General features: G+C 67.0%; 101 protein-coding genes and 3 tRNA genes. 36 read left to right on the top strand and 68 right to left on the bottom strand.

From position 1 onward, the window contains the following. Nucleotides 1-610: 610 nt before the first annotated feature. Nucleotides 611-1,315 carry a hypothetical protein gene (locus LRP66_RS10370; protein WP_230482477.1) on the bottom strand — a complete coding sequence of 235 codons (705 nt, stop codon included), beginning with the start codon at nt 1,313-1,315 and terminating at the stop codon, nt 611-613. A 199-nt stretch (nt 1,316-1,514) separates the two neighbouring features. Next, nucleotides 1,515-1,591, bottom strand: a tRNA-Arg gene (locus LRP66_RS10375). 196 nt (nt 1,592-1,787) lie between these two features. Here LRP66_RS10375 and LRP66_RS10380 point away from each other — a divergent pair. Continuing rightward, on the top strand, nt 1,788-2,054 hold the full coding sequence (locus LRP66_RS10380) for a hypothetical protein (RefSeq protein ID WP_230482478.1): 267 nt from the start codon (nt 1,788-1,790) through the stop codon (nt 2,052-2,054). Between the two features lie 288 nt (nt 2,055-2,342). Here LRP66_RS10380 and nth read toward each other — a convergent pair whose 3' ends face one another. From nth to LRP66_RS10395, 3 genes are all read right to left on the bottom strand, one after another. Beyond that, entirely contained in the window at nt 2,343-3,014 is a 672-nt protein-coding gene (gene nth / locus LRP66_RS10385) for an endonuclease III (protein ID WP_230482480.1), read from the bottom strand. A 12-nt stretch (nt 3,015-3,026) separates the two neighbouring features. Next, on the bottom strand, nt 3,027-3,755 hold the full coding sequence (gene dapB / locus LRP66_RS10390; RefSeq protein ID WP_230482481.1) for a 4-hydroxy-tetrahydrodipicolinate reductase: 729 nt from the start codon (nt 3,753-3,755) through the stop codon (nt 3,027-3,029). 92 nt (nt 3,756-3,847) lie between these two features. Continuing rightward, nucleotides 3,848-4,255, bottom strand: coding sequence for a glyoxalase superfamily protein (locus LRP66_RS10395; RefSeq protein ID WP_230482483.1), 408 nt, complete (start codon nt 4,253-4,255; stop codon nt 3,848-3,850). 156 nt (nt 4,256-4,411) lie between these two features. Here LRP66_RS10395 and LRP66_RS10400 point away from each other — a divergent pair, with 156 nt between their 5' ends. After that, a complete protein-coding gene (locus LRP66_RS10400; protein WP_230482615.1) occupies nt 4,412-5,113 on the top strand; it encodes an NAD-dependent deacylase in 702 nt (233 codons plus the stop codon). Here LRP66_RS10400 and LRP66_RS10405 read toward each other — a convergent pair. The 4 genes from LRP66_RS10405 to LRP66_RS10420 form a co-directional block, all read right to left on the bottom strand. Next, complete coding sequence (locus LRP66_RS10405; RefSeq protein WP_443026685.1) at nt 5,103-5,912, bottom strand: 3'(2'),5'-bisphosphate nucleotidase CysQ; 810 nt, start codon at nt 5,910-5,912, stop codon at nt 5,103-5,105. The genes LRP66_RS10400 and LRP66_RS10405 overlap by 11 nt on opposite strands. Continuing rightward, nucleotides 5,899-7,245, bottom strand: a complete 1,347-nt coding sequence (locus LRP66_RS10410) for a TldD/PmbA family protein (RefSeq protein ID WP_230482485.1) — start codon at nt 7,243-7,245, stop codon at nt 5,899-5,901. Before LRP66_RS10410 ends, LRP66_RS10405 begins: the two co-directional genes overlap by 14 nt. A gap of 142 nt (nt 7,246-7,387) precedes the next feature. Beyond that, nucleotides 7,388-7,831: a hypothetical protein gene (locus LRP66_RS10415; protein WP_230482486.1), complete on the bottom strand. Its 444-nt coding sequence runs from the start codon at nt 7,829-7,831 to the stop codon at nt 7,388-7,390. Nucleotides 7,832-8,337: 506 nt separating this feature from the next. Continuing rightward, a complete protein-coding gene (locus tag LRP66_RS10420; RefSeq protein ID WP_230482487.1) occupies nt 8,338-8,967 on the bottom strand; it encodes a DNA-3-methyladenine glycosylase family protein in 630 nt (209 codons plus the stop codon). 57 nt (nt 8,968-9,024) lie between these two features. On the opposite strand from LRP66_RS10420, the gene LRP66_RS10425 reads away from it, so the two are divergent. After that, nucleotides 9,025-9,342 carry a 2Fe-2S iron-sulfur cluster-binding protein gene (locus LRP66_RS10425; protein ID WP_230482488.1) on the top strand — a complete coding sequence of 106 codons (318 nt, stop codon included), beginning with the start codon at nt 9,025-9,027 and terminating at the stop codon, nt 9,340-9,342. Between the two features lie 275 nt (nt 9,343-9,617). On the opposite strand, the gene rlmB is transcribed toward LRP66_RS10425, so the two are convergent. Continuing rightward, nucleotides 9,618-10,361, bottom strand: coding sequence for a 23S rRNA (guanosine(2251)-2'-O)-methyltransferase RlmB (gene rlmB, locus LRP66_RS10430; RefSeq protein WP_230482489.1), 744 nt, complete (start codon nt 10,359-10,361; stop codon nt 9,618-9,620). Continuing rightward, a complete protein-coding gene (locus LRP66_RS10435; RefSeq protein WP_230482490.1) occupies nt 10,361-11,971 on the bottom strand; it encodes a M20/M25/M40 family metallo-hydrolase in 1,611 nt (536 codons plus the stop codon). The genes rlmB and LRP66_RS10435 overlap by 1 nt, the downstream gene beginning before the upstream one ends. A 169-nt stretch (nt 11,972-12,140) precedes the next feature. Here LRP66_RS10435 and LRP66_RS10440 point away from each other — a divergent pair. From LRP66_RS10440 to LRP66_RS10470, 7 genes are all read left to right on the top strand, one after another. After that, nucleotides 12,141-12,226, top strand: a tRNA-Tyr gene (locus LRP66_RS10440). A 42-nt stretch (nt 12,227-12,268) separates the two neighbouring features. Continuing rightward, nucleotides 12,269-12,342 (top strand) — tRNA-Gly (locus LRP66_RS10445). A 138-nt stretch (nt 12,343-12,480) separates the two neighbouring features. Next, nucleotides 12,481-12,789, top strand: a complete 309-nt coding sequence (locus LRP66_RS10450) for a polyhydroxyalkanoic acid system family protein (protein ID WP_230482491.1) — start codon at nt 12,481-12,483, stop codon at nt 12,787-12,789. Between the two features lie 162 nt (nt 12,790-12,951). After that, nucleotides 12,952-13,404, top strand: coding sequence for a DUF2721 domain-containing protein (locus tag LRP66_RS10455; RefSeq protein ID WP_230482492.1), 453 nt, complete (start codon nt 12,952-12,954; stop codon nt 13,402-13,404). Then, on the top strand, nt 13,401-13,802 hold the full coding sequence (locus LRP66_RS10460) for a DUF4345 domain-containing protein (RefSeq protein ID WP_230482494.1): 402 nt from the start codon (nt 13,401-13,403) through the stop codon (nt 13,800-13,802). Before LRP66_RS10455 ends, LRP66_RS10460 begins: the two co-directional genes overlap by 4 nt. A 17-nt stretch (nt 13,803-13,819) precedes the next feature. After that, complete coding sequence (locus tag LRP66_RS10465; RefSeq protein WP_230482495.1) at nt 13,820-14,566, top strand: SDR family oxidoreductase; 747 nt, start codon at nt 13,820-13,822, stop codon at nt 14,564-14,566. Beyond that, on the top strand, nt 14,563-15,762 hold the full coding sequence (locus LRP66_RS10470; protein ID WP_230482497.1) for an MBL fold metallo-hydrolase: 1,200 nt from the start codon (nt 14,563-14,565) through the stop codon (nt 15,760-15,762). Before LRP66_RS10465 ends, LRP66_RS10470 begins: the two co-directional genes overlap by 4 nt. A gap of 122 nt (nt 15,763-15,884) precedes the next feature. Here LRP66_RS10470 and LRP66_RS10475 read toward each other — a convergent pair whose 3' ends face one another. Beyond that, on the bottom strand, nt 15,885-17,216 hold the full coding sequence (locus LRP66_RS10475) for an amidohydrolase (RefSeq protein ID WP_230482498.1): 1,332 nt from the start codon (nt 17,214-17,216) through the stop codon (nt 15,885-15,887). An 83-nt stretch (nt 17,217-17,299) separates the two neighbouring features. Between LRP66_RS10475 and uvrB the strand changes: the two genes are divergently transcribed. After that, nucleotides 17,300-19,492, top strand: coding sequence for an excinuclease ABC subunit UvrB (gene uvrB, locus LRP66_RS10480; RefSeq protein ID WP_230482617.1), 2,193 nt, complete (start codon nt 17,300-17,302; stop codon nt 19,490-19,492). A gap of 147 nt (nt 19,493-19,639) precedes the next feature. Here uvrB and LRP66_RS10485 read toward each other — a convergent pair whose 3' ends face one another. Further along, nucleotides 19,640-20,011 (bottom strand): PRC-barrel domain-containing protein, encoded by a 372-nt coding sequence (locus LRP66_RS10485; protein WP_230482500.1) that lies wholly within the window; start codon nt 20,009-20,011, stop codon nt 19,640-19,642. A gap of 130 nt (nt 20,012-20,141) precedes the next feature. Between LRP66_RS10485 and LRP66_RS10490 the strand changes: the two genes are divergently transcribed. After that, a complete protein-coding gene (locus LRP66_RS10490) occupies nt 20,142-20,678 on the top strand; it encodes a hypothetical protein (RefSeq protein ID WP_230482502.1) in 537 nt (178 codons plus the stop codon). 371 nt (nt 20,679-21,049) lie between these two features. On the opposite strand, the gene LRP66_RS10495 is transcribed toward LRP66_RS10490, so the two are convergent. From LRP66_RS10495 to ruvB, 4 genes are all read right to left on the bottom strand, one after another. Beyond that, nucleotides 21,050-22,345, bottom strand: coding sequence for a hypothetical protein (locus LRP66_RS10495; RefSeq protein WP_230482504.1), 1,296 nt, complete (start codon nt 22,343-22,345; stop codon nt 21,050-21,052). Then, nucleotides 22,342-23,076, bottom strand: a complete 735-nt coding sequence (locus tag LRP66_RS10500) for a hypothetical protein (protein ID WP_230482506.1) — start codon at nt 23,074-23,076, stop codon at nt 22,342-22,344. The genes LRP66_RS10495 and LRP66_RS10500 overlap by 4 nt, the downstream gene beginning before the upstream one ends. Before the next feature lie 4 nt (nt 23,077-23,080). Further along, the gene (locus LRP66_RS10505) at nt 23,081-24,289 is read right to left on the bottom strand and encodes a toxic anion resistance protein (RefSeq protein ID WP_230482508.1); all 1,209 of its coding nucleotides are present in this window, start codon (nt 24,287-24,289) and stop codon (nt 23,081-23,083) included. A gap of 106 nt (nt 24,290-24,395) precedes the next feature. Further along, nucleotides 24,396-25,421 carry a Holliday junction branch migration DNA helicase RuvB gene (gene ruvB / locus LRP66_RS10510; protein WP_230482510.1) on the bottom strand — a complete coding sequence of 342 codons (1,026 nt, stop codon included), beginning with the start codon at nt 25,419-25,421 and terminating at the stop codon, nt 24,396-24,398. A 169-nt stretch (nt 25,422-25,590) separates the two neighbouring features. On the opposite strand from ruvB, the gene LRP66_RS10515 reads away from it, so the two are divergent. Continuing rightward, entirely contained in the window at nt 25,591-26,484 is an 894-nt protein-coding gene (locus LRP66_RS10515) for a 2-hydroxyacid dehydrogenase (protein WP_230482511.1), read from the top strand. A 15-nt stretch (nt 26,485-26,499) separates the two neighbouring features. On the opposite strand, the gene ruvA is transcribed toward LRP66_RS10515, so the two are convergent. The 4 genes from ruvA to LRP66_RS10535 form a co-directional block, all read right to left on the bottom strand. After that, nucleotides 26,500-27,096: a Holliday junction branch migration protein RuvA gene (ruvA, locus tag LRP66_RS10520; RefSeq protein ID WP_230482513.1), complete on the bottom strand. Its 597-nt coding sequence runs from the start codon at nt 27,094-27,096 to the stop codon at nt 26,500-26,502. Between the two features lie 220 nt (nt 27,097-27,316). Next, on the bottom strand, nt 27,317-27,835 hold the full coding sequence (gene ruvC, locus LRP66_RS10525; RefSeq protein WP_230482514.1) for a crossover junction endodeoxyribonuclease RuvC: 519 nt from the start codon (nt 27,833-27,835) through the stop codon (nt 27,317-27,319). A 97-nt stretch (nt 27,836-27,932) separates the two neighbouring features. After that, the gene (locus LRP66_RS10530; protein ID WP_230482516.1) at nt 27,933-28,676 is read right to left on the bottom strand and encodes a YebC/PmpR family DNA-binding transcriptional regulator; all 744 of its coding nucleotides are present in this window, start codon (nt 28,674-28,676) and stop codon (nt 27,933-27,935) included. Between the two features lie 27 nt (nt 28,677-28,703). Further along, nucleotides 28,704-29,243 carry a DUF1003 domain-containing protein gene (locus LRP66_RS10535; RefSeq protein ID WP_230482518.1) on the bottom strand — a complete coding sequence of 180 codons (540 nt, stop codon included), beginning with the start codon at nt 29,241-29,243 and terminating at the stop codon, nt 28,704-28,706. 71 nt (nt 29,244-29,314) lie between these two features. Here LRP66_RS10535 and LRP66_RS10540 point away from each other — a divergent pair, with 71 nt between their 5' ends. Further along, a complete protein-coding gene (locus LRP66_RS10540) occupies nt 29,315-30,778 on the top strand; it encodes an ATP-binding protein (RefSeq protein WP_230482520.1) in 1,464 nt (487 codons plus the stop codon). Between the two features lie 65 nt (nt 30,779-30,843). Here LRP66_RS10540 and LRP66_RS10545 read toward each other — a convergent pair whose 3' ends face one another. The 3 genes from LRP66_RS10545 to LRP66_RS10555 form a co-directional block, all read right to left on the bottom strand. After that, a complete protein-coding gene (locus LRP66_RS10545) occupies nt 30,844-31,212 on the bottom strand; it encodes a hypothetical protein (protein WP_230482522.1) in 369 nt (122 codons plus the stop codon). 163 nt (nt 31,213-31,375) lie between these two features. Then, on the bottom strand, nt 31,376-31,636 hold the full coding sequence (locus LRP66_RS10550; RefSeq protein WP_230482524.1) for a DUF2312 domain-containing protein: 261 nt from the start codon (nt 31,634-31,636) through the stop codon (nt 31,376-31,378). A gap of 171 nt (nt 31,637-31,807) precedes the next feature. Further along, nucleotides 31,808-32,110 (bottom strand): DUF1244 domain-containing protein, encoded by a 303-nt coding sequence (locus LRP66_RS10555; protein ID WP_443026686.1) that lies wholly within the window; start codon nt 32,108-32,110, stop codon nt 31,808-31,810. A gap of 71 nt (nt 32,111-32,181) precedes the next feature. Between LRP66_RS10555 and pyk the strand changes: the two genes are divergently transcribed. After that, nucleotides 32,182-33,654, top strand: coding sequence for a pyruvate kinase (pyk, locus tag LRP66_RS10560; protein ID WP_230482525.1), 1,473 nt, complete (start codon nt 32,182-32,184; stop codon nt 33,652-33,654). Nucleotides 33,655-33,791: 137 nt separating this feature from the next. Continuing rightward, complete coding sequence (locus tag LRP66_RS10565; protein WP_230482527.1) at nt 33,792-34,352, top strand: GNAT family N-acetyltransferase; 561 nt, start codon at nt 33,792-33,794, stop codon at nt 34,350-34,352. Nucleotides 34,353-34,503: 151 nt separating this feature from the next. On the opposite strand, the gene lpdA is transcribed toward LRP66_RS10565, so the two are convergent. The 10 genes from lpdA to phhA form a co-directional block, all read right to left on the bottom strand. Continuing rightward, nucleotides 34,504-35,898: a dihydrolipoyl dehydrogenase gene (lpdA, locus tag LRP66_RS10570; RefSeq protein WP_230482529.1), complete on the bottom strand. Its 1,395-nt coding sequence runs from the start codon at nt 35,896-35,898 to the stop codon at nt 34,504-34,506. A gap of 109 nt (nt 35,899-36,007) precedes the next feature. Then, nucleotides 36,008-37,237, bottom strand: a complete 1,230-nt coding sequence (gene odhB, locus LRP66_RS10575) for a 2-oxoglutarate dehydrogenase complex dihydrolipoyllysine-residue succinyltransferase (RefSeq protein ID WP_230482531.1) — start codon at nt 37,235-37,237, stop codon at nt 36,008-36,010. Between the two features lie 116 nt (nt 37,238-37,353). Beyond that, complete coding sequence (locus LRP66_RS10580; RefSeq protein WP_230482533.1) at nt 37,354-40,338, bottom strand: 2-oxoglutarate dehydrogenase E1 component; 2,985 nt, start codon at nt 40,336-40,338, stop codon at nt 37,354-37,356. A 131-nt stretch (nt 40,339-40,469) separates the two neighbouring features. Next, nucleotides 40,470-41,354: a succinate--CoA ligase subunit alpha gene (gene sucD, locus LRP66_RS10585; protein WP_042484035.1), complete on the bottom strand. Its 885-nt coding sequence runs from the start codon at nt 41,352-41,354 to the stop codon at nt 40,470-40,472. A gap of 53 nt (nt 41,355-41,407) precedes the next feature. Then, nucleotides 41,408-41,704: a GIY-YIG nuclease family protein gene (locus tag LRP66_RS10590; RefSeq protein WP_230482534.1), complete on the bottom strand. Its 297-nt coding sequence runs from the start codon at nt 41,702-41,704 to the stop codon at nt 41,408-41,410. A gap of 59 nt (nt 41,705-41,763) precedes the next feature. Continuing rightward, on the bottom strand, nt 41,764-42,726 hold the full coding sequence (mdh, locus tag LRP66_RS10595) for a malate dehydrogenase (protein WP_230482536.1): 963 nt from the start codon (nt 42,724-42,726) through the stop codon (nt 41,764-41,766). Between the two features lie 121 nt (nt 42,727-42,847). Continuing rightward, on the bottom strand, nt 42,848-43,972 hold the full coding sequence (zapE, locus tag LRP66_RS10600; RefSeq protein ID WP_230482538.1) for a cell division protein ZapE: 1,125 nt from the start codon (nt 43,970-43,972) through the stop codon (nt 42,848-42,850). 165 nt (nt 43,973-44,137) lie between these two features. Beyond that, nucleotides 44,138-44,917, bottom strand: coding sequence for a succinate dehydrogenase iron-sulfur subunit (locus tag LRP66_RS10605; protein ID WP_230482540.1), 780 nt, complete (start codon nt 44,915-44,917; stop codon nt 44,138-44,140). Between the two features lie 109 nt (nt 44,918-45,026). Further along, complete coding sequence (locus LRP66_RS10610; RefSeq protein WP_230482542.1) at nt 45,027-45,602, bottom strand: ClpP family protease; 576 nt, start codon at nt 45,600-45,602, stop codon at nt 45,027-45,029. A 190-nt stretch (nt 45,603-45,792) separates the two neighbouring features. Beyond that, nucleotides 45,793-46,662, bottom strand: a complete 870-nt coding sequence (phhA, locus tag LRP66_RS10615; RefSeq protein WP_230482543.1) for a phenylalanine 4-monooxygenase — start codon at nt 46,660-46,662, stop codon at nt 45,793-45,795. 14 nt (nt 46,663-46,676) lie between these two features. Between phhA and LRP66_RS10620 the strand changes: the two genes are divergently transcribed. Next, a complete protein-coding gene (locus LRP66_RS10620; RefSeq protein ID WP_230482545.1) occupies nt 46,677-47,372 on the top strand; it encodes a TIGR02117 family protein in 696 nt (231 codons plus the stop codon). Between the two features lie 55 nt (nt 47,373-47,427). On the opposite strand, the gene LRP66_RS10625 is transcribed toward LRP66_RS10620, so the two are convergent. Beyond that, nucleotides 47,428-47,718 (bottom strand): hypothetical protein, encoded by a 291-nt coding sequence (locus tag LRP66_RS10625; protein WP_230482546.1) that lies wholly within the window; start codon nt 47,716-47,718, stop codon nt 47,428-47,430. 10 nt (nt 47,719-47,728) lie between these two features. Next, complete coding sequence (locus LRP66_RS10630; RefSeq protein WP_230482548.1) at nt 47,729-48,727, bottom strand: glycerophosphodiester phosphodiesterase; 999 nt, start codon at nt 48,725-48,727, stop codon at nt 47,729-47,731. A gap of 113 nt (nt 48,728-48,840) precedes the next feature. Between LRP66_RS10630 and LRP66_RS10635 the strand changes: the two genes are divergently transcribed. From LRP66_RS10635 to LRP66_RS10655, 5 genes are read left to right on the top strand one after another with little or no spacing between them, the layout of a single operon-like run. After that, a complete protein-coding gene (locus LRP66_RS10635; RefSeq protein WP_230482550.1) occupies nt 48,841-49,377 on the top strand; it encodes a 2Fe-2S iron-sulfur cluster-binding protein in 537 nt (178 codons plus the stop codon). Next, nucleotides 49,374-50,357: an FAD binding domain-containing protein gene (locus tag LRP66_RS10640; RefSeq protein WP_230482551.1), complete on the top strand. Its 984-nt coding sequence runs from the start codon at nt 49,374-49,376 to the stop codon at nt 50,355-50,357. Before LRP66_RS10635 ends, LRP66_RS10640 begins: the two co-directional genes overlap by 4 nt. Before the next feature lie 4 nt (nt 50,358-50,361). Further along, entirely contained in the window at nt 50,362-52,599 is a 2,238-nt protein-coding gene (locus tag LRP66_RS10645) for a xanthine dehydrogenase family protein molybdopterin-binding subunit (RefSeq protein ID WP_230482553.1), read from the top strand. Beyond that, entirely contained in the window at nt 52,599-53,522 is a 924-nt protein-coding gene (locus LRP66_RS10650; protein WP_230482555.1) for an XdhC family protein, read from the top strand. The genes LRP66_RS10645 and LRP66_RS10650 overlap by 1 nt, the downstream gene beginning before the upstream one ends. Then, nucleotides 53,509-54,132 carry a nucleotidyltransferase family protein gene (locus tag LRP66_RS10655; protein WP_230482557.1) on the top strand — a complete coding sequence of 208 codons (624 nt, stop codon included), beginning with the start codon at nt 53,509-53,511 and terminating at the stop codon, nt 54,130-54,132. The genes LRP66_RS10650 and LRP66_RS10655 overlap by 14 nt, the downstream gene beginning before the upstream one ends. On the opposite strand, the gene LRP66_RS10660 is transcribed toward LRP66_RS10655, so the two are convergent. From LRP66_RS10660 to LRP66_RS10710, 11 genes are all read right to left on the bottom strand, one after another. Beyond that, nucleotides 54,101-55,306, bottom strand: a complete 1,206-nt coding sequence (locus tag LRP66_RS10660; RefSeq protein ID WP_230482559.1) for an ABC transporter permease — start codon at nt 55,304-55,306, stop codon at nt 54,101-54,103. The two genes, LRP66_RS10655 and LRP66_RS10660, sit on opposite strands and share 32 nt — an antisense overlap. Next, nucleotides 55,306-56,052 (bottom strand): ABC transporter ATP-binding protein, encoded by a 747-nt coding sequence (locus tag LRP66_RS10665; protein ID WP_230482619.1) that lies wholly within the window; start codon nt 56,050-56,052, stop codon nt 55,306-55,308. The genes LRP66_RS10660 and LRP66_RS10665 overlap by 1 nt, the downstream gene beginning before the upstream one ends. Then, nucleotides 56,042-57,433 (bottom strand): efflux RND transporter periplasmic adaptor subunit, encoded by a 1,392-nt coding sequence (locus LRP66_RS10670; RefSeq protein ID WP_230482561.1) that lies wholly within the window; start codon nt 57,431-57,433, stop codon nt 56,042-56,044. The genes LRP66_RS10665 and LRP66_RS10670 overlap by 11 nt, the downstream gene beginning before the upstream one ends. Next, nucleotides 57,433-58,905, bottom strand: a complete 1,473-nt coding sequence (locus LRP66_RS10675) for an efflux transporter outer membrane subunit (protein WP_230482562.1) — start codon at nt 58,903-58,905, stop codon at nt 57,433-57,435. Before LRP66_RS10675 ends, LRP66_RS10670 begins: the two co-directional genes overlap by 1 nt. A gap of 267 nt (nt 58,906-59,172) precedes the next feature. Continuing rightward, nucleotides 59,173-59,757, bottom strand: a complete 585-nt coding sequence (locus tag LRP66_RS10680) for an ABC-type transport auxiliary lipoprotein family protein (RefSeq protein WP_230482563.1) — start codon at nt 59,755-59,757, stop codon at nt 59,173-59,175. A gap of 20 nt (nt 59,758-59,777) precedes the next feature. After that, the gene (locus LRP66_RS10685) at nt 59,778-60,740 is read right to left on the bottom strand and encodes an MlaD family protein (RefSeq protein ID WP_230482565.1); all 963 of its coding nucleotides are present in this window, start codon (nt 60,738-60,740) and stop codon (nt 59,778-59,780) included. Continuing rightward, the gene (locus LRP66_RS10690; protein WP_230482567.1) at nt 60,740-61,657 is read right to left on the bottom strand and encodes an ABC transporter ATP-binding protein; all 918 of its coding nucleotides are present in this window, start codon (nt 61,655-61,657) and stop codon (nt 60,740-60,742) included. Before LRP66_RS10690 ends, LRP66_RS10685 begins: the two co-directional genes overlap by 1 nt. Continuing rightward, a complete protein-coding gene (locus LRP66_RS10695; RefSeq protein ID WP_230482569.1) occupies nt 61,657-62,763 on the bottom strand; it encodes an ABC transporter permease in 1,107 nt (368 codons plus the stop codon). The genes LRP66_RS10690 and LRP66_RS10695 overlap by 1 nt, the downstream gene beginning before the upstream one ends. Before the next feature lie 97 nt (nt 62,764-62,860). After that, on the bottom strand, nt 62,861-64,066 hold the full coding sequence (locus LRP66_RS10700) for a DUF445 domain-containing protein (RefSeq protein WP_230482571.1): 1,206 nt from the start codon (nt 64,064-64,066) through the stop codon (nt 62,861-62,863). 259 nt (nt 64,067-64,325) lie between these two features. Continuing rightward, nucleotides 64,326-67,532, bottom strand: a complete 3,207-nt coding sequence (locus tag LRP66_RS10705; protein ID WP_230482573.1) for an efflux RND transporter permease subunit — start codon at nt 67,530-67,532, stop codon at nt 64,326-64,328. 1 nt (nt 67,533) lies between these two features. Further along, complete coding sequence (locus LRP66_RS10710; protein WP_230482620.1) at nt 67,534-68,709, bottom strand: efflux RND transporter periplasmic adaptor subunit; 1,176 nt, start codon at nt 68,707-68,709, stop codon at nt 67,534-67,536. A 207-nt stretch (nt 68,710-68,916) separates the two neighbouring features. On the opposite strand from LRP66_RS10710, the gene LRP66_RS10715 reads away from it, so the two are divergent. Then, complete coding sequence (locus LRP66_RS10715) at nt 68,917-69,660, top strand: SIMPL domain-containing protein (RefSeq protein ID WP_443026687.1); 744 nt, start codon at nt 68,917-68,919, stop codon at nt 69,658-69,660. Between the two features lie 143 nt (nt 69,661-69,803). Here LRP66_RS10715 and LRP66_RS10720 read toward each other — a convergent pair whose 3' ends face one another. From LRP66_RS10720 to LRP66_RS10730, 3 genes are all read right to left on the bottom strand, one after another. Then, the gene (locus LRP66_RS10720; protein WP_230482577.1) at nt 69,804-70,061 is read right to left on the bottom strand and encodes a GlsB/YeaQ/YmgE family stress response membrane protein; all 258 of its coding nucleotides are present in this window, start codon (nt 70,059-70,061) and stop codon (nt 69,804-69,806) included. Between the two features lie 150 nt (nt 70,062-70,211). Beyond that, nucleotides 70,212-70,511 carry a CtrA inhibitor SciP gene (gene sciP / locus LRP66_RS10725; RefSeq protein WP_230482579.1) on the bottom strand — a complete coding sequence of 100 codons (300 nt, stop codon included), beginning with the start codon at nt 70,509-70,511 and terminating at the stop codon, nt 70,212-70,214. Between the two features lie 97 nt (nt 70,512-70,608). Beyond that, nucleotides 70,609-70,839, bottom strand: coding sequence for a hypothetical protein (locus LRP66_RS10730; protein ID WP_230482581.1), 231 nt, complete (start codon nt 70,837-70,839; stop codon nt 70,609-70,611). A 169-nt stretch (nt 70,840-71,008) separates the two neighbouring features. Between LRP66_RS10730 and mnmA the strand changes: the two genes are divergently transcribed. Both mnmA and LRP66_RS10740 read left to right on the top strand, forming a co-directional pair. Continuing rightward, entirely contained in the window at nt 71,009-72,115 is a 1,107-nt protein-coding gene (mnmA, locus tag LRP66_RS10735) for a tRNA 2-thiouridine(34) synthase MnmA (RefSeq protein ID WP_443026688.1), read from the top strand. A 15-nt stretch (nt 72,116-72,130) separates the two neighbouring features. Then, the gene (locus LRP66_RS10740; protein WP_230482583.1) at nt 72,131-72,403 is read left to right on the top strand and encodes a UvrB/UvrC motif-containing protein; all 273 of its coding nucleotides are present in this window, start codon (nt 72,131-72,133) and stop codon (nt 72,401-72,403) included. A gap of 36 nt (nt 72,404-72,439) precedes the next feature. On the opposite strand, the gene LRP66_RS10745 is transcribed toward LRP66_RS10740, so the two are convergent. Further along, nucleotides 72,440-73,156, bottom strand: coding sequence for a DUF4163 domain-containing protein (locus LRP66_RS10745; protein ID WP_230482585.1), 717 nt, complete (start codon nt 73,154-73,156; stop codon nt 72,440-72,442). A 108-nt stretch (nt 73,157-73,264) separates the two neighbouring features. Here LRP66_RS10745 and LRP66_RS10750 point away from each other — a divergent pair, with 108 nt between their 5' ends. From LRP66_RS10750 to LRP66_RS10765, 4 genes are all read left to right on the top strand, one after another. Further along, nucleotides 73,265-74,509, top strand: coding sequence for a putative DNA modification/repair radical SAM protein (locus tag LRP66_RS10750; protein WP_230482586.1), 1,245 nt, complete (start codon nt 73,265-73,267; stop codon nt 74,507-74,509). A 67-nt stretch (nt 74,510-74,576) separates the two neighbouring features. After that, a complete protein-coding gene (locus LRP66_RS10755) occupies nt 74,577-75,062 on the top strand; it encodes a hemerythrin domain-containing protein (protein WP_230482588.1) in 486 nt (161 codons plus the stop codon). A 149-nt stretch (nt 75,063-75,211) separates the two neighbouring features. Further along, nucleotides 75,212-76,615 (top strand): UdgX family uracil-DNA binding protein, encoded by a 1,404-nt coding sequence (locus LRP66_RS10760; protein ID WP_230482590.1) that lies wholly within the window; start codon nt 75,212-75,214, stop codon nt 76,613-76,615. A gap of 60 nt (nt 76,616-76,675) precedes the next feature. Next, nucleotides 76,676-77,680 carry a DUF2268 domain-containing protein gene (locus LRP66_RS10765; protein WP_230482592.1) on the top strand — a complete coding sequence of 335 codons (1,005 nt, stop codon included), beginning with the start codon at nt 76,676-76,678 and terminating at the stop codon, nt 77,678-77,680. A gap of 6 nt (nt 77,681-77,686) precedes the next feature. Here the strand turns inward: LRP66_RS10765 and LRP66_RS10770 are convergent, their stop codons facing one another. Continuing rightward, nucleotides 77,687-78,490 carry an aldo/keto reductase gene (locus LRP66_RS10770; protein ID WP_230482622.1) on the bottom strand — a complete coding sequence of 268 codons (804 nt, stop codon included), beginning with the start codon at nt 78,488-78,490 and terminating at the stop codon, nt 77,687-77,689. A gap of 75 nt (nt 78,491-78,565) precedes the next feature. On the opposite strand from LRP66_RS10770, the gene LRP66_RS10775 reads away from it, so the two are divergent. Beyond that, the gene (locus LRP66_RS10775) at nt 78,566-79,201 is read left to right on the top strand and encodes a DedA family protein (protein ID WP_230482593.1); all 636 of its coding nucleotides are present in this window, start codon (nt 78,566-78,568) and stop codon (nt 79,199-79,201) included. Here the strand turns inward: LRP66_RS10775 and LRP66_RS10780 are convergent. Both LRP66_RS10780 and LRP66_RS10785 read right to left on the bottom strand, forming a co-directional pair. Then, nucleotides 79,156-80,571, bottom strand: coding sequence for a hypothetical protein (locus LRP66_RS10780; protein ID WP_230482595.1), 1,416 nt, complete (start codon nt 80,569-80,571; stop codon nt 79,156-79,158). The genes LRP66_RS10775 and LRP66_RS10780 overlap by 46 nt on opposite strands. Nucleotides 80,572-80,666: 95 nt before the next feature. Further along, a complete protein-coding gene (locus LRP66_RS10785) occupies nt 80,667-81,140 on the bottom strand; it encodes an Lrp/AsnC family transcriptional regulator (protein WP_230482596.1) in 474 nt (157 codons plus the stop codon). Between the two features lie 129 nt (nt 81,141-81,269). Here LRP66_RS10785 and LRP66_RS10790 point away from each other — a divergent pair, with 129 nt between their 5' ends. After that, a complete protein-coding gene (locus LRP66_RS10790; RefSeq protein ID WP_230482598.1) occupies nt 81,270-82,337 on the top strand; it encodes a Leu/Phe/Val dehydrogenase in 1,068 nt (355 codons plus the stop codon). A 59-nt stretch (nt 82,338-82,396) separates the two neighbouring features. Here the strand turns inward: LRP66_RS10790 and LRP66_RS10795 are convergent, their stop codons facing one another. The 9 genes from LRP66_RS10795 to LRP66_RS10835 form a co-directional block, all read right to left on the bottom strand. Further along, on the bottom strand, nt 82,397-82,870 hold the full coding sequence (locus tag LRP66_RS10795; RefSeq protein ID WP_230482600.1) for a hypothetical protein: 474 nt from the start codon (nt 82,868-82,870) through the stop codon (nt 82,397-82,399). Nucleotides 82,871-82,893: 23 nt separating this feature from the next. After that, nucleotides 82,894-83,436, bottom strand: coding sequence for a demethoxyubiquinone hydroxylase family protein (locus tag LRP66_RS10800; protein WP_230482601.1), 543 nt, complete (start codon nt 83,434-83,436; stop codon nt 82,894-82,896). Further along, nucleotides 83,433-83,927, bottom strand: coding sequence for a disulfide bond formation protein B (locus tag LRP66_RS10805; protein WP_230482602.1), 495 nt, complete (start codon nt 83,925-83,927; stop codon nt 83,433-83,435). Before LRP66_RS10805 ends, LRP66_RS10800 begins: the two co-directional genes overlap by 4 nt. A gap of 2 nt (nt 83,928-83,929) precedes the next feature. Continuing rightward, nucleotides 83,930-85,294, bottom strand: coding sequence for a S41 family peptidase (locus LRP66_RS10810; RefSeq protein ID WP_443026689.1), 1,365 nt, complete (start codon nt 85,292-85,294; stop codon nt 83,930-83,932). A 149-nt stretch (nt 85,295-85,443) separates the two neighbouring features. Continuing rightward, nucleotides 85,444-86,604 carry a murein hydrolase activator EnvC family protein gene (locus tag LRP66_RS10815; RefSeq protein WP_230482603.1) on the bottom strand — a complete coding sequence of 387 codons (1,161 nt, stop codon included), beginning with the start codon at nt 86,602-86,604 and terminating at the stop codon, nt 85,444-85,446. 4 nt (nt 86,605-86,608) lie between these two features. Further along, complete coding sequence (locus LRP66_RS10820) at nt 86,609-87,031, bottom strand: 23S rRNA (pseudouridine(1915)-N(3))-methyltransferase RlmH (protein WP_230482604.1); 423 nt, start codon at nt 87,029-87,031, stop codon at nt 86,609-86,611. 17 nt (nt 87,032-87,048) lie between these two features. Next, a complete protein-coding gene (gene rsfS / locus LRP66_RS10825; RefSeq protein WP_230482605.1) occupies nt 87,049-87,453 on the bottom strand; it encodes a ribosome silencing factor in 405 nt (134 codons plus the stop codon). Between the two features lie 12 nt (nt 87,454-87,465). Continuing rightward, nucleotides 87,466-88,065, bottom strand: a complete 600-nt coding sequence (locus LRP66_RS10830; RefSeq protein WP_230482606.1) for a nicotinate-nucleotide adenylyltransferase — start codon at nt 88,063-88,065, stop codon at nt 87,466-87,468. Next, nucleotides 88,062-89,336, bottom strand: coding sequence for a glutamate-5-semialdehyde dehydrogenase (locus tag LRP66_RS10835; protein WP_230482607.1), 1,275 nt, complete (start codon nt 89,334-89,336; stop codon nt 88,062-88,064). The genes LRP66_RS10830 and LRP66_RS10835 overlap by 4 nt, the downstream gene beginning before the upstream one ends. 243 nt (nt 89,337-89,579) lie before the next feature. Between LRP66_RS10835 and LRP66_RS10840 the strand changes: the two genes are divergently transcribed. After that, nucleotides 89,580-92,324, top strand: coding sequence for a [protein-PII] uridylyltransferase (locus LRP66_RS10840; protein ID WP_230482608.1), 2,745 nt, complete (start codon nt 89,580-89,582; stop codon nt 92,322-92,324). A gap of 646 nt (nt 92,325-92,970) precedes the next feature. On the opposite strand, the gene infC is transcribed toward LRP66_RS10840, so the two are convergent. From infC to LRP66_RS10860, 4 genes are all read right to left on the bottom strand, one after another. Further along, nucleotides 92,971-93,504 carry a translation initiation factor IF-3 gene (infC, locus tag LRP66_RS10845; protein WP_037569087.1) on the bottom strand — a complete coding sequence of 178 codons (534 nt, stop codon included), beginning with the start codon at nt 93,502-93,504 and terminating at the stop codon, nt 92,971-92,973. 114 nt (nt 93,505-93,618) lie between these two features. Next, the gene (thrS, locus tag LRP66_RS10850) at nt 93,619-95,637 is read right to left on the bottom strand and encodes a threonine--tRNA ligase (RefSeq protein WP_230482609.1); all 2,019 of its coding nucleotides are present in this window, start codon (nt 95,635-95,637) and stop codon (nt 93,619-93,621) included. Nucleotides 95,638-95,735: 98 nt separating this feature from the next. Next, nucleotides 95,736-96,482 carry an EAL domain-containing protein gene (locus LRP66_RS10855; protein ID WP_230482624.1) on the bottom strand — a complete coding sequence of 249 codons (747 nt, stop codon included), beginning with the start codon at nt 96,480-96,482 and terminating at the stop codon, nt 95,736-95,738. Nucleotides 96,483-96,570: 88 nt separating this feature from the next. After that, nucleotides 96,571-97,386: an LD-carboxypeptidase gene (locus LRP66_RS10860; protein ID WP_230482610.1), complete on the bottom strand. Its 816-nt coding sequence runs from the start codon at nt 97,384-97,386 to the stop codon at nt 96,571-96,573. A gap of 74 nt (nt 97,387-97,460) precedes the next feature. On the opposite strand from LRP66_RS10860, the gene LRP66_RS10865 reads away from it, so the two are divergent. The 3 genes from LRP66_RS10865 (at nt 97,461) to LRP66_RS10875 (ending at nt 99,518) form a co-directional block, all read left to right on the top strand. Continuing rightward, nucleotides 97,461-98,852: a UDP-N-acetylmuramate--L-alanine ligase gene (locus tag LRP66_RS10865; RefSeq protein ID WP_230482611.1), complete on the top strand. Its 1,392-nt coding sequence runs from the start codon at nt 97,461-97,463 to the stop codon at nt 98,850-98,852. Between the two features lie 64 nt (nt 98,853-98,916). After that, nucleotides 98,917-99,321, top strand: coding sequence for a hypothetical protein (locus tag LRP66_RS10870; RefSeq protein ID WP_230482612.1), 405 nt, complete (start codon nt 98,917-98,919; stop codon nt 99,319-99,321). Beyond that, nucleotides 99,318-99,518 carry a helix-turn-helix transcriptional regulator gene (locus LRP66_RS10875; protein WP_230482613.1) on the top strand — a complete coding sequence of 67 codons (201 nt, stop codon included), beginning with the start codon at nt 99,318-99,320 and terminating at the stop codon, nt 99,516-99,518. The genes LRP66_RS10870 and LRP66_RS10875 overlap by 4 nt, the downstream gene beginning before the upstream one ends. A 3-nt stretch (nt 99,519-99,521) precedes the next feature. Here LRP66_RS10875 and LRP66_RS10880 read toward each other — a convergent pair whose 3' ends face one another. Then, nucleotides 99,522-100,028 (bottom strand): hypothetical protein, encoded by a 507-nt coding sequence (locus tag LRP66_RS10880; RefSeq protein ID WP_230482614.1) that lies wholly within the window; start codon nt 100,026-100,028, stop codon nt 99,522-99,524. Nucleotides 100,029-100,194: 166 nt separating this feature from the next. On the opposite strand from LRP66_RS10880, the gene LRP66_RS10885 reads away from it, so the two are divergent. Next, nucleotides 100,195-100,449 (top strand): DUF6356 family protein, encoded by a 255-nt coding sequence (locus tag LRP66_RS10885; protein ID WP_230482625.1) that lies wholly within the window; start codon nt 100,195-100,197, stop codon nt 100,447-100,449. The last annotated feature ends 406 nt before the right edge of the window (nt 100,450-100,855 follow it).

The following is a 100,855-nucleotide window of genomic DNA, read 5'->3' on the forward strand; positions in this document are numbered from 1 at the left end:
GATGCTGTCGCCCGTCGAGTTCGAACGGCAGCAGGCTTTGATGGCTCAAGGCGTCTAGAAAACTAGGGGCTACTCAGATACCTTGAATTCCTATAGCGCTGGCCTTTTACATGCACACGAATTTTCTTCGGTCGGGTGGGGAATGGTTCGTTCCGCACGAAACGACGATTATTCTGCCTAACGGCAGCGAACTCCGGGTTGAAGGAATACCTTATGAAGGATGGGGAACTGACCCCGGTATGTACGGCTACTTCGCAAACCCCGATGCACCCGACCTATTTTCAGCTTCAAATTATACGGAATGGGCTATTGGCCCTCTAATGGCGTTCTTTCCCGAAGCGCAATCCGCCAACTCGGACATATATCAGGCTCAGCGTTGGAACAGTAAAAGTCCCGGCCATCCGGATCATAATCGACGTGACTGCCGGAAGTTGTCATAATGGTTGCAAAGCCGCAGTGGCTGCAATGAACCCCGAAGGTTCTGATTTCGATACGCCGGTTACCTGCCATGCTCACGCCCCTAGCGCAGGGCAAAGCGTCTCGCCAAGCTTGAATTAGCCCCCCCTCCCCGCGCCATGGTGCTGTAATTTCAAAGTTTGCGATGCGTTATCTACATTGCCGTGTGGGTCAAAAGGCCCGCTATGGCCGGATGCGCATGACCAACAGCCTGTAATGCGCCATATCCCCGCAACAGCCAGTCGCCTGCCTCTGAAACGTCTTTAGCGAACTTAACACGCTCAAAAACATTCCGAAGAAAATCACCGGTGCGTTTTACAATTGCCTCGTACGGTGGCGATTGATTCGCCTCTGGCATTCCACGCTCTAATGCCATGTAAGCGGTAATGACTGCTTTCAAAGACTCAAAAGAATCAGGCCATCCAAAGCTACCAACTCGCTCAATTCGAAATAGGAAACCTTCAAGTCCCTCGATGAGCGCGGCTCTTATAAAATCTCTGTCCACTATTTCGTGATCCCGCAACCACGATATTAGCGCCCTTACGTCGTCAGATATGATTTCTATTTCTTCATCATCGGGTATTTCGTAACCATAATTAATTCTGACGTAGCCGCTAGTCATTCTTATTGGTGTAAGGTTCGCATTAGCAAGATAGTTCTGGATCGAATGGTTCCACGTATTGCTAAGTCCATTTATAACAAACGCCTGCCTCACCCCCTCAAGGCAAGAATAAGCTGTGTCCTTGATATCTTCATCCAAATCAGTTTCGGCTATCATCAACTTCAACGCTTCTATTCTCTGATGAATCGACGCAAGGATGAGCATGAAGTCGGTCGACCAAGCGTTGACGCTAAACATGGCCGCTAAAGCTTCCGCGCCGGGACGATCCGCGTACTTCAGTCGCAGACGGAGACACAGGTCGGTGAAATCCCTCGCAGGGTCAGATTTTGTCGACATGCTTCACCATACCAGAGACCCTTCCTTCGAAAAGGGTCAATGTTGGAGTGCTAAGTCTCACCGGGGCATTTGGTGCGGTGGCTGCCTGATACCATGAAGGTGGTGCACCCGGCAGGATTCGAACCTGCGACCTACGGCTTCGGAAGCCGCCACTCTATCCAGCTGAGCTACGGATGCGTGCGGGTCGCTTAGCGTGGCTTAGCTCACCACGTCAACGGGCAAACGAACGGAAGAGCCTACTGTTTAGAAAAATGCAGCGTCCTTAGCGAACGGATACCAACCGCCCGAAGAGCAAATGCGCCCCCTACCTCCCCGTCGCAGCGGGCAGCAGGATTGGGTTTGAACGTTTGATCGGGAGGCATATAATCAGGACATGGCTGTATCCAACCAATTACACAAAGCCTTGGCAAGCGACGACCCCGCCGAACGACGCGACGGATTATTGCAACTCGCGCTGCTCTTGGGGGACCGAATAGAGCTATTAGATGGATTACGCCGTCAAGCAGAGCTCGCAGTGCAACAGATTGACCGCAACGAAGGCCACAAACCGGCCGACGGCCGTAAAGTACTCAAATCACGTCATCTAAAATCGACACAATCGACAGTGGAAAGCATCGAAGCGCTGATAGCAAGCACTTAAGGCCAGTGAGCGTGCACTATCAAGGCATTTCAGCCAGACGCTGCTGAGTTTAACTAACACCATATGTTAAACGAAAGTAACCTGATTTTCGCCGAAAAATGCTAGCCATTTGCTAGCCAGAATTCTCAATTAAATTTGAGAATCTCCCCGTAATCAACTAAGATTATTGAGAAATATTCAGCGAATTTTTCAAGGATTCCCGCTTTCGGAGGGCAGCGCTCTATCCAGCTGAGCTACGGGTGCGTGGGCTGGCCGACTAGCATCGTGCGCAACCCCGCGCCAGCCTTTTTATGACGGGGTCGCCGCTTTTGCGGCTTTGGCGACAGGCGCTGGCGTCTTGGGGCGATAGGTGCACAGGTCGGCGACCGGACAGCGCCAGCATTCGGGACGGCGCGCCTTGCAGATATAGCGGCCGTGCAGGATCAGCCAGTGATGCGCGTGTACCCGGAACGGCGCGGGCGTCGCCTTGTCCAGCTTCCGTTCGACCGCCAGTGGCGTCTTGCCCTTGGCCAGGCCGGTGCGGTTGCAGACGCGGAAGATATGCGTGTCGACCGCGAAGGTCTCGTGACCGAAGGCGACGTTGAGCACGACATTGGCGGTCTTGCGCCCCACGCCGGGCAACCGCTCCAAATCGGCGCGCTCCTCGGGAACCTGACCGCCATATTCGTCGACAAGCATCCGGGACAGCGCGATGACGTTCTTGGCCTTGGTGTTGAACAGCCCGATCGTCCTGATGTGCTGCTTCAGCCCATCTTCGCCCAGTTCCAGCATCTTCTCGGGCGTGTCGACCTCGGCGAACAACGCGCGCGTCGCCTTGTTGACGCCAGTGTCGGTCGCCTGCGCCGACAGCGCGACCGCGACGACCAGCGTATAGGGATTGCGGAATTCGAGCTCGGTTTCCGGATGCGGGTTCGCCTCCGCCAGCCGGTGATAGAATTCGACGATATCGGCCTTCTTCACGACGCCGCGTTCCTACAGGCCCAGCACGTCGCCCATGCGATAGCGACCCGGCCCCTGCCCCGCCAGCCACAGCGCCGCGCGCACCGCCCCACGCGCGAAGATGGTGCGATCCTGCGCGAAATGACCGAGTGTCACGCGTTCGCCCTCGCCCGCGAAGATCACCTCGTGATCGCCGATCACCGAGCCGCCCCGCAACGCCGCCAGTCCGATCGTCCCCTCGGTCCGCGCGCCCACCAGTCCGGCGCGGCCGTCCACGCGCAGCTCCGACAGAGGATGCCCGCGCCCCGCCGCCGCCGCTTCGCCCAGCAGCAGCGCGGTGCCCGACGGCGCGTCGACCTTGTGCCGGTGGTGCATCTCGGTGATCTCGATATCCCAGTCGCTGCCCAGCCGCGCCGCCGCCTCGCGCACCAGATTGGCGAGCAGCGTGATGCCGAGCGAGGTATTGCCGGTCTGCAGCACCGCGATATCAGCCGCCGCCGCGTCGATCGCGGCATGTTGCGCGGGCGACAGGCCGGTGGTGCCGATCACGATCGGCGTGCCCGCACCGCGTGCCGCCGCGAGATGCGCATCGAGCGCGCCCGCGATCGAGAAGTCGACCAGCACGTCCGCCCGTCCCGCGAGGATCGCCGGATCGTCGTGCGAGTCGCACCCACCGGCCAGCGTCGCACCCTCTCCCTCGATCAGTTCCGCGATCACGCGGCCCATCCGTCCGGCGCTGCCATAGATGCCGATGGCGGTCATGCGGAGGCTCCGATGGCGAGGGGAGAGGCGGTCGTCATGCGGCATTCCTTGGCACAAGCATGTTCCGGTGGAAACCGGTCGTTGGCGTCGGGTCAACGATCGGTGACGCGTTCCGGGTCATCGCTCCGCCGTTCGCCGATGTCGATGCGATTGCCGTCGGGATCGGCCAGGACGAAGGCGCGCTGGCCATAATCCTTGTCCGCCAGGCGCTTGACGATCCGAACCCCGTTCGCCTCGCAATGCGCGTGGAGCATCGTCACGTCGCTGACGAACAGATGCATGACGTTGACGGTGGAGGGATTGTGATCGGGCATGCGGCTGACATGGATTTCCGCGCCGTCGCGCTTGAGGACGAGGAATCCGACCGGGTCGCCATTCTCGAACACGCAGCGAAAGCCGAGGACGCGGGTGTAGAAATCGCGGGCGACCGCGATATCCCTGACCGCGATCCCCGGTGCGGCGCGTCCAAAGCGGATCGCGGACAAGGGCGGGTTCGGCATGATTGGGTCCTGTCGGGCAGAGGCGGCGGTGCGCGTACCGGGAGCGGAGCGGTGTCCTGCCACGATGCTGCGCAGTCGGGCGTTCGGAGTCAACCGTCGGAGCCGCATCCGCCTTTGTCCGGCGGCATGGTTGCCGGGCTCGCCTCGGTCCTCCACATGACGGTCATGCGCAATATCGTCATCCTCACCGGAGCGGGTATCTCGGCCGAGTCCGGCATCGCCACGTTTCGCGGCCCCGGCGGCCTGTGGGAAGGGCACCGGGTCGAGGATGTCTGCACGCCGGAGGCGCTGGCGGCCGATCCGGTGCTGGTGCATCGCTTCTACGACCTGCGCCGCGCGGCGCTGCGCGACGTCCGGCCGAACCCCGCGCATGAGGCGCTGGCGCGGCTGGACCGGGAATGGTCCGGCGCGTTGCTGATCGTCACGCAGAATGTCGACGACCTCCACGAGCGGGCGGGCGCACGGCGTCTGCTGCACATGCATGGCGCGCTGAACCAGGCCCTGTGCGCGGCGTGCGCGGCGCGGTTCGACTGGACGGCGGACCTGCCGCCGGGAACGCCATGCCCCACCTGTCACGCGCCCGCATTGCGGCCCGATATCGTGTTCTTCGGAGAGATTTCGTATGGGATGGACCGGATCGAGGCGGCGCTGGCCGAGGCCGATCTGTTCGTGTCGATCGGCACCTCGGGCGCGGTCTATCCGGCGGCGGGGTTCGTGCGGATGGCACAGGCCTGCGGCGCCGCCACGCTGGAGCTGAACCTCGACCGGTCGGAGGGCAGCGGATGGTTCGATGAAAGTCGGCTCGGACCGGCCGGGCAACTGGTGCCGGCATGGGTGGAGCAGATGCTCAGCGCGTGAGCGGCACGATCACCTCGCGGGCGCGGGGACCAAGCCGCTCGACCGCCGGGCCCTGTAGCCCCCGCGCCGTCACCAGAACGCCGAAGGCGCGCGGATCGGGCTTGTTGAACAAGAGCGGCTGGCCCAGCGCGTCGGCGACCCCCGCCCCCGCCTCGGACGCGATCAGCGCGGCGGCGGCGATATCCCATTCATTGCCCCAACGCAGCGTCGCCACCAGATCGGCCTCGTCGGCGGCGACCATCGCGATGCGCAGCGCGATCGAATTGGGCTTGAACACCGCGACCAGATCGCGGTCGGTCTTGGGCAGCGCATCGACCGGCACGCGCGCGCCGGGCATCTGGCGGCAATAGCCAGCACTCAGCGTCCGCCCGTTGCGCGTCGCCCCCGCGCCCGCCTGCGCCAGCCACAATTCGCCGCGCGCCGGGGCGGCGAGGACGCCGATCACCGGCCGCCCGTCCTCGATCAGCGCGACCGAGACCGCCCAGCCCTCGCGCCCGCGAATATAGTCGCGCGTGCCGTCGATCGGGTCGACCACCCAGACCCGGCGCGCAGCCAGCCGGTCGGGTTTGTCGGCGGTTTCCTCGGACAGCCAGCCCGCTTCGGGGACCAGCGCGCTCAGACGGGCATGAAGCATCCGGTCGACGTCCAGGTCGACCTCGCACACCGGGCTGCCCGGCGTCTTTTCCCATTGGCGGAAATCGGTGCGCCAACGGGCGAGTGCCATCGCCGCGGCCTCTCGCGCCGCCGCCACCACGGCCGGGATCAGGTCCGGCGTCGCGATCGGATCAGCCGCCGGCAACCGTCATCCCATCGATGCGCAGCGTCGGCACGTTCACCCCGTAGCGGAATTCCAGATCGTTGGCGGGAGTCATGGCGCGGAACATGTCCTTCAGGTTGCCCGCCACGGTGAACTCCGCAACCGGTTCGGCGATCCGTCCGTCGACAATCCGATAGCCCGCCGCGCCACGGCTATAATCGCCGGTGACCGGGTTCACCCCGCTGCCGATCAGCTCGGTGACGTAGACGCCGTCGGCGATCTCGCCGATCAGCGTGTCGACGGGCACGCGCCCCGCCGCCATGAACAGGTTGCTGGTCGACACACCCGGTGCCCCCGCCGTACCCCGCGCGGCATGGCCGGTGGGCTCCAGCCCCAATTGCCGCGCGGACGCAGAATCGAGCAGCCAGGTTTCCAGCACCCCGTCCTCGACGATCGCGACCGGCGACACCGCCAGCCCCTCTCCGTCGAACGGGCGCGAGCGGAGGCCGTGCGGGCGATGCGGGTCGTCCTCGATCCGGATCCCCTCCGCCATCACGCGCTCGCCCAGGCAGTCGAGCAGGAAGCTGGTCCTGCGGGTGATCGCGCTTCCCGCGATGGCGGAAACCAGATGGCCGATCAGCGACGAGCCGACTCGCGGATCATAGACGACCGGCATCGCGCCGCTCGCCAGCTTGCCGGGGTTCAGCCGGGCGACGGTCCGCTCGCCCGCGCGCGTGCCGATCGCCTCGGGACTTTCGAGCAGACGGCGCAACCGGGCGCCATGATGCGCATAATCGCGCTGCATCCCCGCCCCCTCGCCAGCGACGACGCTGACCGACAGGCCATAGCCGGTCGCGGCATAGCCAGCGGCGAAGCCATGACTGGTCGCCAGCGCAGAGACGACGCGCGAGGCCGACGCGCCGCCGCCCTCCGAATTGGTGACGCCGGGAACCGCACGCGCGGCCTCCTCGGCTTCCCGCGCGGCGGCGCGCAACGCCTCGGGCGAGACCTCGCCGCCATCGTCCAGGTCGAGCATCGGCGGCGCACCGCGCAGCAGCCGCTCCTCGGGTGCCAGCCCCGCCCACCGATCCTCGGGCGCTTCGCGCGCCATCGCGACGGCACGCTCGACCGCGAGGGCCATTGCGTCGCCCGACAGGTCCGAGGTCGAGACGCTGGCCGAGCGCCGCCCGACGAACACGCGCAGGCCCAGCTCCTCGCTCTCCGAGCGCCCGACATCCTCCAGCGCACCCAACCGCACCGACACCTCCAGCGCGGCATCGGCGGCAAAGATCGCATCGGCGGCATCGGCGCCCGCCGCGCGGGCCCGGGCAACGATATCGGCGGCCCGGTCGCGGGCTTGTTCGGGGGTCAGCATGGGTACGGACTTAGGGGGGCGAGGGACGGGATGCCAGTGCTTGTGTTCGGTCAGTCCCGATAGGCGATGGCGGGGGACCGGGATATGGTGGCCAGCGACGATCCGGCGGATCAAGCGCGTTTGATGCCCAACGCCTTCCCAATCAGAGCGGTTTCCAGAAGGGCAGCGGGGCGAGGTCTGGTTCGATCCAGCCCCGGCGAGCCGCCACGCTGAACAACACCTCGCGGCTCCAATATGTGAGAAGCCAGTCTGGACGACCGTATCGTGACGCCATCAAAGCTGAATGCACGACATGAAGGGGTACGTCCTCGGGATAGCTGGCGAGATAGTCCGCTGCTCCACGCATCGATGCCAAGGTGATCGTGTGGTGATAGCCACCCGTGTCGGTGTTCGCGGTCTTGGTCGCCTCATTGTATCGGGAAATGAGCGTTCGTATTTCGTCCGCTTCGGTAAGTTCGCAGCGATGGCGGCAAAGCCAAAGTGCCGCAGCGAAGTGGCCTGCATGTGTCCACTCGCTCTTTGGCAGAGTGTGGTCGATCACACCCAATGCGACACGTTCAATCGCGGCGTCATCAAAGATATGCATTGCCCTGTTGTCCTTAAAACTAGGCCCAACCGGCAAAAAAAACCCCGCCGATTGGGCGGGGCTGTCAGCATCACGCTAAGGGATATGTTCTTCAGCTATCCCATGAGCCGAGCGCGCGCACAGACACCGCCGTAAAATTGCGGCGTTGTTGTTGGATGTGTGCAGCCACGCGGATCATGCGAGTTTCGTAACATCGCTCAATGCCGTGCTCAATCCGATTCCCGTTTCACCATCCTTTTGGGAAGGGCGGCGGGGCCACTCAATGTCGGCTATTGCATTACGCCTGCTCGAAAGCTGCCGGTCGGCAATCCATCTAGGCCCGCTCGACATTCGACTATGCCTGCCCTTCCCTCGCCCCTCGTAGAGGGGAGAGGGAAGAATGAGCTGAATGTCGATCCGGCCTAGCTTCGGACATCCCCCGAATACAATCCTCTGGGAGAAATGCAGAGCCCCCCACCATATAGGGACCGAGCCCTGATCGCCTTCCTCTCCAGCAACCGCCCGTCCTATACCGGTGCGGCATCCGCTCCGGCGCCGTAATGGTGCCAGGTGAAGATCGCGAGCGCGCTGCGGTGCGGGCGGAACGCTTCGGCGAGTTCGCGGACCAGCTTTTCCGAAGGGCGCGTCTCGTGACCGAGGATGCGGCCCATCTCGATCTGTACCGCGAGGTCGCCAGCGGGCCAGATATCGGTCCGGCCCTCCGCGAAGAGCAGATAGACCTCCGCCGACCAGCGGCCGATGCCCTTGACCGCGACCAGTTGCGCGATCGCTTCCTCGTCGTCCAGCGGAAGGTCGGAAAGATTGAGCCGCCCGCTGGTCACCTCTTCGGCAAGGCTGCGCAGATAGCCCGCCTTCTGCCGCGAGATCCCCGCGCCGCGCAGGTCTTCGTCGCTGACGCCGTGCATCCGCGTCGGATCGGTCGCATCGCCGAGCAGCTCGTTCAGCCGCCGCCAGTGCGCGTCCGCCGAGGCGACCGACACCTGTTGGCCCAATATGGTGCGGACCAGCGTGGCATAGCCCCGCGCGCGGATTCGCGGCGCGGGATAACCGATCCGGCCGAGTGCCGCGGCAATCTCGGGCGAGGCGGCGGCGAGCGCATCCATGCTGTCGCGAATCTGTTCGGCGCTCAGCCCCATGATGCTTGATCCGCGCGTTCAGGCCCGGCAGAGCCGCGACCAACAAGGAGAATGGACATGCCCAAGCTTATCGTCGTGACGCGCGACGGGGAAGAACGCGAAATCGACGGCGAGGCCGGTCTGTCGGTGATGGAAGTGATCCGCGACGCCGGAGTGGACGAACTGCTCGCGCTGTGCGGCGGCTGCTGTTCCTGCGCGACGTGCCATGTCCATGTCGACCCGGCCTTCGCCGACAGCCTGCCCCCGATCGGCCCGGACGAGGACGACCTGCTCGATTCGACCAGCGACCGCGACGCCACCTCGCGCCTGTCGTGCCAGTTGCCCTTCGGCGAGGGCCAGGACGGGATGCGGGTTCGGATCGCGGCGGAGGATTGACGGCGCATCGCCGTTGAACGTCGCAGGGCGGGGTTATGGCCCCGCCCTTTTTTTATGCGAATGGCAGGCCGGTTTGCGCGGGAGCCCGTTTCCCGTGGCCTTCGACTTCGCACAGGCGGAACGGTGGGGAAATGGGGTCGACCGACCTCGCCAGCGGCCGCCACCTTGCCAACACGATCGAAGGCCGTTCACGCCGAGCGACGTCGAAGCGTACGCCCGGCGCTCATCCTCCGCGCGCAAAAAGGCGGCAGGGACCGGCCCCGCCGCCTGGAATTTCACCGCGCCGCCACCGCATACAAGGCGATCGCCGCCGCGTTGGACACGTTCAGGCTCTCCACCTTCGGGCTGATCGGCAGCTTGGCGAGTTCGTCGCAATGCGCCTCGGTATTCTGGCGCATCCCTTCGCCTTCCGCGCCCAGCACGATGCAGATGCGCTGCGTCCCCATCGCTTCCGCCAGCGTCTGGGTGGCGTGGCCGGTCAGGCCGATGCGCCAGAAGCTGGCTTCCGCGATTTCCTCCAGCGCGCGGGCCAGGTTCACCACGCGAATCCACGGCACCGTCTCCAGCGCACCGCTGGCCGAACGCGCGACCGTACCCGATTCGGGCGGCGCGTGCCGGTCCTGGGTCACGATGCCCAGCGCGTCGAACGCCGCCGCCGAGCGCAGGATCGCGCCGACATTGTGCGGGTCGGTCACCTGATCGAGCACGACGAGTGGCCGCTGATCGTCCTGCCCCTCGAGCAACAGGTCGCCCAGCCACATATCCTCCAGCGGATCGACCTCCGCCACCAGTCCCTGGTGCGGCGCGTCGGAGGGGACCAGCCGCCCCAGATCCGCGACGTCGGCATAGGTGATCGGCACGACCGGCGGCAGGTCGAGCGCGGCCAGCGCCTCGCGCGTGCCCCAGATCTTGCGCACCGTGCGGTTCGGGTTGGCGAGCGCCGCCGTCACCGCATGCCGCCCCCAGAAGCGCGGGCGGTTGGATGAGGCCTGGCTGGGGCGATGTCCTCGGCGTGCCATCAGTCGTCGGTATCCGTATATGCAAAGGGGTTGGTCGGCGCCGGCTGGGTGGGAACCGGCGGGCGCGGCAACGCCTTGTCCGCATTCGCCGCCGCGAGCAAGACCCCCGCGAGCACGACCGAGGCCTGGCGCATGTCCTCGCCCTTCAAATGGTCGAAGGTATCGGCCGAGCTATGGTGGATCCGGCTGCCATAATCCAGCGGGTCCTGGATGAACTGGAAGCCCTGTACGCCGACCGCCTGCATGAAGACATGGTCGGTGCCGCCGGTCGTCCGCTGCACGACATTGCCCGCGCCCATCGAGGCATAGGGCGACAGCCATTCCTTGAGCATCGGCACCGCCGCCGGGTTGTTCTCGGCATAGAGCCCGCGCAGCTTGCCCGAGCCGTTGTCGATGTTGAAATAGGCCGCCAGGTCGCCATAGCCGGGCTTTGGTGTGATCGGCCAGCGATTGGTCCAGCCATAATAGCGCTTGAGGCCCGTCTGCGGCGCGTCGCCGGGGCGACCGCGCGTCGCCAGATGCTGCTCGACATAGGCCATCGAGCCGAGGATCCCCTGCTCCTCGCCCGACCACAGCGCGAAGCGGATCGTCCGCTTCGGGCGCTGCCCGGTGGCGGCGAGGATCCGCGCCGCCTCCATGATCATCGCGCTGCCCGCCGCATTGTCCGCCGCGCCGTCGCCCGCGACCCAACTGTCGAGATGCGCACCCGCCATCACATAGCCCGCCTTGGGATCGGTGCCGGGGATCTCCGCGATGATGTTGTACGCATTCTCGTCGCTGTCGTCGTAGCGCACGTCGCTCAGCACCTCGATCGTCGGTGCGGGGCCGATCTTGGCGAGACGCGCGAGGCGACGATAATCCTCCGCCGCCAGTTCGATGCCGGGCACCACGGGCGTCTCGCCGCGACCGAACAGATAGCCCTCGCCGTGCAGCAGCTTGCCGTCGCGATAGCTTTGCGTGACATAGGCGACCGCCCCCTCGGCCTTGAGGAAGGCGTCGAGCTTCTGCGCGAAGTCGAGCCGCTTCATCCGGCGGTCGGCGCTTTCGGGATCATGCTCGGGCTGGACATAGACGTCGAGCTTGGCGATGTCCTCGCCCGACAGGCGGCGGAAGGGCGCGGTGCCGGGCTCGTCGCCGGTGCCGGGCATCGACACCATCACGATCTTGCCGCGCAACTGGCCCCGGAACTTGTCGAAGTCGCGTTCGCGCTTCATCGGCGCGACGATGACGGGGGCGGTTACCGCGCCGTTGGTGGCGGGCGTCCAGGCGATCGGGATCGCGGTCAGCTGCAACGGACGCGGCGACACCATCCGCACGCTCGCCCGCTCGATCGACCAGCCGCGCCCGAAGGGAAAGCCTTCCTTATGGACGTTCTTCAGCCCCCATCTGGCGAACTGCTCGGCGGTCCAACCCTCGGCGGTGCGCATCGCGGGGCTGTTGGTCATGCGCGGGCCGATCACGTCGGTCAGGTGCTCGGCGGTCTGCATGACCTGGCTGTGATTCATGCCCTCGTCGATGATAGCGTTGGCGGCGCTCCGATCCTGCGCGGAGACGGAGGCGGCAGGCGACAGGGCGATCGCCGCGACCGCGACGAGCAAGGAAACGCGCATAGGAAACGGACCCCCCGGATAAGCTGATATGGGTCAGAGGCTATGTCCCGATGCCCGGACTTGCAAGCGGGCCGATCGGACGGCATCCGTCCAAAACGCACAAAACGGCGTTGACAGGCCGCGCCAGCTTCGGCATTGGGCCCGCCTCGCTCCGGTGGAGCGACACCCCGGAAGGGTGGCCGAGTGGTTAAAGGCAGCAGACTGTAAATCTGCCCGCGTGAGCGTACACTGGTTCGAATCCAGTCCCTTCCACCATCCCCGCCCATCGGCTAGGGTCGATCACGGCGCTGGATATGAGCGGGTATAGCACAATGGTAGTGCAGCAGCCTTCCAAGCTGAATACACGGGTTCGATTCCCGTTACCCGCTCCATCCCCGACGACATGTCACCCGACACATCGCTGTTCGAAGCGGAATCGATGACGCTTGCGTCGCGAGCGGCTTGACGCATACGTCAATACGCGCCATCGGCCACGCCCTCTCCCGCCGGAACAGAAAGATCAACCCGACATGGCATCGGTCAATTTCGACATCCCTCATGCATTGGGTCATGCCGCGGCGCGTCGCCGCATCGAACAGGGGCTGCCCAAGCTGGAGGCCAAGATTCCCGGCGGCGGCCAGGTCACGTCCGAATGGCCGGCGGACGACCGGCTGATGCTGACCATCATCGCGATGGGCCAGACGGTGAAGGCCGACATGAACATCGCCGACGACGCGCTGCGCGGCACGGTCGCGATCCCGATGATGTTGTCGATGATGGCCGGGCCGATCGGCGAATTCGTGAAGACCAGCGCCGAGAAGATGCTGGCGAAGGCGTAAAGTCTGCTCGCCGGTACGGGGAGGTGGCAGGCGGAAGGCCTGACGGGGGGCTTGTCGCGAGGGATGCCCGCATGGCACTCCCCCCCTCCACCATGCTGGGCCTGGCTCCCAGGACCACTTCCCCCTTGCCCCCGGCGGCGCGGCACGCCACCATTTCCGGCGATGCCCACATTGCCCGCCGTCACCACCATCGCCCAGACCATCCAGCTTTCGCTCGCGCCGGTCTTCATGCTGGCCGCGATCGGGCAGTTGCTCAACGTGCTCGCCGGGCGGCTGGCGCGGGTGATCGACCGCGCGCGCGGACTGGAGATGATGATCCACAAGGTCGATGACGGACCGGAGCGAACGCGGCACAAATGGGAGTTGCGGCTGCTCGACCGGCGCATGTCGATCATCAACGCCGCGCTGTTCCTGGCGGTGTCGAGCGCGGTGATGGCCTGCATCGTCATCGCGGTCCTGTTCATCGCCAATCTCGGCAAATTCCATATCGGCACCTGGATCGCGCTGGCCTTCATCATCGCGGTCTGCCTGCTGATCCTGTGCCTGATCGCCTTCATGATCGAGGTCCGCATCTCACTGCGCGCCATCCATGTCCGCAAGGAAATCCTGGATTGACCGTCACCCTGGCGGAGCGGCGGGCGTTGCAGGCCGTCGTCGCCATCGCCTGCCTGGTCCCGCTGGCGATCGGCGGGATCAGCGTCGCCAGGGGGCCGGGCTGGCTGGGCCATGCGCCGGTCGTGCCGACCGATCTGGACAGCCAGTTCCGCTATGTCTCGGGCATCTTCCTGGCGCTGGGCGGCGCCTTCGTCACCTGCATCCCCGCGATCGAGCGCAGAGGCGCGCGGTTTCGGCTGCTCGGCCTGCTGGTCGTGGCGGGCGGGCTGTCGCGCGCGCTGTCCTGGGCGACCGTCGGCGCGCCCTCCGCGGGCCACCAGCTGGGGCTTGTCATGGAACTGGGCGTCGTCCCGCTTCTTATGCTGTGGCAGGCCCGCATCGCGCGCGGGTATCGCTGACACCCAGGAGCCGAACGATGCGTTTTTCCGACCGTGCCTTCCTCGTCACCGGCGGGACGTCGGGGATCGGCCTCGCCACCGCCCGGCGACTGATCGACGAAGGCGCGCGCGTGCTGGCGACCGGGCGAAGCGCCGAGCATATCGCCGAGGCGGAATCCGCCCTGCCCGGTGCGACGATCCTGAACCACGACGCCGCCGACCCCGCCGCCAATGATGCGCTGGTCGCGGCGGTGCGCGCATTCGCGAGCGACGGGCTGGACGGCGCCTTCCTCAACGCCGGGATCGGCCGCTTCAAGACGCTGGAGGCGATCGATGCGGAGGAGTTCGACACGCATTTCGATCTCAACGTGCGTGCGCCCCTGCTCCAGGCGAAGGCGCTCGCCACGGTCATCAAGGACGGCGGCGCGCTGTTGTTGATCGGGTCGGGTACGGTCGGCGGCGGCCGGGCCGATGCGCTGGTCTATGCCGCCAGCAAGTCCGCGATCCGCCAGGCGGCGCGCAGCCTCGCCACCGAATTCGCGCCGCGCGGCATCCGCGTCAATGTCGTCGCCCCCGGCGCCACCGAAACCCGCTTCCACACGCGCGGCGGGATGAACGACGCGGACCTGGCCGCATACAAGGCGAAGGTGTCGAAGGCGGTGCCGCTCGGCCGCCTCGGCAAGCCGGAGGATGTCGCCGGGGTCGCCTGCTTCCTGCTGTCCGACGATGCCGCCTATGTCACCGGTTCGGAATACCGGGTCGATGGCGGGCTCACCATGGCATGACGGCGGTCCGGTGGATCGCCAAGGGCCTGGCGCTGATCCTGATCGTCGTCGGCCTGACCGCGACCATCGTGCCGCATTATCTCGACCGGCTCTATTATGAGGGACCGGAAAGCGGCCATTACGACGGCGCGCGCTTCTTCAACCCCGATGGCGACGCCGATACGCTGCGGATGCCGACGCGTGGAGGGCGGGGCGGATTTCTCTGGCGGCAATTGACCGGCGACGATGGCCGTCCGGCCTGGCCGGAGACGGTCGCGGTGAACCAGACCAGGCCCGAGGCGCGCGTGGACGGACAGCGCATGGTCGCCACCTGGATCGGCCATGCCACGGTGCTGGTCCAGACCCAGGGGCTCAACATCCTGACCGACCCGATCTATGCCGAGCGGGCGGGCCCGCTGGGCTTCGGGCCCCGGCGCGTGGCGAAGCCCGGCGTGGCGTTCGACGACCTGCCCCGGATCGACCTCGTCCTGATCAGCCACGATCACTATGACCATCTCGACCAGGCGGTGCTCCGCAAGCTGTGGCAGCGCGATCGCCCGATGGTCGTCACCAGCCTGGGCAATGACAGCGTGATCGGGCAGGTCGGCGTACCCGCCACCGCGCTCGACTGGGGGCGGGAGAAGCGGATCCGGCCGGGCGTGTCGGTGGTCGTCACCCGCAACCATCACTGGGGCAGCCGCTGGTTCGCCGACCGCAACCGGGCGCTGTGGTCCAGCTTCGTGGTCACGCTGCCGGGCGGCAACATCTTCTTTGCGGGCGACACCGGCATGGGCGACGGCCGCTGGCCCGAGGAAGCCGCCGCGCTGGGCCCGGTGCGCCTGGCGCTGCTGCCGATCGGCGCGTTCCGCTTCGTCCCCGGCCAGATGGCGTCGGGGAGCCATATCGGGCCGTCGCAAGCTGTGCAGGTCTTCGAACGGCTGGGCGCCTCGACCGCGATCCCGATCCACTGGGGCACGTTCCGCCTGTCCTATGAGGCGTATGACACCCCGCCCAGGCTATTGGATGCCGCGATGCGATGCTCCTGGGCACCGGCGTCGCGGCCCGGAGCGCGATTCTCCGCGGTTCGCCTGGGCGAGCCGGTGACGATCGGCCCGGTCGTCACGAGCCCGCCGCCCGTCATCGCATTTCCTCAGCAGACCAGCGACGGCGAGATGCGAAAATGCCTGGATACGCCACAGGTTCGCGCGCTGCGCTGAAGCGAGATGATTGGAGCTGTAAGCCCCCTCCCCCGACGGGGGGCCTACAGGCTTGATCGACCCGATGTCATTGCGCGCCAGGGTTCTTTGTGCGGCGTTCGACGGCGCGCACGCCCAGCCGCTCAAAGCGCCGCCACCGCCCCCGGCTTGAGCAGATCGAGGATCGCCGCCGTCGTCGCCACCGCACCGGTCACGATCGAGGGCTCGGGCGCGATCTTGAACTGTGGGGAATGGTGCGAGGCGACCGCAGGCCCGCCCGCCTTCGCCGCCGCCAGCACCTCGGCCGGGGTGCCGCCGACCGACAGATAATAGCCGCGCACGCCGCTGTCGGGCTGGACCAGATAGGCGAAGTCCTCCGCCCCCATGCCCTTTTGCTCGAAGGGGGTGACGCGGTCCTGTCCGAAGGTCGTGACCATCACCGCGTTCAGCCGCCGGGCGAGCGCGCTATCGTTGATCGTCGTGGGCGTCCCCTCGGTCACCGTCACGACCGGCATCCTGTCCTCGGACATCCCGTTCAATACGCCGATACCGCGTGCCACACGGCCGATACCCGCGATCAGCCGCGCGCGCTCCACCTCGTCATTCGCCCGCACCGTGACTTGGAGTTTCGCCTCATCCGAGATGATGTTGTGCTTCAGGCCCGCATGGAACGACCCGACGGTGATGACGCCGGGCTTGAGCGGCTGTTGCTCGCGGCTGATCAGGCCTTGCAGCGCGATGACGAGTTGCGACGCCATGTAGACCGGGTCCTTGCCCATATGCGGGCTCGCGCCATGCGCGCCGATGCCGGGGACCGTGATGTCGACCGAATCGGACGAGCTATACTGGATGCCTTCCGATGCCGAGACTGTGCCCGCCGCCCGCTCGGCATCGACATGGAAGGCGAGCGCATAGTCGGGCTTGGGGAAGCGCGTATAGAGGCCGTCCGCCAGCATCGCCTTGGCACCGCCGACCCGCTCCTCGGCGGGCTGGACGATGAAGACGACCGTCCCGCGCCAGCGCCCCTTGAGCGCCGCCAGCCGCCGCGCGGTCGCGACCATCGCGGTGATGTGCGTGTCATGGCCGCAGGCGTGCATGACCGGCGCCTCGACCCCGTCGACACCGATCTGCCGCACCGTCGAGGCATTGGCGAGCCCCGACTTTTCGGCGACCGGCAGCCCGTCCATGTCGGCGCGCAGCAGCACGACCGGGCCCGCACCGTTCTTCAGCACGCCGACGACGCCGGTGCCGCCGACCTTCTCGGTCACCACCATGCCCGGCACCGCGCGCAGCTCCGCCGCCATGCGGGCGCCCGTCTTGACCTCGCGGAAGGAAAGTTCGGGATTGCGGTGGAACCAGTCCCACAGCTTGCCCAGGTCGCGGTCGTAATCGGCCTTCACCGCGGCGGCGTAATCGGGCTCGGCGAAAGCGGGTGCGGCGGTCAGCAACAGAGCGGCGGCGATGGCGTGACGCATATTATCCCCTTTTTGTGCTTTTGCCCCATGCTATCCCAGAAGGACGGGTGACGAAACGGGAACAGATACCCATATTGCGGCGCATGGCGATCCAGATCCGCACCACCCTCGACGAACCCGAAACCGGGGTCAGCTTCATCCCCCACCGCCCGTCGCGCCCGGAAAAGGCCGAGGGGGGCAAGCGGTTCGAACTGGTCACCGAATATACGCCCAGCGGCGACCAGCCCGCCGCGATCAGGGAACTGACGGCGGCGGCGCGCGCGGGGGACAAGGATCAGGTGCTGCTGGGCGTCACCGGATCGGGCAAGACCTTCACCATGGCCAAGGTCATCGAGGAATTGCAGCGCCCCGCCCTGATCCTCGCCCCCAACAAAATCCTGGCGGCGCAGTTGTACGGGGAGTTCAAGAACTTCTTCCCCAACAACGCGGTCGAATATTTCGTCAGCTATTACGACTATTACCAGCCCGAAGCCTATGTCCCCCGGTCCGACACCTATATCGAGAAGGAAAGCTCGATCAACGAGTCGATCGACCGGATGCGCCACTCGGCCACCCGCGCTCTGCTGGAGCGCGACGACGTCATCATCGTGGCCTCGGTGTCGTGCCTGTACGGTATCGGCTCGGTCGAAACCTATTCGGCGATGATCTTCGACCTGAAGAAGGGCCAGAGCGTCGACCAGCGCGAGATCATCCGCAAGCTCGTCGCGCTCCAATATAAGCGCAACGACGCCGCCTTCATGCGCGGCAATTTCCGGGTGAAGGGCGACAATCTGGAGATCTTCCCGTCGCACTACGAGGATTCGGCCTGGCGCGTATCCTTCTTCGGCGACGAGATCGAGGAGATCGTCGAGTTCGACCCGCTGACCGGCAAGAAGGTCGCGCATCTCAACTCGGTACGCATCTATGCGAACAGCCACTATGTGACGCCCGGCCCGACGATGAAGCAGGCGGTCGAGGCGATCAAGTTCGAGCTGACGGAGCGTCTCAAGGAACTGGAGATCGAGGGCAAGCTGCTGGAACGCCAGCGGCTGGAGCAGCGGACCAACTTCGACCTGGAGATGATCGCCGCTACCGGATCGTGCAACGGCATCGAGAATTACAGCCGCTTCCTGACCGGCCGCCTGCCGGGCGAACCGCCGCCCACGCTGTTCGAATATCTGCCCGAGAACGCCGTGCTGTTCGTCGACGAGAGCCATGTCACCATCGGCCAGATCAACGGCATGTCGCGCGGCGACCACCGTCGCAAGATCACGCTGGCCGAATATGGCTTCCGCCTACCCTCCGCGATCGACAACCGGCCTTTGCGCTTCAACGAATGGGACGCGATGCGCCCGCAGACGGTCAGCGTCTCGGCCACGCCCGGCAGCTGGGAGATGAACCAGACCGGCGGCGTCTTCGTCGAACAGGTCATCCGTCCCACCGGGCTGATCGATCCGCCGGTCGAGATCAAGCCCGTCGAGGAACAGGTGCAGGACCTGATCATCGAGGCGAGGAAGACCACCGAACTCGGCTATCGCACCCTCGTCACCACGCTGACCAAGCGGATGGCGGAGGATCTGACCGAATATATGCACGAGGCGGGGATCAAGGTCCGCTACATGCACTCCGACGTGGAGACGCTGGAGCGTATCGAGCTGATCCGCGACCTGCGGCTGGGCGTCTATGACGTGCTGATCGGCATCAACCTGTTGCGCGAGGGGTTGGACATTCCCGAATGCGGGCTGGTCGCGATCCTCGACGCGGACAAGGAGGGTTTCCTGCGCTCCGAAACCTCGCTGATCCAGACGATCGGGCGCGCCGCGCGCAACGTCGATGGGCGGGTGATCCTCTATGCCGACCGGATCACCGGTTCGATGGAACGCGCCATGTCCGAGACGTCACGGCGTCGCGAGAAGCAGATGGCCTACAACACCGAGCATGGCATCACGCCGCAGACGATCCGCCGCCAGATCGGCGACATCATCGCGCACGTCGCCAGCGGCGATCAGGTGACGGTGCCGATCGACGAGGACCGTCCGCACATGGTCGGCCATAACCTGCGCGCCTATATCGAGGAGCTGGAGAAGAAGATGCGCAAGGCGGCGTCCGACCTCGAATTCGAGGAAGCGGGCCGGTTGCGCGACGAGATCCGGCAGCTCGAGAATGAGGAACTGGGCCTGCCGGTGCACGAGCAGAAGGCACCGATCATGGGCCGCTCCAATGAGGGCAAGCCGGGGACACGCAAGACGCGGTTCGGGAAGAGCAAGAAGTTCGCGAGTGGGCGGAAGGCGAACTGATCCATGGGGGGGCGCACTGCTTGGCGGAGCCCTCCCCCATCCCCTCCCGCTTGCGGGAGGGGTGCGTTACCTGGCTGGCGTTAAAGCGCTACGTCCGAGGATTTCCCGACGCCTCCACCGGCACGCCCCTCTCCGCGAATACCGCCCTCACCCCAAATCCAGATTCTCCGTCGCCACGCCATAATATCCCGCGACCCGGTCGGCATAAGCCTGATCGAACACCGGCGCATTATTGGCCCAGCTCGGTCCGCCCTCGAGCAGGCGGCGATCGACGGTGATGACATATTGGTCGCCCACCGGGTCGAACTGCAACAGGCTGAACGGCACCGGGTAGAAGCTCTTGCCCATGCCCAGGAAGCCGCCGAGCGCCAGCACCGCATGGGTCGCGCGGCCCGAGCGCTTGTGGACCATGAAAGACGAGACGCTGCCGATCGCGTCGCCGTCGCGACTTTCCAGCTTCAGCGTTCCCGCGACATTGGACTGGACCAGGATCAGGGTCGACGTGTCGTGATCGGCCATTCTTAACCTCCGTTTATCGCTCCCCAGAACCCGCCAGAGCGAGGCGCGGTTCCGATGCCCGCCGCATCGGCACGTCCCATCGCAGCGCAGGGTTGAGCCCGGCCGCCCCCTACCCCATAGGCTGGTTGCGATGCGTCGCCAGTTCCCTGCTTCCCTCGCCACGACGATCGTCGCGGCCGCCGCCCTGTCGGGCTGTATCCCTGCCGCCCCGCACCCCGAGGCGCCGGCGCCGGTTCGGCCGAGCCCGCGCCCCGCGCCGCCGCCGCCCGCGCCGCGCCCGGTGCTGGGGTCGGACTGGCGCGACTGGCCGCTGACGCCGGGCGACTGGCGGTATCAGCGGACGGCGCAGGGATCGACCGCGATGTTCGGCACCGGCGGCGTCACCCGCCTCACCCTGATATGCGATCCGCGCACCCGGCAGATACGGCTCGGCCGCCCCGCCTCGGTCGCTGGCAGCGTCACCATCCGCACCTCCAGCACGACGAAGATCGTCACCGCCCAGGCGGTCGCGGCCGGGGCGGAAATCGCGCTCGGCGCCAACGACCCACTGCTCGACGCGATGGCGTTCAGCCGGGGTCGGTTCACGATCGAACAACAGGGGCAGGTGCCGCTCGTCATTCCCGCCTATGCCGAAATCGGCCGGGTGATCGAGGACTGTCGGGGCTGAATGCGACGAACTTTGGCGGCCAAGGATGGTCGGCCAAACATCGTCGCATTACAAGTCTTGTTTATCGCCCCGCGACTGCGCACATTGACGGTGCGTTCTTCAAAGGGCGCATAGGCTATCCACTAGCGAAAGGAGGTGATCCGATGTCTCATGGTTCAGCAATGGGGTCGGTTCAGTTCGTTCGGGGGACCGGCTTCTGACATCGATGGGCGCGACGCGGGGGGTATCCTCCCCCAATCAACGGTCGCGTCTGATGTCATGAGGCCCGCATGGTCTCCCGGGCTGGAGCTCTCCGGCCGCTGACCATGTTTAGGGGTTGCCGGGGCCGTCGCGATGACGTCCCGGCAGCCTCTTTTCATTTTCGGGAATGTTCAGGGTTTTGCCCGGAGCCCATTCGGCGATGGCGTAGGGTCCTGCATCACGAGCCGCAGCGGCTTGTCCCCCGGCACCAGCAGTGCGGGCACATCCTCGCCCGCGCGCAGCAGCACCTGATCGACGGGAATCGCATCGTCGCTCTCGCCCGCGATGAACGCCTGCACCAGCCGCTCGCCCTTTTGCGGCACGAAGCCCGCCGGGATCGCCATGGGCTTGCGCCCCATCGCCGCCAGCCAGTCGGGACGCCCCTTCACCATGCGGGTGGCGGGATGATAGACCTGAAGATCGACGGCATCGGCATATTGGCCGACCGTGACCGGGCGATCGCCCTTCAACAGCACGGTGGAGCGCTGTAGTCCCTTCGCCGCCAGCGCCCGGCGTGCCAGCCCGGTGTCGCGACCCGCGCCGGGCCCCAATGTGACCTGATCGATGGTCAACGGATCGATCCCGGTCTTCGCCTTGAGCCGCGCCGCCATCCAACTGATCGGGGCATCGCCGTCTGAGCCCTTGATCGGTCGTTCCGCGACATGGCTGAACCCGACATAGATAAAGACTTTCGCATCAGGGGAGGCGGCCAGCGCCCGGGCCAGATGATTGGCCTGCGCTTCTTCCCGCCGGGCGATGCTTTCCGCCCGGCCGGCCGGCTCGCCCCGCTCCTCCTCCGCTTGCTCGTAGCTCAGCGGACGATAGCCCAGCGCCAGCGACTGCCGGACGAAATCGCCGAAGACGGGATCGTGGGTGTAATAGCCCGTTCCTTGCGTCGGATAACCCTGCTTGGCCAGCTTCGACATGGCGACGCCCTTGTCGCCGCCCATGAACGTTTCCGCCGCCAAGACCGAATAGCCCAGCGGTCGAAGCGCCCGCGCCACCTCCAGCGCAAAAGCACGATCGCGCGGCAGTCCATGGTTCTCGTTGAGGATGACCACACGGGTCTGGGCCGCCCGTGCGACGATCTCGGGAATCGCATCCCGCAAGCTCGCTGCGGCAACGCGATCCTCCATGGCCCTGGCTTCGGCGGTCTGGGCGGGGACAGGTTCAGGCTCGACCGGCTCGGCGGTCATCAGCGTACGAAGTTCCGCCCATTGATCGTAAAGGAAGCCGGGCTTGGGCTTGCCCGCCGCGTCGAAGGCCAGCGGGCGCAGCGCTTCGGTCGCATCCAGATAACGGCCGCTATCAAGCCGATCTCCCGCTGCACTGGCGGCGGCGAAATCGGCCTGGGTCGGCCCGTCCTGCGCCATCACGGCGGCGGGGAGCATCGTCAACACCACCACCGCCGCCGCGCGCAAGATCACTCCGCCTTCTCCTCCCGGTACTTCATCTCCAGGAACCGCCCGCGCGTCGACAGGCTGTCGAGATCGGCCTGGGCGAGACGCTGGGTCATGTCGCCAATTTCCTGTTCGATCAGCTTGAGGCCATCGAGCAACTGCGCATCGGGCGTCCGGCCATTGCGCTCGACCCGGCGCAGGGGTTCCGGCACGCGTTCGTAATCGCGCAGGAAAGCGGGGAGTTGCTCGCCGATCAGGCGGCGGACCTCCATCGCCTCGGCAGTGTCGTTGTCGACCCCCGCGAGCTGCGGCGAGAGCGTGTCGAGCCGCCGTCCGATCCGGTCGACCAGCTGCACGGCGGGCGCCGGCAGGAGCGGCCGCTGCGCCTCCAGCCAGCGTTCGGTCTGCGCGGGGAGCGCCTTGATATCGACCTGCGCCAGCTTGGCGGGCGTCGGCGCCCGCGCGGCGGGGGCGAGCGCGATGGTCAGCGTCACCGCGAGCATCAGCATCATCGCCGCCAGCGCGCCGAATATCCCGATCCCGCCAGGCAGGATGAGCCCCGTCACCATCGCCGCGATCAGGATCGCCGCGTTCGCGATAGCGATCAGGATCACCCGCTGCATCGCCGAGCGCGCGCGGCGGCGCACCCGCTTGACCGTCGCTTGCGCCTGCCCGCGATAATCCTGCGAGATGCGCGCCATCACCTCGCGCGCACGCTCGATCTGGGCATCGACCTCGTTCGAGCGGGGCGTGGTCACGGTCTTACAATGCCTCCAGCTTGAAGGACGACGCCGACGCGGTCAGCTGCGGGTTCTGCGCACCCTCGGCGCGCGCGATATAGCCCTTCGACTTCTCGACTTCCTGACCCAGCGTGTTGACCGTGGTCTTCATCGAATCGAGCGCCTTCAGCTTGAAGCTGTCGATCGCGTCCATCGTGTCGTAGATATTCTGGAAGGCGCGCTGCAGCGTCTCCAGCGGAATGGTCGAGGCCGCCGCCTGCTCATGGATCTGCGCGGTCTGGCTGCGCAGCAGCTTGCCGGTCGAATCGATGATGTTGGCGGTGGTGGTGTTGAGCGCGGTGATCTGGTCGAGCACCAGCTTCTGATTGGCCAGCGCCTGCGCCACGGTGACGGCGGTACGCAGCGCCGAAACCGTGGTGGTCGAGGCGCGGTCGACGCCCTTCACCAGCTCGACATTGTTCTTCTTGACCAGATCGAGCGCCAGATAGCCCTGCACCGTGACCGCCATCTGGGTCAGCAGATCCTGGGTCCGCTGGCGCGTGTAGAACAAAGCCGTCTCGCGGATCGCCTTGGCCTTGGCGGGATCGGTATGATCCAGCTCGTTTGCCGTATCCTCCAGCTTGGCGTCCATCGCCTTGGACAGGTGGATCATCTGCTCCAGCCGCCCCATGGCGGACCAGAGGTTGGCGCGTTCGGTGTCGATCGCGGCATTGTCCATCAGCAGTTCGTCACGGCCCGAGGACAGGCTCTTCAGGATCGCGGCGATATGCGTCTGCGACGAACGATAGCCGTCGAAATAGTCGCGCATCTTGTTGCCGAAGGGCAGGATGCCGAGCAGCTTGCGCGGCGCGGAGAGATTGCCCTGGCGACCGGGATCGAGGCTTTCGACGACGCGGCGCAGCTCGGTCAGGTCCTTTCCGACCCCCGTCTCGCCATTCATCGCCTTGACCGGACGATCGAGGAAGCGATTGGACTGGCCCGCCGCCTCACGAATTTCCTTCTGGCCCATCGCGGTGATCGCGTCGACGCGACGGCCGAATTCGGGGCTGTTGACGTCCTGCGCGATCAGTTCGGCGACGAAGCCGTCGACCTTCTGTTCGAGCTGCGTCCGGGTCTTGTCGTCGACGGGGACCAGCCCGGCGGCCTGGGCGGGCGCGACCGTCGGCACGGGATCGGGCGGCGTCAGCGTCAGCCCCTTTTCCTGGGTCACGGTATCGGCGGTCGTGGCCATTCCATAGTCTCCAAATGCGCGTGTCTAGTGTGGAGGGGATGGCCGCGGGGTTCAAGTGTGTTATGCGGATAATACTATGGACGGGGTCGCATGGACCCTGCCCCCCTCACGCGTCGAACAGGCCGTCCTGCGATCCGACCGGCGGGTTCAGGCCCAGATGCTTCCACCCGCCCGCGTTCAGGATCCGCCCGCGCGCGGTGCGCGCCAGCAGGCCGAGCTGGATGAGGAAGGGCTCAATCACCTCCTCGATCGTGTCACGCGGCTCGGACAGACCCGCGGCCAGCGTCTCCACGCCCACCGGCCCGCCGCGATAGACATCGGCGATCATCGTCAGATAGCGTCGGTCCATCGCGTCCAGCCCCAGCGCATCGACCTCCAGCCGGTTGAGCGCCTGGTCCGCCGCCGCCGCATGGACGACCTCATGCCCCGCCACGCTCGCGAAGTCGCGCACGCGGCGCAACAGCCGCCCGGCGATACGCGGCGTGCCGCGCGAACGCCGCGCCACCTCGATCGCGCCATCCTCGGCGATCGGCAGGTCGAGCAGGCGCGCCGCGCGGACGACCACGCGGGTCAGTTCCTCGACCGTGTAGAATTGCAGCCGTACGGGGATGCCGAATCGATCCCGCAAGGGGGTGGTGAGCAGCCCCTGCCGCGTCGTCGCGCCGACCAGCGTGAAGCGCGGCAGGTCGATCCGCACCGAACGCGCCGACGGTCCCTCGCCGATCATCAGGTCGAGGACGCGGTCTTCCATCGCGGGGTAGAGGACTTCCTCGACCGCCGGTTGCAGACGGTGGATCTCGTCGATGAACAGCACGTCGCCGTCCTCGAGATTGGTCAGCAGCGCGGCGAGGTCTCCCGACTTGGCGATCACCGGGCCGGAGGTCGCGCGGAAGCCAACGCCCATCTCGCGCGCGATGATCTGCGCCAGCGTGGTCTTGCCGAGGCCGGGCGGCCCGAAGAACAGCACATGGTCCAGCGCGTCGCCACGCCCACGTGCCGCCTGGATGAAGACGCGCAGATTGTCGCGCGCCGCCTGCTGCCCGACGAATTCGTCGAGACTCTTGGGGCGAAGCGCGGCGTCGACATCCTCGGGACGGCGGCTGGCGGACAGGAGGCGATCTTGGTCGGTCACGCGTCACGCCCTAGCGAGCGCGGGCGGGGCGTGTCGAGCAGCAGCATCCGGACGGGGTCGGCGAACATTTGACGAACATAGCAGGGGACGGGCGACAAGGACAACCGCGTGCGCAGAAAGCTGATCCGGATCGCGGACTCATGACGATTTTCGCGCTAGACCCGGACACATGCCGCACGACATTTTTCTGGCGACCGCCATCCCGCCCGCTCTGGAAATCGCCCTGGCCGAGCGTTTCACGCTTCACCGCGACACCGCACCGCCGACCACCCGCGCGATCGTCGGCGGCGGCATGATGACGGTCGACGCCGCGCTGATCGAGCGACTGCCCGAGTTGGAGATCATCGCGGTTCACGGCGTCGGCTTCGACGGGATCGATCGCGTCGCGACCACCGCGCGGGGCATCCAAATCGCGATCACCCCCGACGCGCTGACCGAGGATGTCGCCGATCAGGCGATCGCGCTGTGGCTGGCGGTCGACCGGCGCATCGCCGCGAACGATCGGGCGCTGCGGATGGGCAACTGGACGGTGCCACTGGGCCGCCGGGCGAGCGGGCGGCGAATCGGCATCTTCGGGCTGGGTCGGATCGGCCAGGCGATCGCGCGGCGGGCCGAGGTCTTCGCCACCGAGGTCCTCTATACCGCGCGCTCGGAAAAGCGGGTGCCGTGGCGGTTCGTGCCCGATCTGGCGACGCTGGCGGAGGCGAGCGACGTGCTGATCCTGGCGGCGCCGGGAGGGCGGGAAACGCGGGGCGCGGTGGACGGCGCGATCCTCGACCGGCTGGGCAAGGACGGGGTGCTGGTCAATGTCGCGCGCGGCAGCCTGATCGACGAGGAGGCGCTGATCGCCGCGCTGGAGGCGCATCGGATCGCGGGGGCCGGACTGGACGTCTTTGCCGAGGAACCCGATGTTCCGGCGATGCTGCGCCGGATGAATCATGTCGTCCTCGCGCCGCATCAGGGCAGTGCGACGCGCGAGGGTCGCGCGGCGATGGCGGAGATGGTGGTCGCCAATCTGGAAGCCCATTTCGCGGGCGGCGAACTGCCCGGTCTGCTTGGCTAGGGAGGCCCCACGCCCCTATTTGGCCGCCTTGCGCAGCGCCAGTCGCACCAGCGCGTCCAGCGTCGCCCCCGCCCCCAATTCCTCTTCCGCCGCCGCGACCGCCGAACTCGCCTCCGCCGGACGGAAGCCCAGGTTGAGCAGCGCCGACACCGCATCCGCGCCCGCCCCGACCGGCGCCGCGATGCCGCCCGAACCGGCGGGCAGCACGATCCCGCCGACCCTGTCCTTCAATTCCATCACGATCCGCTGGGCGAGCTTCGGCCCGACGCCGTTGGCGCGCGCGACCATCGCCTTGTCGCCGCTGGCGATCGCACGCATCAGATCGCCAGGCTCCAGCGCCGACAGGATGGCGAGCGCGACCCGCGACCCCACGCCCTGCACGCCCGTCAGCAACCGGAACCAGTCGCGCTCGTCCGCGCTGGCGAAGCCGACCAGCCGGATCGAATCGTCCGACACCAGCATCTCGGTATGCAGCATCGCCGCCTCGCCCACCGGGCCGATGGCGGACAGCGTGCGCGCCGACGCGCCGACCAGATAGCCCACGCCGCCGACATCGATCACCGCATGGTCGATGCCGGTGGAGTCCAAACGTCCCTTGAGATGCGCGATCATGGGGATGGGTTAGAACAAAAGGGGGGATTGGTCACCGGTGTTATCGCAGGGCGGATCGCATGGGGCCTGCCCTCCCCCATCCCCTCCCGCTTGCGGGAGGGGCGTGCCAAGGTCTTCTTGCAGGAAAACCTCGAAGCAGCGCTTGCGGATAGCCCAGTAACGCACCCCTCCCGCAGGCGGGAGGGGATGGGGGAGGGCTCACCGCGAGCAAGACGATCGCCTAAACCGCCCCGACCCGCCGCTGCATCGCCCGCGCGCTGGCGAGATGGTGCGCATGGGTGATCGCCACCGCCAGCGCGTCCGCCGCATCCGGCCCGGTCAGCTTCACGCCGGGCAGCAGATGGCCGACCATCGCCTGCACCTGCTTCTTGTCCGCGCCGCCGGTGCCCACCGTCGCCTTCTTGACGATGCTGGGATGATATTCGCCGACGACCAGCCCCGCCTGCGCCGCCGCCAGCAGGACGATGCCACGCGCCTGGCCCAGCTTCAGCGTCGATTGCGCATTGCTGTTGCCCAGCACCTCTTCCACCGCCGCACCGTCGGGCTGCTGCTGGCGGATCACGTCGTAAAGCGCGGCGTGCAGGTTCGCGAGACGCCGGGGCAGCACCATCGATGGCTCGGTCTTGATCTGGCCGTTGGCGACGTGGCGCAGCCGGTTGCCCTCCACCGCGATCACCCCCCAGCCGGTGGTGCCGAGGCCGGGATCGAGGCCGAGGATGATCGCGGGGGGTGGGGTCATGTCGGGCTTTCGGAGAGGTTGGACAGCGCTTGCCCCTCCACCACGCGGCCCTGCCGCGCGGTCCCCCTCCCCAAGCCTGGCCTGGGGAGGAATGGGGTCAGGCCAGCTTTTCCATGATTTCGTCGGAGACTTCGTAATTGCCCCAGACGGTCTGGACGTCGTCATCGTCGTCCAGCGTGTCGATGAGCTTGAACAACGTCGCCGCCGCCGCTTCGTCGACCGCGACCATGGTCTGCGGCCGCCAGGCGAGTTTGGCGCCTTCCGCCTCGCCCAGCACGGGCTCCAGCGCCTTGGCGACTTCGTGGAGATCCCCCTGCGCGGTCCAGATCTCGTGGCCGTCCTCGGTGGAGGTCACGTCCTCCGCGCCGGCTTCCAGCGCCGCCTCGAATATCTTTTCGGCATCGCCCGCGCTCGCGGGATAGTTGATCAGGCCCATCCGGTCGAAACCGTGGCTGACCGAACCGGCCGTGCCCAGATTGCCGCCATTCTTCGACACCGCGGTGCGCACGTTGGTCGCAGTGCGGTTGCGATTGTCGGTCAGCGCCTCGATGATCAGGCTGACGCCGCCGGGGCCGAAGCCCTCATAGCGGATTTCCTCGTAATTTTCCCCGTCACCGCGCGAGGCCTTGTCGATCGCGCGCGCGATATTGTCCTTGGGCATCGAGGCCGCCTTGGCCGCGTTGACGGCGGCGCGCAGGCGCGGATTCATGTCCGGGTCGGGCGTGCCCATCTTCGCCGCGACGGTGATTTCGCGGGAAAGCTTGGAAAATGCCGCCGAGCGCTTCTTATCCTGCGCGCCCTTGCGGTGCATGATGTTCTTGAATTTGCTGTGGCCTGCCATCGGTGCCTCTTGAGATAATGGCGCTCTCTACGACCGCTCTAGGGCCTTTGCCAACCCGTCGATCTTCGCCTCCAGACTGTCGAGCCGTTCGGTGACCGCGCCATCGAGCTTGTGATGCAGCCGCAATATGTCGATCTCGGCGCGCAAATTGGTCCGATAGTCGAGGCTTGCGGCGAGCCGGTCCTTCGACGCCTGGCGATTCTGGCTCATCATGATGACCGGCGCCTGGATCGCCGCCAGCGTCGACAGCATCAGGTTGAGGAAGATGTACGGATAGGGGTCGAACGCCAGCCCGAAATGGCTGAGCACATCCGAATTGAGCAGCATCCAGCCGAGCAGGATGACCGTGAAGGTGATGATGAAGCCCCAGGATCCGCCAACCGCCGCCACCCGGTCGGCCAGCCTTTCCCCCCAGGTCGAGGTTTCGTCGGCGACATCGGCGGCGTCGCGCGCGCTGAGCTGCCCCGATTCGATATCGGCGATGACCTGGGTTTCCTCCTCGTCCAGTTCATGCGCGGGCTTACCCAGCGTGCGGCGGGCGATTTCGGCGGCGGTCGACAGGGCCATGGGCAATGGGCTCCGCTGGAAGCATCAAATACCTTGCTCCTTGGGGCGTTGATCGGCCAAACGCCAGAGTCATGACGGTACGCGTGGATATGGGAACCGATGAGCGTGGCTCGTCGGTGCCGATCGATCTTGAGGAACTGCTGGCGACCCGCCTGCTGGTGCAGGGCAATTCGGGGTCGGGAAAGTCGCACCTCCTCCGCCGCCTGCTGGAAAAGTCGGCGGGCCAGGTGCAGCAGGTCGTGATCGATCCCGAGGGGGATTTCGTCACCCTGTCCAAGGCCTATGGCCATGCCGTGATCGAGGCGGGCGACTATGCCGAGCGTGAGGTCGGGCGCTTCGCCACCCGGATCCGCGAACATCGCGCCTCGGTCGTCCTCAGTCTCGAGGGGCTGGAGATCGAGGGGCAGATGCGCTGCGCCGCGACCTTCCTCAACGCGCTGTTCGATGCCCCGCGCGAGCATTGGTATCCCGCGCTGGTCGTGGTCGACGAGGCACAGTTGTTCGCGCCCACCACCGGCGGCGAAGTATCGGAGGAAGTCCGCCGCGCCTCGCTTTCGGCGATGACCAACCTGATGTGTCGCGGGCGCAAGCGGGGCCTCGCGGGGGTGATCGCGACCCAGCGACTCGCCAAGTTGGCCAAGAACGTCGCGGCGGAGGCGTCCAACTTCCTGATGGGCCGCACCTTCCTCGACATCGACATGGCGCGCGCCGCCGACCTGCTGGGCATGGAACGGCGACAGGCCGACTCGATCCGCGACCTGGCGCGTGGCACCTTCCTGGCGCTGGGTCCCGCCGTCTCGCGGCGGCCGATCACGGTGAAGATCGGCGCGGTCGAAACCTCGGCGCGCTCCGGCAGCCCCAAGCTGACCCCCCTGCCCGACGCGCCGCCGCCCGACCTGCAGGAACTGCTCTTCGCACCGGTCGAGGAAGCGCCGACGCTGCCCATGACCTTCGACCCGCGCCCGCGCCGGGTGCCCGCCGAGGAATTGATGGCCGATCTGGGCCGCCCGCCCCTGCCCACCACCGCCGCCCCGCCCGCGCCGGAGATGGACGAGGCGGAGGTCGAGGCGATCTACGAACAGGTGCTGCGCGCGATCGTCGAGGATCCCGAATCGACCTTCCGCCCCGCTTCGGTCCTGTTCCAGGATTTCCAGGTGCGCTGCCGGATGGCGGGGCTGGCCCGGCCGCCGCTCGACCTGAATGGTTTCGCCCGGCGGCTGGCCTGCGCGCGGGCGGGGATTTTCGATATCGCCGATCCCGACTGGCAGGAGGCGCTGGCATTGGCCGGACTGTTGCCCGACGACATGCTGGGCGCGTTCCTGCTGGTCGCGCGTGCGGCGCGGGAAGGGTTGCCTTGCCCACCGGACACCAAGATCGCCGAGACCTATGGCACCAGTTCGCTCGGCCGGGTGAAGCGGCTGATCGCCTATATCGAGAGCCGCGACCTGTTCGTGTGCCGCACCGACCTGACCGGCAAGCGGTCGATCACGATTCCCCGGCTGGGCTGGACGACCCAGGCGGCGGAGATGGGGTGAGGGTTTCGCTTGGCCTTCGACTCCGCGTGAGGGGAACGGGGGTTGGCGTAATCTCCCCGAAAAGATCAGGGCTTCGGGGCCGCAGCCTTGTCCTCCGGTCGCGGCACCCAGATCGTACATGAGAGCCCTTCGACCAATGACCCGCCATCCGGCATCCGAACGCGCTTGAAACAACCGCCAAGCGGAAATTCACGGCTTAACCATTTCCCCTCGGGCGTGTCCTGCTCATAAGATTGAATCTTATGGCGCTCCAAAAATGCCCATAGCCCGTCCGCTGCCTCGCCAGCGCAGATGTATTTGTGGCTCTGCGCCGTGTCGCTCACCTGACCGGCATCAATCGCCTCGCCCAGACAGGCTTCCATGAGGACAGGCACCCGCTCTGGAAAGGGCTTATCGATGGCGGCGGCAAGCAAGGCGAGAGGGAAGATCAGCATGATGAACGGACATGCCCGATCGACAGAAGGCCATCAAGCGCCCCCCCCCCCCCCCGTTCAGCCTGAGCGAAGTCGAAGGCCACACCCCACCGCCCGCCAAGAAAAAAGGGCGGCGGAGCCATACGCCCCGCCGCCCTTCGCATATCCAAACCCGAAACCGGGATCAGATCATGCCCAGCGCCTTCATATACACTTCGAGGATGGCTTCCTCTTCCTGATATTCCTCGCGCTTCTTCTTGCGGATCTGCATGATCTTGCGGATCGCCTTGGGATCGTAGCCGCGCGCCTTGGCTTCGGCGAAGACATCCTTGATGTCGTCCGAAATGCCCTTCTTCTCTTCCTCCAGCCGCTCCGCGCGTTCGATCAGCAGGCGCAGTTCGTCCGCCGTCACATTGCCGCTGCTGTCGAAATTCTCGTCCGCCATGTTCTTAACCCTCTGAATAGCTTTCAGCCCCTATGAGGCCGACCATGTCGCGGCTCGGACGCCCCTCGTCGGTCGAACGAAGGTCGGTCTGGCGCGGCCGGATCGGGCCCCATGTCGGGATCGGCGGTGGGTCTAGGCGGTTCCGCCGCCGGGCTCAAGCGCGCTCGTTCGTCAGGCGTTCTTCTTCACGCTCTCGGCCATGCGGGCCAGTTGCTCCGGCGTCGCCTCGCCCTGGTGCTGCGCCTTCCACTGGTCGTAAGGCATGCCGTAGATCGCCTCGCGCGCGGTCGCCTTGTCGACACCGGCCGCCTCGCCGACCCAGTCGGACAGGCAGTTGCGGCAGAAGCCCGCCAGCCCCATCAGGTCGATATTCTCCGCGTCGCTGCGATGCCGCAGGTGGAGGACCAGCCGCCGAAAGGCAGCGGCCGCCGCCCGGTCATCGATTGCATTCAACGCATCCATCGCATCGGCCATATTCGTCGCTCCAAGGTTGATCGCGCCGCATTAGGCTTTAGGACGCAGACAGCAAAGAAGCAGGATGTAACATGACCCAGGCCCTCCCACCGCGTTCGCGAAAAGTCCGCGTCCTTGCCACGCTCGGCCCGGCGAGCAGCGATCCCGAGACGATCGCCACCCTGTTTCAGGCAGGGGCCGACGCCTTCCGAATCAATATGAGCCATGGCGACCAGCAGTCGAAGGTTCCGCTCATCAAGGCGATCCGCTCGCTAGAGGAGCGATTCGGCCGCCCGACGACGATCCTCGCCGATCTCCAGGGGCCCAAGCTGCGCGTCGGCAAGTTCGCCGAGGGCAAGGTGATGCTGGAGACCGGCAGCACCTTCGTTCTCGATCGCGACCCGACGCCGGGCGACGCGACCCGCGTCGAGCTGCCGCACAAGGAGATTTTCGCCGCGATCGAGCCGGGTGCGCGCCTGCTGCTCGACGACGGCAAGCTGGTGCTGCGCGTCGCCTATCATGACGCGGACAAGATCACGACGCTGGTCGAGGTCGGCGGCGCGCTGTCGAACAACAAGGGGTTGAACGTCCCCGACGTGGTGCTGCCGATGGCTGCGCTGACCGAGAAGGACCGGTCGGACCTGGCCTTCGCGGTCGAACAGGGCGTCGACTGGATCGCCCTGTCCTTCGTCCAGCGGCCCGAGGATCTGATGGAGGCGCGCGGCCTCATCAAGGGGCGCGCCGCGCTCCTCGCCAAGATCGAGAAGCCGCAGGCGATCGACCGTCTTGAGGAAATCGTCGAGCAATGCGACGGCGTGATGGTCGCACGCGGCGACCTGGGCGTCGAACTGCCGCCACAGGCCGTGCCGCCGCTCCAGAAGCGCATCGTCGAGGTGTCGCGCCGCATGGGCCGCCCGGTGGTGGTCGCGACCCAGATGCTCGAATCGATGATCCAGAGCCCCTCGCCCACCCGCGCCGAAGTGTCCGACGTGGCGACCGCCATTTATGACGGCGCCGATGCGATCATGCTGTCGGCCGAGTCGGCGGCGGGTGCCTGGCCGGTCGAATCGGTCGCGATGATGAATGCGATCGGCGTGTCGGTGGAGAATGATCCCGGCCACGGCGAGCGCGTCCACTTCACCGCGATGACCCCCGACCCGACCACGGCCGACGCGCTGGCCGAAGCGGCGGCGCGGATCACCAACACCGTGTCGTCCAAGGCGATCATCTGCTTCACCTCCAGCGGCTCGACCGCCCGCCGCGTCGCGCGCGAGCGCCCCTCGGTGCCGATCCTGGTGCTGACGCCGCAGTTGGAAACCGCGCGCCGCCTGGGCCTGCTCTGGGGCTGTCATGCGGTCCACACCCGCGATGTCGAATCCTTCGAGGAGATGGTCGCCAAGTCCAAGCGCATGGCGCTGCGCCACGGCATCGCCGAGGCGGGCAACCAGGTCGTGCTGATGGCGGGCGTCCCCTTCCGCACGCCGGGGTCGACCAATGTGTTGCACGTGACGCGCATCATGGGCGACGAACTGGCCAATTACGGGGATCGTAGCGAAGAGGCGTAATCGCCGATCCCGGTCCGAGAAGGGCGGCGGCGCGAGAGCGTTTGCCGCCCTTTTTCATGTCCGGCCCCGATGCGACCGGCGGCCGGGCGCATGGGTGAAGCGACTGGGTGGCCGCGAAATGTCAGTGGAAAACGACCATGTCCCTCTCTCTCGATAACCGCCCCGACCTCGACACCACGCGCCTGTCGCTGCGGCGTCCGGCCGAGCATGATGTCGACGCCATCGTTTCGATCGTGGGGGATTGGGATGTCGCACGCCGCCTGGCCCGCGTACCGCACCCTTACGGCTCAAGGGATGCCCGCTTCTTCCTGGAGCGGGTTGTGCCTGCTGAATGGGTATGGGCGATCACCTTGCGCGACGCGGACAGGATGATCGGTGCGGTCGGGCTGACCCCGGAGAGGGACGCGGCCGAACTGGGCTATTGGCTGTCCCCTGCGCATTGGGGCCAGGGGATCGCGACCGAGGCGGCGGGAGCGGTCGTCGATTTCGGGTTCGAGCGCCTGGGGCTTGCCCGCCTGACCTCGGGCTATTTCGAGGACAACCCGGCGTCCGGTCGCGTGCTTGCCAAGCTCGGCTTTGTCGAGACGGGGCGGGTCCTGCGTCCCTGCGTCGCGGTTGGCGGGGACGTGCCATCGGTGCGGATGGTGCTGGGACCTCAATCCTATTCGGCACGGGGAGGAGGCAGGGCGAAGCCCTGACGGAGGGGGGCTTCCTCATCGGGCGCACTTCGCGCCCCGCCCCCTCCATCACCGCTTCGCGGCGGTCCCCCTTCCTGTGCCGAGGATATGCATGACAAAAGGGGCGGGCACCTCGCGATGCCCGCCCCTTCGTTCGTCCAGCGAGCGCCGATCAGATGTGGATCGGCTTGCCCTGCACCGCCATGGCGGCTTCCTTGAGCGCCTCGGCATGGGTCGGGTGCGCGTGGCAGGTATAGGCGATGTCTTCCGACGTCGCGCCGAATTCCATCGCCTGCGCGGCCTGCGCGATCATCGTGCCCGCGAGGCTGGAGATGATCCACACGCCCAGCACGCGGTCGGTCTTGGCGTCGGCGATGACCTTCACGAAGCCGTCGGTGTCGCGGTTGGTCTTGGCGCGGCTGTTCGCCATGAAGGGGAACTTGCCGACCTTGACCTCGCCACGCTCCTTGGCGGCTTCTTCCGACAGGCCGACACCGGCGATCTCGGGCATGGTGTAGACGACGCTGGGGATGACGTCGTGGTTCACGATGCCGGTTTGCCCTGCGATGTTCTCAGCCACCGCGACGCCCTCGTCCTCCGCCTTGTGCGCCAGCATCAGGCCCGGTGCGACGTCGCCGATCGCCCAGACGCCATCGACGTTGGTCGCGAAGTCATGATCGATCTCGACCTGGCCACGGCCGTTGAGCTTCACACCGGCGGCTTCCAGGTTCAGCCCGTCGGTGTTGGGCTTGCGGCCGATCGCGACCAGCACGGCGTCGGCCGACAGCGTTTCCGCCGCACCGCCCGCCGCCGGTTCGACCGACACGGTCGCGCGGTCGCCCTCGACGGTGACGCCGGTCACCTTGGTCGAGGTCTTGAGTTCCATGCCCTGCTTCTTGAACAGCTTCGCCGATTCCTTGCGGACCTCGCCATCGAAGCCCGGCAGGATCTGGTCGAGATATTCGACGACCGTGACCTTGGCCCCCAGACGACGCCAGACCGAGCCCAGCTCCAGCCCGATCACGCCGCCGCCGATGACGACGAGATGCTCGGGCACCTTGGGCAGCGCCAGCGCGCCGGTCGAGTCGACGACGACCTTCTGATCGATGGTGACACCCGGCAGCGGGGTCACGACCGAGCCGGTCGCGATCACGATGTCGCGCGCGGTGACGGTCTGGTCGCCGACCTTGACCGTGCTCGAATCCTGGAACGCGGCCTTGCCCTTCAGCCAGGTGACCTTGTTCTTCTTGAAGAGGTACTCGATGCCGCCGGTCAGCTCGCCGACCGCCTTGGCCTTTTCGGCATGCATCTGATCGAGGTTGAGCTTCGCGCCCTCGATCTCGACACCGAACTTGGCGAGCGCGCCGTGGCTCGCTTCCTCGAACAGCTCGGACGCGTGGAGCAGAGCCTTGGACGGGATGCAGCCGACATTGAGGCAGGTGCCGCCCAGCGTCTCGCGCGCCTCTGCGCACGCGGTCTTCAGGCCCAGCTGCGCCGCGCGGATCGCCGCGACATAGCCGCCGGGGCCGGCGCCGATCACCAGGACGTCATAGTCATACTCAGCCATTTGTCTCTCCCGTTCCCCGGCATCGGGGTCCAGCCTGCGGGCGCGCCCGCCGTCTTATAGTAGGAACGGACCCCCGCGGTTGCGAGGATCCGTATAGATCACAATAGGATCAGAGGTCGATCAGGATGCGGGTCGGATCCTGGATCGCGTTCTTGAGCGCGACGAGGAAGGTCACCGCCTCACGACCGTCGATGATCCGGTGGTCGTAGGACAGCGCCAGGTACATCATCGGGCGGATGACGATCTGGCCGTCGACGACGACCGGACGCTCCTCGATACGGTGGAGGCCCAGCACCGCCGACTGGGGCGGGTTGATGATCGGAGTCGACATCAGCGAGCCGAACACGCCGCCGTTGGAGATGGTGAAGGTGCCGCCCTTCATCTCGTCCATCTTCAGCGTGCCGTCCTTGGCGCGCTTGCCGAAGTCGCCGATCGTCTTTTCGATGCCCGCGACCGTCAGATCCTGCGCATCGCGGATAACCGGCACGACCAGGCCGTTCGGAGCCGAGACGGCGACCGAGATATCGGCATAGTCGTGATAGACGATCTCATCGCCCTCGATCGACGCATTGACCGACGGAATGTCCTTCAGCGCCATCGTCGCGGCCTTCACGAAGAAGCCCATGAAGCCCAGGCGGACGCCATGCTTCTTCTCGAACAGGTCCTTGTACTTGGCGCGCGCCTCGATCACCGCGGTCATGTCGACGTCGTTGAACGTCGTCAGCATCGCCGCGGTGTTCTGCGCTTCCTTCAGGCGCTTGGCGATCGTCTGACGCAGGCGCGTCATCTTCACGCGCTCTTCCTTGCGGGCCGAACCGGCAGGCGCGGCAGCCGGAGCGGCGGCGGCCGGAGCCGGGGCGCTCGACTTGTTGGCGGCGGCGGCGGCGACATCCTCCTTGGTGATGCGGCCGTCCTTGCCGGTGCCCTTGATCGTCGCGGGGTCGAGACCATGCTCGAGAACCGCACGACGGACCGATGGCGACAGCGCGGCGGGCGAGTCGCTCGATTCGTCAGCGGCAGGCGCAGCGGCGGGGGCGGGAGCCGCCGCCGGAGCAGCGGTCGCGGCAGGCGTCGCCGCTTCGGTCTTGGCCGGGGCCGAGCCACCGGCGTCGACGGTCGCCAGCAGCGCGCCGACCTGTACCGTATCGCCGACCTTCACGGCATGGTCGCCCATGACACCCGCCACGGGCGAGGGCACTTCGACCGAAACCTTGTCGGTCTCCAGGCTCGCGATCGGCTCGTCGACCGCCACCGCGTCACCCGGCTGCTTCAGCCATTCGCCGAGCGTCGCCTCGGAGATCGATTCGCCCAGTACCGGGACCAGAACTTCAGTCGCCATTTCCATTTCCTCCACCCGGCCTCTGCGCCGGGGTTCTTACGCGGGCGGGCAAAGCGCCCGCGCCAGATTTCATCCCGCCCCGGCCCGTCTGACGAGCCGGGGCACTCGTCGATCGTTCAGTCCACCGCCGCGGTGGTCGGCTTGGCGGTCGTATTGCTGCCCTCGGCGCGCGTCCGGCGAATTTCCTCGCGGACATTATGGCCCAGCGCATCGGCGACCAGCGCGCCCTGCTCGGCGGTGTGGCGCTTCATCAGGCCGGTGGCGGGCGAAGCCGCCGCCGCGCGACCCGCATAGCGCGCCCGCTTCACCGACGCCCCGGCCTCGGCCAGCGCCTCCTCGATCAGCGGCTCGACGAAGAACCAGTAACCGTTGTTCTTCGGCTCTTCCTGCGCCCAGACCACGTCCTGCAGGTTGGGCATCCGCGCGATCCGCTTGGCCAGCGCATCGCTCGGGAACGGATAGAGCTGCTCGACGCGAACGATCTGGGTCGTCGTGTCGCCGGCGGCATCACGGGCCTCGATCAGGTCATAGGCGACCTTGCCGGTGCACAGGACCAGCCGCGTCGTCGCCTCGTCGGCGGCACCATTGGTATCCGACAGCAGGCGACGGAAATGGCTTTCGCCCTGAAAATCCTCCGCCTTCGACACCGCCAGCTTGTGGCGCAGCAACGACTTGGGCGTCATCACGATCAGCGGCTTGCGGAAATTGCGGTGCATCTGGCGGCGCAACAGGTGGAAATAGTTGGCCGGCGTGGTGCAGTTCGCAACCTGGATATTGTCGTTGGCGCAGGACTGGAGGAAGCGCTCGGGACGTGCTGACGAGTGCTCCGGCCCCTGCCCTTCATAACCATGCGGCAGCAGCATCACGAGGCCGTTGGCGCGAAGCCACTTGGACTCGCCGCTCGTGATGAACTGGTCGATCATGATCTGCGCGCCGTTCACGAAGTCGCCGAACTGCGCCTCCCACAGCACCAGGGTCTTGGGATCGGCAAGCGCATAGCCATATTCGAAGCCCAGCACGCCATATTCGGACAGCGGGCTGTCCAGCACCTCGAAGCTGCCATGCTCGACCGTCTTGAGCGGCACATATTTGTGCTCGTCGGTCTGGTCGACCCAGACGGCGTGACGCTGCGAGAAGGTGCCGCGACCCGAGTCCTGACCCGACAGGCGGACGCCGTAGCCTTCCGACAGCAGCGAGCCGAAGGCCAAAGCCTCACCGGTCGCCCAGTCGAAATTCTCGCCCGTCGTAAACATCTGCCGCTTGGCGTCGAGCACGCGGTTCAGCGTCTTGTGGACCTGCAGGCCTTCCGGGATCGTGGTCAGCGTGCGGCCGATCGCGTCGAACAGCTTCTTGTCGAGGCCGGTTTCGACATTGCGGCGACCCTGATCGCTTTCCTTGGGCGCGGACAGACCCGACCAGCGACCGGCGAACCAGTCGGCCTTGTTGGGCTTGTAGCTCGCACCCGCCTCGAACTCGCCCTCGCAGCGCGTGGTGTACTGCTTGATGTTCTCGTCGACCCATGCCTGGTCGACCACACCCTCGGCGACGAGGCGCTTCGCATAGGTCTCGGCAACACCGGGGTGCTGACGGATCTTGTTGTACATCAGCGGCTGGGTGAAGCCCGGCTCGTCGCCCTCGTTATGACCGAAGCGGCGATAGCACCACATGTCGATCACGATATCGCGGTGGAACTTTTGGCGGAACTCGATCGCCATCTTGGTGGCGAAGGTCACCGCCTCGGGATCGTCGCCATTGACGTGGAAGACCGGCGCCTGGACGCCCTTGGCCACGTCCGACGGATAGGGCGAGGAGCGCGCGAATTGCGGGCTGGTGGTGAAGCCCACCTGGTTGTTGATGATGAAGTGGATGCAGCCGCCGGTGTTGTAGCCACGGATGCCCGAGAAGCCGAGGCATTCCCAGACGATGCCCTGGCCCGCGAACGCCGCGTCGCCATGGATCAGCACCGGCACCGAGGCCGTATGATCGGTCAGGTCGTCGGCGATCGTCTGGATCGCGCGGGTCTTGCCCAGCACGACCGGGTTCACCGCCTCGAGGTGCGAGGGGTTGGCGACCAGCGACATATGGACCTTGTGGCCGTCGAACTCGCGGTCGGTCGAGGTGCCCAGGTGATACTTCACGTCGCCCGAACCGCCGATGTCATCGGGGTTGGCCGAACCACCGGCGAATTCGTGGAAGATCACGCGCAGCGGCTTGGCCATCACATTGGCCAGCACGTTCAGGCGGCCGCGATGCGCCATGCCGAACACGATCTCGCGCACGCCCATCTGGCCACCGTACTTGATGACCGACTCGAGTGCGGGGATCATCGACTCGCCGCCGTCCAGGCCGAAGCGCTTGGTGCCGACATATTTCTTGCCGAGGAACTTTTCCCACTGCTCGGCCTCGATGACCTTGTTCAGGATCGCCTTCTTGCCATCGACGGTGAAGTCGATCGCCTTGTCCTGGCCTTCCATCCGGTCCTGGAGGAAGCGGCGCTCCTCCACGTCCGCGATGTGCATGTATTCGAGGCCGATATTCCCGCAGTAATTCTTGCGCAGCGTGTCGACCAGCTCGCGAACGGTCGCCCATTCGAAGCCCATCGTGCCGCCCAGATAGACCTTGCGGTCGATATCGGCGTCGGTGAAGCCGTGATATTCGGTCTTCAGATCCTCGGGCAGCTCGCGCAGGCCCGACAGGCCCAGCGGGTCGAGGTTCGCCGCGAGGTGGCCGCGCACCCGGTAGGTGCGGATCAGCAGCTGCGCGCGGATCGCGTCGCCCGCCGCCTTGACGATGTCGGCGGTCGAGGGCGCGGCGGCGGCCGGAGCGGCAGCGGCGGCAGGCTTGCCTCCCTTTGCGGGCTTCGGAGCCGGTTCCATCTGCGTCGGGTCGAGGCCCGCCGTCAGATCGTCGGTCGAGGTCAGCGGCCAGCGCTTGCTTTGCCAGCTGGGGGCACCGACGCCCTGCTCCAGACCGTCGAAGAAGCTGCGCCAGCCCGCATCGACCGACGACTGGTCGGCCTGATACTTGGCGTAGAGCGCTTCGATGAAGGCTGGGCTGACGCCCGCCGCGATTTCGCTGAATTCCTGGCCTTCGTAGCCCATGAGACGCTTCCTCGACCGCCCGTCTTATCAACTCATCGCCACCCCGGCACATCCGCCTGGGGTCCGCAGCCGCGAGCGGCCCGCCTGCCGCCACGGACCCCGGCGGTTGTGCCGGGGTGACGCGATACGCCTTACTTGTTCAGCACCGACAAAAGGGTCGAGCCGAGTTCCGACGGCGAAGCCGCGACTTTGATCCCGGCCGCTTCCATCGCCGCGATCTTGTCCTCGGCGCCGCCCTGGCCGCCCGACACGATCGCACCGGCATGGCCCATGCGACGGCCCGGAGGCGCGGTGCGGCCCGCGATGAAGCCCGCCATCGGCTTCGAACGGCCGCGCTTGGCTTCGTCGCGCAGGAACTGCGCGGCTTCTTCTTCGGCCGAGCCGCCGATCTCGCCGATCATGATGATCGACTGGGTCTCGTCATCGGCCAGGAACAGCTCCAGCACGTCGATGAAGTTGGTGCCGTTGACGGGGTCGCCGCCGATGCCGACCGCGGTCGTCTGACCCAGGCCGGCGTTCGAGGTCTGGAACACCGCCTCATAGGTCAGCGTGCCCGAGCGCGACACGACGCCGACCGAGCCCTTCTTGAAGATCGAACCCGGCATGATGCCGATCTTGCACTCGCCCGGCGTCAGCACGCCCGGGCAGTTCGGACCGATCAGGCGCGACTTCGAACCCGACAGGGCGCGCTTCACCTTGACCATGTCGAGGACGGGAATGCCCTCGGTGATCGCGACGATCAGCGGGATCTCCGCGTCGATCGCCTCGAGGATCGAGTCGGCCGCGAAGGGCGGCGGAACATAGATGACCGACGCGTCGGCGCCCGTCTTCGACTTGGCTTCGGCGACGGTGTTGAAGACCGGCAGGCCGATATGCTCGGTGCCGCCCTTGCCCGGCGTCACGCCGCCGACCATCTGCGTGCCATAGGCCAGCGCCTGCTGGGTGTGGAACGTGCCGGTTTCACCCGTCATGCCCTGGGTGATGACCTTGGTGTTCTTGTTGACGAGGATGCTCATCTGCTAATCGCCCTTCCACCCCGGCGTACGCCGGGGTCCAGTTGGGAAGACGGTCATGGAAGCGCGATCCGATCGTAAAGATCATCCCAGTCGGGATTGAGTCCTTCGATCTCCTGCAACTTCCAGCCCCGTCTCCATTCTTTCATCTGCAGCTCGCGCTGCCGTGCAAATTCCAGGCTCTCATGCACCTCGTACCAGACGAGCAGATGACAGCCATATCGTTTCGTGAACCCCTCGACGACGCCGTTGCGATGCTCCCAGGCACGCTTCGGCAGATTGATCGTCGACCCCAGATAAAGCGTTCCGTTCCGGCGGTTGGCCATGATGTAGACACAGGCCGGACCATCCATCGTCGGGGACACTCCCAACTGGACCCCGGCTTTCGCCGGGGTGGGTGCTCACGTCTTGATTACGCCAAGCTCTCGTCGATGCCCTTGCACGCGACAAGCAGCTCCTTGACCGCGTCGACCGAGACCTGGAGGTTGGCCTTCGCCTCGTCCGACAGCTTGACCTCGACGACCTTCTCGACGCCACCGGCGCCGATCACGACGGGGACGCCGACATAGAGGTTGTCGATGCCATATTCACCCGACAGGTGCGCCGCCGCGGGCAGGATGCGCTTCTGGTCGTAGAGATACGCCTCGGCCATCGCGATGCCGCTGGTGGCGGGGGCATAGTAAGCCGAGCCGGTCTTGAGCAGCGCGACGATCTCGCCGCCGCCGCCGCGCGTGCGCTTGATGATCTCGTCGACCTTTTCCTTGGTCGAGAAGCCCATCGCGATCAGGTCGCTGACCGGGATGCCGCTGACGGTCGAATATTCGAGGACCGGGACCATCGTGTCGCCGTGGCCGCCGAGCACGAAGGTGTTCACGTCCTTCACCGACACGCCGAACTCTTCGGCGAGGAAGTGCGAGAAGCGCGCCGAGTCGAGCACGCCCGCCATGCCGACGACCTTGTTGGCCGGAAGCCCCGAGAATTCGCGCAGCGCCCAGACCATCGCGTCGAGCGGGTTGGTGATGCAGATCACGAACGCGTCGGGCGCGTTGGCGGCAATGCCCTCGCCGACCGCCTTCATCACCTTCAGGTTGATGCCGAGCAGGTCGTCGCGGCTCATGCCGGGCTTGCGCGCGACACCGGCGGTGACGATGATGACATCGGCGCCCGCGATGTCCGCGTAATCGTTGGAACCCTTGATATTCGCGTCGAAGCCTTCGACCGGGCCGCACTGCGACAGGTCGAGCGCCTTGCCCTGGGGCACGCCCTCTACCACGTCGAACAGGACGATATCGCCCAGCCCCTTGAGCGCGGCGAGGTGCGCCAGCGTGCCGCCGATGTTACCGGCGCCGATCAGCGCGATCTTCTTGCGAGCCATTCCAATCCTACTCCGTAGTGGACGTGCGTGATTGGTCACGCGGCCTACGCCCATATGGCCGTCGGGGCAACCGCTAATCCACAGAGTTTAAGATTTTAAACGATAATGGTTCGCAAGTGCATTAGGGCGCAAAAGCCGCCTCGTCCGAGCCATGGCCCTGCGCCAGATACTCGTCCGATCGCATCTCCTCGAGGCGGCTGATCGTGCGTTCAAACTCGAACCGGCCGTCCCCCGTTTCATAGAGTTCGGCGGGCTGCGCATCCGCTGCGGCGAGCAGTTTGACCTTGTGTTCGTAGAGCGCGTCGATGAGCTGGACGAAGCGCGCGGCCTCGTTGCGGTTCTCCGGGCCCAGCTTGGGAATGCCGACCAGGATGACGGTGTGGAAGCGCCGCGCGACCGCGAGATAGTCCGCCGCGCCGCGCGCCTCGCCGCACAGCCGCTTGAACGAGAAGACGGCGACGCCCTTCAACGCCTTGGGCACATGGAGCACGCGCCCGCCGACCTTCACGTCCTCGGACGGGACATGCGCGGCGTCCTCCACCGGATAGTCGGTCAGGCGGAAGAACGCCGCCGACAGCGTCATCGTCGCCTTGGGACCATTGGGCACCAGCCAGGTATCCAGCCGCCCCAGCCGGTCACGGCGATAATCGGTCGGGCCATTGAGCGCCAACACGTCCAGCCGCGCCTCGATCAACGCGATGAAGGGCAGGAAATGCTCGCGGTTGAGCCCGTTCTTGTAGAGATCCCTGGGCGGACGGTTGGAGGTGGTCACGATCGTCACCCCCGCCTCGATCAACGCGGTGAACAGCCGTGACAGGATCATCGCATCGGGGCTATTGGTCACCATCATCTCGTCAAAGGCCAGCAACCGGGTTTCCTCGGCGAGCGCGGCGGCGACGGGGGCGATCGGCTCGCCCGCCTGCTTGGCGCGCTCGGGGGCGATGCGGGCATGCACCTCCAGCATGAACTCGGCGAAATGGACGCGGCGCTTGGCCTCGACCGCGACCTGATTGAAGAACAGGTCCATCAGCATCGACTTGCCCCGCCCGACACCACCCCAGAGATAGACGCCCTTTGGCGCGGGCGCGCCTTTGCCGGTGAGGCGGGCGAAGAGGCCGGTCTTGCGCGGCGTTTCGATTTCGGTGGCGAGTTGTTCGAGTCGCTTGGCGGCGGCGGCCTGCTCGGGATCGGGGCGAAGTTCTCCGGCCTCGATCAGGCGGCGATAGGCGTTCAGGATATCGGACATCGGGGGCGATGTCTGCCCTGCCCCGCCCGGCGTCAACCCCTGCCCTCACCCTTCCCGCCCGCTTGCAGCGGGCGCCGGAAGGGTGAGGGTGGTTGGCGGACCAGATGGAATTGAAAAAGGGGGCCGTTTCCGACCCCCTTCCCGTTTCCGTCGAAACCAGTCGGATCAGATGATCCGCTCGGCTTCCATCTTCTTGATCTCGGCGATCGCCTTGGCCGGGTTCAGACCCTTGGGGCAGACATTCGCGCAGTTCATGATCGTGTGGCAGCGATACAGGCGGAAGGGATCCTCCAGTTCGTCCAGACGCTCGCCGGTCATCTCGTCGCGGCTGTCGGCCAGCCAGCGATAGGCCTGGAGCAGGATCGCAGGGCCGAGGAACTTGTCGTTGTTCCACCAATAGCTGGGGCACGAGGTCGAGCAGCAGGCGCACAGGATGCACTCGTACAGCCCGTCGAGCTTGGCCCGGTCGTCGGGCGACTGGAGCCGCTCCTTGCCCGAGGGGGCTGGCGACACGGTCTGCAGCCACGGCTTGATCGAGGCATATTGCGCGTAGAAATGGGTGAAGTCGGGGACCAGATCCTTGACCACGTCCATATGCGGCAGCGGGGTGATCTGGACCGTGCCCTTCACATCCTCGATCGCGGTGGTGCAGGCGAGGCCGTTGCGGCCGTCGATGTTCATCGCGCACGACCCGCAAATGCCCTCACGGCACGAACGGCGGAAGGTCAGCGAGCTGTCCTGCTCGGCCTTCATCTTGATCAGCGCGTCGAGGACCATCGGACCGCACTCGTCCAGATCGACCTCGAACGTGTCGTAACGCGGGTTCTGGCCCGAGTCGGGATCGTAGCGATAGACCTTGAACGTCTTCAAACGACCGCCGCTGGTGGCTTTATGCGTTTCGCCCTTCTTGATGACGCTATTCTTCGGCAGGGCAAATTCGGCCATGGTCACTAACCCGCTGGATGGGCCGACAGGCATGTCGGCAAAGGATCGCCCCCGCCGATACATGACAGGGGCGCTTGTCGCAAATGTCTTGGCCGATTTAGGCGTTGGGTCAGATCACATCAAGCACGAGGCCCAGGTCGCGTGCCTCCTCGGCGTCGATATACCAGTTGCTGCGCGCCTTTTCCTGGAGCGTCTCGAACGACACTTTCGATCCGTTGACGATCGCGCGGAACCCCTCTTCCTGAATCCGCACCGACTGCTCGATCTCATGCAGTTTGGCCTTGAGCACGACCGGCAGGTTGGTCAGCGGCCCCGACAGGTCGATCGAGCCCGACATCTGGCGTTCGTGCAGCATCAGCCGGGTGCCGCGCGTCAGGAACCGGTGCTCGACGGGAAAGGCCGACATGAAGGTCGCACCCGCCGAATAGACCGCGACCTTGCCCAGGAACAGTGTCTCGCGCCCCGTATAGTCGCGAAGCAACCGGACCGAGTCGCCCATCGCCCGCGCCATCTCGGGATCGCCGCCCAAGGTGGTGATCGATACGACCAGCGGACCGTCGGCGGGGGCGGCGGCGAGCTGATCCTTGAACCCGGCATACATCGCCTCGTCCACCGTGCCGTAAAGCTGGATGTGCGGGCGGGCGAGCAGCGGGTAGTTCACCGCGTTGTTGGGTTGGTCTTGCATGACCTTGCGAACCGGGGGCGCGGGGGAAGGTTCCGGTTCGGGGGTCGGGGCGTGGCCTTCGACTTCGCTCAGGTTGAACGGAAGTTTGTATCCAGCCGCCTGTCCTGCCCCCGTTCAGGCCGAGCGCTTCGGCTGGCTGGCCAGCCAGCCGCTCAGGATAAACTTTGGCGCATGGCGCCAAAGTCGAAGCCTATCCCCGCTTCCCCCTGGCATAATCCTGCGTCCCGCGCGTAACCACCTCGTCGCCCTCCACGATCTCCGCCACCGGAATATCCGGCATCGCCTTGATCTCCTCGTAAAGCGGCGCGAAATCGGTCTCCAGCGTCATCCGCAGCAGGTCCTCGTAACTCGGTATGACGAAGTAATTCTGCTGGAAGTCGTCGATCCGGTACTCGGTGCGCATCACCCGCTTGAGGTCGAAACCGATCCGGTTCGGGCTGGGGTCCTCCAGCGCGAAGCGACTTTCCGAATAGCTCGATACGATCCCCGCGCCATAGATACGCAGATCGCCACCCTCGCGAACGAGCCCGAACTCGACCGTGTACCAGTAGAGTCGCCCGAGATATTTGAGCGCATCCATGCCCAGCGCGCGCTGCCCCCCGCGCCCATAGGCCGCGAGATAATCGGCGAAGACCGGGTCTGCGAGCATCGGCACATGCCCGAACACGTCGTGAAAGACGTCCGGCTCCTGAAGATAGTCGAGCTGGTCGGGTCGCCGGATGAAATTGCCCGCGACGAAGCGACGATTGGCCATATGGTCGAAGAACACGTCGTCGGGCACCAGCCCCGGCACCGCCACCACCTGCCATCCGGTCAGCGTCATCAACCGTTCGGACAGCTCTTCGAAATCGGGGATGCCCGGTCGCGAGAGCTTGAGCACATCGAGCCCGCGCAGATACGCCTCCGACGCGCGGCCCGGCAGCAATTGGGATTGGCGCGCGAACAGGGTATCCCAGGTCGCATGCTCCTCCGCCGTATAATGCTCCCACCCCTGCGGAATGGTCCAGTCGGCCCCCGCGCCTTCGGGCGGGGCGGCGAGAACATGGGTATCCTGTGCCATGGCGCGAGCCTATCATGAAGATGGTGACAAATGAAACCATATCGTGGCGACGCCTCGGGCGTGTTGCAAGGGGTGTGCTGGGCACGGTCGCGCTGATCCTGTTCGCCTATATCGCGATCGGGCTCGCCCTGGGCGCGGTTCCCCGCCGGGCGGTGGCGATGCCCGCCGCCGGACCCGACGCGGTCACCATCTTCGTCGAGTCGAGCGCGGTCCATACCGCGATCATCCTCCCCAAACAGGCGGCGGGGGTGGACTGGCGCGGCTGGGCGCGGCCCCAGGACCTGCGCGATCCGCGCTATGCCGGCTTTCCCTACCTGGCGATCGGTTGGGGCGAGGCGGGATTCTTTCGCGAGACGCCGCACTGGCGCGACATCAGGCCCGGCACGATCCTCCATGCCGCGTTGGGCAGCGACCAGACGCTGATCCATGTCGACCATTTGCCGCTACCCCATGCGAACGGCGACGACGTGCGCGCCGTCCGCCTGTCACCGCAGGCCTATCGCAGGCTCGTATCGTTCATCCGGGCGAGCCGGCGACGGGATGGCCGGCACTATCCGGGCTATGACGTCTATGACGCCTTTTACGAGGCGAATGGCCGCTACAGCGCGCGCCATACCTGCAACAGCTGGACCGGCGATGCGCTCGCGGCCGCGGGGGTGCGGATGGGATGGTGGACGCCGTTTCCCTGGACGGTGACGTCGTGGCTGTGATGCAGCCCGTCCAATTTTCTACCCTCACCCCTCGCCGAGGGGAGAGGGTCAGGCCTCAATATCCGGCGCGGTAGCCATCATAGCCTTGCTGGCCCTGTTGGCACTGATCGGGGTGCTTGCGGCACTGCTTCTCATACTCGCGCCGCTCGCGGCCTTCCCTGGCCTCCTGCTTGCGCATCTTGCGGCCATAGTTGCGGTCCGCCTCCGACTGGCTGGTCGTCGTCCAGTCGACCACCTGCCCCGCCGCCTGGAACGGCGCCTTCACCACGCTGGCGACCGTCTTGACGCAGCCTCCGGTCGCGAGCGGCAGGGTCAGGGCGGCGAGCTTCAGGACGAGGTTACGCATGAACGGTCTTTCAACGAGGACGCACGACGGCGTTGCGGGTGTCTACCCCGATTTGCGGGAAATCGGTGAAGAAACCGTCGATGCCCTGGCCGAGCGCGGCGCGAATTTCACCCGCGACATCGCCATGCGTCTTGGGATCGCTGCCCCGGCGAAAGGCGGGCCGAACGAAATAATTCTCGGCGCGATAGGTCCAGGGGTGGACGCGGAGCCCCGCCCGGTGCGCGTCGGCGACCAGCGACGTCGGGGTATCGCCCGACCACAGCATCGCCTTGTCCGGTCCGATCCCCCAGGCATAGGTCGCGACCCGCTTCAGCCCTTCCGGCGTCATCATCCTGGCATAATCGGGCGCGGCCCCGTCCGCCGGACCGCCCTCCGCCGCGACGAGCTGGATCAGGCGGATGCCCGTCATCGTCTTCAGATGCTGGAGGTTCTTCACCTCGAACGACTGGATGAAGACCGGCGCGTCGGCGGTCGTCCACCCCGCCTTGGTCAAAGCGGCGATCAGCGGTGCGTCGGTCCCCTTGCCGATCCCCGCGAAATAGGTCGGGTGCTTGGTTTCCGGATAGATGGAGATGGTCCGCCCGGTGTCCTTCGTCCGCTGCTTGGCGAGCGCGATGATCTCCTCCAGCGTCGGGATCTCGAACTGCCCGTCATACGCGGTCGAGCGAAGCTGCGGCAGGCGTTCGCGGGCGCGAAGGGTCTTCAGCTCGGCGAGGGTGAAGTCCTCGGTGAACCAGCCGGTCTCGCTCTGGCCATCGATCGTCTTGGTGGTGCGGCGGTCGGCGAATTCGGGATGCGACGCGACATCGGTCGTCCCCGAAATCTCGTTCTCGTGCCGCGCGACGAGGTGGCCGTCCTTGGTCGGCACCAGGTCGGGCTCGATCACGTCCGCCCCCTCCCGGATCGCGAGGTCGTAGGCGGCGAGCGTATGCTCGGGCCGCTCCCCGCTCGCGCCGCGATGCGCGATGACGATGGGGGGCGACAGCGGCGTGGTCGGTTCGGCGGACATGGCCTCACCCTGCCCCAACGCAAGCGTCACGGCAATGAGAGTGGCTCGCAACGGGAAACGCAAGAGATTCATGACGTTTAATCTTCCGATAACAGTCCCGAGGGGATGTGCCCGTGCATTTCACAATCAATGGTCAATCGCATGACATCGACGTCGATGTCCGAACCTCCCTGCTCGACCTGTGTCGCGAACATCTGGGGCTGACCGGCTCCAAGAAAGGTTGCGACCATGGCCAGTGCGGGGCGTGCACGATGCTGGTGAACGGCCGCCGGGTGAATAGCTGCCTGACGCTGGCGGTGATGCACCAGGATGACGAGATCACCACGATCGAGGGACTGGGTCAGCCGGGCAATCTCCACCCCCTGCAGGACGCGTTCGTTCGCCATGACGGATTCCAGTGCGGCTATTGCACGCCGGGGCAGATCTGCTCGGCGGTGGGTATGCTCGACGAGGTGAAGAAGGGCTGGCCGAGCCACGTCACCGAGGATCTGGGCCAGGCCGAGCTGACCGTCGAAGAGATTTCGGAGCGGATGAGCGGCAATCTTTGCCGCTGCGCCGCCTATCCCAACATCGTCGACGCGATCCGCGAGGTAGGCGGACAAGGCGACCGCAACGCCAGCGAGACCATGGACCGGGAGGTCGTGGCATGAAGCCGTTCGACTATGCGCGCGCCGATTCGATCGGCACCGCCACCCGTGACGGCGCGGTCCCCGGCGCGCGCTTCATCGCGGGCGGCACCAATCTGCTCGACCTGATGAAATTGCAGGTCGAGACGCCAGACACCCTGGTCGACATCAGCCGCCTGGCGCTGACCGAGATCGAGGAGCGCGAGGACGGCGGGCTGACCATCGGGGCGCTGGTCCCCAATAGCGACCTCGCCGCCGACGCGCGCGTGATCGAGCGCTATCCGGTGCTGTCGCGCGCGTTGCTGGCCGGTGCGTCGGGGCAGTTGCGCAACAAGGCGTCGACCGGCGGAAACCTGCTCCAACGAACGCGCTGCTATTATTTCTACGATCCCGCTACCCCGTGCAACAAGCGCGAGCCGGGCAGCGGCTGTTCGGCGATCGGTGGCGAGAACCGTATCCTCGCGATCCTCGGCACCTCCGACCAGTGCATCGCGACCCATCCCAGCGACATGGCCGTCGCGATGCGTGCGCTGGAGGCGGTGGTCATCACCCAGACGCCCGATGGCGACCGCCGCCGCATCGCGATCGGCGACTTCTACCGCCTGCCGGGAGCCACGCCGGAGATCGAGACGGTGCTGCAGCCGGGCGAGCTGATCACCCATGTCGAACTGCCCCCCGCCCCCAAGGGTCGTCAGACCTATCGCAAGGTGCGCGACCGCGCCTCCTATGCCTTTGCGCTGGTGTCGGTCGCGGCGATCGTCGCGGTCGAGGACGGCAGGATCGCCTCGGCCCGGCTGGCCTTTGGCGGGCTCGGCCCGATGCCGTGGCGCGACGAGGCGGTGGAGCAGGCGCTGGTCGGACAGGCGCCGGGCGACGCGGCGTTCAACGCCGCCGCCGATGCGCTGCTGGCCGATGCCAGGGGCCATGGCTCGAACGACTTCAAGATTCCGCTGACGCGCCGCACGCTGATCGCGACGCTCCGTGAACTGACGCAGGAGGGCTGATCCCATGTTCGGATTCGGCAAGGACGACACGCATTCGCTGACGATGAATCAGCCGCACCCCGACAGCCTGCTCGACACCGGCGTGCAGGGGGTGATCTCCAAACCGCTCGACCGGGTGGACGGACCGAAAAAGGTGACGGGCACCGCCACCTATGCCGCCGAATATGCGATCGAGAATTGCGCGCACGGCGTGCTGGTCAGCGCGCGCTTCGGCCATGGCAAGATCACGTCGATCGACGCCGACGCGGTCAAGGCGATCCCGGGCGTGATCGACGTCATCACCGATTACGACACCTTCATCCGCAACTCGCAGCAGGGCGGCGAGACGGAGGCCCCGACGCAGGGCGTCCGCACCGTCGACTATTTCGGCGAGATCATCGCGATCGTCGTCGCCGAAAGCTTCGAGGTCGCGCGTGACGCGGCCAAGCGGCTCAAGGTCGACTATGAACCGCTGGACGGCACGTTCGACTATGAAGCGAACAGGGCCGAGGCCGAGCCCGCCACCGATGGCCTGATCAAGGGCCATTACGACCAGGGCGATTTCGACAAGGCGTTCGATGGCGCGGCGGTCAAGATCGACGTGACCTACACCACCCCCAGCCAGAACTCCGCCGCGATGGAACCACATGCCTCCATCGCGGTGTGGGAGGACGGCGCGCTGACGCTTTACGGCGCGTATCAGATGCCGACCTCCGACGCGCAGCAGCTCGCCAAGGCGCTGGGCGTGTCGCAGTCGAAGGTCCGGATCATCTCGCGCTACATCGGCGGCGGGTTCGGATCGAAGCTGGGCATCGCGCCCGAGAGCGTCGCCGCCGCCATCGCGGCCAAGCGGCTGAACCGTCCGGTCAAGGCGGTGATGTTGCGCCAGCAGGTGTTCGACGCCACCGTCCGCCGCTCCAACACCGAACAGCACATGCGACTGGGCGCGGAAGCGGGCGGTCGGATCGTCGCGCTCGGGCACGAGTCGATCACCTCGAACCTGCCCGACGAGGATTTCTTCGAGCCCGTCGGGATCGGCACGCACTTCCTCTATGGTGGCGAGAACCGGCGCATCAATCATGATGTGGTCCGGCTCAACTGGACGCTGTCGGGCTCGATGCGCGCGCCGGGCGAGGCGGTCGGCATGGTCGGCATGGAATGCGCGATGGACGAGCTGGCCGAAGCGATCGGCATGGATCCGATCGCCCTTCGCAAGGTCAACGATCCCGAGCAGGACCCCGAGTTGAAGGTTCCCTATTCCTCGCGTGCGCTTACCCGCTCGCTGGAGGAGGGTGCGAAGCATTTCGGCTGGGACCGGCGTCAAGCTGCGGGCCAGCGGCGCGAGGGGGACTGGCTGATCGGCATGGGCGTCGCCGCCGCCTGTCGCTCCAACCAGTTGCAGCAGTCCGCCGCCAAGGTCGAACTCCATCCCGACGGCACCGCGACCGTCTCCTCGGCGATGACCGATATCGGCACGGGCAGCTACACGATCATGGCGCAGATCGCCGCCGAGATATTGGGGCTTCCGGTCGAGAAGGTGACGATGGCGCTGGGCGATACCAACGATCCCCCCGCGGCGGGTTCGGGCGGCTCCTGGGGTGCGGCCTCGGCGGGTTCGGCGGTATACCTCGCGGCCGAGCGGGTCCGCGAGAAGCTGGCCAAGGCGATGGGCGTCGACACCGACAGCCTGACGCTGAAGGACGGGATGGCGATCGGCGACAACCGGTCGGTTCCGATCGGCGAGCTGGTCGGCGAGGACGGCCTGTCCGCCATCGGCGAGATCAAGCCGGGTGCGCAGGAGAAGCAGTTCAACCAGGCCAGCTACGGTGCGCATTTCGCCGAAGTGGGCGTGAACATCGTCACCGGCGAGGTTCGCGTCCGCCGGATGTTGGGCGTGTTCGCGGCGGGGCGGGTGCTCAACGCCAAGACCGCGCGCTCCCAATGCCTGGGCGGCATGACCTTCGGCATCGGCACCGCGCTGACCGAGGATCTGATCCACGATCAGCGCACCGGCAAGCTGGTGAATCACGACCTGGCCGAATATCATGTGCCGGTGAACGCCGACGTGCCCCAGCTCGAGGTCCATTTCCTCGACGAACGCGATATCCACGCCAACCCGATCCACGCCAAGGGGATCGGCGAGCTGGGTATCTCCGGCGCGGCCCCGGCGGTCGTCAACGCCATCTACAACGCCACCGGCATCCGGGTGCGCGAGATGCCGGTGACGCTCGACAAGCTGCTCGACCATCTCCCGGCGCTTTGATGAGCGAGAATGACAGCGTCCTCGCCGCCGCGCGCGAATGGCGGGGCGAGCCGATGGCGATCGCGACGGTGGTGTCGACCTGGGGGTCGGCACCGCGTCCGCGTGGCAGCCATATGCTGGTCCATGCCAATGGCCGGTTCGAGGGATCGGTCTCGGGCGGTTGCGTGGAGAACGACATCCTCCACACCGCCGCCGAGGTGATCGCCGGTGCCCCCGCCCAGGTGAAGCGCTACGGCGTCGCGGATGCGTCGGCCTGGGAAGTCGGGCTGCCCTGCGGCGGCGAGATCGCGGTGATGGTGCAGCCGGTCTCGGCCCAGGGCTTCGATCCCGAGCTGTTCGACCGGATCGCCGAGGCGCGCGATAACGGTCGGTCGCTCACCGTCACCACCGACCTCGCCACCGGCCATTCGGACCTGCGGCCGATCGAGACGGGGGAGGTCTTCGCCAATCGCTACGACCCGCCGCGCCGGTTGCTGATCGTCGGCGCGGTCCAGATCGCGCAAAGCCTGGCGCAATTGGCGCAGACGCTCGGCATCGCCACCACCGTCATCGATCCGCGCGCCCGCTTCCTGACCGAGGAGCGCTTCCCCGGCGTGACGCTCGACGATCGCTGGCCGGACGAGGCGGTGGCCGCCTATGCCCCCGGCCCCGCCACCGCCGTCGTGACGCTCAGCCACGACATCAAGATCGACGACCCGGCGCTCATCGCCGCGCTCTCGCACGACACCGCCTATGTCGGCGCGCTGGGCAGTCGCCGCAGCCATGCCGCAAGGCGCGAGCGGCTGGCGGCGGCGGGTCTCACCGCGGAAGCGATCGACCGGATCGACGGGCCTGTCGGCCTCGATATCGGCGCGATCGGCCCGTCCGAGATCGCGCTGTCGATCGCGGCGGCGATGATCGGAGCCTTTCATGATCGCCGCTGAAGAAGTCGCACTGGTCCTGCTCGCGGCGGGACGATCGAGCCGGTTCGGCACCGCCAACAAGCTGGAGGCGGAGTTCCTGGGCAAGCCGGTCGGCTTCCACGTCACCACCGCCTTGGAGGATATTCGCTTCGCGACGCGGATCGTGGTCACCGACGGATGCCAGCTCGACTTCGCCTCGCGCGGCTATCACGTGATCCACAACGCCGATGTGGGTCAGGGCATGTCGCATTCGCTGCATCTCGGCGTGCGCGAGGCGATCGCCGCGTCGCCCAGGGCGATCCTGATCGCGCTGGCCGACATGCCGCGCGTGACGGCGTCGCATATCTATCGGCTGTTCGACGCGTTCGAGGGGCCGGACACGATCGTCGCCTCGAGCAACGGCCAATATCCCACCCCGCCGGGGCTGTTCGGCTCGGCCCGCTTCGACGCGCTGCTGACGCTCAAGGGCGACGAGGGCGGGCGCAAGCTGGTCGCCGGGGGACGGCATGTCGTGACCGCCCCCGCCGAGCTGATCGATATCGACACGCCCGAGGATCTGGAACGGCTACGCGCGCTGGTCCATGCGCCCGAACGCGTGGTCACTCGTGGCGGAGCGCATCGATCGGATTGAGCGCCGCCGCCCGCCGCGCCGGGAAATAGCCGAACACCACCCCGATCACCGCCGAAATCGCGAAGGCGACGATGTTGATCTGCAGGTCGAAGGTCCAGGGCACCTGCATCAGCGGCACCAGCGCGGCGATGATCGCCTGTGCCAGCATCAACCCGATGATCCCGCCCAGGCAGGACAGCACCACCGCCTCGACAAGGAACTGCATCAGCACCTCGCGCGCGACCGCGCCGATCGCCAGGCGGATACCGATCTCGCGCGTCCGCTCGGTCACCGACACCAGCATGATGTTCATGATGCCGATGCCGCCCACGACCAGGCTGATCGCCGCCACCGCCGCGACGATGCGGGTCAGCATCGTCGTCGTGCTGGTCAGCGTATCGCTGATCTGCTTGGTGTCGAAGATGTTGAAGTCGTCTTCCTTGCCACCGGTGATGTTGCGCCGCTCGCGCAGCAGGTCGGTAAGCGAGGCCTGGACCGCGCTGGTCTGATACGCCTGGTCGACGCCGACCAGCATCAGACGGATGTCGCGGCTGCCGGTGAAGCGGCGCTGCACCGCCTTGATCGGCATGAGGACGACATCGTCCTGGTCGCCAAAGCCCCCCTGCCCGCGCGTGGTCAGCACACCGACCACGTCGCAACTGATCGCGCCGATCCGAAAGCGCTTGCCGACCGCGTCGGTGCTGGGGAACAGGTTCTTGCGGACGGTATTGCCGATGATGCACACCGCCTTGCCGGACGCCTCTTCGGCCGGGGTCCAGAGCCGCCCCGATGCCAACGGCCAGGGCTGAACGGTGAAGTAAGCGAGGGTCGTGCCCGTCACCGTGGTCGACCAGTTCGCGCCTTCGTAGATAGCGGTCGCGGTGGTCTGCGCCTGCGGAGCGACCGCCGTCACGCCCGCGATCTGGTCCGCGATGGCCGACACGTCCTCGGGCTTGAAGTCGGGCGGGCGCGGGCCGCCGCCGCCACGCCCGAAGCCCTGGCCGGGGCGCACCTGAAGGATGTTGGTGCCCAGCGACGAGATGGACTGCTGAACCGCCGCCGTCGTCGCCTTGCCCAACGTCACCATGGTCACGACCGCGCCGACGCCGATGATGATGCCCAGGGTCGTCAGGAACGAGCGAAGCACATGCCGCCTGATCGAGCGGATCGCGAGGATGAGTGTCGTGCCGAACATCAGTTCGCATCCCTGTCGATCGGGGCCATTTCCGGCACGACGCCCGGCCGGTGCTGCGCCTCGATTCGATCGACCAGCCCGTCCTTGAAGTGGATGACGGTCCGCGCGAACGCCGCCATGTCGGGCTCGTGCGTGACCATCAGCACGGTGATGCCGCTGTCCCGATTGAGCCCCGTCAGCAGCTCCATGATCTCGACCGAGCGTTCGGAGTCGAGATTGCCGGTCGGCTCGTCGGCGAGCAGCACGTCGGGGCTGGTCACGATGGCGCGCGCGATCGCCACGCGCTGCTGCTGCCCGCCCGACAGTTCGGCGGGGGTATGGTCCCACCATTTGTCGAGCCCGACCTTCTCCAGCGCCGCCATGCCCAGCTCGCGCCGCGTCTTCTTATCCTCGCCGCGATAGAGCAGCGGCAGTTCGACATTCTCCAGCGCGGTGGTGCGCGAAAGGAGATTGAACCCCTGGAACACGAAGCCCAGATAGCGCCGCCGAAGCATCGCGCGCTGATCGCGGTCCAGCGTCTCGACCGGATGGCCACGGAACAGGAAATTTCCGCCGCTCGGCACGTCGAGACAGCCAAGGATGTTCATCGTCGTCGACTTGCCCGAACCCGACGGGCCCATCACCGCGACGAAATCACCCGCCGCGATATCCAGATCGACTCCCTTGAGCGCCTGGAACTGTGTCGCGCCGCTGCCATAGGTCTTGGTGACGCCGCGCAACCGGATGAGGGGGGCGTCAGCGGCCACCACCGCCCCCGCCGCCCTGGCGACGCTGGCCGCCGCCGCTCGCGCCACCGCCACGCGACGCGCCTTCACTGCCCGAAAGCTGGCCGGTGATGACCTGCATACCGGGCTTCAGCCCGCCCGACAGGACCTCGGTCATCGATCCGTTGGTGTCGCCGGTGACGATCTGGACCGGCTGCGGCTTGCCGTCGGCGCCGCGCACATAGACGGTCTGGGTCGCGCCGCGCTGTACCGTCGCGGTGCGGGCCGCGCGGTCGCGACGCGGGCGGAAGGTCAGCGATCCGGCGATCCCGCCGCCGCCCTGCCCTGCCCCGTCCGACGGCTGGAAGCGCAGTGCCGCATTGGGGATCAGCATCACGCCGCGCTTGTCGGAGGTCACGATATCGGCGGTCGCGGTCATGCCCGGCCGCAATTGCAGGTCGGGGTTCGCGACGGTCAGGTCGGCGGCATAGCTGACCACCTGCCCCGTGGTCGACGTGCTGCCCGCCGTCGAGGACGACGACGAGGACGTCGCCGCGCTGACCGTCAGGTTCGAGCCGAGATCGACGCGCGTGATCGTCGCCGGGAAGGTCCGCCCCGGAAAGGCGTCGACGGTGAAATTGGCCTTCTGCCCCACCTTCACCTCGCCGACATCGGCTTCGTCGATCGCGACCTCCAGCTTCATCTTGGTCAGGTCTTCGGCGATGACGAACAGGGTCGGCGTGTTGAACGACGCCGCGACCGTCTGGCCCGGATCGACCTGCCGCGCCAGCACCACGCCCGAGACGGGTGAGCGGATGATCGCGCGCTGGCGCTGGGTCTGCGACTGGGCGAGCTGGGCGCGGGCGGCGGCGACATTGGCCTCGGCGACGCGAAGCGCGGCGACCGCGCGCTGCGCATCGGCACGACCGGTCTGGAGTTCGGTGCCCGACGGCACACGCCCGTTGGACAGCTTGTAGACTTCCTCCAGCCGCCGGAGCTGCGCCTGCGCCTCGGAGACGGTCGCGCGCGCCTGCGCCACCTGCGCGACATTGGCGCTCAACGTCGCCTGCGCCGCGCGGATCTGGTCGTCGATCTGCTCGGGGTCGATCAGCGCGAGCGCCTCGCCCGCCTTCACCCGGTCGTTCACGTCGACCACGACCTTGGTGACGAGCCCCGATAGCTGCGAGCCGACCGTCACCTGATTGGTCGGCGCCAGCTTGCCGGTGGCCGAGACCGTCACGGTCAGGTCGCCGCGCGTCACCGGCGCGGTGGCGTATCCCGCCTCCTTCGAACCGCCGAAACAGCTTTTCAGAAGCAGCGCGAGCAGCACCACGCCGACGATCACGATCCCCCACTGAACCCATTTGCGCCAGCGCGGTTGCGGCTTCACGCCCAGGAAATCGTCGAGAGTCTGGTCGGCCATCAGCGGTTTTCCGGGGTTGTCGCGCGCGGCGGCGCTTCGGGAATGACGGTGTCGTCCCAGCCGCCGCCCAGCGCGGCGAACAGTGCGACCTGCGCGGTGGCGGCGTCGGAGCGGGCCTGGACCAGCCCGTTCTCGGCGTTCAGCAGCGCCGCCTCCTGCTGCGACAGGGTGGTGAAATCGGTGAGGCCCGAGCGATACTGGCTGCGCGCCAGGATCGCCGAGTTGCGCGCGGCGTCGAGCTGCACCGCGAACAGCCGCTCCCGCTCGCGCGCGGTGTTGAGCGCGACGATCGCGTTCTCGACATCCTCGAGCGCGAGCAGCACGGTGCCCTGATAGGCGGCGTAGCTCTGGTCGGCCAGCGCCCGCGCACCGCGTACCTGGCTGCGCAACCGGCCGCCGTTGAAGATCGCCTGGGTCAGTCCGGCGAACAGGCTGCCGGTGATCGCGTCGCCCAGCGAGCCGAGGCTGGTCGCCGCCGTGTTGATATTCCCCGAAATGGCGAGCGCGGGATAGAGCGCCGCCTGTGCCACGCCGATCCGCGCGCTGGCCGCCGCCAGGTTGCGTTCGGCGGCGCGGACATCCGGGCGACGGCGCAGGATATCGGCCGGAATGCCGACGCCGATCGCGGCGGGCCCGCGCGGGATCGGGCGCACCGACTCCATGCGCGCCTTGACCGCCCCCGGTGCCTGCGCGGTCAACACGCCAAGGCGCGACACGGCGGCGTTATATTGTTGTTCGATCGATGGAATGGTCGCGGCGGTCTGCGCCCGCTGGCCGCGCGCCTGCTCGGCGTCGAGGGAGGAGACGAGCCCGGCCCGCACGCGGAAACCGGCGATCTCCAGATTGTCGTCCTGCAGGGTCAGGCTCGCCCGCGCATTGGCGAGCTGCGCCTGGTAGGCCCGCGCGAGCATGTAATTGCGTGCCAGTTCGCTCTCGACCGTCAGCAGCGTCGCGGCATAGCTGAACCCGGCGCCTTCATAGGTCGCACGGGTCGCCTCAACGGTGCGGCGGACCTCACCGAACAGGCCGAGCTGGTAACTGGCCGACAGCCCGACCGTATAGCTGTTGCTTCCGCCCCCGCCGGTATCGACCACGGTCCCGTCGGGCAGCGTGAAGCTGCGCCCGCCGCCGGCGAGATTTTCGTTGCGCTGGTAGCCGGTCGAACCCGACAGGGTGGGCAGCAGCGACGCGCGGCTCTGGATCAGGCTCTCGCGCGCCTGGCGCAGCCGGGCGATCGCCTGGACGACATCGGTATTGGCGACCACCGACTGCTCGACCAGCTCGGCGAGCAGCGGATCGTCGAACGATCGCCACCAGCGGGTCAGGTCCTGCGCCTGCGCATTGGCCGCGGGGACCGACCAATTGGCGGGCACCCCCAGCTCTTGGGGAGCGGCGGGACGGTAATCGGGGCCGACCGTACAGCCGGACAAGGCGGCTGTGGCCACGAGAAGGACGCGGGCGCGAGGCTTCATGGCGGCGAACCTGCCCCGCCGTTACGGCCCCGTCCAGTGCGTTTATGTCGCAAAGTGTGACGGGAGTACGAAATTCCCGTCATTTTACAACGCACGTTTTGGCGACGGGATGGTTCCGGAGGGGACGATAAAATCCTCCCCGGTACGGGGAGGTGGCAGGCCGAAGGCCTGACGGAGGGGGGCCTGCCACACAGGTCGTACCGTGCGGCGCTCCCCCTCCACCAGCCTGCGGCTGGTCCCCCTCCCCGTACCGGGGAGGAACGGGTGTTACCGACCCACCCAGTCCGAGACCTGCTGCGCCACCTGGTTCGCCGCCTGGTTCAGCGCGGGACCGACGCTATCCGCGTCGATCCTGCCCACCGGCACGCGCGCTTCGAAGCGGCGCTTCTCGATCCCCGTCTGGCCATCGCGTTGCAGCGAGGCGTCGAACATCACCACGGCCTCGCGACGCGTGGCGTCCATGCCGAACTGGCGCAGCTCGCCGCCCAGACGATCGCCCGGATCACCGATCGAATCCCGCGCCGACAGCACCACCCGGCCCGCCCGTGCGGTCAGCGTATCCGCCATCAGCCGCGCGAACAGCCGCGTCGGCGGCTCTGCCCACTGCGCGTTCTTCACATAGGCGATGCTGGTCGCATCCTCCTGTACCGGCACCCGCGCGGTGGCGAGCTCCTGCGGCGCGCTGGGCACCGCGATGGTGATCGACTTGCCCTGCCCCGAATCCTGGGTCTGGCCCACCGTCGGCGCCGATTGCGCCTGGAGCGTCAATAGCGAGGGCGGCGGCTTCGCGCCGAAGCTGATGCAACCGGCGAGCGGGAGCGCGGCGAGCAGAACGATCAGCGGAGTCTTCATGACGGTCCTCATCGGCTTCCTCACTTGCCCTTATAGTCCGGCAGCTTCTGCTGCCCGATCAGCGACCCTGCGCCCTGCTGGTCGACCTTCTCGGCGACCGCCGACAGCGACTGGGTCATCACGCGCAGGTCCTTCACCAGACGATCCGCCTCGGGCACCGTCTGCTTGGAGAAGGTCTGCAGGCCCGGTCGCGCATCGCCGATCGCGGCGTTCAGCGTATCCGCGCTCTGCTGCGCCGAGGCGATCGCCTTGTTCAGATTGGCCATGGTCGGCTTGACGTCCTCGGCGAGCAGGCCGTTGGTCGTCGCCGCGAGCTGGCCGATCGACTGCGCCGCGTCACCCGCCTGCTGGATCGCCACGCGGGTCTGCGCCAGCGTCGCGGCGATCTCCGGCCCGCGATCGGCCAGCGCGTCGGTCAGGCGGTTGGTGTTGTCGAGAATGCCCGCGATCGACGCCTGGTTGCGATCCGACAGCAGCCCGGTCAGCCGCTCGGTCAGCGTCGACAGCCGCTCCAGCAACTGCGGCGCGGAGTTGAGGATCGCGCCGATACCGCCCTGCTTGGTTGGGATGACCGGCACGCCGTAGGGACAGACAGTGCGGTTCTCCGGCTGCGGGCAGGCGATCGGCGGCGCACCCTTGCGCGCGCCATCGAGCGAAATGGTGCTGGTGCCCGTGAAGCTGGCCGAGATCGACGCGGTCGTGCCCTGCAGGATCGGCGTCTGCTCGTTGACCGCGACCCGCACCCGCACGAATTGCGGATCGGGCCGCCACAGCGCGATTTCCTTCACCTGCCCCGAGGGCACGCCCGAATAGGTGACCGCCGAGCCCTTGGCCAGGCCATCGACCGACTGCCGGAAGAAGATGTCATATTCCTTCTCCGACGTGCCGCCCAGCCGGGCGATCCATACGGTGAACAGCGCCAGCACGACGAGCAGGATCAGCACGACGGAGCCGACAAGGACGTGGTTCGAACGAGTTTCCATCAGCGTGTCCCTGGTTCGCCTCTCGCATGGGCATCGGCTTCGGTCCCCTGCGACCGCTGGCCGGTGGCATGGGCTTCGACTTCGGTGGGGTGGCGGGCGGCGTCGGTCTCGGCTGAGCGGGGCCGGATATCGGCGACCTCGTCCTTGGCGGCGATCGCCGCACGACCGCGCGGCCCCTTGAAATATTCCTCGATCCAGGGATGGTCGAGCGCGATCAGCTCGTCGATCGTGCCGACCGCGATCACCTTCTTGTCCGCCAGCACCGCCACCCGGTCGCAAATCGCATAGAGCGTGTCGAGGTCATGGGTGATGAGGAAGACGGTCAGCCCCAGCGTCTTCTGGAGCGAGGCGATCAACTGGTCGAACGCCGCCGCGCCGATCGGGTCGAGCCCCGCGGTCGGCTCGTCGAGGAACAGCAGTTCGGGATCGAGTGCCAGCGCGCGGGCGAGCCCGGCACGCTTCTTCATGCCACCCGACAGCTCGGCGGGGTATTTGGGACCGGCGTCGGCGGGCAGGCCGGTCATCACCACCTTGTAGGACGCGATCTCGTCCATCAGCGCCTGGGGCAGGTCGCGGTAGAATTCGCGAAGCGGCACCGCGACATTCTCCGCGACGGTCAGCGTGGAGAAGAGCGCGCCGCCCTGGAACAGCACGCCCCAGCGCTTTCGCACATCGACCGCCTCGGTCGCCTCGCGGCCGATGGTCTGCTCGCCGAACACGGTGATGTCGCCCGCATCGGGGGTCTGTAGCCCGATGATCGTGCGCATCAGCACCGACTTGCCGGTGCCCGATCCGCCGACCACGCCCAGGATCTCGCCCTTGCGCACGTCGAGGTCGAGCCCGTCATGGATCACCTGCTCGCCGAAGCTGTTGCGCAGCCCCCGAACCTGGATCAGATGTTCGTCCTGCTCGGCCATCAATCCCATCCGATCCAGGTGAAGAACACCGCGAAGAAGGCGTCGAGTACGATCACCAGGAAGATCGCCTGCACGACGGCGGCGGTGGTGCGCAGGCCGACCTGCTCGGCATCCGACTTGACCTGCATCCCCTGGAAACACCCCGCGATCGCGATGATCGCGCCAAAGACGGGCGCCTTGATCAGGCCGACATAGAGGTCGGTGATCGGAACCACCTCGCGAATGCGCGCGATGAAGGTGATCGGCGGGATGCCCAGCGACACGGCCGCCAGGAAGCAGCCGCCGATCATCGCGATCAGCGACGAATAGAAGCCGAGCAACGGCATCAGCGTGACCGCCGCCAGCGTGCGGGGCAGCACCAGCGCCTCCATCGGCGACACGCCGATGACGCGCATCGCGTCGATCTCCTCGGTCAGCTTCATCGTGCCGATCTGCGCCGCGAAGGCCGATCCCGAGCGGCCCGCCACCATGATCGCGGTCATCAACACGCCCAGCTCGCGCAACGTCAGGCGACCGACCAGATTGATCGTGAATACCTCCGCGCCGAACTGGCGAAGCTGCACCGCGCCCTGCTGCGCGATGACGATGCCGATCAGGAAGCTCATCAGCCCGACGATCGCCAGCGCGGTCACGCCCACCGTCTCGAACTCGTGCACCACGGCATTGAAGCGGAAACGGCGCGGATGGCGGATCACCGCCAGCGCGGCGAGCACCGTCGCGCCCATGAAGCCGAGCAGGCCGTACAGCGTCTGGAACGCGGCGACGACGGCATCGCCGACCTCCCCCGCGACGCGCGAAAAGGGGCTGATCGCCTTGGGCCGCATCGCGACCGGCTGATCCGCCTCGACCACCTTGGCCATCAGGTGACGCTGGTCGTCGTCCAGTCCGTCGATCTGTGCATCGTTGCGCGCGGCGAAGCGGTGGATCAGCCAGGCGCCGACGGTATCGATCCGGTCGACCTGCGACAGGTCGAGTCGTCGCACCGAGGCGTCCTCGCGATCGAGGCGCTCGGGCAGGTCGCCCAGCGTCGCCAGCGACAGACTGCCGGTGAAGCGCATCGCGCCACCGTTCGCCGGATCCAGCTGATAATCGGCCTTGGCGTTCATCACCTGCCTCTTTGAGCGAAAGCGGGGGCATCGACAAGGCGCTTCATCGGCACGACGAATCGACCCGGCCCTATAATTAGACGCATGAGTGGCGTTTTCAAAGCAGCCTGTCCACGCCGTGCAGGATCAGGCCGACGCTGCCACCGACCAGCGTGCCGTTGATCCGGATATATTGCAGATCCCGGCCGACCGCGTTCTCCAGCCGTGAGGTGACGGTATCGGCGTCCCAGCCGCGTACCGTCTCCGACACCAGCCGGACGATGGCGTCGCCATAGTCGGCCGCCACCCCGACGACCGCGCGGCGCACGAAGCGGTTGATCGTCGCCGCCAGCCGAGGATCGCTCTGCAAGGTCTGGCCGAGCTGGCGAAGCGTCTCGCCCAGCCGTCCGGCGGTCACCGCCTGCGGGTCGCGGGCCATGCGCAGCAGCGCCTCGCGCGCCTGTTCCCACAATCCGTCGATCCAGCGCTGCATCGCCGGGTTGGCGACCAGGTCGTTCTTCATCGCCTCCACCCGGGCGCGGGTGTCGGGATCATATTGCAGGTCCCAGGCGAGGCGATCCAACCCCTCCTCGATCTTCAGGCGAAGCGGATGCTCGCGATCCTCGGCCACGTCGTGGAGCAGCTTGTGCAGCCCGTCGATCAGCTTGTCGGCCAGCGTCTCGTCCAGCCCGGTCCAGCGCAGGATCGCGCCCGCACGCTCATGCACCATCGCGCGGACGATCGGCTCGTTCGCCTCCAGCGCGCTCGCCGCCCAGCGCAGCACCGAGTCGAGCAACGGCAGATGCCGCCCCTCGGCAATGCTGGCCTTCATCAACTGGCCGAGGATCGGGGACACCTCGGTCGCGCGCAGCCGGGCGCCGATCCCCGCCTTGACCATGCCGCCGAGCCGCTGGGGATCGAAAGCGGTCAGCATCTCGGCGAACAGCTTGGACGCGCCGCGCCGGATCCGCCCGCCCTCCTGCGGCGGTTGCGCCAGCCAGCGCCCGGCGGCGCCCGCGACATCCAGCCGGTGCATCCGCCGCGCGACGACGCGGGGGATCAGGAAATTGGTGCGCAGGAAGTTGGCGAGCGTGTCGCCGATACGGTCCTTGTTGCGCGGCACGATCGCGGTGTGCGGGATGGGCAGCCCCAGCGGATGGCGGAACAACGCGGTCACCGCGAACCAGTCGGCCAGCCCACCGACCATCGCCGCCTCCGCGAAGGAGCGGACGAAACCCCAAAGGGGATGAACCGGCTGCAGGGCGCGCGAGATCAGGAACAGCGCCGCCATCGACAGCAACAGCCCCGTCGCAACCGCCCGCATTTTCCGCAGGGCGGCTGGAACGGGCTGACTACCCCCCAATCGCGTCGCGACTTCCATCGTTCAGGACAATTCGCGAACGGCGGCTTTGTTCAAGTGGAATCTTTCCCGAGCGTAACGAAACGGCGTGCGTGATCCTCCCCGGCACGGGGCGGTGGCAGCGCGAAGCGCGGACGGAGGGGGGCCGCCACACCAGTCGACCCGTGCGGCGCTCCCCCTCCACCATCCCTGACATGGTCCCCCTTGCCGTTCGGGCGCGGTCTTATTCCGCCGGACCATAACCCAGCTTGCCGGTCGCGGGCGGCAGCGCGGGGCCGCCCGCCGGGCCTTCGATCACTGGCCCTGCCCCCACTTCGTCACCGGGCGTGTAGGTCAGCAACCGCTTGCCCAGGCGCGGGCCGATCCAGCGCTCTACCCCGACCGCCAGGCTGAACGCCGCGGGCACGATCAACAGCGTCAGGATGGTCGACATGGCGAGGCCGCCGATCACGGTCACGCCCATCGGGCTGCGCCACGACCCGTCACCACCCAGCGACAGCGCGGTCGGGACCATGCCCGCCACCATCGCGACCGTGGTCATCACGATCGGCTGCGCACGCTTGTGACCGGCGTCGAGCACCGCGTCGCGTACTGGCACGCCCTTGGCGATCTCCTCCAGCGCGAAGTCGATCAGCAGGATCGAGTTCTTGGCGACGATGCCGAGCAGCATCAGCAACCCGATATAGACCGGCAGCGAGAGAGGATTGCCGGTGAAGTAGAGCGCCAGCAATCCGCCCAGCGGCGCGAGCAGCAGCGAGGCCATGTTGACGAAGGGCGGCAGGAAGCGGCGATAGAGCAGCACCAGCACCGCGAAGACCATGAAGATGGCGGAGATGATCGCCGTGAAGAAGTTGGTCATCATCTCGTTCTGCATCTTGGCCTGGCCCAGCACCATTTCGCTGACCCCCATCGGCAGATTCTTCATGATCGGCAGGTCGTGGACCTTCTTCATCGCGTCGCCGCTGATCACGCCCTTGGCCAGATCGGCGCCGACCGTCACCTGACGCCGCTGGTTCACACGATCGATCTGGGTCGGCCCGGCGCCGAGCCCGATATCGGCGACGACGCTCAAGGGCACCGATCCGCCGGTCTGGGTCTGGACCGGCAGGTTCTGGATGGTCGACAGGCGTGCGCGGGCATTCTGGTCGAGCGCGACGCGGATCGGCACCTGACGGTCCGACAGCGAGAAGCGCGCCGAATTCTGGTCGATATCGCCCAGCGTCGCGATGCGGATCGCGCTGGACAGCGCCTGCGTCGTCACGCCCAGATTGGCCGCGAGGTCGAGGCGCGGGCGGATGACGATCTCGGGCCGGTCGAGATTGCCGACAATCCGCGGCGCGACCAGGCCGGGGACGGTCCCCATCTGCTCGACGATCTTGTTGGCGGTATCGCGCAGCACGGCCGGATCGTCACCGCCCAGCGTGATGGTCAGGTCGCGACCGCTGGAGCCCCAGCCGAATTGCGACTGGAAGGAGACGCGGGCGTCGGGGACGGCCGCCAGTTCGGGCGCGAGCGACCGTTCGAAGTCGGTGCTCTTCATCGAGCGGTCCTCCTTCAACGTCGCCACCACGCGGCCATTGCCGACGCCGGTGCGCGAATAGACCGATTCGACATCGGGCTGCTTCTTGAGGAACGCGGCGACGCGCTTCACCACCTGGTCGGTCTGCGCCAGCGTGGTGCCGGGCACCATCTCGATCTTGGCGACCGCCTGGTCGTTATCCTGGGGCGGCTGGAAGGTCTTGGGGATGACCGCGAACATCACGACGGTCAGCGCGAAGGCGAGGAAGCCGATGCCGATCACCCAGAAGCGGTGATCGCGGAACCGCCCGAAGAACCGCCGGACGCGGCCGCGCGGTGGCCCGTCGGTCGGCCGGTCGTAGCGAAGCGACCAGCGGAGCGTCGCCATATAGGCGTCCATCAACCGCCCTTCGCCATGGCTGGCATGACCGGCGGACTTGAGGAAATAGGCCGCGATCATCGGTGTGATCATGCGCGCGACGGCAAGGCTCATCAGCACCGAGACGACGACGGTCAGGCCGAAATTCTTGAAATACTGGCCCGGCACGCCCGGCATGATCGACACGGGCAGGAACACCGCGACGATCGCCATGGTGGTGCCCAGCACGGCCAGCCCGATCTCGTCCGCCGCGTCGATCGACGCCTGGTAGGCGGATTTGCCCATGCGCATGTGGCGAACGATATTCTCGATCTCCACGATCGCATCGTCGACCAGCACGCCCGCGACCAGGCTGAGCGCGAGCAGCGTCATCTGGTTGAGCGTGAAGTTCATCAGGTCCATGACCCAGAAGGTCGGTATCGCCGACAGCGGGATGGCCAGCGCCGAGATCACCGTCGCGCGCCAGTCGCGCAGGAACAGGAACACGACGATCACCGCCAGCACCGCGCCCTCGATCATCGCATGGATGGCGCTCTCATATTGCTGCTCGGTATATTTCACGCTGTTCGAGCGGAGGACGAACTTGACCTCCGGATTGCGCTTCTGGAGTTCGTTGAGCTTGTCGACCGCACCCTTGAAGACGCTGACGTCCGATGCGCCCTTGGCGCGCTGGAAGTCGAAGCTGATGACCTGGCGCCCGTCGACCGCCGCCTGCGAACGCTGCTCGGCGTAGAGGTCGCGGACCGTCGCGATATCGGCGAGCCTTACGGTGCGGCCGCCGCCGACATTGATCTGGCTCTGCCCCAGGTCATAGGCGTTGCGCGCATTGCCCAGCACGCGGACCGCCTGTTCGGTCCCCGCGATCTCGGCGCGACCACCCGCCGCGTTCAGGTTGGTCATGCGGAGCTGCGCATTGACCTCGCTCGCGGTCAGGCCCTGCGCCTGGAGCTTCAAGGGATCGAGGATGACGCGGATCTCGCGCGTCACGCCGCCGTTGCGGATGACCTTGGACAGGCCGGGGACCGACAACAGCTCCTTGGTCACGTTGTTGTCGATATACCAGCTGAGCTGCTCGGGCGTCATGTTGGACGCGATCGCCGAGTAGCTGGCGAGGTCGTTGTCGGTCGAGTCGACGCGGATCACCTGCGGCTCGAGGATGCCGTCGGGCAGCATCGAGCGGATCTGGGTGATCGCGTCGCGCGCATCGCTGACCGCGCGGTCGATCGGCGTACCGATGTCGAGCTGGACCAGGGTCTGCGACTGGCCCTCGGTCACGGTCGAGGTGATCTGGTCGACGCCCTGGAGATTCCGCAACGCCGCCTCGACCCGCTGGGTGACCTGGGTCTCCAGCTCGGTCGGTGCCGCACCCGGCTGGTTCACGACGACCACGACGATCGGGAAATCGATGTCGGGGTCGTTGTTCACATCCATCCGCATGAAGCTGACGATCCCCGCCAGCGTCAGCGCGACGAACAGGACGATCGGCGGAACCGGGTTCCGGATCGCCCATGCGGAGATGTTGCGGAAACTCATCTTACTTGGCCTCCGGGCCGCCTAGAATCGGATGGACCTGCTGGCCGACCGCCAGGAAGCCACCCGCCGAACGCACCACCCGCTCGGTCCCGTTCAGGCCCGAGGCGATGGTCACGCCATCGTCCGACACCTGACCGATCTTGATGTTGCGGCGTGCGACCTTGTTGTCGGAGCCGACGATATACACGAAGCTGCCCTTGTCGTCGCTCTGGATCGCCGAATCGGGGAGGACGGGCGCGCGGCCCGCGCCGCCACGGATCGTCGCCGAGGCGAAGCCACCGGGACGCAGTTCGGGGCTGTAGCTGAGCGCGATCCGCGCGACGCCCTGGCGGGTCTGCGGGTCGATCACCGGCGACACCTGCCACACTTCGCCCTTGAACGTCTTGTCGCCGCCGACCGGCGTGACGGTGGCGGGCGAGCCGACGGTCAGGCCGACCAGATCCGATTCGGCGAGCTGCGCGCGCAGCTCCATCTGACCATCCATCGCCATGCGGAACAGCACGCCCGAGCCCGAGCTGACGATCTGGCCCGGCTCCGCCTGGCGCGTGAGGACGAGGCCCGCCTGCGGCGCCCGGATGTCGAGACGACCGTTGAAGGCGCGCTGCTGGTCGAGCTGCGCCTGCGCCACCCGGACGTTCGCAACGGCGGCATCGCGTGCCGCCGTCTTGGTCTCGATATCGGCGCGACTGACGAAGCCACGGTCGACCAGCGCCTTCGCGCGGTTGAGATTGGCCTCGGCCAGCGTCGCGTCCGCCTGCCGCACCTTGACCTGCGCGGCGAGCGTGGCCGTCCCCTGGATCTGCACCGACCGGTCGACGGTCGCGAGCACCTGCCCCGCGCGGACCCACTGGCCCGGTTCGACCAGGACGCGGGTGATCAGGCCGCCCTCGCCCGCGACGCCGACCGGCATCTCGCGCCGCGCCGCCAGCGTGCCGGTGGCCGAGATGACCCGGCTGACCGCCTGCTGGCCCGGGACCACCACGGTGATGTTGGGGATCTGGGTCCCGCCCGCATTGCCCGCGGCCGAATCATGCTTCTTGCCGCCAAGGAAATACCACGCCGCCAGCGCCACGAGGACCAGTATCACGGCCACCGGGATCCAGCGCCGCCGTGCGGGCGCGGGTCCTTCCAGTGCCATGTGGCCGCCGCCCCCGATCGCCGCCGTTTCGTAATTCATGTTCGTCATCGATCCCCGATCCGCATCCTAATGTCGTGACCACGCCGGCAGATGCGCCCAATCCATGGCTGTATTATCGAAATACATCACCCTGCTCAAGTCACTTTGAGTATGGGAAGATTAAGGCGGCTCTAAGATGCGTCGGACGCGTTCATCGCACGTTTGGGCGCGCTGCGCCAAAGGCTTTGCCAACATCAAAGGGAGTTGATGATGAAATCCATCTTGTTGTCCGCCGCGCTGGTTCCGATCGCCATGGGTTCGGGCGTCGCCGCCCAGACGCTACCCGCGCCGACCACGGTCGAACCGCTGGTTCCGGCGGCGGGTACGGTGCTCGACGTCTCGGCGGAGGGACGCACAACGCGCGTGCCCGATCTCGCGACGATCCGCGCGGGCGTGGTCAGCCAGGGTGCGACCGCCGCCGCCGCGCTGACCGACAATGCGCAGCGCATGGCGCGGGTGCTGGCGGCGGTGAAGCGCGCGGGCGTCGCCGAGCGCGATATCCAGACCGCGACCGTCCAGTTGCAGCCGCAATATCGCTATGGCGACAATGTCCCGCCGACCATCACCGGCTATCAGGCGACCAATACGCTGAGCATCCGCTTCCGCGACATCGCCCGGTCGGGCACGGTGCTCGACGCGCTGGTGGCACAGGGTGCGAACCAGATCGACGGCCCCAACCTGTCGATCGACAAGCCCGATGCGGCCCTCGACGAAGCGCGGACCGATGCGATCGCGCGGGCGCGGGCGCGGGCCGAACTCTATGCCAAAGCGGCGGGTATGCGCGTCGCGCGGATCGTGTCGATCACCGAAAACGGCCAGGATGCCGGTGGGCCGGAGCGGCCGATGATGATGGTCCGCGCCATGGCGTCCGATGCCGCCGCGAAGACCAGCATCGCGCCCGGCGAGCGTGACGTGACGGTCAACGTCTCGGTCCGCTTCCTGCTGAACTGATCGGGGCCGCCCCCGCCGCCCCCTTCGCCATCGCGGTCGAGGGGGCGGCGGACAGGCGTGGCGCGCACCATACCGGATATACAAAAAGAGGCCGCCCGGTTTCCCGGACGGCCTCTTTGGTTCCGCTCAGAGCGATGGTGTGCTTAGCGCACCCGACCGCGACGAACGAGGTTCACGATCGCCAGCAGGACGACAGCGCCCAGCAGCGAAACGAGGAACGAATAGAGCGACAGACCGGCGTTGTTGATCGAGCCGCCAGCAAAGATCAGACCGCCGATGAACGCGCCGATGATACCGACGACGATGTTCAGGAAGATGCCCTGCTGGGCGTCAGTACGCATGATGATGCTGGCCAGCCAGCCGATGACACCACCGATGATAAGCCACAGGATGATACCCATTGTCTTTCCCTCCGTTGGGCCCGCGAGCGGGACACGGGGGGAAGACGTGCGAATGCCGGTTATTGTTCCGTCCCCGTACCGGCAATTCGATGAAGCGTTTTCACAAAGTCAACGATGCGATCGTTTTTATCCGCCGATCGCCCGTGGGGGTCAGTATTTCTGCTGGCGTTCGTAGAGCGAGCGATAATGCTGGATACGGGTCACGCGCAGGCCCGGCATCCCCGACCGGTCGATCGCACGCTGCCAACCGGCGAATTCCTCGACCGTCAGGCCATAGCGGTCGCAGACCTCGTCCACCGACAGCAGGCCGCCGTTGACCGCCGCGACCACCTCCGCCTTGCGACGCACCACCCAGCGCGTCGTGCTGGGCGGCGGCAGCGATTCGAGCGTCAGCGGTTCGCCGAGCGGCCCGATCACCTTGGCAGGACGGATCTTTTGATTCTCCATCATCATACAACCTCACCGGGGCTCCCAACCCCTATGCCTTCTGTAAGGACCGTCCTGACACAGCCCCTTGAACATCACCTAAAGTCGAAAGGTTAACGGTTCATTCATTCTTATTCCAATGCGCCAGAAGTCGCGCCATCGGCCCGTTGAACGCACCGTCCAAGGGCGCGAACAGGGCCGGATCGGGTGCGCCGCGCACGAAGCCCGCCTGCACCACCGCCGTATGGCTGGCGGCCTGGCGCGCCGTCGCGCCGACCATGAGCACCGCCAGATCGGGCGGCAGCACCGTGAGTTCGGCATCCCGGTCAAAACGGTTGAAACTCAGATCCAAAAGCGCGGTCCATCCCGATCGTGAACCACCCTGTTACCGGGCGGATATGAAAACCGGGTAAAGGGCGATGCGTCCGCCCCCTTTTATTGTGCGACGGGGTCGGCGCCCCGCACCCTCGCCCCCTGTCGCGCGCTTTGCAAGCCGCGGGCGAAAGGCGTATGGGGGCGCCATGGAGCAGATGGTGGATTTCCAGCTTGGGGGCGATCCCCGGGCGCGTCGAATCGTGGTGGCGATGTCGGGCGGGGTGGACAGCTCGGTCGTGGCGGCGCTCGCGCATGCGACGGGAGCCGAGACGATCGGCGTCACCCTCCAGCTTTACGACCATGGCGAGGCGGTCGGCCGCGCCGGGGCCTGCTGCGCCGGACGCGACATTCGCGACGCGCGCGCGGTCTGCGACCGGCTGGGTATCGCGCATTACGTGTTCGATCACGAGGATAGCTTCCGCACACAGGTGGTCGACCGCTTCGCCGACGAATATCTGGCGGGGCGCACGCCCATCCCCTGCGTCCAGTGCAACATGGGCCCCAAATTCACCGACCTGCTGAAGCTGGCGCGCGACCTGGGCGCGGATTGCCTGGCGACCGGCCATTATGTCCGCCGGGTCGAGGGGGCGAGCGGGGCCGAATTGCATCGCGGCGCCGATCCGGCACGCGACCAGAGCTATTTCCTGTTCGCGACGACGCAGGGCCAGCTCGACTTCCTGCGCTTTCCGCTGGGCGCGCTGCCCAAATCGCGCGTGCGCGAAATCGCCGCCGAACTGGGGCTGGGAGTCGCGGCCAAGCCCGACAGCCAGGATATCTGCTTCGTGCCCGATGGCGACTATGCCGGGCTCGTCAAGAAATTGCGTCCGGAATCGGATACGCGGGGCGACATCGTCGATCTGGCGGGAGCCAAGCTGGGCGAGCATCGCGGCCTGATCCATTATACGGTCGGCCAGCGGCGCGGCCTGGAGATCGGCGGCAGTCCCGAGCCGCTCTATGTCGTCCGGCTGGAGCCCGACACGAAGCGGGTCGTCGTCGGTCCGCGCATCGCGCTGGCGGTGGAGGCGGCGCGGCTGACCGGCATGAACGTGCTGGGGCCACTCGACGGCCCGGTCTTCGCCAAGGTCCGCTCGATGGCGAAACCCGTGCCTGCCCGAATGGTCGGCGACCGACTCGTGTTCGAGGCACCCGAATATGGCGTGTCGCCGGGCCAGGCGGCGGTGCTCTATGACGGCGACCGGGTGCTGGGCGGAGGCTGGATCGCCGAAACCGAGGCGGCACGCATCGCCGCCTGAGGCGTTGGTCCCGGCATGACCGGCCCCGATATCGAAGAGTTGCGCCGCCAGATGGAAGCGGCCGCCGAACGGCTCGATTTCGAAGCGGCGAAGGCCTTGCGCGATCGCATCAACCTTCTGCGCGGCGGGGCGGAGGATACCGAGGTCGACACCAGCGGCCTGACCCGCCAGCGCCCCGGTGCGATGGGCCTGGGCACCAGCCAGTCCCGCCCCGAACGCCCCGAGGGCTGGGTCCCGCCCAAAAAGCCCGACCCGATGACCAGGGGCCGCGGGCGGCGGCAGGGCTAGGCGCCAGCCTGCCTTGCCGGGACGAAGGGGGACCGCTCAACGCCCCAGCGCGAACGCCCCTCGATAGGCGGGCTTCACCGCCGCCAAAACCGCGCGGTTTACCGGCAGGGTCACCTCATAGCTCCCCTCGGCATAGGATCCGGCGACATAGGGATCGGCGATCAGCCCGATCCGGTCGATGGCGCGACCGTTGGACGAACCGAGCAACAGCGTCAGGTCCTTGAGCGGCGGACAGGCATTCATCGAGGACAGTTCGCCGCCCTGGTTACGCCGTATCTGTTCGGCCTTGAGCCTGGCGCAATAATCGCTGCGGGTCGCGCCCTGCAGTGCGGCGACCGAAGTGAAGACCGATTTGGTATCGAGCCGCCGCCCCGCCGCCTTGTCCCAGAGCAGCGCCGAGGAGCCGGGCTGGCCATGCGCGCCGCCGGTGAAATTATAGCTGTCGCTCGACAGGCTCAGGAAGCGGGGCGTGTCGGTGACCATCTTCCATGTCTTTTCATAGGAGTAGGGGCGGAACGGAAAGTCGGAACCCTTGGCGTCGCGACGCTCGGCCGCGGCTCCCTGCGCCGTTTTGGTGCGAAGCGTCCTGGCTTCCGCGTCCAGCATCGCCCGCAGCGCGGGAAACCGCGCCACCGCCGCCGGATAGCGATAGGTGAACTCGTAATCCGCCGTCTTCGCATGGATCACCCCGGTCTGCGCCGCGACCGGCACGGCGGTTCCCATGAGCATCGCCGCGATCATCATCGTCCGCATACCGTCTCTCCTCCGAATTTTCCGGCATATTGGCCGAAACGGGCTGTACGGACGATGACCGCACCGGTTCCCCTTGAGCGCGGCGCGCCGAGAACGTATATCGAACAAATGGCGCAACTCGATACCCGTGAGAAGCTGGCGATCCTGGCGGACGCCGCGAAATATGACGCATCCTGTGCGTCGTCGGGCACGTCCAAGCGAAACAGCCTGGATGGCAAGGGCATCGGATCGACCGAGGGTATGGGCATCTGCCACGCCTATGCGCCCGATGGCCGATGCATCTCGCTATTGAAGATCCTGCTGACCAATAGCTGCATCTTCGACTGCCATTATTGCATCAACCGCAAGTCGTCCAACGTCCGCCGGGCGCGGTTCACGGCGCAGGAGGTGGTGAACCTCACCCTCGCCTTCTACCGGCGCAATTATATCGAGGGGCTGTTCCTCTCCTCGGGCATCATCAAGTCGTCCGATTACACGATGGAGCAGATCGTCGAGGTCGCGCGGTCGCTGCGCGAGGATCATGGCTTTCGCGGCTATATCCATCTGAAGACGATCCCCGACGCCGATCCCGAGCTGGTGCGCCTGGCCGGGGTGCACGCCGACCGGGTGTCGATCAACGTCGAACTGCCCACCGTGGGCGGCCTGCGACGGCTGGCGCCCGAAAAGGACGCCGGCCGGATCGAGGGCGCGATGGCGGACGTGAAGACCGCGATCGACGATCGGCAGGATGCCGCGAAGAAATACAAGTCCGCCCCCGGCTTCGCGCCAGCGGGCCAGTCGACGCAGATGATCGTCGGCGCCGACGCCGCCACCGACCGCGACATCGTCGGTCGCGCGGCGACGCTCTACGACCGGTTCCGCCTGCGCCGCGTCTATTATTCGGCGTTCAGCCCGATCCCCGACGCCTCCGCGGTGCTGCCGCTCCAGCGGCCGCCGCTGATGCGCGAGCATCGGCTCTACCAGTCCGACTGGCTGATGCGCTTCTACGACTATCAACCGCGCGAGGTTGCCGCCGCCGCCGATGAGGCCACGGGCATGCTGCCGCTCGACATCGATCCCAAGCTCGCCTGGGCCCTGAAATTCCGGCAGAATTTCCCGGTCGACGTCAATCGCGCCCCCCGCGAGATGCTGTTGCGCGTGCCCGGCCTGGGGGTGAAGGCGGTGGACCGCATCATCGCCAGCCGCAAGTGGCGGCGGCTGCGGCTCGACGATATCGCGCGGCTGACCGTGTCGATCGTGAAACTTCGCCCCTTCCTGATCGCCGAGGATTGGCGACCGATCGCGCTGGCCGATCAGGCCGATCTGCGTCCGCTGGTGAAGCCCAAGGTCAAACAGCTCGAACTCTTCGGCTGAGTGAGAGTGACTCGCGGATGAAACGAGCGTCACGCTTCGCCGTTGGATGCGCGAAGGAGACAGGATCATGGCGACCGCCGACATTTATGCCGATCTGAAGCGCGATCACGACAAGCAGCGGGAAATGCTGAAGGAACTCGCCGAACTCAAGGGCGACGGGGCCAAGCGCAAGACGCTGTTCGAGACCTTCCGCATCGAAATTCAGAGCCATGCCGCCGCCGAGGAGGAATCGCTCTACGCCACCATGCTCGCCGAACCCGATCTGCGCGACGATGCGCGCCATTCGGTATCCGAGCATAAGGAGATCGACGATCTGCTCGGCGAGATGATGGACCTCGACTTCGCGTCGGACGAGTGGGAATCGAAATTCTTCCACATGCGCCACCGCTACGAGCATCATATCGACGAGGAAGAGGAAGAGATGTTTCCGGCCGCCGAAAAGGAGCTGGATGAAGCCACCGAGCGGAAGCTCGCGAAAACCTATGAAGAGCGCAAGCCGATCGAGGCGAAGGAGGCCAAGGCCAACCCGCCCGGCGCAGACGAGCGCGATTGATCGTTGGATCGGCCCATACCCTCCCCGGCACGGGGAGGGGGACCGCCGCGAAGCGGGGCTTCCGTGGAAGCCCCGCTCCGTCATGCCTGCAGCCTGCCACCTCGCCATGCCGGGGAGGAAGCGCGCAGGATAGAAGACGCCGTTGAACCATGCGGATCGTCACCCTTCCCGCCCCCGACGACTTCGATGCGTGGCGCGACGCGGCGCGCGGGCTGATCGCCGACAGCGTGCCGCCCGATCAGGTGGTATGGCAGGTCGGCGATCGGCCCGGCGACCTGTTCGGCGCGGTCGCGGAGCACGCGGGCACCACGGACGCCCCGCGCTTCAGCGTGTCACGCGGCTTCCTCGACCTCGCACGCAGCGTGATCCTGTCCAACGATCCCGAGCGCTTCGTCCTGCTTCACACCGCGCTCGACCGGCTGCGCCGCCAACCGAGGCTGATCGAGGATCAGGCCGATCCGCTTGTCCGGCGCCTCGACCGGCTGGCCAAGGCGGTCCGCCGTGACATCCACAAGATGCGGGCCTTCCTCCGCTTTCGCGAGACCGAGGACGGCGAAGGCCCGCGCTATGTCGCCTGGTTCGAGCCCGAACATCATATCGTCCGCGCCAATGCCGCCTTCTTCGTCAACCGTTTCACCACCATGCGCTGGTCGATCCTGACGCCCGAGGTGTCGCTGCACTGGAATGGCCAGACGCTGTCGGAAGGGCCCGGCGCGACCAAGGCGGACGCGCCCGAGGGCGACCCGACAGAGGCGGTCTGGAAGACCTATTACGCCAGCATCTTCAACCCGGCCCGCGTCAAGATCGGCGCGATGCTGAAGGAGATGCCGCGCAAATACTGGAAAAACATGCCGGAAACCGCGCTGGTCGGCCAACTGATCGCAGGCGCGCAGGCGCGGGAGACGGGGATGATCGACACCGCCAGGGACGATGTGCGCTCGGGGCGCGGTGGCAATGCACTGGGTGCATGGGCGGCCTTGCGCGACGAGGCGATGGGCTGCACCCGCTGTCCGCTGTACGCGCCCGCGACGCAGACCGTTTTCGGCGAGGGGCCGGTCGACGCGGCGCTGATGTTCGTCGGCGAGCAGCCCGGCGACCAGGAGGATCTGGCGGGCCATCCCTTTGTCGGACCGGCGGGCCAGGTCTTCGACCGTGCGGTGGCGGAGGCCGGTATCGATCGCGCGACGGCTTACGTCACCAACGCGGTCAAGCATTTCAAGTTCGAGCCGCGCGGCAAGCGCCGTATCCATAGCTCGCCCAATGCGGGCGAGATCCAGGCGTGCCGCTGGTGGGTCGAGCAGGAACGGCTGCTGATCCAGCCGCAGGTCACGGTGGCGCTGGGCGCGACGGCGGCGCGATCCTTGTTCGGCAAGGCGATGACCATCGGCCGCGAGCGGGGCAAGCCCCTTACCCTGCCCGATGGCGGGACGGCCTTCATCACGGTACATCCGAGCTATCTGCTCCGCCTGCCCGACCCGGCGGCAAAGGATGCCGAATATGCGCGGTTCGTCGAGGATTTGAGGCTGGCGGCGGGGGCGAGCCGCCAAGCCTGACATTTGACAGGCTCGTCTTTCGGTCAGAGGGTGCCGAAAGCGGAATGACGGGGGACGGGCATGGGGTTTAAGACTGGACGAGTCTGCCTGGGCGCAATCGCAAGTCTCGCCTTCGCCGCCCCCGCTGTTCCACAGAGCCATCAAGCCTCCGCGCCGCGTGCCGCCGTCCATGCGCCCCCGGTGGTCGATACGGATATCGCCCGCTTCTGGACCGCGTTCGATGCCATCCAGGCCGCCGCGCCCGCCGACCGGCTGAAGCTGATCCAGACGCTCTACATCGACGCCGGCACGCCCGGCCTGCACGCGTTGATGGCCGCGCGCCGCTACACACCGCAGGAATATGTCGACGCCATCGCCAAATGGCCGAAATTCTGGGCGTCGGTACGACCGCTGACCGCACGCTCCCGCGCCGCGACGACGACGCTGAACGGCGATGTCGAGCGGTTTCGTCGGCTCTATCCCCGACTGCGCCCCGCCACGATCACCTATGCCATCGGGGTATTGCGCACCGGGGGCACGACGGTCGGCGACAAGGTCCTGATCGGTGCGGAACTCGGGCTGGGTGATGAAAGCGTCGACGTGTCCGAACTGCCCGAGCCCTTGCGGACGCGCCTCGCGACATTCTTCCGGTCGCGGCCCTTTGCCAACAATGCGCAGAACAACATCCACGAATATGTCCATACGCAGCAGCAGGAAACGGACGGGACCCTATTGCAGCAGTCGCTGCGCGAGGGCGTGGCGGAATTGGTCGCGGAGCTGATTACCGGTCGCAAGCCCGCCCTGCCCGTCTACAGCTATGGGCCGACGCACGAAGCGGCGATCAAGGCGCGCTTCGTGACCGAGATGGGCAACGATCATTACGACAACTGGCTATGGAATAGTGCCGCCAACCCGTTCGGGGTCAGCGATCTGGGTTACTTCGTCGGCTATCGGATCGCCCAGCGCTATTATGATGCGGCCAGGGACAAGAAGGCAGCGATCAGGACGCTGATCGAACTGCCCTATAACGATCCCACGGCCATTCGCGCCTTTACCGACCGGACGGGCTATTTTCTGGGGGCGTGAGCCCCCTCACATCGCGCGAGGGTCCGGCCCGATCCGGCCGTCCGCGTCGTCCAGCGCGTCGATCGCGGCCATGTCCTGATCGTCCAGCGTCAGCTCGGTCGCGGCGAAATTGTCCGCCATATGGGCGGCGTCCGCCGCCTTGGGGATGACCGACAGGCCATGCGCCAGATGCCAGGCGAGCACCACCTGTGCCGCCGAGCGGCCGTGTTTCTCGGCGATCTTCACGATCTCCGGCGTCTTCAACAACGCGCCGCCCTGCCCCAGCGGGCTCCAGCTCTGGGTGACGATGCCCTTGTCCGCGTGATAGGCGCGCGCCTCGCGCTGCTGGAAACGGGGGTGGAGTTCGATCTGGTTGACCGCGGGCACCACGCCGGTCTCGCCGATGATCCGGTCGAGATGCTCGGGCAGGAAGTTGGACACGCCGATCGACCGCGCCTTGCCCGCGTCGCGCAAGCCGATCAGGCTTTGCCACGCCTCGACATAGGCGTCCTCGGCGGGAACCGGCCAGTGGATCAGGTAGAGATCGACCGCCTCCACGCCCAGCAGCGAAAGGCTCTCGTCCAGCGCGGCCTCGGCATCGTGGTGGCGGTCGTTCCATAGCTTGGTGGTCAGGAAGGCGTCGGCGTCGCGAAACCCCTCGCCCACCCCGCGCTCATTGCCATAGATGGCGGCGGTATCGACCAGCCCATAGCCGGTATCGAGCCCGCGCCGCACCACCAGCGCGACCTGCGAATCGGGGATCTGATAAGTGCCGAGCCCCAATCGGGGCATGGTCCGGCCGTCGTTCAGCGTCAGCATCGTCTGGGTCATGGCGTCCCAAACCGACCGATGCGCGCCCCGGTTCCGATTGACCCCCGCGACCGGATCGCGCAAGTCGCTGGCCCCATGGTCGAACATATTCTTTCCGCGCTCGCGGGCTTTGCCATCTGGGTCATCTCCACCGGCGGCTATCTGGGCATCATGCTGCTGATGGCGATCGAGAGCGCGTGCATCCCGCTCCCGTCCGAGATCATCATGCCGTTCGCGGGCTATCTGGTCTCGACCGGGCAGTTCAACCTCTACCTCGCCGCGACGGCGGGGGCGCTGGGGTGCAATCTGGGCTCGATCGTCGCCTATGAGATCGGCAAGCGCGGCGGGCGGCCGGTCGCCGAGCGCTGGGGCAAATATCTGTTGATCGGTCCGGGCGAGCTCGACGCGGCGGACCGCTTCTTCGCGCGCTATGGCCCGATCGCGGTGCTGATCGGCCGGTTGCTGCCCGTCATCCGCACCTTCATCGCCTTTCCGGCGGGCGTGGCGCGGATGAAGCTCGTCCCCTTCCACCTCTACACCTTCCTGGGTAGCTGGCCCTTCTGCCTCGTGCTGGCGATCGTGGGCCGCGAACTGGGCGAGAAGTGGGATTCGGACCCGCGCGTGAAGGCCTTCTTCCACCGCGCCGATCTGGTCATCGGCATCGTGCTGGTATTGCTGATCGCCTTCTACGTCTGGCACCGCGTGCGCGGGCTCAAGCGCGCGCAGCCCTGAACCAGCCACAGCGACAGGGGCAGGGCCACCGCCGCCCATAGCCCCAGCCCGTGCCATGTCGTCCATCCCCACCATTCGGAGGGGATGGTCCGCAGGTCGCCGAAGCGGAACCGCTGCTGGATGACCGCATCCCACCAGGCCCAGCGAAAGGTCGGCGGCGCGAAGATCTCCGCCGCCGCGATGGTCAGGTTGATCGCGATCGACACGAGCAGGACCGCCACGGCGAGCACGCGCAGCCACGGCGACCGGATCGCCGCAAAGACAGGCGCCAGGCCCAGCGCCGCCACCCCGGCCAGCGGCATGGCATGACGCGGGCCGGTCGCATTGCCGCCGTCCCAATAGACATAGGCCGCATTGACCAGCAGCGCGACCAGCACCACGCCGCTTGCGGTGATGGCCAGCGCGCGACCGTCACGCTCCTCCGCGAGCCGCCACAGCCCCAGCGGCGCCAGGATCAGCACCGGCGCGACCCAGACCAGCCCCCGCGTCGGCCCCGCCAGGATCGCCCACATGATCGCGCCGTGCGGGACGGTCAGGCCGAACAGCCCCTGATTCATCCCCTCGAAGCCGACCACGCCCGAATAGCCGATCCGGAACAGCGTCCCGAAGGCGAAGACATTATAGGCGAGAAGCGGCAGCAATCCGGCCACGCCCGCCGCGATCATCGGCCACAGCGCCACCGGACGATGGCGATGCCGCCACACCGCCCACAGGGCGATGACCGATCCCGCCAGCACCGCCTGATACTCGACCACCACCGCCCAGCCCAGGGCGAGCCCCGCCACCGCCAGCCATCGTCCCCCTCCCCGCGCGACGGCGGCCAGCGCGATGACGAACAGCGCCGCGACGCTGGCATGGCCGAGCAGCGTCGTCGCATAGCCCCAGATCGGGGTGCCCAGCGCATAGCCCAGCGCGGCGAACAACGCCGCCCCGCCCTGCCCGGTCACACGCCAGGCCAGGTCGAACAGCATCACCGCGGCGATCGCGGTCAGCAGCGCCGATCCCAGCGCGGCCGCGACGCGCGTCCGCAACCGGAGATAGCGGACGAACCCCTCGTCGGTGCTCGAGAGCATGTGCCGGTCGGCGCGATCACCGGTGATTCCGTCGACCAGCGCGACGGCGGGCAACGCCATCAGCGTCATGCCCGGCGCCTTGTCGAGATAGGCGTGCTCGCCGAACTGCGCCTTGTCGATCGTCAGGGGGGCCATCGGGTCGATCGTGGCGGTGCCGTCCTCGACCATGCGGATCGCGGCGAACAGCCGGGTGGCGTTGTTGGGATTGAACTCCCACGAGCCGAACCAGCTCGCGCTGAACCAGGCCAGCAGGAACAGGACGATCCGAATGCCGCTCAAGCCCTGCCACCGCGTCATGGATTGCTCCCCCGTTGCTCCCCCGCCGCTATCCCTCCCGCCACGACGATGCAAGGCGGGGCGTCTCGGCTCTCCGGGGCGGAAGCGGTCGTGCCTCAGCCCGCCGGTATCGGCAGCGCGCTGGTCGACTTGATCTCGGACAAGGCGACGGTCGAATTGATCTCCTGCACTCCAGGCAGGTTCGACAGCCGCTCGAAGAACAGCCGCTCATAGGATTCGATATCCGCCGCGACGATACGCAGCATGAAATCGACCGAGCCCATCAGGACATGGCATTCCATCACCTCGGGGATCTCGCGGATCGCGGCGGCGAACTCGTCCAGATTGGCGCGGCCATGCGCATTCAGCTTCACCTGCGCGAAGATCTGCGCCTTGAGCCCGATCCTGGCGCGATCGACGAGCGCAACCCGCCGCTTGATGATGCCATCGCGCTCCAACCGATCGATCCGCCGCCAGCAGGGCGATGCGGACAACCCCACCGCCTCGGCGATCGCGGCGGTCGACAGGCTGGCATCCTCCTGAAGCAGCGTCAGGATACGTCGTTCCCATATATCGAGGTCATGCGGCATGGTTGACCGGTTAACGGATATAATCAGGATATATCAACCTCGACTTTGCCCCTTACGCCCCAAACCCGACCAGTTTCTCCGATCGGCCTGGGCTAGTGTTCCTCCATCAAGCCAATCAGGAACCCCCCTATGTCGCTTACCGATCATCACCAGCAGCATCTGCCACCCGAGGAGGTGGTGACCTTTCACGATCGGGCAAGCGGCGCGCACGGCATCATCGCGCTCCATTCGACGGGGCTGGGCCCTGCGGCGGGCGGATGTCGGCTTTGGCGCTATCCCGACCATCATACCGCGACGCTCGACGCGCTGCGGCTGGCCGAGGGCATGGCGCTCAAGAATGCTCTGGCGGATCTGCCCTTTGGCGGCGGCAAGGCGGTGATCTGCCTGCCCGACGGACCATTTGATCGCGCGGCGCTGTTCCAGGCGTTCGGACGCGAAGTGGCGGCGCTCAAGGGCCGCTACGTCACCGCCGAGGATGTCGGCACGAGCGTCGCCGACATGACCGAGGTCGCCACCCGCACGCGCCATGTCGCGGGGCTGGCTGCCAGGGGCACACGGCCCGGCGGCGACCCCTCGCCATGGACCGCCCTCGGCGTGCTACGGGCGATGCGCGTCGCGGTCCGTCATCGGCTCGGTGCCGACCTGTCCGACGTCACGGTCGGCGTGCAGGGGCTGGGCCATGTCGGCTATGCGCTTTGCGAGCGTCTGCACGAAGCAGGTGCCAGGCTGGTCGTCGCCGAACCGCGCAGCGACGTGGCGGCACGCGCCGCCGACCGGTTCGGCGCGATGGTGATGAGCAGCCGCGCGCTGCTATCGGCACGGGTCGACGTCCTCGCGCCCTGTGCGCTGGGGGCCTTCCTGAACGCCGCGACGGTCGCCGGGCTGAAAGCGTCGGTGGTGTGCGGCGCGGCCAATAATCAGCTGGCCGAGGATGACATGGCGGTTCGACTGGCCGATCGCGATGTGTTCTACGCGCCCGACTTCCTCGTCAATGCCGGTGGGATCGTTAATGTCGCGGGCGAATATCTCGGCTGGCGCGACGCCGATGTCCGCCAGAGGGTGATGGCGATAGGGCAGCGGATGGTCGACGTCCTCGCGCAGGCCGAGCGGACCGGAACCACCCCGCATCACGCGGCCCGCACGATCGCGCTGGACCGGATCGCCCACACACCGCGGGCACAGGCGAAGGCGGCTTGAGCCCCCTCCCCTCCCCTCTGGACAGGGGGAGAGGGGGGCGAAACCATCCTCGGCGCTGATCAGGGGTTCTGCGGTTCGCTCTGGCGTTGCCGGTCCGCGTTGATCGCGCGGTTTTCCCGTGCGCGCTGGACGAAGCAGCCGGTCGAGCCGCCCGCGCCGACCGCCGAACAGCTACCGATGCTGTTGACGCCGACGCCTTCGTTGATCGTGCCGGTCGCCCGTGCCGCCCAGCTTTCATTCTCGGGCGTCACCTGAAGCTCGCGCAGTTCCTTGGGGACGCGGAACTGTTCCTCGGCGCCGCGTCGCACGCAGACGACGATCTCGTTACCGTTATTGTCGGTCGGGCAGCGCTCGTTGCCGAACAGCGTCAGGACGCCGTTGATCGGCGCGTTGCGCGATACTTCGCCCGGCGCCTCGATCGGCTTGACCTTCATCGCGCCGGGCGCGGCGACCTGCTGCGCCAGCGCGGGCCCGCCTGCCAGCATCAGGCCGAAGCCCGCCAGCGCCGTCATGCGCCATGTCTGGTGGATCATCCTCTCTCTCCCGCTCGTCCGCGTCAGACGCGCTTGGCCGCGGCGATCGCGACCTTGCAGCCTGCCCGGATCAATCCAAACAGCATCGGATAGGCGATCGCCTCCTCCGCGCCCGCGCCCAGCGCATGGTCGCGATGCTCCAGCTCCTCGGCCTGGAAATCGGCGATCGCATTCGACAATTCGGGGTCGCTGTCGCCCAGCTCGTCGAGCTGCGCCTGGTAATGCCTGTCGATCTCGGTCTCGACCGCCGCGGTACAGGCCATCGCCGCCTTCGGCCCGATCGCCGCGGTGATCGCGCCAAGCGCGAAACCCGCCTTGTCCCAGAAGGGCTGGAACAGCGTCGGTCGCACCCGGCGCTCGGCGATCATCCGGTCGAAAAAGGCGCGGTGGCGCTCTTCCTGTTCCGCCATGTGATGGATGGCGCGGGCAAAGGGGTGCCGGTCGCCCAGCACCGCGAGCTGCCCCGCATAGATGCGGGTCGCGCCATATTCCCCGGCCTGATCGACCCGGACCATCGCCTTCATCGGTTCGCGCCGGTCGCCCGGCATCCAGCGAAGCTGGCTCATCGTGCCTTCCTCATCAACACCAGGATCGCCGCCGCGCCGCCGAGCGAGAAGATCGCGTTGAACCCGGCCAGCGAAATCCCGCCCAGGGTCCATTGCGCCACGTCGCAGCGGATGACCGGCGCCTTCAAAATGGCGTTCAGCCGGTCGGCCGCGGAGCCTCCCGAAAAATCCACGGTCGAGGTGCAGGCGGTGAAGCCCTGCCACCAGCCATATTCGACCCCGGCATGGGCGACACCGATGGCCCCCGACACTGCGATCAACAACGCGGCGAGGACGACAAGCGATCCCCGGATGCTGCGCTGGGCGACGAAGAAGGCGGCGAAGGCTGGCACCAGCGCGGCGTAATGCGGCCAGCGCTGCCAATGGCACATCTCGCACGGGTAGAGGCCGCCGAACAACTGGCTGCCCCAGGCCCCCGCGAGCAGCGCCAGCGGCAGGAAGAAGGCGATCAGGTTCGCGCGTGTCTCGTTGCGGGTGCGGGGGGTGGCCATCGTCACTTCACCGGCGGCTTGGTGGCGGCGGCGACCTGCGCGGGACCGCCCAGCCGCGCGATGGTCTTGAGCGCATAGTAAAGCTGGAAGTCCTCGATCCCCTGCTTCTTGAGCGCTTCGGGCGTCATGGCGAAGCGGGGATCGGGCTTGGTGTCCTCTTCGAGGATCGCATTGTCGGCCTTCACCTCGTTGATGAGGTGGCGGCGCAGATCGGCCTCGCGGAAAACGGGGCGGGTCTTGTAGTCGGGATCGGAAATCTCCGGCACCTTGATGTCGGGCTCGATCCCGCCCTCCTGCACCGAACGGCCCGACGGCGTGTAGTAGCGCGCGGTGGTCAGGCGAAGCGCCGTCTCCGGCCCCAGCGGCAACAGCGTCTGGACCGAGCCCTTGCCGAAGCTGCGCTCGCCCATCACCAGCGCGCGGTGATGATCCTGCAGCGCGCCCGCGACGATCTCCGATGCCGAGGCGGTTCCGGAGTTGGTCAGCACGATCACCGGCAGGCCATGGGCATCGTCGCCGGGCTTGGCATAATAGCGCTCGATATCCGACTTCTCGCGGCCGCGCTGCGACACGATCTCGCCATGATCGAGGAAGGCGTCGCTGACCGCGATCGCCTGGGTCAGCAGGCCGCCGCCATTGTCGCGCAGGTCGACGACATAGCCCAGCGGACGGTGGCCCAGCGACTTGTCGATCGCCATGATCGCCGCGCGCGTGTCGGCGCCGGTATTCTCGGAGAAGGTGTTGATGTTGATGTACCCGACATCGCCGCGCACCTCCCACTTCACCGGACGCTGGACGATGACCTCGCGGGTCAGCGTCAGCTCGATCGGCTTGTCGCGACCGGGGCGGACGATGGTCAGCTTGATCTTGGTGCCGGGCTTGCCCCGCATCTGGCCGATCGCCTCGTCCAGCGACTGGCCGTAGATCAGCTTGCCGTCGATATGGGTGATGTAATCGCCCGACTTCACCCCCGCGCGACCGGCTGGCGTGTCCTCCTGCGGCGCGATGACCTTGATCGCGCCATCCTCCATCGAGACGGTCAGGCCCAGCCCGCCATAATTGCCCTCGGTCTGGATCTTGAGATTGTCGAAGTCGAGCGCGTCGACATAGCTGCTATGCGGGTCGAGCGCCGCCAGCATCCCCTGGATCGCGCCCTTGATCAGCGTGTCGTCGTCGACCTTGTCCACATAATCGGCCTTGATCCGGTTGTAGACGTCGAGGAACCGGTCGAACTGGCGGACCGTGGAACTGTCGACCGCCGCCATCGCGGAGGTGGTGATCGGCACCATGGCCAGCGCGCCGACGATGGCAGTAGCAGTCAGAAGCGGACGTTTCGGAAGCGAGGGTCGTGAGAACGAGCTGGGCATCGAGGGTCCTGGACCAGAAAAGCAGACCGCCTGTGTAGCGGGAAGCCGCGTCCATTCAAAGCGCAACCGTGCTGAACCGGGGCTGAGCGGGATGGGCTTGGCGGATCATGGGTGGTGCGGGTTGCCCCGCCCGCTCCCCCAGCCCATCCTCACCCCAGGATCGCGGCGATATCCATCGGTCGGCCGTCGCGCCCCAACTCCACCGTCACCCGCGGATCGGCGCCCGCGCGGCCGCGCCCGGCCTGGCCCAATACCGCCCCAGCGGCGACCCGCTGGCCGGCGCGCACCGCGATCGCCCCAAGTCCGGTGATCAGGCTGGTCCAGCCCGCGCCGTGGTTCACGATGACGATCCCGCCATAGCCCCGGAACGGCGCGGCATAGCGGACCTCACCGGCCGCCGGGGCGATCACCGGCGCATGAGGGACCGTGGTCAGCGTGATCCCCCGCGCCCGCACGCCCGAGTCCGAAATCTCGCCAAAGCCCCCCGCGACCCGCCCCGCGACGGGCAGGCGGTAGGTTCCCGCGGCGATGACCGGTCCGTTGACGCCCGGATCGAGCGGCCGGGCGATCGGCCCGGCGAGCGCGCGCAGGTCGCCCTCGGTGGCGCGCGCCTCACCGCGTTCGGCCATGCGGTCGACGATATCGCGCGCGGCCTCCCCCAACGCGATCGCGCGATTGGATTCGTCCACTGCCACCTGGCCCAGCGCATCGGCACGGCCCCGGTGGCGCGCCTCCAGCCCGGCGAGCACCTGGCGCTCGGCCTCCAGCCTCGCCGTCGTGGTGGCCAGCGCTCGCGCCGCCACGGTCATCTGCGCCTGCACCCGGCGGGTCGCGGCCAGTTCGCCACGGACCGTCGCGGAGCGCGCGGCGATGACCGGCGACACGGTGCCGAACACCGCGCGAACGTGCGCGAGATCGGCGATCGTCCCCGGTTGCGCCACCGCCGCCATCGGGGGGCGCGCCGCCATGCTCTGCATCGCCGCCAGCAGATGCGCGAGCGGCGCCTGCGCCTCGGCCAGACGCGCCTGTTGCCGCGCCAGCAGCCCAGCGACCAGATCGACCCGCGCGCGCGCCGCCGTCACTTCCGCCTCGGCCGCCGCGACACGCGCCGCCATGGCGCGCTCGCGGACCTGTGCGGCGGTCGCGGCGTCGCGCTCGGCACCCGCCTGTCGCTCGAGCCCTGCCGCCCGCGCCTGCGCCGCCGCAGCGCCAGCCCTCGCATCGGCCAGACGGCGCTGGTCGCCAGCGATGTCGGTCGCCCCGAGCAGCGCCAGCCCCGCCATCGCCCATGCGCCATGACGGAACGCCACGTGCCTAGCCCTCGCGGTGATAGGGGTGATTGGCGAGGATGCTGGTCGCGCGGAACAGCTGTTCGGCCAGCATCGCGCGCGCGATCATGTGCGGCCAGGTGGCGCGGCCATAGGAGATCAGCAGGTCGGCCCGCGCGCGGTCGGCATCGTCGAACCCGTCCGCCGCGCCGATCATGAAGCGGCACTCCCGCACGCCATCGTCACGCCAGCGCTCCAGCCGACGCGCGAAGTCCATCGAGGACAGGTTCTCGCCCTTCTCGTCCATCAGGACCAGCCGCCCCTGCCCCTCCAGCGGGGGCACCCTGCCGCCGGTGTCGGGGAGTTCGGTCACCTTGGTCGGCCAGCCGATCCGCTTGATATAGCGATCGACCAGCTCTGCCTCGGGCGACCGGCCGATCCGCCCGCGCGCGACGATATGCAGCAGCACGGGCGGGCGCGCCTATGTCAGAGCTGGCGGTCGGCCGGGCTGGCAGGCGGAGTCGGCGCATCGCCGAACGCCCACATGCGTTCCAGATTGTAGAAGGTGCGCACCTCGGGACGGAACAGGTGGACGATCACGTCGTTCGCGTCGATCAACACCCAGTCGGCGGTCGGCAGCCCCTCGATCCGCACCGAGCGGCCGAACTCGGCCTTGATCTTCTCGGCGAGCTTCATCGCCATCGAGGCGACCTGCCGGGTCGAACGACCGCTGGCGATCACCATGAAATCTGCGATCGACGACTTGCCCGCGAGCGGGATCGAGATCGTCTCCACCGCCTGGTCGTCGTCGAGCGAGGCGAGAATGAGGCGGTGAAGCGCCTCCACCTCGGCAGGATCGGACGGACGCGGCGATTGCGGGGAAGTGGCCAAGTGAGCTCCTGTTCAGGGGACGTTTCGGCCCATATGCCGAAACCAGTCCGGATCGCGGGCCCGAAGGCCCGTGGCGGAAGTCGGGTCGGGGCGGAAGCGCAACAGCACGAAGGCCGGCAAACTCCACATCGTCCAGTTCTTCGCCTGGCCCGGACGCCTCTGGAAACGCCTGAACCAGCCCAGCGCGGGTGTCGCGTGGGCGGCGGCATTGTACCCCGGACGGCCGATAACCGCAATCGGGATCGCGCGGGCAATCGATCGCCACCCACGCCAGCGATGAAATTGCTCCAGATTGTCCTCGCCCATCAGCCAGATGAAGGCATGGCCGGGATAGCGGCGCTGGACCCCCCGCACGGTGTCCAGCGTGTAGCGGGTGTGCAATTCCCGCTCGATCGCGCTCGCCCGGATCGGTGCGCGGCGCGCCGTCCGCTTCGCCGACGCCAGCCGCGCGACGAAGGGCGCCATGTCGGTCGCATCGTCCTTCAGCGGGTTGCCCGGCGACACCAGCCACCAGACTTCGTCCAGGTCCAGCGCGCGTATCGCGTCGAGCGTGATGCGGCGATGGCCGCCATGGGCGGGGTTGAACGACCCGCCAAGCAGCCCGATCCTCAACCCCCGTTCCCGGCGCGAACCTGCCCCGTACCGCGTCCGACCCATTTATACGTCGTCAGCCCCTCCAGCGCGACCGGCCCGCGCGCGTGCAGCCGCCCGGTGGCGATGCCGATCTCCGCCCCCAGGCCAAATTCGCCGCCATCGGCGAACTGGGTCGAGGCGTTCCACAACACGATCGCGCTATCCACCTCCGCCAGGAAGCGTTCGGCGACGGCTTCGTCCTCGGCGATGATCGCGTCGGTATGGTGCGATCCGTGCGCGGCGATATGCGCCATCGCCCCCTCCACCCCGTCGACCAGCGCGACGCTGGCGATCGAATCGAGATATTCGGTGTCCCAGTCGTCGGGCGTCGCGGCCTCCAGGCCGGGGACGATCTCACGCACCGCCTCGTCACCGCGCACCGTGCAGCCTGCCCTGACCAGCGCATCGACCACCTCGGCGGCATGGCAGAAGGCCCGGTCGATCAACAGCGTCTCCATGGCGCCGCAAATGCCGGTACGCCGCATCTTGGCATCGCGCACGACGCTGGCGGCCATCGCGTGATCGGCCGAGCCATCGACATAGACATGGTTGATCCCGTCGAGATGCGCCAGCACGGGCACCCGTGCCTCGGCCTGCACCCGCGCGACCAGGCTCTTGCCGCCACGCGGGATCAGCAGGTCGATCACCCCGTCCGCCGCCAGCATCGCCCCCACCGCCGCACGGTCGGTGGTCGGGACCAGCTGCACCGCGTCCGCAGGGCCGCCCGCCGCCGTCCAGCCGGTCACGAACGCCGCATGGAGCGCATGGTTGCTGTCCGCCGCCTCCGAACCGCCGCGCAGGATCGCGGCATTGCCCGCCATCGCACAGAGCGCGGCGGCGTCGATCGTCACATTGGGTCGGCTTTCATAGACGATGCCGATGACCCCCACCGGCACCCGGACGCGCGACAGGTGAAGGCCATTGGGCCGCGTGCGCTCGTCGATCCGCTCGCCGACCGGATCGGGGAGCGCCGCCACCGCCTCGACCGCGGCCGCGATACCGGCGATGCGCGCCTCGTCGAGGGTCAACCGGTCGAGCATGGCGGGCGAAAGGCCGTTCGCCGCGCCAGCTGCCACGTCGCGCGCATTGGCCTCCAGGATCGTCGGGGCCGCCTCGCGGATCGCCGAGGCGGCGGCGCGCAGCGCGCTCGCCTTCGCCTCGGTCGGCATCCGCGCCAGCACCTTCGCGGCGGCGCGGGCTTTGGCGCCCATGTCGGCGATCAGGGCGGGAATGTCGTGTTGGTCGGCCATTTCGCGTCGCTAACATGGACGGGCGGTGGGCCCAAGCATCCGAATCTTTGCTCGCGGAAAGGGCGGGCCCCTGCCCCTCCACCATGCTGCGCATGGTCCCCCTCCCCAAGCATAGCCTGGGGAGGAATGGGCCGCTCAAATCCTCCCCAGGCTGTGCCTGGGGAGGGGGACCGCGCCCGCAGGGCGTGGTGGAGGGGCATATCCCCTCTCCATTTGTTCATCCCGCCCCCCTATGGTGGCGCCATGCACAGCCGTTTCGAAACCCTCCCCAACCGCCGCGCCATCGTGGATCGCCGCCAGCTTGCCGAACAGGTGGCCGCGCTCGGCATCACGGGGCCGGAGGGTCGCACCCGGATCACGCCGACTCTGCGCGCCGCGCTCGACGCCGGGCGGCAGGAGGTGGCGCGGCGGCTCTCCATTCACCCTTCGCGCGGGCTGGAGGCGGCGGCGGCGCAGGCGTACCTGATCGATCAGGTGCTGAAGGTGCTGTTCGACTTCACCACCGGCACGCTCTACCCCTTGAGCAATCCGACGGCGGGCGAGCGGCTGACGCTGATCGCGGTGGGCGGCTATGGCCGGGGCGAGATGGCGCCCTTTTCGGACGTCGATATCGGCTTCCTCACCCCCTTCAAGCAGACGCCCCATGCCGAACAGGTCATTGAATCGATGCTCTATTCGCTATGGGATCTGGGCCTCAAGGTCGGCCATTCCAGCCGCTCGATCGACGAGACGATCCGCCAGGCCAAGGCCGACGTCACCGTCCGCACGGCCCTGCTCGAAGGGCGGTTCCTGTGCGGCGACCAGTCGCTCTACGACGAAACGGCACGTCGCTTCAAAGCCGAGATCCAGACCGATTCGCACCGCCAGTTCATCGCCGACAAGCTGGCCGAGCGCGACCTGCGTCATCGCAAGATGGGCGATACGCGCTATGTCGTCGAACCCAACGTCAAGGAGGGCAAGGGCGGCCTGCGCGACCTGCATGCGCTCTTCTGGATCGGCAAATATGTCTATGACGTCGACCGCGCCGCCGACCTGATCGAGCGCGGGTTGTTCACGCGCGAGGAATATCGGCAATTCCACCGCGCCGACAATTTCCTGTGGGCGGTCCGGTGCCACCTCCACACCATCACGGGCCGTGCCGAGGACCGGCTGACCTTCGACGTGCAGCGGCAGATCGCCGAGCGGATGCGCTTCTCCGACCGGCCGGGCAAGGCCAAGGTCGAACGGTTCATGCAGCTCTACTTCCTGCAGGTGAAGACGGTCGGCGCGCTGACCGGCGCTTTCCTCGCGCATCTGGACGAGCGATTCGCGGCGCGCGGTCATCGCTTCGGCCTGCCGACCATCCGCCGCCGTCCACGCCGGTTGAACGGCTTCGTGCTCGATCGCGGTCGGCTCGCCCTGCCGCGTGACGATTTCTTCCAGGAAAACCCGGTCCGGCTGATCGAGATCTTCCAGTTGGCCGACCGTTACGAACTGGAGGTGCATCCGCTGGCGGTGCGCGCGGCGTCGCGCGATGCCAAACTGGTCGACGATGTCCGCCGCGATCCCCGCGCCAACGCGCTGTTCCTCGACATATTGACCAGCCCGCGCGATCCGGAACTCGTGCTGCGCTGGATGAACGAGGCGGGCGTGTTCGGCCGCTTCGTGCCCGATTTCGGCCGCGTCGTCGCGCAGATGCAGTTCGACATGTATCACCACTACACGGTCGATGAGCATACCATCCGCGCGCTGGGCCTGCTCGCGCGGATCGAGCGGCAGGAACTGGTCGAGGAACATCCCGTCGCCTCGGCGATCATCGCCCAGATCGTTTCGCGCCGCGTCCTCTACGTCGCGGTGCTGCTCCACGACATCGCCAAGGGGCGCGGCGGCGACCATTCGATCCTGGGCGCCGAGGTCGCCGAGCGGCTGTGTCCGCGACTGGGGCTGACCGAGGCGGAGACCGAGACGGTGGCGTGGCTGGTCCGCTGGCACCTGCTGATGTCCGCCACCGCGTTCAAGCGCGACCTGTCGGACTTCAAGACGATCCTCGACTTTTGCGAAACGGTGCAGAGCCCCGAGCGGCTTCGCCTGCTGCTGGTCCTGACCATCGTCGATATCCGCGCGGTCGGCCCCGGCACGTGGAACGGGTGGAAGCGCCAGCTTCTCGCCGACCTCTACGAAGCCGCCGAGGAGGTGCTCCGGCTGGGGCACAAGCAGCGCGGTCGCGGCGAACGTATCGCCGCCAAGCAGGCCCGGCTGCGCGAGACGCTGGGCTGGACCGAGGACCGGTTCGCCGCGCTCGTCCGCCGCCTGCCCGAAGCCTATTGGATCGCCGAGCCCGAAGACGTACTGGCGCATAACGCGCGGCAGATGGCGGCGGCGGGGGATGCGCAGCTTTCGATCGACGCACAGGTGTATGGCGAGCGGGGCGCGACACTGGTGTCGATCTACGCCGCCGACCATCCGGGCCTGTTCTACCGCATCGCGGGCGCCATCCATGTCGCGGGCGGCAACATCATCGACGCACGCATCCACACCACGCGCGACGGCATGGCGATCGACAATTTCCTCGTCCAGGATCCGCTGGGGCGCCCCTTCGACGATCCGGGCCAGCTTTCCCGGCTTCGTCGCGCGATCGAGGATGCGCTCGCCAACCGCAACAAGCTGGCCGACCGGCTGGTCGCCAAGCCCTCGATCCGCCCGCGCGCCGACGCCTTCCCGATCGCCGCCAACGTCCTGATCGACAACCGTGCCTCCAACCGGTTCACGGTGGTGGAGGTCCATGCGCGCGATCGCCCGGCGCTGCTCAACCAGTTGGCCCATGCGCTGTTCCAGTCGAAGGTGACGATCCACTCGGCGCATGTCGCCACCTATGGCGAGCGCGCGGTCGACGTCTTCTACCTGACCGATCTGACGGGCGACCGGATCACCAACGGCGGACGGTTGAAGACGCTGGAGAAGCGCCTGCTCGGCGCGGCGGCGGGGGAAGCGATGGAGATCGCCGCGTAACCCCTACTCCTCCCCAAGCTCTGCTTGGGGAGGGGGACCGCCGCGAAGCGGTGGTGGAGGGGCGGGACGGACCAGCCAGGCCCCTCCACCACGCCCTGCGGGCGCGGTCCCCCTCCCCATCAAAGATGGGGAGGAATGGCGCACGGAGGCATCCCGCACCCCGCCGCACCATCAAACGGGATGACGCCCGGCCCAAAATCCCATTCCTCCCCAAGCTCGGCTTGGGGAGGGGGACCGCCGCGAAGCGGTGGTGGAGGGGCGGACGGACCAGCCACGCCCCTCCACCACGCCCTGCGGGCGCGGTCCCCCTCCCCATCAAAGATGGGGAGGAATGGCGCACGGGGGCATCCCGCGCCCGGCCGCACCATCAAACGGGATGACACCGGCCCGAAATCCCATTCCTCCCCAAGCTCGGCTTGGGGAGGGGGACCGCCGCGAAGCGGTGGTGGAGGGGCGGGACGGACCAGCCACGCCCCTCCACCACGCCCTGCGGGCGCGGTCCTCCTCCCCATCGAAGATGGAGAGGAATGGCGCACGGGGCCATCCCGCGCTCGGCCGGGCCCAAAGAAAAACCCCGGCAGCCCAAGGGGCTCCGGGGTTTTTCATCGCCGTGATCCGGGGCGTCGCCACCCCGAGTCGGCTCGGCTCACTTGGGCGCGAGCACCATCAGCATCTGGCGGCCTTCCATACGCGGATAGGCTTCGACCTTGGCAACCTCGGCCACCTGCTCGGCGACGCGCTGGAGCACGTTCATGCCGAGCTGACCGTGGCTCAGCTCGCGGCCGCGGAAGCGCATGGTGACCTTCACCTTGTCGCCCTCGCCGATGAATTCGACCACCTTCTTCATCTTGGTGTCGTAATCATGGTCGTCGATGTTCGGACGCATCTTGATCTCCTTGATCTCCTGCGTCTTCTGCGACTTGCGGGCGAGGTTCGCCTTTTTCTGCGCCTCGTACTTATACTTGCCGACGTCGAGGAACTTGGCGACGGGCGGATCGGCGTTGGGCGAGACCTCGACCAGGTCGAGTCCCAGCTCCTGGGCCTGCGCCATCGCCTCGCGCGTGTACATCACGCCGAGATTCTCACCCTCATGGTCGATGACGCGAACCTTGGGGCTTTGGATCCACTCGTTGAATCGGGGACCGTTCATCGGCGGCGCCTGCATCGGACGGCGCATCATGGGAGGACGTATGGGTATTTCTCCTGTGGCAATTACCCTCGCAATATAGGCGATCGGGCGGAAATTTGAAAGGGCGAGACAAACGTCCCGCCCCTGGCTTCGATAGATTGTCGATCAGCCGCGCAGATCGGGGGGAGTCGCTTCCTCGCGCAGCATGGCGATGGCCTCGTCCAGCGTCATCACCTCCTGCGCCTGGCTGCCCAGACGGCGGACGGCGACCTTGCCTTCTTCGGCTTCGCGCTTGCCGACGACCAGCAGCACGGGGACCTTGGCGACCGAGTGCTCGCGCACCTTGTAGTTGATCTTCTCGTTGCGCAGATCGGTCTCGACCCGGATGCCCGCAGCCGCCAGCCTGGCCGCCGCCTCTTCGGCATAGCCATCGGCGTCCGACACGATCGTCGCGACCACCGCCTGCACCGGCGCGAGCCAGACGGGGAAGCGGCCCGCATAATGTTCGATCAGGATGCCGATGAACCGCTCATACGACCCGAAGATCGCGCGGTGGAGCATGATCGGGCGATGCCGCTCGCCATCCTCGCCGACATAGGATGCATCGAGTCGTTCGGGGAGGACCCGGTCGGACTGGATGGTGCCGACCTGCCAGGTCCGGCCGATCGCGTCGGTCAGGTGCCATTCCAGCTTGGGCGCATAGAAGGCCCCCTCGCCCGGCAGCTCTTCCCAGCCATAGGCTTCCGTCGCCAGCCCCGCCCGCACGACCGCGTCGCGCAGCTCGGTCTCGGCCATGTCCCACATCTCTTCGGTGCCGAAGCGCTTTTCGGGGCGCAGCGCCAGCTTGATCGAATAGGTGAAGCCGAAATCCTTGTAGATCCGGTCCGCCAGTTCGCAAAAGGCGCGGACTTCCTCGACGATCTGGTCCTCGCGGCAGAAGATGTGCGCGTCGTCCTGGGTGAACTGGCGCACGCGCATCAGGCCGTGGAGCGCGCCGTGCGGTTCGTTGCGGTGGCAGCAGCCATTCTCATAGAATCGCAGCGGCAGGTCGCGGTACGACTTGATCCCCTGGCGGAAGATCAGGACATGCGCCGGACAGTTCATCGGCTTCAGCGCCATCCACTGCGCATCGTCCGACACCAGCGGGCCTTCGTCCTCGACGTTCGGGACCTCGTCGGGGATGACGAACATGTTCTCGCGATACTTGCCCCAATGGCCCGACTGCTCCCACTGGCGCGCGTCCATGACCTGCGGGGTCTTGACCTCGCGATAGCCGCCGGCGTCGATCGCGCGGCGCATATAGGCCTCCAGCTCGCGCCAGATGCGATAACCCTTGGGATGCCAGAAGACCGAGCCGTGCGCTTCCTGCTGGAGGTGGAACAGGTCCATCTCGTTGCCCAGCTTGCGATGGTCGCGCTTGGCCGCTTCCTCAAGCCGGGTCAGATGCTCGGCAAGCTGCTTCTTGTTCAGCCAGCCGGTGCCGTAGATGCGGCTGAGCATCGCGTTCTTCTGGTCGCCGCGCCAATAGGCACCCGACACGCGGGTCAGCTTGAAGGCATTGGGATCGAGCTTGCCGGTCGAGGCGAGGTGCGGCCCCCGGCACATGTCGAGCCAGGCGTCCTCGCCCTTGCCCGCACGATAGACGGTCAGTTCCTCGGTATCGGGCAGTTCGGCGGCCCACTGCGCCTTGAAGCTCTCGCCCTGCTGCGTCCAGCGCTCGATCAGCTGTTCGCGGGTCCAGACCTCGCGGATCAGCGGCTCGTCCTTCGCGATGATCCTGCGCATCTCGGCCTCGATCGCGGGCAGGTCCTCTTCGGTGAAGGGCCGATCCCGACCGTCAACCTTGGGGGGCGCGAAGTCGTAATAGAAGCCGTCGTCGGTCGCGGGACCGAAGGTGATCTGCGTGCCGGGGAACAGCGCCTGCACCGCCTCGGCCAGGACATGCGCATAGTCGTGGCGGGCGAGTTCGAGCGCGTCGGCCTCGTCCTTCGCGGTCACCAGCGCGAGCGCGGAGTCGCCCTCGAACGGGCGCATGATGTCGCGCAGCTCTCCATCGACGCGCGCGGCGATCGCCGCCTTGGCGAGGCCGGGTCCGATCGCGGCGGCGATATCCGCGGGGGTAGTTCCGGGCGCGACCTCACGGACGGAACCGTCGGGCAGCGTGATACGGAACATCGCGGACATGGATACTCTCTTCGATAGCTATGGGTAATGCGCCAGCGGAGCCGGGCGCGCGGGCTCTATAGGAGAGAATCGCCCAGAGGTATATGGGCTGGACGGCGTCAGGCCGCGCGGATGCTCGGCAGGGCTTCGAGCGCGGGGCGGGCATACCAGTAACCCTGGTGATAGCGCACGCCCAGCTCGATCAAGGCCGCGGCTTCCGCCTCGGTCTCGATCCCCTCGGCGATGACGAGCGTGTCGAGTTCGCGGCACATGGCCGCGATCGAGCGGACGATCGCCCGGCGCCGGGGATCGGTGTCGATGTCGCGGACCAGCGCCATGTCGAGCTTGATCTCATCGGGCGCGAAGCGGACGAAGCGGTCGAGCCCCGAATGGCCCGAACCGAAATCGTCGATCGCGACCGCGAAGCCGATCTGCTTGTAGGTGTCGATGATGCTCGCGACATGCTCGGGCGAGCCCATCTGCTCGTTCTCGGTGAATTCGAAGATCAGCCGGTCGATCGGCAGCCCGACCGACTGCGCGGTACGCATGGTCAGCTGGATGCACGCCAGTGGCGAATAGACCGCATTGGGCAGGAAATTGATCGACAGCCGCGCATCGCCCGCCATGATCCCCGCCGCCATCGCGGTCTCGATCGCCTTGACCCGGCACGCCTGGTCGAACGAATAGCGATTGGCCTCGGTCACCTGCGACAGGACGCTGTACGCCCCCTCCCCCGCCGTCCCGCGGATCAGCGCCTCATAGGCGAAGGGCAGACCGGTCGTGGTGTCGACGATCGGCTGGAACGCCATGGCGAACGGGATCTCGAAATCGATCCCGTCGCGGCACCCGGTACAGATTTTGCGCATCTCCATGGCGGCTCTCTAGGCGCAAATGGTTAACGCGCTCCCTCACTGGGGCCAAAATGGGCAGCGCTGCCGCGGGCCCTGCGGTCGGTCACGCGATCCCGAACGGCACCAGATGATTGTCCTGCGTGTGCCCGATCCGCGCGCGGCCGAGATAGGGCACGCCCATTTCGCCGCACCAGCGCTGGATCATATATTCCAGCGTCTCGCCCCATTCGGGCTCGTTGGGCTGGACGTTGCTCACCGCGCCCAGCCGCACGCCCGCCACCCCCTTCAACTGGGTGGCATTGGCCATGGTGAACAGCATCCGGTCGACCGAATAGAGATGCTCGGACACTTCCTCGATGATCAGGACATGATCGGTCAGGTCGGGCAGCCAGGGCGTGCCGATCAGCGCGTGGAGGATCGACAGGTTGAAGGCCGCGGCCGGTCGACCGTCGAGCCCCGGCTCCAGCCCCTGCCGATCGCCGCTGGTGAGCCAGCCGAGCGAACGCGCGACCGTCACGTCGCCATGCTGGCGCCGGATGTCGCTCGCCATCGGCCCGTGCACCGGGCGTCCGATTCGCCGGGCATAGAGCGCGGCCAGCACGAAGCCGAGATCGGAATAACCGATATAGGTCTTGTGCCCCGCCGCCGCATTGAGGTTCGGCATGACCCGCGACAGGATCCGGTTGGAGCCATAGCCGCCGCGCAGGAACCAGATCGCGTCGATGCCGGGATCATTGGCGAATTCCAGGAACGCGGAGGCGCGACGCTCGTCAGAGCCCGCAAAATGCCCGTCCTGTTCATAGCATTGCGGATGGAAGACCAGGTCGACATCGGGATAGGCGATCGCCGCGAAGGCGCCGACCGGCGCCTCGGCGGCGGGGTTGCCGATGCTGGCGGGGGCGAGGATTCCGATCTTCATTTCAGCACGTCCCCCGGTGTCTGCGCCTGGCCGGGCATTGCCCTGCACCACGGAAGCGTCGATAGCGTGGGCCCATGGACAACGGCAATTCCTGTTTTCTGGTGGGCATCGGCGGTTCGGGGATGATGCCCCTGGCGATGATCCTGCGCGCGCGCGGCTGGACGGTTTCGGGCTCCGACCGGGGGCTCGACCAGGGGCGGGTTGCCGCCAAGTTCGCCTCTTTGCGCGCCGCCGGTATCGCGCTGTTCCCACAGGACGGGTCGGGCGTCGCCAGCGCCGGGCAGCTCGTCATCGCGTCGGCCGCGGTGGAGGAGACGGTGCCCGACATCGTCGTCGCCAACCGGCTGGGCTGCCCCCGCGCCACCCGCGCGCAAATGCTCGCCTCGCTGTTCAATGACAGCCGCCTGCCGATCGGCGTGGCGGGAACCAGCGGCAAGTCGACGGTGACGGGCATGATCGCCTTCATCCTGCACCAGACCGGCCGCGACCCGACTGCGATGAACGGCGCGGTGATGAAGGACTTCGTCTCGCCCGACAGCCCCTTCGCCAGCGCGCTGGTCGGTGGCGGCGAGGCGTTCGTCAGCGAGGTCGACGAAAGCGACGGCTCGATCGCGCTCTACGATCCGGCGATCGCCGTGCTCAACAATGTCAGCCTCGATCACAAGTCGCTGGAGGAATTGCGCGACCTGTTCGGCGGGTTCGCCGCCCGCGCGCGGCATGTCGTCGCCAATGCGGGCGATGCCGAGACGGCGGCGCTGCTGGCCGACCTGCCCAACGTCACCACCTTTGCGGTCCAGGGCGCGGCCGATCTGGTGGCCGAGGCGCTGAAGCCAGAGCCGTTCGCGATCGGGTTCGATCTGGTGACGGGCGGGGCCGGGTATCATGTCCGCCTGTCGGTGCCGGGCCGCCACAACGTCTCCAACGCACTCGCCGCGATCGGCGCGAGCGTGGCGGCGGGCGTGGCCCTGATCGATGCCATCCGCGCGGTCGAGCGCTTCACCGGCCTGAAGCGCCGGTTCGAGAAGGTCGGCGACGCGAAGGGCGTGACCGTCATCGACGATTTCGGTCACAACCCCGACAAGATCGCCGCGACGCTCGACACGCTCCACGCCTTTCCGGGGCGGTTGCTGCTCCTGTTCCAGCCGCATGGCTATGGTCCGCTCAAGGTCATGCGCCGCGAACTGGTCGACAGCATCGCCGCGCGGATGAAGCCGGACGATGTGCTGACGCTGCCCGACCCCGTGTATTTCGGCGGCACCGTCGCGCGCGAAGTCACCAGCGCCGACATCGTCGCCGACCTGCGCGCGCGGGGGCTCGACGCGCGCCACATCGCCGACCGCGCCGAGGCCGCGGCGGCGCTGGTGGCCGAGGCGCGGAGCGGCGACCGCATCGTGGTGATGGGCGCGCGCGACGACACGCTCAGCCTTTTGGCGCAGGACATGGTCGAGCAACTCGCGGCCACGTAAAGGACGCTTGACGTAAAGCGAACTTTCCATGTAAAGCCTCCTTCACACATGAGGGAGGTTCATCATGGCTTTGTCTTCCGCAACGCGTCGTTACCAGCGCCGGGTCATCCTGCTCGCCCTTCTCTATGCGGCGCTGCTGTTTTCAGCGGTCTATCTTTTGAACCGCCACATGGTCGATGGCGTGGCCGCCTATGCCATCGGGGTGTTGCCCGCCTTGCCGGTCGTCGGCTTCTTCGTCGCGATCGGGCTTTATATGACCGAAGAGCAGGACGAATATCTGCGGATGCTGCTGGTTCGCCAGTCGCTGATCGCGACCGGCGTGTCGATGACCGGGGCGACGCTCTGGGGCTTTCTGGAAGGTTTCGACCTCCTGCCGCATCTGGTCGGCTATGCCTGGCCCATCCTGTGGTTCGCCGGTCTGGGCGTGGGCTCCTGCGTCAACGGTCTGATCGAGCGGAGCCCGGCGTGAACAACCATCTCCGCGCCCTTCGTTCCGAACGCGGCTGGAGCCAGCAGGATCTGGCCGAACGGCTGGAGGTCAGTCGGCAGAGCGTCAACGCGATCGAGACGGGCCGCTACGACCCCTCGCTTCCGCTCGCCTTCCGGATCGCCGAACTGTTCGAGCGCGCGATCGAGGATATCTTCGTCAGCCCGTCGCGGGGCTGATCCTCATCCACCCGTCGGGGGCGACAACAGCCGTTCGAGGCCGCCGAGCGTCTGCCCCCAGACCATGACCCGGCGATAGTCGCGGCGAAAGCCCCGGTCGTTGATCGTGACCTTCAGATAGCCCCCGACGATGTTCGGCGAGGGCTGGGTCCCATCGGGCTCCTGCCCCTTGCGCAGTTCGTCCAGGATCGCGTCGACCTGGCCGCTCGCCTGCGGCGACAGCGTATAGGCCTTGGCGGGCTCGGGGCCGCATTGCGGCGATTCGGCGCACGCATAGGATATGCGCCACGCCCGGCCGTCACGGCGCGCGACGATGCTGACCATCGTCTCCATCGCGTGATGGCCGACGTCGAGCAGCTCGATCTGCCCCCGCGCGCTCTCGGCGGGCAGGCCGACCTGGCGACGGATGAAGATGTCGGTCGGCTCGCGGGCCTCATCGGTTGCGAGGGCCGGGGACGTGGCGACGAGCATCATCGTCAGTCCCAATATGCCGACCGCCTTGCGCACCATGGCTTCCTCCGTCGCGCTGCCCCTTGGCAGGGGGGGAAATCTGCCATCGGCGGTCGGGCCACCACAATTGACAATGACGTCATCCGGGACGTCATCCGGCACGTCATTTGGCCAATCCCCATCGCCATGATAGGATCGCGCCGAATGGAATAGGAGAGTGTCGACCATGTTCCGTCGCCTGTTTACCGAACATCCCGCCAGCATCGGCGAAAGCTATGCCGAGCATTTCGGCGTCGCGGCGCGGTTCGGCGGGACCATGATCCTGGGCGGGCTCGGCGCGCTGGTCCATGCGGTGGTGCCGGGGCTCTGCACCACGACGGGGAGCGACACGGTCGCCCGGCTCCACGCCGAAATGGTCGCCAAGCGCCGCAAGATGCAGGCGGCGCAAACGCAGATGAAGAGCGTCGAATATGTGATCTGAGGGAGCCGAATGCCCCTCCACCACTCGGCTGACGCCGAGCGGTCCCCCTCCCCAAGCGAGCTTGGGGAGGAATCGCGTTCAGTCAGGAGGCGCATCCCAATTCCTCCCCATCGGAGATGCGGAGGGGGACCACGCTCGAAGAGCGTGGTGGTGGGGCCTTCCCGCGAACGGCGGGAAAGCTGGCGACCGGCCGCCCCTCCACCACCGCTTCGCGGCGGTCCCCCTCCCCAAGCGAGCTTGGGGAGGAATGGCGTTCAGTCAGGAGGCGCATCCCCATTCCTCCCCATCTTCGATGGGGAGGGGGACCGCGCTCGAAGAGCGTGGTGGTAGGGCCTTCCCGCGAACGGCGGGAAAGCTGGCGACCGCCCCGCCCCTCCACCACCGCTTCGCGGCGGTCCCCCTCCCC

It is taken from the genome of Sphingomonas sp. Leaf21, assembly GCF_916858675.1.
Taxonomy (GTDB): Bacteria; Pseudomonadota; Alphaproteobacteria; order Sphingomonadales; family Sphingomonadaceae; genus Sphingomonas.

What these genes read in the sequence shown, in the direction of transcription:
- LRP66_RS10425 (WP_230482488.1), top strand. Translation starts at nt 9,025, where the DNA reads ATGCCCAAGCTTATCGTCGTGACGCGCGACGGGGAAGAACGCGAAATC.
- ruvA (WP_230482513.1), bottom strand. Translation starts at nt 27,096, where the DNA reads ATGATCGCGCATCTCAAGGGACGTTTGGACTCCACCGGCATCGACCAT.
- LRP66_RS10435 (WP_230482490.1), bottom strand. Translation starts at nt 11,971, where the DNA reads ATGCGCGTTTCCTTGCTCGTCGCGGTCGCGGCGATCGCCCTGTCGCCT.
- LRP66_RS10790 (WP_230482598.1), top strand. Translation starts at nt 81,270, where the DNA reads ATGTCGCTTACCGATCATCACCAGCAGCATCTGCCACCCGAGGAGGTG.
- LRP66_RS10545 (WP_230482522.1), bottom strand. Translation starts at nt 31,212, where the DNA reads ATGCTGATCTTCCCTCTCGCCTTGCTTGCCGCCGCCATCGATAAGCCC.
- infC (WP_037569087.1), bottom strand. Translation starts at nt 93,504, where the DNA reads ATGATGCGCCGTCCGATGCAGGCGCCGCCGATGAACGGTCCCCGATTC.
- LRP66_RS10670 (WP_230482561.1), bottom strand. Translation starts at nt 57,433, where the DNA reads ATGGCCGACCAGACTCTCGACGATTTCCTGGGCGTGAAGCCGCAACCG.
- lpdA (WP_230482529.1), bottom strand. Translation starts at nt 35,898, where the DNA reads ATGGCTGAGTATGACTATGACGTCCTGGTGATCGGCGCCGGCCCCGGC.
- mnmA (WP_443026688.1), top strand. Translation starts at nt 71,009, where the DNA reads ATGGAGCAGATGGTGGATTTCCAGCTTGGGGGCGATCCCCGGGCGCGT.
- LRP66_RS10800 (WP_230482601.1), bottom strand. Translation starts at nt 83,436, where the DNA reads ATGAGCCAGCTTCGCTGGATGCCGGGCGACCGGCGCGAACCGATGAAG.
- sciP (WP_230482579.1), bottom strand. Translation starts at nt 70,511, where the DNA reads ATGATGGAGAATCAAAAGATCCGTCCTGCCAAGGTGATCGGGCCGCTC.
- rlmB (WP_230482489.1), bottom strand. Translation starts at nt 10,361, where the DNA reads ATGGCACGCCGAGGACATCGCCCCAGCCAGGCCTCATCCAACCGCCCG.
- LRP66_RS10455 (WP_230482492.1), top strand. Translation starts at nt 12,952, where the DNA reads ATGCCCACATTGCCCGCCGTCACCACCATCGCCCAGACCATCCAGCTT.
- LRP66_RS10750 (WP_230482586.1), top strand. Translation starts at nt 73,265, where the DNA reads ATGGCGCAACTCGATACCCGTGAGAAGCTGGCGATCCTGGCGGACGCC.
- LRP66_RS10645 (WP_230482553.1), top strand. Translation starts at nt 50,362, where the DNA reads ATGTTCGGATTCGGCAAGGACGACACGCATTCGCTGACGATGAATCAG.
- LRP66_RS10630 (WP_230482548.1), bottom strand. Translation starts at nt 48,727, where the DNA reads ATGTCCGCCGAACCGACCACGCCGCTGTCGCCCCCCATCGTCATCGCG.
- LRP66_RS10775 (WP_230482593.1), top strand. Translation starts at nt 78,566, where the DNA reads ATGGTCGAACATATTCTTTCCGCGCTCGCGGGCTTTGCCATCTGGGTC.
- LRP66_RS10450 (WP_230482491.1), top strand. Translation starts at nt 12,481, where the DNA reads ATGGCATCGGTCAATTTCGACATCCCTCATGCATTGGGTCATGCCGCG.
- LRP66_RS10540 (WP_230482520.1), top strand. Translation starts at nt 29,315, where the DNA reads ATGACGGTACGCGTGGATATGGGAACCGATGAGCGTGGCTCGTCGGTG.
- LRP66_RS10770 (WP_230482622.1), bottom strand. Translation starts at nt 78,490, where the DNA reads ATGACCCAGACGATGCTGACGCTGAACGACGGCCGGACCATGCCCCGA.
- odhB (WP_230482531.1), bottom strand. Translation starts at nt 37,237, where the DNA reads ATGGCGACTGAAGTTCTGGTCCCGGTACTGGGCGAATCGATCTCCGAG.
- LRP66_RS10685 (WP_230482565.1), bottom strand. Translation starts at nt 60,740, where the DNA reads ATGGAAACTCGTTCGAACCACGTCCTTGTCGGCTCCGTCGTGCTGATC.
- LRP66_RS10745 (WP_230482585.1), bottom strand. Translation starts at nt 73,156, where the DNA reads ATGCGGACGATGATGATCGCGGCGATGCTCATGGGAACCGCCGTGCCG.
- LRP66_RS10860 (WP_230482610.1), bottom strand. Translation starts at nt 97,386, where the DNA reads ATGAAGATCGGAATCCTCGCCCCCGCCAGCATCGGCAACCCCGCCGCC.
- LRP66_RS10415 (WP_230482486.1), bottom strand. Translation starts at nt 7,831, where the DNA reads ATGCATATCTTTGATGACGCCGCGATTGAACGTGTCGCATTGGGTGTG.
- LRP66_RS10690 (WP_230482567.1), bottom strand. Translation starts at nt 61,657, where the DNA reads ATGGCCGAGCAGGACGAACATCTGATCCAGGTTCGGGGGCTGCGCAAC.
- ruvC (WP_230482514.1), bottom strand. Translation starts at nt 27,835, where the DNA reads ATGACCCCACCCCCCGCGATCATCCTCGGCCTCGATCCCGGCCTCGGC.
- LRP66_RS10695 (WP_230482569.1), bottom strand. Translation starts at nt 62,763, where the DNA reads ATGAACGCCAAGGCCGATTATCAGCTGGATCCGGCGAACGGTGGCGCG.
- LRP66_RS10590 (WP_230482534.1), bottom strand. Translation starts at nt 41,704, where the DNA reads ATGGATGGTCCGGCCTGTGTCTACATCATGGCCAACCGCCGGAACGGA.
- LRP66_RS10505 (WP_230482508.1), bottom strand. Translation starts at nt 24,289, where the DNA reads ATGGCCACGACCGCCGATACCGTGACCCAGGAAAAGGGGCTGACGCTG.
- LRP66_RS10620 (WP_230482545.1), top strand. Translation starts at nt 46,677, where the DNA reads ATGAAGATGGTGACAAATGAAACCATATCGTGGCGACGCCTCGGGCGT.
- LRP66_RS10655 (WP_230482557.1), top strand. Translation starts at nt 53,509, where the DNA reads ATGATCGCCGCTGAAGAAGTCGCACTGGTCCTGCTCGCGGCGGGACGA.
- LRP66_RS10705 (WP_230482573.1), bottom strand. Translation starts at nt 67,532, where the DNA reads ATGAGTTTCCGCAACATCTCCGCATGGGCGATCCGGAACCCGGTTCCG.
- LRP66_RS10395 (WP_230482483.1), bottom strand. Translation starts at nt 4,255, where the DNA reads ATGCCGAACCCGCCCTTGTCCGCGATCCGCTTTGGACGCGCCGCACCG.
- LRP66_RS10470 (WP_230482497.1), top strand. Translation starts at nt 14,563, where the DNA reads ATGACGGCGGTCCGGTGGATCGCCAAGGGCCTGGCGCTGATCCTGATC.
- LRP66_RS10555 (WP_443026686.1), bottom strand. Translation starts at nt 32,110, where the DNA reads ATGGCCGATGCGATGGATGCGTTGAATGCAATCGATGACCGGGCGGCG.
- LRP66_RS10795 (WP_230482600.1), bottom strand. Translation starts at nt 82,870, where the DNA reads ATGATCCACCAGACATGGCGCATGACGGCGCTGGCGGGCTTCGGCCTG.
- LRP66_RS10835 (WP_230482607.1), bottom strand. Translation starts at nt 89,336, where the DNA reads ATGGCCGACCAACACGACATTCCCGCCCTGATCGCCGACATGGGCGCC.
- LRP66_RS10680 (WP_230482563.1), bottom strand. Translation starts at nt 59,757, where the DNA reads ATGAAGACTCCGCTGATCGTTCTGCTCGCCGCGCTCCCGCTCGCCGGT.
- LRP66_RS10410 (WP_230482485.1), bottom strand. Translation starts at nt 7,245, where the DNA reads ATGCTGACCCCCGAACAAGCCCGCGACCGGGCCGCCGATATCGTTGCC.
- LRP66_RS10535 (WP_230482518.1), bottom strand. Translation starts at nt 29,243, where the DNA reads ATGGCCCTGTCGACCGCCGCCGAAATCGCCCGCCGCACGCTGGGTAAG.
- LRP66_RS10780 (WP_230482595.1), bottom strand. Translation starts at nt 80,571, where the DNA reads ATGACGCGGTGGCAGGGCTTGAGCGGCATTCGGATCGTCCTGTTCCTG.
- zapE (WP_230482538.1), bottom strand. Translation starts at nt 43,972, where the DNA reads ATGTCCGATATCCTGAACGCCTATCGCCGCCTGATCGAGGCCGGAGAA.
- LRP66_RS10715 (WP_443026687.1), top strand. Translation starts at nt 68,917, where the DNA reads ATGATGAAATCCATCTTGTTGTCCGCCGCGCTGGTTCCGATCGCCATG.
- LRP66_RS10605 (WP_230482540.1), bottom strand. Translation starts at nt 44,917, where the DNA reads ATGGCCGAATTTGCCCTGCCGAAGAATAGCGTCATCAAGAAGGGCGAA.
- LRP66_RS10610 (WP_230482542.1), bottom strand. Translation starts at nt 45,602, where the DNA reads ATGCAAGACCAACCCAACAACGCGGTGAACTACCCGCTGCTCGCCCGC.
- LRP66_RS10765 (WP_230482592.1), top strand. Translation starts at nt 76,676, where the DNA reads ATGGGGTTTAAGACTGGACGAGTCTGCCTGGGCGCAATCGCAAGTCTC.
- LRP66_RS10515 (WP_230482511.1), top strand. Translation starts at nt 25,591, where the DNA reads ATGCCGCACGACATTTTTCTGGCGACCGCCATCCCGCCCGCTCTGGAA.
- LRP66_RS10840 (WP_230482608.1), top strand. Translation starts at nt 89,580, where the DNA reads ATGCACAGCCGTTTCGAAACCCTCCCCAACCGCCGCGCCATCGTGGAT.
- LRP66_RS10475 (WP_230482498.1), bottom strand. Translation starts at nt 17,216, where the DNA reads ATGCGTCACGCCATCGCCGCCGCTCTGTTGCTGACCGCCGCACCCGCT.
- LRP66_RS10550 (WP_230482524.1), bottom strand. Translation starts at nt 31,636, where the DNA reads ATGGCGGACGAGAATTTCGACAGCAGCGGCAATGTGACGGCGGACGAA.
- LRP66_RS10720 (WP_230482577.1), bottom strand. Translation starts at nt 70,061, where the DNA reads ATGGGTATCATCCTGTGGCTTATCATCGGTGGTGTCATCGGCTGGCTG.
- LRP66_RS10740 (WP_230482583.1), top strand. Translation starts at nt 72,131, where the DNA reads ATGACCGGCCCCGATATCGAAGAGTTGCGCCGCCAGATGGAAGCGGCC.
- LRP66_RS10755 (WP_230482588.1), top strand. Translation starts at nt 74,577, where the DNA reads ATGGCGACCGCCGACATTTATGCCGATCTGAAGCGCGATCACGACAAG.
- LRP66_RS10660 (WP_230482559.1), bottom strand. Translation starts at nt 55,306, where the DNA reads ATGTTCGGCACGACACTCATCCTCGCGATCCGCTCGATCAGGCGGCAT.
- LRP66_RS10880 (WP_230482614.1), bottom strand. Translation starts at nt 100,028, where the DNA reads ATGGTGCGCAAGGCGGTCGGCATATTGGGACTGACGATGATGCTCGTC.
- LRP66_RS10885 (WP_230482625.1), top strand. Translation starts at nt 100,195, where the DNA reads ATGTTCCGTCGCCTGTTTACCGAACATCCCGCCAGCATCGGCGAAAGC.
- LRP66_RS10485 (WP_230482500.1), bottom strand. Translation starts at nt 20,011, where the DNA reads ATGGCCGATCACGACACGTCGACCCTGATCCTGGTCCAGTCCAATGTC.
- LRP66_RS10760 (WP_230482590.1), top strand. Translation starts at nt 75,212, where the DNA reads ATGCGGATCGTCACCCTTCCCGCCCCCGACGACTTCGATGCGTGGCGC.
- LRP66_RS10465 (WP_230482495.1), top strand. Translation starts at nt 13,820, where the DNA reads ATGCGTTTTTCCGACCGTGCCTTCCTCGTCACCGGCGGGACGTCGGGG.
- LRP66_RS10565 (WP_230482527.1), top strand. Translation starts at nt 33,792, where the DNA reads ATGTCCCTCTCTCTCGATAACCGCCCCGACCTCGACACCACGCGCCTG.
- LRP66_RS10855 (WP_230482624.1), bottom strand. Translation starts at nt 96,482, where the DNA reads ATGCGCAAAATCTGTACCGGGTGCCGCGACGGGATCGATTTCGAGATC.
- thrS (WP_230482609.1), bottom strand. Translation starts at nt 95,637, where the DNA reads ATGTCCGCGATGTTCCGTATCACGCTGCCCGACGGTTCCGTCCGTGAG.
- mdh (WP_230482536.1), bottom strand. Translation starts at nt 42,726, where the DNA reads ATGGCTCGCAAGAAGATCGCGCTGATCGGCGCCGGTAACATCGGCGGC.
- LRP66_RS10710 (WP_230482620.1), bottom strand. Translation starts at nt 68,709, where the DNA reads ATGAATTACGAAACGGCGGCGATCGGGGGCGGCGGCCACATGGCACTG.
- LRP66_RS10380 (WP_230482478.1), top strand. Translation starts at nt 1,788, where the DNA reads ATGGCTGTATCCAACCAATTACACAAAGCCTTGGCAAGCGACGACCCC.
- LRP66_RS10490 (WP_230482502.1), top strand. Translation starts at nt 20,142, where the DNA reads ATGCGTCGCCAGTTCCCTGCTTCCCTCGCCACGACGATCGTCGCGGCC.
- LRP66_RS10700 (WP_230482571.1), bottom strand. Translation starts at nt 64,066, where the DNA reads ATGCGGGCGGTTGCGACGGGGCTGTTGCTGTCGATGGCGGCGCTGTTC.
- LRP66_RS10370 (WP_230482477.1), bottom strand. Translation starts at nt 1,315, where the DNA reads ATGTTTAGCGTCAACGCTTGGTCGACCGACTTCATGCTCATCCTTGCG.
- LRP66_RS10400 (WP_230482615.1), top strand. Translation starts at nt 4,412, where the DNA reads ATGACGGTCATGCGCAATATCGTCATCCTCACCGGAGCGGGTATCTCG.
- LRP66_RS10785 (WP_230482596.1), bottom strand. Translation starts at nt 81,140, where the DNA reads ATGCCGCATGACCTCGATATATGGGAACGACGTATCCTGACGCTGCTT.
- LRP66_RS10420 (WP_230482487.1), bottom strand. Translation starts at nt 8,967, where the DNA reads ATGGGGCTGAGCGCCGAACAGATTCGCGACAGCATGGATGCGCTCGCC.
- LRP66_RS10530 (WP_230482516.1), bottom strand. Translation starts at nt 28,676, where the DNA reads ATGGCAGGCCACAGCAAATTCAAGAACATCATGCACCGCAAGGGCGCG.
- LRP66_RS10810 (WP_443026689.1), bottom strand. Translation starts at nt 85,294, where the DNA reads ATGCCCAGCTCGTTCTCACGACCCTCGCTTCCGAAACGTCCGCTTCTG.
- LRP66_RS10625 (WP_230482546.1), bottom strand. Translation starts at nt 47,718, where the DNA reads ATGCGTAACCTCGTCCTGAAGCTCGCCGCCCTGACCCTGCCGCTCGCG.
- LRP66_RS10870 (WP_230482612.1), top strand. Translation starts at nt 98,917, where the DNA reads ATGGCTTTGTCTTCCGCAACGCGTCGTTACCAGCGCCGGGTCATCCTG.
- LRP66_RS10580 (WP_230482533.1), bottom strand. Translation starts at nt 40,338, where the DNA reads ATGGGCTACGAAGGCCAGGAATTCAGCGAAATCGCGGCGGGCGTCAGC.
- LRP66_RS10640 (WP_230482551.1), top strand. Translation starts at nt 49,374, where the DNA reads ATGAAGCCGTTCGACTATGCGCGCGCCGATTCGATCGGCACCGCCACC.
- LRP66_RS10865 (WP_230482611.1), top strand. Translation starts at nt 97,461, where the DNA reads ATGGACAACGGCAATTCCTGTTTTCTGGTGGGCATCGGCGGTTCGGGG.
- phhA (WP_230482543.1), bottom strand. Translation starts at nt 46,662, where the DNA reads ATGGCACAGGATACCCATGTTCTCGCCGCCCCGCCCGAAGGCGCGGGG.
- LRP66_RS10675 (WP_230482562.1), bottom strand. Translation starts at nt 58,905, where the DNA reads ATGAAGCCTCGCGCCCGCGTCCTTCTCGTGGCCACAGCCGCCTTGTCC.
- LRP66_RS10805 (WP_230482602.1), bottom strand. Translation starts at nt 83,927, where the DNA reads ATGGCCACCCCCCGCACCCGCAACGAGACACGCGCGAACCTGATCGCC.
- sucD (WP_042484035.1), bottom strand. Translation starts at nt 41,354, where the DNA reads ATGAGCATCCTCGTCAACAAGAACACCAAGGTCATCACCCAGGGCATG.
- pyk (WP_230482525.1), top strand. Translation starts at nt 32,182, where the DNA reads ATGACCCAGGCCCTCCCACCGCGTTCGCGAAAAGTCCGCGTCCTTGCC.
- LRP66_RS10650 (WP_230482555.1), top strand. Translation starts at nt 52,599, where the DNA reads ATGAGCGAGAATGACAGCGTCCTCGCCGCCGCGCGCGAATGGCGGGGC.
- uvrB (WP_230482617.1), top strand. Translation starts at nt 17,300, where the DNA reads ATGGCGATCCAGATCCGCACCACCCTCGACGAACCCGAAACCGGGGTC.
- dapB (WP_230482481.1), bottom strand. Translation starts at nt 3,755, where the DNA reads ATGACCGCCATCGGCATCTATGGCAGCGCCGGACGGATGGGCCGCGTG.